The organism is Metabacillus dongyingensis (genome assembly GCF_019933155.2).
In the GTDB taxonomy this organism is placed as follows: Bacteria; Bacillota; Bacilli; order Bacillales; family Bacillaceae; genus Bacillus_P; species Bacillus_P dongyingensis.
Genome location: NZ_CP082944.1, coordinates 4927914 through 5043256, shown reverse-complemented (window position 1 = coordinate 5043256; position 115343 = coordinate 4927914). Strand labels below are relative to the sequence as shown.

General features: G+C 38.9%; 95 protein-coding genes, 1 tRNA gene, 4 pseudogenes and 1 riboswitch (2 of these 101 cut by a window edge). Of the genes and pseudogenes, 69 read left to right on the top strand and 31 right to left on the bottom strand.

The window, feature by feature from the left end:
- Window positions 1–316, top strand: partial view of a DUF554 domain-containing protein gene (locus K8L98_RS24830; RefSeq protein WP_223438828.1) — the 3' end only. Its footprint begins 389 nt before the window's first position; only the last 316 of its 705 coding nucleotides appear in the window; the start codon falls outside the window, past its left edge; it ends in the stop codon at window positions 314–316.
- On the opposite strand, the gene yyaC is transcribed toward K8L98_RS24830, so the two are convergent.
- A complete protein-coding gene (gene yyaC, locus K8L98_RS24825; RefSeq protein ID WP_223438827.1) occupies window positions 309–932 on the bottom strand; it encodes a spore protease YyaC in 624 nt (207 codons plus the stop codon). The genes K8L98_RS24830 and yyaC overlap by 8 nt on opposite strands.
- Window positions 933–1111: 179 nt before the next feature.
- Here yyaC and K8L98_RS24820 point away from each other — a divergent pair, with 179 nt between their 5' ends.
- The 21 genes from K8L98_RS24820 to rlmH all read left to right on the top strand — a co-directional run bounded on the left by K8L98_RS24820 (window position 1112) and on the right by rlmH (window position 22554).
- Window positions 1112–2005 (top strand): mechanosensitive ion channel family protein, encoded by an 894-nt coding sequence (locus K8L98_RS24820; protein WP_223438826.1) that lies wholly within the window; start codon window positions 1112–1114, stop codon window positions 2003–2005.
- Window positions 2002–2199: a DUF951 domain-containing protein gene (locus tag K8L98_RS24815; RefSeq protein ID WP_223443756.1), complete on the top strand. Its 198-nt coding sequence runs from the start codon at window positions 2002–2004 to the stop codon at window positions 2197–2199. The genes K8L98_RS24820 and K8L98_RS24815 overlap by 4 nt, the downstream gene beginning before the upstream one ends.
- 222 nt (window positions 2200–2421) lie before the next feature.
- The gene (gene ychF, locus K8L98_RS24810) at window positions 2422–3522 is read left to right on the top strand and encodes a redox-regulated ATPase YchF (protein ID WP_223438825.1); all 1101 of its coding nucleotides are present in this window, start codon (window positions 2422–2424) and stop codon (window positions 3520–3522) included.
- Window positions 3523–3634: 112 nt separating this feature from the next.
- Complete coding sequence (rpsF, locus tag K8L98_RS24805; protein WP_070878903.1) at window positions 3635–3922, top strand: 30S ribosomal protein S6; 288 nt, start codon at window positions 3635–3637, stop codon at window positions 3920–3922.
- A gap of 39 nt (window positions 3923–3961) precedes the next feature.
- A complete protein-coding gene (gene ssb, locus K8L98_RS24800) occupies window positions 3962–4495 on the top strand; it encodes a single-stranded DNA-binding protein (protein ID WP_223438824.1) in 534 nt (177 codons plus the stop codon).
- Window positions 4496–4538: 43 nt separating this feature from the next.
- Complete coding sequence (gene rpsR / locus K8L98_RS24795; protein ID WP_223438823.1) at window positions 4539–4778, top strand: 30S ribosomal protein S18; 240 nt, start codon at window positions 4539–4541, stop codon at window positions 4776–4778.
- 120 nt (window positions 4779–4898) lie between these two features.
- Window positions 4899–5828, top strand: coding sequence for a YybS family protein (locus K8L98_RS24790; protein ID WP_223438822.1), 930 nt, complete (start codon window positions 4899–4901; stop codon window positions 5826–5828).
- 94 nt (window positions 5829–5922) lie between these two features.
- Window positions 5923–7902, top strand: coding sequence for a DHH family phosphoesterase (locus tag K8L98_RS24785; protein WP_223438821.1), 1980 nt, complete (start codon window positions 5923–5925; stop codon window positions 7900–7902).
- Window positions 7899–8348 carry a 50S ribosomal protein L9 gene (gene rplI, locus K8L98_RS24780; RefSeq protein ID WP_223438820.1) on the top strand — a complete coding sequence of 150 codons (450 nt, stop codon included), beginning with the start codon at window positions 7899–7901 and terminating at the stop codon, window positions 8346–8348. The genes K8L98_RS24785 and rplI overlap by 4 nt, the downstream gene beginning before the upstream one ends.
- A gap of 200 nt (window positions 8349–8548) precedes the next feature.
- A complete protein-coding gene (gene dnaB / locus K8L98_RS24775; protein ID WP_070878898.1) occupies window positions 8549–9913 on the top strand; it encodes a replicative DNA helicase in 1365 nt (454 codons plus the stop codon).
- A 1248-nt stretch (window positions 9914–11161) separates the two neighbouring features.
- Window positions 11162–12448, top strand: a complete 1287-nt coding sequence (locus K8L98_RS24770) for an adenylosuccinate synthase (protein ID WP_223438819.1) — start codon at window positions 11162–11164, stop codon at window positions 12446–12448.
- 351 nt (window positions 12449–12799) lie between these two features.
- Window positions 12800–12872: transfer RNA gene (locus tag K8L98_RS24765), tRNA-Phe, on the top strand.
- Between the two features lie 282 nt (window positions 12873–13154).
- Window positions 13155–14609, top strand: a complete 1455-nt coding sequence (locus tag K8L98_RS24760; protein ID WP_223438818.1) for a M23 family metallopeptidase — start codon at window positions 13155–13157, stop codon at window positions 14607–14609.
- 259 nt (window positions 14610–14868) lie between these two features.
- A complete protein-coding gene (yycF, locus tag K8L98_RS24755; RefSeq protein ID WP_223438817.1) occupies window positions 14869–15573 on the top strand; it encodes a response regulator YycF in 705 nt (234 codons plus the stop codon).
- A 5-nt stretch (window positions 15574–15578) separates the two neighbouring features.
- Window positions 15579–17423 carry a cell wall metabolism sensor histidine kinase WalK gene (gene walK, locus K8L98_RS24750; RefSeq protein ID WP_223438816.1) on the top strand — a complete coding sequence of 615 codons (1845 nt, stop codon included), beginning with the start codon at window positions 15579–15581 and terminating at the stop codon, window positions 17421–17423.
- Entirely contained in the window at window positions 17413–18759 is a 1347-nt protein-coding gene (locus K8L98_RS24745) for a YycH family regulatory protein (RefSeq protein WP_223438815.1), read from the top strand. Before walK ends, K8L98_RS24745 begins: the two co-directional genes overlap by 11 nt.
- Window positions 18746–19552, top strand: a complete 807-nt coding sequence (locus K8L98_RS24740) for a two-component system regulatory protein YycI (RefSeq protein ID WP_223438814.1) — start codon at window positions 18746–18748, stop codon at window positions 19550–19552. The genes K8L98_RS24745 and K8L98_RS24740 overlap by 14 nt, the downstream gene beginning before the upstream one ends.
- Before the next feature lie 6 nt (window positions 19553–19558).
- Entirely contained in the window at window positions 19559–20353 is a 795-nt protein-coding gene (locus K8L98_RS24735) for an MBL fold metallo-hydrolase (RefSeq protein WP_223438813.1), read from the top strand.
- 106 nt (window positions 20354–20459) lie between these two features.
- The gene (locus tag K8L98_RS24730) at window positions 20460–21677 is read left to right on the top strand and encodes a S1C family serine protease (protein ID WP_223438812.1); all 1218 of its coding nucleotides are present in this window, start codon (window positions 20460–20462) and stop codon (window positions 21675–21677) included.
- A gap of 159 nt (window positions 21678–21836) precedes the next feature.
- On the top strand, window positions 21837–21992 hold the full coding sequence (locus tag K8L98_RS24725) for a CxxH/CxxC protein (RefSeq protein ID WP_070878890.1): 156 nt from the start codon (window positions 21837–21839) through the stop codon (window positions 21990–21992).
- Window positions 21993–22074: 82 nt separating this feature from the next.
- Complete coding sequence (gene rlmH / locus K8L98_RS24720; protein WP_223438811.1) at window positions 22075–22554, top strand: 23S rRNA (pseudouridine(1915)-N(3))-methyltransferase RlmH; 480 nt, start codon at window positions 22075–22077, stop codon at window positions 22552–22554.
- Between the two features lie 117 nt (window positions 22555–22671).
- Here rlmH and K8L98_RS24715 read toward each other — a convergent pair whose 3' ends face one another.
- The 4 genes and pseudogenes from K8L98_RS24715 to K8L98_RS24700 all read right to left on the bottom strand — a co-directional run bounded on the left by K8L98_RS24715 (window position 22672) and on the right by K8L98_RS24700 (window position 26324).
- Entirely contained in the window at window positions 22672–23916 is a 1245-nt protein-coding gene (locus K8L98_RS24715) for a DUF4153 domain-containing protein (RefSeq protein ID WP_223438810.1), read from the bottom strand.
- A gap of 71 nt (window positions 23917–23987) precedes the next feature.
- Window positions 23988–24207, bottom strand: a pseudogene (locus tag K8L98_RS24710) (helix-turn-helix domain-containing protein).
- Between the two features lie 10 nt (window positions 24208–24217).
- Window positions 24218–24654, bottom strand: a pseudogene (locus K8L98_RS24705) (DUF2975 domain-containing protein).
- A 497-nt stretch (window positions 24655–25151) separates the two neighbouring features.
- The gene (locus tag K8L98_RS24700; protein ID WP_223438809.1) at window positions 25152–26324 is read right to left on the bottom strand and encodes an MFS transporter; all 1173 of its coding nucleotides are present in this window, start codon (window positions 26322–26324) and stop codon (window positions 25152–25154) included.
- Between the two features lie 81 nt (window positions 26325–26405).
- Between K8L98_RS24700 and yeiL the strand changes: the two genes are divergently transcribed.
- Complete coding sequence (yeiL, locus tag K8L98_RS24695; RefSeq protein ID WP_223438808.1) at window positions 26406–27077, top strand: transcriptional regulator YeiL; 672 nt, start codon at window positions 26406–26408, stop codon at window positions 27075–27077.
- A gap of 102 nt (window positions 27078–27179) precedes the next feature.
- Here the strand turns inward: yeiL and K8L98_RS24690 are convergent.
- Window positions 27180–27328: pseudogene (locus K8L98_RS24690) on the bottom strand (ABC transporter substrate-binding protein); the annotation flags it as partial.
- Window positions 27329–27628: 300 nt separating this feature from the next.
- Here K8L98_RS24690 and K8L98_RS24685 point away from each other — a divergent pair.
- The 15 genes from K8L98_RS24685 (at window position 27629) to K8L98_RS24615 (ending at window position 49152) form a co-directional block, all read left to right on the top strand.
- Window positions 27629–30796, top strand: coding sequence for an ATP-binding cassette domain-containing protein (locus K8L98_RS24685; RefSeq protein ID WP_223438807.1), 3168 nt, complete (start codon window positions 27629–27631; stop codon window positions 30794–30796).
- A gap of 691 nt (window positions 30797–31487) precedes the next feature.
- A complete protein-coding gene (locus tag K8L98_RS24680; RefSeq protein WP_223438806.1) occupies window positions 31488–34577 on the top strand; it encodes an AAA domain-containing protein in 3090 nt (1029 codons plus the stop codon).
- Window positions 34578–35121: 544 nt separating this feature from the next.
- The gene (locus K8L98_RS24675; RefSeq protein WP_223438805.1) at window positions 35122–36171 is read left to right on the top strand and encodes a DUF6236 family protein; all 1050 of its coding nucleotides are present in this window, start codon (window positions 35122–35124) and stop codon (window positions 36169–36171) included.
- 148 nt (window positions 36172–36319) lie between these two features.
- Window positions 36320–36553: a hypothetical protein gene (locus tag K8L98_RS24670; protein ID WP_223438804.1), complete on the top strand. Its 234-nt coding sequence runs from the start codon at window positions 36320–36322 to the stop codon at window positions 36551–36553.
- Window positions 36554–36869: 316 nt separating this feature from the next.
- Window positions 36870–37928: a hypothetical protein gene (locus K8L98_RS24665; protein ID WP_223438803.1), complete on the top strand. Its 1059-nt coding sequence runs from the start codon at window positions 36870–36872 to the stop codon at window positions 37926–37928.
- A gap of 900 nt (window positions 37929–38828) precedes the next feature.
- Window positions 38829–40370 carry a transcriptional regulator gene (locus K8L98_RS24660; RefSeq protein WP_223438802.1) on the top strand — a complete coding sequence of 514 codons (1542 nt, stop codon included), beginning with the start codon at window positions 38829–38831 and terminating at the stop codon, window positions 40368–40370.
- On the top strand, window positions 40354–40929 hold the full coding sequence (locus K8L98_RS24655; protein ID WP_223438801.1) for a hypothetical protein: 576 nt from the start codon (window positions 40354–40356) through the stop codon (window positions 40927–40929). The genes K8L98_RS24660 and K8L98_RS24655 overlap by 17 nt, the downstream gene beginning before the upstream one ends.
- Window positions 40930–40934: 5 nt before the next feature.
- The gene (locus tag K8L98_RS24650) at window positions 40935–43781 is read left to right on the top strand and encodes an AAA family ATPase (protein ID WP_223438800.1); all 2847 of its coding nucleotides are present in this window, start codon (window positions 40935–40937) and stop codon (window positions 43779–43781) included.
- Between the two features lie 448 nt (window positions 43782–44229).
- Window positions 44230–44433, top strand: a complete 204-nt coding sequence (locus tag K8L98_RS24645) for a hypothetical protein (RefSeq protein ID WP_223438799.1) — start codon at window positions 44230–44232, stop codon at window positions 44431–44433.
- 22 nt (window positions 44434–44455) lie between these two features.
- Complete coding sequence (locus tag K8L98_RS24640) at window positions 44456–44671, top strand: hypothetical protein (RefSeq protein WP_223438798.1); 216 nt, start codon at window positions 44456–44458, stop codon at window positions 44669–44671.
- A gap of 333 nt (window positions 44672–45004) precedes the next feature.
- Window positions 45005–45814, top strand: coding sequence for a recombinase family protein (locus K8L98_RS24635; protein WP_223438797.1), 810 nt, complete (start codon window positions 45005–45007; stop codon window positions 45812–45814).
- A gap of 95 nt (window positions 45815–45909) precedes the next feature.
- Complete coding sequence (locus K8L98_RS24630; RefSeq protein ID WP_223438796.1) at window positions 45910–46251, top strand: GIY-YIG nuclease family protein; 342 nt, start codon at window positions 45910–45912, stop codon at window positions 46249–46251.
- A 366-nt stretch (window positions 46252–46617) separates the two neighbouring features.
- Complete coding sequence (locus K8L98_RS24625; protein WP_223438795.1) at window positions 46618–47427, top strand: replication initiation factor family protein; 810 nt, start codon at window positions 46618–46620, stop codon at window positions 47425–47427.
- A gap of 17 nt (window positions 47428–47444) precedes the next feature.
- Complete coding sequence (locus K8L98_RS24620) at window positions 47445–47591, top strand: hypothetical protein (RefSeq protein ID WP_223438794.1); 147 nt, start codon at window positions 47445–47447, stop codon at window positions 47589–47591.
- Between the two features lie 13 nt (window positions 47592–47604).
- On the top strand, window positions 47605–49152 hold the full coding sequence (locus K8L98_RS24615) for a recombinase family protein (protein WP_223438793.1): 1548 nt from the start codon (window positions 47605–47607) through the stop codon (window positions 49150–49152).
- 218 nt (window positions 49153–49370) lie between these two features.
- Here K8L98_RS24615 and K8L98_RS24610 read toward each other — a convergent pair whose 3' ends face one another.
- The 6 genes from K8L98_RS24610 to K8L98_RS24585 form a co-directional block, all read right to left on the bottom strand.
- Window positions 49371–51473, bottom strand: coding sequence for a polysaccharide lyase family 8 super-sandwich domain-containing protein (locus K8L98_RS24610; protein WP_223438792.1), 2103 nt, complete (start codon window positions 51471–51473; stop codon window positions 49371–49373).
- A gap of 224 nt (window positions 51474–51697) precedes the next feature.
- Window positions 51698–52924, bottom strand: coding sequence for a glycoside hydrolase family 55 protein (locus K8L98_RS24605; protein ID WP_223438791.1), 1227 nt, complete (start codon window positions 52922–52924; stop codon window positions 51698–51700).
- Window positions 52925–53111: 187 nt separating this feature from the next.
- Window positions 53112–54227, bottom strand: coding sequence for an acyltransferase (locus K8L98_RS24600; protein WP_223438790.1), 1116 nt, complete (start codon window positions 54225–54227; stop codon window positions 53112–53114).
- A gap of 320 nt (window positions 54228–54547) precedes the next feature.
- The gene (locus K8L98_RS24595; RefSeq protein ID WP_223438789.1) at window positions 54548–55708 is read right to left on the bottom strand and encodes an MGDG synthase family glycosyltransferase; all 1161 of its coding nucleotides are present in this window, start codon (window positions 55706–55708) and stop codon (window positions 54548–54550) included.
- A 26-nt stretch (window positions 55709–55734) separates the two neighbouring features.
- Window positions 55735–58059, bottom strand: a complete 2325-nt coding sequence (locus K8L98_RS24590; RefSeq protein WP_223438788.1) for an ABC transporter permease — start codon at window positions 58057–58059, stop codon at window positions 55735–55737.
- A gap of 4 nt (window positions 58060–58063) precedes the next feature.
- The gene (locus K8L98_RS24585; RefSeq protein WP_223438787.1) at window positions 58064–58738 is read right to left on the bottom strand and encodes an ABC transporter ATP-binding protein; all 675 of its coding nucleotides are present in this window, start codon (window positions 58736–58738) and stop codon (window positions 58064–58066) included.
- Between the two features lie 696 nt (window positions 58739–59434).
- On the opposite strand from K8L98_RS24585, the gene K8L98_RS24580 reads away from it, so the two are divergent.
- The 7 genes and pseudogenes from K8L98_RS24580 (at window position 59435) to K8L98_RS24550 (ending at window position 65173) form a co-directional block, all read left to right on the top strand.
- Entirely contained in the window at window positions 59435–60796 is a 1362-nt protein-coding gene (locus tag K8L98_RS24580; protein ID WP_223438786.1) for a glycosyltransferase family 2 protein, read from the top strand.
- 44 nt (window positions 60797–60840) lie between these two features.
- Window positions 60841–61734: a UTP--glucose-1-phosphate uridylyltransferase GalU gene (gene galU, locus K8L98_RS24575; protein ID WP_223438785.1), complete on the top strand. Its 894-nt coding sequence runs from the start codon at window positions 60841–60843 to the stop codon at window positions 61732–61734.
- Between the two features lie 62 nt (window positions 61735–61796).
- A complete protein-coding gene (locus K8L98_RS24570) occupies window positions 61797–63134 on the top strand; it encodes a UDP-glucose dehydrogenase family protein (protein WP_223438784.1) in 1338 nt (445 codons plus the stop codon).
- A gap of 639 nt (window positions 63135–63773) precedes the next feature.
- A pseudogene (locus K8L98_RS26940) lies at window positions 63774–63879 on the top strand (malate:quinone oxidoreductase); the annotation flags it as partial.
- Window positions 63872–64108: a malate:quinone oxidoreductase gene (locus K8L98_RS24560; RefSeq protein ID WP_338037001.1), complete on the top strand. Its 237-nt coding sequence runs from the start codon at window positions 63872–63874 to the stop codon at window positions 64106–64108. The pseudogene K8L98_RS26940 and the gene K8L98_RS24560, both read left to right, overlap by 8 nt.
- Before the next feature lie 84 nt (window positions 64109–64192).
- Window positions 64193–64861, top strand: coding sequence for a YdeI/OmpD-associated family protein (locus K8L98_RS24555; RefSeq protein ID WP_223438782.1), 669 nt, complete (start codon window positions 64193–64195; stop codon window positions 64859–64861).
- 120 nt (window positions 64862–64981) lie between these two features.
- Window positions 64982–65173 carry a hypothetical protein gene (locus K8L98_RS24550; protein ID WP_223438781.1) on the top strand — a complete coding sequence of 64 codons (192 nt, stop codon included), beginning with the start codon at window positions 64982–64984 and terminating at the stop codon, window positions 65171–65173.
- A 61-nt stretch (window positions 65174–65234) separates the two neighbouring features.
- On the opposite strand, the gene K8L98_RS24545 is transcribed toward K8L98_RS24550, so the two are convergent.
- The 4 genes from K8L98_RS24545 to K8L98_RS24530 all read right to left on the bottom strand — a co-directional run bounded on the left by K8L98_RS24545 (window position 65235) and on the right by K8L98_RS24530 (window position 69721).
- On the bottom strand, window positions 65235–67178 hold the full coding sequence (locus tag K8L98_RS24545) for an ABC transporter permease (RefSeq protein ID WP_223438780.1): 1944 nt from the start codon (window positions 67176–67178) through the stop codon (window positions 65235–65237).
- Window positions 67168–67929: an ABC transporter ATP-binding protein gene (locus K8L98_RS24540; RefSeq protein WP_223438779.1), complete on the bottom strand. Its 762-nt coding sequence runs from the start codon at window positions 67927–67929 to the stop codon at window positions 67168–67170. Before K8L98_RS24540 ends, K8L98_RS24545 begins: the two co-directional genes overlap by 11 nt.
- 101 nt (window positions 67930–68030) lie before the next feature.
- A complete protein-coding gene (locus K8L98_RS24535) occupies window positions 68031–69035 on the bottom strand; it encodes a sensor histidine kinase (RefSeq protein WP_223438778.1) in 1005 nt (334 codons plus the stop codon).
- Window positions 69032–69721 carry a response regulator transcription factor gene (locus K8L98_RS24530; protein WP_223438777.1) on the bottom strand — a complete coding sequence of 230 codons (690 nt, stop codon included), beginning with the start codon at window positions 69719–69721 and terminating at the stop codon, window positions 69032–69034. The genes K8L98_RS24535 and K8L98_RS24530 overlap by 4 nt, the downstream gene beginning before the upstream one ends.
- 164 nt (window positions 69722–69885) lie before the next feature.
- Window positions 69886–69990: riboswitch (SAM riboswitch) on the top strand.
- Window positions 69991–70070: 80 nt separating this feature from the next.
- Between K8L98_RS24530 and mmuP the strand changes: the two genes are divergently transcribed.
- Both mmuP and mmuM read left to right on the top strand, forming a co-directional pair.
- Entirely contained in the window at window positions 70071–71474 is a 1404-nt protein-coding gene (mmuP, locus tag K8L98_RS24525; RefSeq protein WP_223438776.1) for an S-methylmethionine permease, read from the top strand.
- Window positions 71449–72423 (top strand): homocysteine S-methyltransferase, encoded by a 975-nt coding sequence (mmuM, locus tag K8L98_RS24520; protein ID WP_223438775.1) that lies wholly within the window; start codon window positions 71449–71451, stop codon window positions 72421–72423. Before mmuP ends, mmuM begins: the two co-directional genes overlap by 26 nt.
- 880 nt (window positions 72424–73303) lie before the next feature.
- Here the strand turns inward: mmuM and K8L98_RS24515 are convergent.
- The gene (locus K8L98_RS24515) at window positions 73304–74512 is read right to left on the bottom strand and encodes an MFS transporter (RefSeq protein ID WP_223438774.1); all 1209 of its coding nucleotides are present in this window, start codon (window positions 74510–74512) and stop codon (window positions 73304–73306) included.
- A gap of 12 nt (window positions 74513–74524) precedes the next feature.
- A complete protein-coding gene (locus K8L98_RS24510; RefSeq protein WP_223438773.1) occupies window positions 74525–74875 on the bottom strand; it encodes a MarR family winged helix-turn-helix transcriptional regulator in 351 nt (116 codons plus the stop codon).
- A gap of 269 nt (window positions 74876–75144) precedes the next feature.
- Here K8L98_RS24510 and htpG point away from each other — a divergent pair, with 269 nt between their 5' ends.
- Window positions 75145–77025, top strand: a complete 1881-nt coding sequence (gene htpG / locus K8L98_RS24505; protein WP_223438772.1) for a molecular chaperone HtpG — start codon at window positions 75145–75147, stop codon at window positions 77023–77025.
- A gap of 68 nt (window positions 77026–77093) precedes the next feature.
- On the opposite strand, the gene K8L98_RS24500 is transcribed toward htpG, so the two are convergent.
- Genes K8L98_RS24500 through K8L98_RS24485 form a run of 4 tightly spaced genes read right to left on the bottom strand, consistent with a single transcriptional unit; the run spans window position 77094 to window position 80868 of the window.
- Complete coding sequence (locus K8L98_RS24500; RefSeq protein WP_223438771.1) at window positions 77094–78167, bottom strand: ABC transporter substrate-binding protein; 1074 nt, start codon at window positions 78165–78167, stop codon at window positions 77094–77096.
- Entirely contained in the window at window positions 78164–78967 is an 804-nt protein-coding gene (locus K8L98_RS24495; protein WP_223438770.1) for an ABC transporter permease, read from the bottom strand. The genes K8L98_RS24500 and K8L98_RS24495 overlap by 4 nt, the downstream gene beginning before the upstream one ends.
- Before the next feature lies 1 nt (window position 78968).
- Window positions 78969–79772 (bottom strand): ABC transporter permease, encoded by an 804-nt coding sequence (locus tag K8L98_RS24490; RefSeq protein WP_223438769.1) that lies wholly within the window; start codon window positions 79770–79772, stop codon window positions 78969–78971.
- Window positions 79762–80868: an ABC transporter ATP-binding protein gene (locus tag K8L98_RS24485; RefSeq protein WP_223438768.1), complete on the bottom strand. Its 1107-nt coding sequence runs from the start codon at window positions 80866–80868 to the stop codon at window positions 79762–79764. The genes K8L98_RS24490 and K8L98_RS24485 overlap by 11 nt, the downstream gene beginning before the upstream one ends.
- Window positions 80869–81144: 276 nt before the next feature.
- Between K8L98_RS24485 and K8L98_RS24480 the strand changes: the two genes are divergently transcribed.
- Window positions 81145–81984, top strand: coding sequence for a peptidoglycan-binding domain-containing protein (locus tag K8L98_RS24480; protein WP_223438767.1), 840 nt, complete (start codon window positions 81145–81147; stop codon window positions 81982–81984).
- Window positions 81985–82053: 69 nt separating this feature from the next.
- Here the strand turns inward: K8L98_RS24480 and pepT are convergent, their stop codons facing one another.
- The gene (pepT, locus tag K8L98_RS24475; RefSeq protein WP_223438766.1) at window positions 82054–83289 is read right to left on the bottom strand and encodes a peptidase T; all 1236 of its coding nucleotides are present in this window, start codon (window positions 83287–83289) and stop codon (window positions 82054–82056) included.
- 16 nt (window positions 83290–83305) lie between these two features.
- Complete coding sequence (locus K8L98_RS24470; protein ID WP_223438765.1) at window positions 83306–84253, bottom strand: Gfo/Idh/MocA family protein; 948 nt, start codon at window positions 84251–84253, stop codon at window positions 83306–83308.
- A gap of 199 nt (window positions 84254–84452) precedes the next feature.
- Here K8L98_RS24470 and K8L98_RS24465 point away from each other — a divergent pair, with 199 nt between their 5' ends.
- On the top strand, window positions 84453–85061 hold the full coding sequence (locus K8L98_RS24465; RefSeq protein WP_223438764.1) for a DNA-3-methyladenine glycosylase: 609 nt from the start codon (window positions 84453–84455) through the stop codon (window positions 85059–85061).
- A 100-nt stretch (window positions 85062–85161) separates the two neighbouring features.
- Here K8L98_RS24465 and K8L98_RS24460 read toward each other — a convergent pair whose 3' ends face one another.
- Window positions 85162–85419 carry a zinc ribbon domain-containing protein gene (locus K8L98_RS24460; protein WP_223438763.1) on the bottom strand — a complete coding sequence of 86 codons (258 nt, stop codon included), beginning with the start codon at window positions 85417–85419 and terminating at the stop codon, window positions 85162–85164.
- A 196-nt stretch (window positions 85420–85615) separates the two neighbouring features.
- Between K8L98_RS24460 and K8L98_RS24455 the strand changes: the two genes are divergently transcribed.
- Both K8L98_RS24455 and K8L98_RS24450 read left to right on the top strand, forming a co-directional pair.
- Window positions 85616–86308 (top strand): response regulator transcription factor, encoded by a 693-nt coding sequence (locus K8L98_RS24455; protein WP_223438762.1) that lies wholly within the window; start codon window positions 85616–85618, stop codon window positions 86306–86308.
- Window positions 86286–88502, top strand: a complete 2217-nt coding sequence (locus K8L98_RS24450) for a sensor histidine kinase (RefSeq protein ID WP_223438761.1) — start codon at window positions 86286–86288, stop codon at window positions 88500–88502. The genes K8L98_RS24455 and K8L98_RS24450 overlap by 23 nt, the downstream gene beginning before the upstream one ends.
- A gap of 55 nt (window positions 88503–88557) precedes the next feature.
- On the opposite strand, the gene K8L98_RS24445 is transcribed toward K8L98_RS24450, so the two are convergent.
- Window positions 88558–90024, bottom strand: coding sequence for an alpha-amylase (locus tag K8L98_RS24445; protein WP_223438760.1), 1467 nt, complete (start codon window positions 90022–90024; stop codon window positions 88558–88560).
- 274 nt (window positions 90025–90298) lie between these two features.
- Between K8L98_RS24445 and K8L98_RS24440 the strand changes: the two genes are divergently transcribed.
- From K8L98_RS24440 to K8L98_RS24390, 11 genes are all read left to right on the top strand, one after another.
- The gene (locus K8L98_RS24440) at window positions 90299–91594 is read left to right on the top strand and encodes a Zn-dependent hydrolase (RefSeq protein WP_223438759.1); all 1296 of its coding nucleotides are present in this window, start codon (window positions 90299–90301) and stop codon (window positions 91592–91594) included.
- A 326-nt stretch (window positions 91595–91920) separates the two neighbouring features.
- Window positions 91921–92505: a hypothetical protein gene (locus tag K8L98_RS24435; protein ID WP_223438758.1), complete on the top strand. Its 585-nt coding sequence runs from the start codon at window positions 91921–91923 to the stop codon at window positions 92503–92505.
- 13 nt (window positions 92506–92518) lie between these two features.
- A complete protein-coding gene (locus K8L98_RS24430; protein ID WP_223438757.1) occupies window positions 92519–94483 on the top strand; it encodes a DUF6792 domain-containing protein in 1965 nt (654 codons plus the stop codon).
- Window positions 94484–94495: 12 nt separating this feature from the next.
- Window positions 94496–94822, top strand: coding sequence for a hypothetical protein (locus tag K8L98_RS24425; protein ID WP_223438756.1), 327 nt, complete (start codon window positions 94496–94498; stop codon window positions 94820–94822).
- 283 nt (window positions 94823–95105) lie between these two features.
- Window positions 95106–95399: a WXG100 family type VII secretion target gene (locus K8L98_RS24420; RefSeq protein WP_223438755.1), complete on the top strand. Its 294-nt coding sequence runs from the start codon at window positions 95106–95108 to the stop codon at window positions 95397–95399.
- A gap of 87 nt (window positions 95400–95486) precedes the next feature.
- Window positions 95487–95726, top strand: a complete 240-nt coding sequence (gene yukD, locus K8L98_RS24415; protein WP_223438754.1) for an ESX secretion system protein YukD — start codon at window positions 95487–95489, stop codon at window positions 95724–95726.
- A gap of 14 nt (window positions 95727–95740) precedes the next feature.
- Entirely contained in the window at window positions 95741–97048 is a 1308-nt protein-coding gene (gene essB, locus K8L98_RS24410) for a type VII secretion protein EssB (protein ID WP_223438753.1), read from the top strand.
- A gap of 27 nt (window positions 97049–97075) precedes the next feature.
- The gene (essC, locus tag K8L98_RS24405; RefSeq protein ID WP_223438752.1) at window positions 97076–101560 is read left to right on the top strand and encodes a type VII secretion protein EssC; all 4485 of its coding nucleotides are present in this window, start codon (window positions 97076–97078) and stop codon (window positions 101558–101560) included.
- The gene (gene esaA, locus K8L98_RS24400) at window positions 101557–104454 is read left to right on the top strand and encodes a type VII secretion protein EsaA (protein ID WP_223438751.1); all 2898 of its coding nucleotides are present in this window, start codon (window positions 101557–101559) and stop codon (window positions 104452–104454) included. Before essC ends, esaA begins: the two co-directional genes overlap by 4 nt.
- On the top strand, window positions 104444–104935 hold the full coding sequence (gene essA / locus K8L98_RS24395; RefSeq protein WP_223438750.1) for a type VII secretion protein EssA: 492 nt from the start codon (window positions 104444–104446) through the stop codon (window positions 104933–104935). Before esaA ends, essA begins: the two co-directional genes overlap by 11 nt.
- Window positions 104936–105296: 361 nt before the next feature.
- Window positions 105297–105986 (top strand): pseudouridine synthase, encoded by a 690-nt coding sequence (locus tag K8L98_RS24390; RefSeq protein ID WP_223438749.1) that lies wholly within the window; start codon window positions 105297–105299, stop codon window positions 105984–105986.
- A gap of 44 nt (window positions 105987–106030) precedes the next feature.
- On the opposite strand, the gene K8L98_RS24385 is transcribed toward K8L98_RS24390, so the two are convergent.
- Window positions 106031–106489, bottom strand: a complete 459-nt coding sequence (locus K8L98_RS24385) for a hypothetical protein (RefSeq protein WP_223438748.1) — start codon at window positions 106487–106489, stop codon at window positions 106031–106033.
- A gap of 788 nt (window positions 106490–107277) precedes the next feature.
- Here K8L98_RS24385 and K8L98_RS24380 point away from each other — a divergent pair.
- Entirely contained in the window at window positions 107278–108243 is a 966-nt protein-coding gene (locus tag K8L98_RS24380) for a quinone oxidoreductase family protein (RefSeq protein ID WP_223438747.1), read from the top strand.
- Between the two features lie 300 nt (window positions 108244–108543).
- Window positions 108544–108858, top strand: a complete 315-nt coding sequence (locus tag K8L98_RS24375) for a CHY zinc finger protein (RefSeq protein ID WP_223438746.1) — start codon at window positions 108544–108546, stop codon at window positions 108856–108858.
- 263 nt (window positions 108859–109121) lie between these two features.
- Here K8L98_RS24375 and K8L98_RS24370 read toward each other — a convergent pair whose 3' ends face one another.
- Window positions 109122–109376 (bottom strand): GlsB/YeaQ/YmgE family stress response membrane protein, encoded by a 255-nt coding sequence (locus K8L98_RS24370; protein WP_223438745.1) that lies wholly within the window; start codon window positions 109374–109376, stop codon window positions 109122–109124.
- A gap of 225 nt (window positions 109377–109601) precedes the next feature.
- On the opposite strand from K8L98_RS24370, the gene K8L98_RS24365 reads away from it, so the two are divergent.
- On the top strand, window positions 109602–110807 hold the full coding sequence (locus tag K8L98_RS24365) for a class I SAM-dependent rRNA methyltransferase (RefSeq protein WP_223438744.1): 1206 nt from the start codon (window positions 109602–109604) through the stop codon (window positions 110805–110807).
- A 245-nt stretch (window positions 110808–111052) separates the two neighbouring features.
- Complete coding sequence (locus K8L98_RS24360) at window positions 111053–111823, top strand: alpha/beta fold hydrolase (protein ID WP_223438743.1); 771 nt, start codon at window positions 111053–111055, stop codon at window positions 111821–111823.
- A 134-nt stretch (window positions 111824–111957) separates the two neighbouring features.
- Here the strand turns inward: K8L98_RS24360 and K8L98_RS24355 are convergent, their stop codons facing one another.
- A complete protein-coding gene (locus K8L98_RS24355) occupies window positions 111958–112515 on the bottom strand; it encodes a GNAT family N-acetyltransferase (protein WP_223438742.1) in 558 nt (185 codons plus the stop codon).
- A gap of 420 nt (window positions 112516–112935) precedes the next feature.
- On the opposite strand from K8L98_RS24355, the gene K8L98_RS24350 reads away from it, so the two are divergent.
- Both K8L98_RS24350 and K8L98_RS24345 read left to right on the top strand, forming a co-directional pair.
- Window positions 112936–114117, top strand: coding sequence for a ParM/StbA family protein (locus tag K8L98_RS24350; RefSeq protein ID WP_223438741.1), 1182 nt, complete (start codon window positions 112936–112938; stop codon window positions 114115–114117).
- 12 nt (window positions 114118–114129) lie between these two features.
- Window positions 114130–114702: a hypothetical protein gene (locus K8L98_RS24345; RefSeq protein ID WP_223438740.1), complete on the top strand. Its 573-nt coding sequence runs from the start codon at window positions 114130–114132 to the stop codon at window positions 114700–114702.
- Between the two features lie 377 nt (window positions 114703–115079).
- Here the strand turns inward: K8L98_RS24345 and K8L98_RS24340 are convergent, their stop codons facing one another.
- Together K8L98_RS24340 and K8L98_RS24335 are read right to left on the bottom strand one after the other, a co-directional pair.
- A complete protein-coding gene (locus K8L98_RS24340) occupies window positions 115080–115277 on the bottom strand; it encodes a YwbE family protein (protein WP_070878839.1) in 198 nt (65 codons plus the stop codon).
- On the bottom strand, window positions 115278–115343 hold the end of the coding sequence (locus tag K8L98_RS24335; protein WP_223438739.1) for a hypothetical protein. It continues 105 nt past the right edge of the window; the window shows 66 of its 171 coding nt (coding positions 106–171); its start codon lies off the right edge, out of view; its stop codon occupies window positions 115278–115280.

Below are 115343 nucleotides of genomic sequence, written 5' to 3'. Positions count from 1 at the left end.
TTTGTACACAAAGTCGATGATTGATGGCTTTACGAGCATGGTTCTTTCAAGTACCCTTGGCATAGGTGTTCTTCTTTCAGCGGTTCCTGTTTTCATATATGAAGGAGGCATCGCTGTATTTGCGAATGTGATTCATCAGTATGTACCGGAATCCTTGCTTGAGGATTTGATCTCAGAGATTACAGCCGTTGGCGGGATACTGATCTTTGCCATTGGTATCAATATGCTTGCTATAAAAGCCATTCGTGTAGCAAACCTCCTGCCAAGCCTGGCGGTTGTTGCAGTCATTATTGTTTTAATGAAATTGTTTAATTGAAGTTTGCATCCTTGGCCTGATTAAGCCAAGAGGTCTTTGTCTTTAACGGAATTTTTTTAAGTTCTATCTGCTGCTCAGCCAGAATGATGCTTTCTGCAATAATAGAAGCCATTGTCATGACGAGATGCAGTCTTGTATTTTGCAATACAAAGAATTCCATAAACCCGCTGACGTTGACAATTCCATTTATGTGAATGTCTCCTACCTCGGGAAGCACCTTGTTTACACCTGCACCAGGCTTGATTGGACCTGATCCAACCTGGAATGTCCCTACACTTTTTAGTCTTCCCAAGCAGGCATCAATCGCCAGAATAAAAGGATTATCGAACGTTTGTTCTATTTCTTGAATAGTTTCTTCAAGGTTGACTGCATGAACAGGATGCTTGAGTGTTCCGTAAACATGGAAATGCTTGAGATCAGCATCGATAAGCTTAGTGCCTACTAAAGGGCCTAAACAGTCACCTGTTGAGCGGTCTGTTCCAATACATAGGACTACGATGGGTTTCCGTACAGAAAGAAGGAGTTTTATTTCTGATGATAAATGTTCAGCCGCATGGTCATCTTCATAATAAATTCGGTCTCGCTGCGGTTTTAAAAAGCCAGATTTAAAATTCATCATTTCACTCCTTCAATATAGTAGTAACAGTATACGGAAGAATATAGAAATCTATACATATTTAAGAGATAATAAGAGTTTTTGCTAAGCACTGTAAATTGCTTAGAAAAGTTGTTAAAATAAAACCTATCTTTATGAATGCAGCGTGTAATTCTTTCTAAAGGAAAGGTTGATCTGATGTGGATTTTATAAATAAGCTTATAGATAAAATGGGTGCCTCTCTTCTAAACGAAGATCTCTGGCTGAACTTTGGACAAGGACTGCTGAAGATTATTGGCATTATGATCCTTTCAACAATCCTTATTCGAGTCGGAAATGTAGTCATTGGAAAAATTTTCTTGCTGAGAACAAAGTCACCGCTCCGCATTTCAGAGCGGAGAGAAAATACGCTGGTCAAGCTGCTCGATAACATTTTAACGTACCTCGTTTATTTTGTTGCCCTGCTGATGATCCTTGAGACATTAAGCTTCGATGTAAAGGCTCTGCTCGCCGGAGCGGGAATTGTCGGGCTCGCCGTCGGATTCGGTGCACAAAATCTTGTCAGGGACATCATTACAGGATTCTTTATTATTTTTGAAGATCAGTTTTCAGTAGGTGACATGATTCGTGTCGGCCAATTTGAAGGAACTGTTGAAGAAATTGGACTTCGCACGACTAAGATCAAGAGCTGGACAGGAGAAATCAATATTCTGCCAAACGGAAATATAACGGAAGTGACTAATTTCTCCGTCAATAACAGCGTCGCTTTTGTAGATGTCAGTATTGCCTATGAAGGGGATATTCCAAAAGCGGAAAGAGTCATTGAAGATTTATTGCTCGAGCTGCCGGATAAGTATGAAGAAATGGTTGCACCTCCTGAATTGCTTGGCGTACAAAACCTGGGGCCATCGGGAGTTGTCCTGCGTGTAGTCAGTGAGGTCCTTCCTATGAAGCATTTTCATATATCGCGTGTGCTGAGAAAAGAAATTAAGATGAGACTTGATGAGCATGGCATAGAAATTCCCTACCCTCGCATGGTCATGTATACAAGACAGGATGAAGGTGCTAAACAAAAGGAAAGGATGAGTGAATAGTGGACAAGGAATTTGGCATAAATGACGTTGTCGAAATGAAAAAACCTCATCCATGCGGTGCGAATCGCTGGAAAATCATCAGAATGGGCATGGATATTCGCATAAAATGCGAAGGCTGTGCTCACAGTGTGATGATTCCAAGAAGAGAATTTGCCCGGAAAATGAAAAAAAGATTAGTCAAGCATGAAGAATAACTCTTTTTATGGCTTTAAATGGTTTATTTAGGGAGAAAACCTTGATTTTCGTTTGGTTTTCCCCTTTTTTTAATGAGTAAAAATGAACTTTTACCATGAAAGACTTCCCCTCTTAAGCTTGTCATTTCATGCGTTAGTATCTATAATTGTTGAAGATTGGTTAGATAACAGTAAACGGATTAATCGATTATATATTGTTTATATAGAGGAGTGGAAATAACCATGGCTTTAACCGCTGGTATTGTTGGACTTCCGAACGTAGGGAAGTCAACGCTTTTTAACGCCATTACACAGGCTGGTGCTGAATCAGCAAACTACCCATTCTGTACAATCGACCCTAACGTAGGGATTGTGGAAGTGCCGGATGAGCGTCTTCAAAAGCTTACAGATCTTGTAAAACCAAAGAAAACAGTTCCTACTGCGTTTGAATTTACGGATATTGCAGGAATTGTTAAGGGTGCAAGTAAAGGAGAAGGACTTGGAAACAAGTTTCTTTCACATATTCGTCAAGTAGATGCCATTTGTCACGTTGTGCGCTGTTTTGCAGACGACAACATTACTCACGTTTCAGGAAAAGTAGATCCGATTGATGATGTTGAGACAATCAATCTTGAGTTGATTTTAGCGGATTTAGAGTCTGTAGACAAGCGTATTGAGCGTGTCGGCAAGCTTGCAAAGCAAAAAGATAAAGATGCTGTTTATGAGCACGAGGTTCTGTTAATGCTGAAAGATGCATTCGAAAACGACAAACCGGCCCGCTCTGTGGAATTTACAGATGAACAGATGAAAGTTGTTAAGCATCTTCATTTACTGACAAGCAAACCTGTTTTGTATGTAGCTAATGTCTCTGAAGATGAAGTGGCTGATGCTTCAAACAATGAATATGTAAAAGCAGTTCGTGAATTTGCTGCGAATGAAAAAGCTGAAGTCATTGTTGTATGTGCAAAGATTGAATCCGAAATTGCCGAACTTGATGGAGAAGAAAAAGAAATGTTCCTTGAAGAGCTTGGCATCGAAGAATCAGGTCTTGATCAGCTTATTAAAGCTTCATACAATCTTCTTGGTCTGGCGACTTATTTTACAGCGGGTGTTCAGGAAGTCCGTGCGTGGACTTTCAAAAAAGGAATGAAGGCTCCGCAATGTGCCGGCGTTATTCACTCTGACTTCGAACGCGGCTTTATCCGCGCTGAAACAGTTTCTTATGAAGATCTGCTGAATGCAGGAACAATGGGAGCTGCACGCGAAGCCGGAAAAGTGCGTTTAGAAGGAAAAGAGTACATCGTAAAAGATGGCGACGTTATCCATTTCCGTTTTAATGTTTAATTTGGTTGCCTAAAGTCATTTTGTTTGCTATAATTTAAACTTGTGAGTAATTGAATTGTTTAATTGCTCCTTGCCCGTTTAGGGCCGTTTAGACCAAAAGGAGGTGTAAGAGATGAATAAATACGAAATCATGTATATCATCCGTCCAAACATTGAAGATGAGGCTAAAAAAGCTCTAGTTGAGCGTTTTAACACAATTTTAGCTGACAATGGTGCGGAAGTTGAAGAAACAAAAGAGTGGGGCAAACGTCGCCTTGCTTATGAAATCAACGATTTGCGTGACGGTTACTACATGCTTCTTCAAGTTGCATCAAAGCCGGAAGCTGTTCAAGAATTTGACCGCTTAGCGAAAATCAGCGAAGACATCATGCGTCACATGGTAACTAGAAAAGAAGTGTAATTCACATAGATTAGATATCTTTAAAAAAGGATGATTCTGATGATGAATCGGGTTGTTTTAGTCGGCAGACTAACAAAAGATCCAGAACTGCGCTACACACCAGCTGGAGCTGCAGTTGCTACTTTTACATTAGCTGTAAACCGTGCCTTCACAAACCAGCAGGGTGAAAGAGAAGCGGACTTCATTAACTGCGTCGTATGGCGCCGTCCGGCTGAAAATGTTGCAAATTTCCTTAAAAAAGGAAGTTTGGCAGGAGTAGATGGACGTCTTCAATCTCGCAGCTATGAAGACCAGACTGGCAAACGTGTTTATGTAACTGAAGTGGTTGCTGAAAGCGTACAGTTTCTTGAACCTAAAAGCGGAAGTGGAAACAGCGGCGGCGGTGGCGGAAACAACAATTATTATGGCGGCGGCCAAGGTGGACAAGGCGGTCAGCAAAATCCATTCAGCCAAAACCAAAATCAAAATCAAAATCAGAATCAGCGTAATCAAGGCCGTTCGAACTTTGATGACGATCCATTCGCAAATGATGGAAAGCCGATTGATATCTCTGATGATGACTTACCGTTTTAAAACATATAGTACGTGCAATTCATAATGGAAGGAGGAAATAACTATGGCAGGCGGACGCAAAGGTGGACGTGCAAAACGTCGTAAAGTGTGCTACTTCACTGCACACGGAATCACTAACATCGATTACAAAGATGTAGATTTGCTTAAAAAATTCGTTTCTGAGCGTGGTAAAATCTTACCTCGTCGTGTAACAGGAACAAGCGCTAAATACCAACGTAAATTAACGATTGCTATTAAACGCTCTCGTCAAATGGCTTTACTTCCATACGTATCTGGCGAATAATAAGATGAAAAAGGCAGTGAGGATTCCTTGCTGCTTTTTTATTTACTCTTTATCCAATCATTTGATTTGTCACACACGGTTCATTTAAAATAAGCTTGGAAGTATAAAAGAGGTGAAACTGTGAAACGGGTTAACGTACTGACAGAAGGTGCGATATTACTTGCGCTTTTTACTGTATTAACATTAATGACACTTTATCTGCCGCTTATTGGGGCATTTTTAATGGTCTTTTTGCCATTGCCGTTTATTCTTTATACGGTGAGACACGGGATTAAAGCTGCTGTCACTTTAATGGCCGCTTCTATCTTCATTACATTGATAGTTGGTTCTTTGTTTGCTTTGCCATTAACATTAACATATGCCCTGAGCGGAATCGTAATGGGTTACTTTTATCAGAAGAGACAAACAGCAGGCGCTTTGATTGGGGGCACAATTGCCTTTCTCATCAGCTTTGTCGTCATGTATGCTGCTTCTGTGGCATTTTTTCAAATCGATCCAATTGAAGAAGCGACAGGCAGCATGGACGAAACGATTGATATGGCAAAGTCAATGATGGCTGCAATTGGTCAGGAAGCAAATGAAGCAGCGATTAATCAATTAGAAGAGCAAATGAAGTACATAGGCTACTTAATTCCAAGTTTGCTTGTGAGTGTTTCATTTATCTTCGCCATACTGTCTCATGCTGTAACCATTCCTGTTCTTAAAAGACTGAAAATCCAGCTGGTGCCGCTAAAGCCATTCAGAGAGTGGAAGCTGCCTACAAGCATTGTCTGGTATTACTTGATTGTCAGTTTTTTATTCTTTTTAAATTTGGATACAGGCAGCTTTCTATATATTGCTGCTGTAAACTTGCTGTTTGTTCTGCAGGTGCTGTTAGTGGTACAGGGCTTCTCTTTTATTTTCTTTTACAGTCATGTGAAAAATTATTCGAAAGCCATACCTGTTACAGCAATCATTCTTTCTTTGATTCTGCCGATCCTGATGTATCTTGTGCGAATCTTAGGTATAATTGATTTAGCTTTTAATTTGCGGGGCCGCGTGAAGAAATAGCACTATGGCGCATAAACTAGATTCATACAGTGCGCAGAAGGAGTAAGCCGCAGTCTTACGTATGTTTCACTGTTGTTTGAGGAGCTGAAACAAAATGCCCAGTTTTTACGAAAAACCGTTTATCAGGTATCCCCTATTTGCATTAATTGGCCTGACCGCGATTTCCATCATCATCATCTTTTATTATCGATGGATGATTGGTGTTGCCGGGGTCTTTCTATTAGGTGCGATCTTATTTCTTTTGAAAATAGCCGATAAAAAGCTGAAGGTTGAGATGGAAACCTACATTTCGACTCTCTCTTACCGTCTGAAGCGGGTTGGCGAAGAAGCTTTAATGGAAATGCCCATAGGAATTATGCTTTTTAACGAACATTATCATATAGAATGGACTAATCCGTTTTTGACATCCTGTTTCCATGAAGACACATTGGTCGGCAGGTCCATGTATGATGTAGCCGAATCACTTGTGCCCCTTGTGAAGCAGGAAGTAGATACAGAAACCATAACTCTTCACGAACGGAAGTTTAAAGTAATCATCAAGCGTGAGGAAAGACTGCTGTACTTCTTTGATGTTACGGAACAGACAGAAATTGAAAAGCAGTATGAGGATGAGCGGACAGTTCTTGCACTTATATTTCTTGATAATTACGATGAAGTCACTCAAGGCCTGGATGACCAGACGAAAAGCACAATTAATAGTCAAGTAACCTCCTTGCTGAATAAATGGGCAACCGACAACGGCATCTTCTTGAAAAGAACGTCATCAGAGCGCTTCATGGCAATTCTCAATGAAAATATTTTAATAAAGCTTGAAAAAGGAAAGTTTTCGATTCTTGACGAAGTAAGAGAACAGACGACGGTTCAAAATATATCCCTCACATTGAGCATCGGTATAGGCTCCGGTGTGCCGTCCCTTACTGAGCTTGGGGATTTGGCTCAATCAAGTCTTGATCTCGCTTTAGGACGCGGTGGAGATCAGGTTGCCATTAAGCAGACGAACGGAAAAGTGAAGTTTTATGGCGGCAAGACGAATCCGATGGAAAAAAGAACGAGGGTGCGTGCAAGAGTGATCTCGCATGCGCTGACTGAAATTATTTCAGAAAGCGACAAAGTTATCATTATGGGCCATAAATACCCCGATATGGATTCGATAGGCTCAGCCATCGGCATTCTGAAAGTAGCTCAGGTGAATGAAAAGGAAGGCTTTATCGTTCTGGATCAAAACGAGATTGATACAGGCGTGCAGCGGCTGATTCAGGAAGTAAAGCAGCATTCTGATTTGTGGTCCCGTTTTATAACAAGAGAAGAAGCTTTGGAAATCTCTACAGATGACACAGTTCTGATTGTTGTGGATACCCATAAGCCGTCACTTGTCATCGATGAAAAGCTGCTGAATAAAGTGGACAATGTTGTCGTCATCGATCATCACCGCCGGGGTGAAGAGTTTATTAAGGATCCATTGCTGGTTTACATGGAGCCATATGCTTCTTCAACAGCAGAGCTTGTGACAGAACTCCTGGAATATCAGACAAAACGTCTGAAAATGAACATGATTGAAGCCACATCTTTGCTCGCAGGCATTATAGTCGATACTAAAAGCTTTACTCTCAGAACGGGTTCCCGTACATTTGATGCAGCCTCCTATTTAAGGTCTAAAGGGGCTGACACCATTCTCGTGCAAAAATTTATGAGAGAAGATATTGATCACTATGTAAAGCGGTCAAAGATCATTCAAAATACCAACATGCTTAAAGATGGCATCGCCATCGCAAAGTCAGATCCTGATTCAGAGGACTATTTCGATCAGGTCATCATTGCGCAAACAGCAGATACGCTCTTGGCAATGAGCGGTGTTGTGGCGTCATTCGTTCTTGCGAGAAGAAATGAGCACACAATCGGCATCAGTGCCCGTTCCCTTGGGGATATCAATGTGCAGTTGATCATGGAAGCATTAGATGGCGGGGGTCACCTCACAAATGCGGCAACACAGCTTGAACATGTATCACTGCTTGAAGCAGAAGAAAGATTAAATCATGCGATCGAAGAGTATTTAGAAGGAGGAACCAAGTCGTGAAAGTTATTTTCTTAAAAGATGTAAAAGGTAAAGGGAAAAAAGGAGAAGTTAAAAATGTAGCTGACGGCTATGCACATAACTTTTTAATTAAGCAGGGACTTGCGATTGAAGCCAATCAGGCAGAAATCAGCAAGCTTCAAGGTCAAAAGAAAAAAGAAGAAAAAGAAGCGGCTGCAGAGCTTGCAAAATCTGTTGAACTAAAAGAGACGCTTGAAAGCTTAACGGTTGAACTTAAGGCGAAATCAGGAGATGGCGGCCGTTTATTCGGATCTATTACAAGCAAGCAAATTGCTGATGAGCTTATGAAATCACATGGCCATAAAGTTGATAAACGAAAAATTGACCTGCCAGATGCGATCCGGGCTTTAGGCTATACAAATGTGCCGGTAAAACTGCATCCGGAAGTAACAGCTACTGTTAAGGTGCACGTAACAGAACAAAAATAATCAGTTTAATAAATGTGATGTGTGAATGGATGCTGCTTCTTTTCGCAGCATCACATTTTTTCTTATTATAGAGAAATATAAGGTTTTGTTCATCCATGTCTAGCTGCATCGCCGAACGCCCCGGTCAGAATGGATCTGCCTGCCGGAGCTGACTAAGGCGCTTGCGCTTTTCTAATTAAATGATAAGGACGGTGATCATCATGAATGAAATGTTTGATGATCGGATTCCTCCACAAAATATTGAGGCGGAGCAAGCTGTACTCGGAGCGATTTTTCTAGAACCCGCATCTTTAATCACCGCTTCTGAAATTTTGATTCCAGAAGACTTTTACAGAGCATCTCATCAGAAGATTTACAATGTGATGCTGAAGCTTGCGGATAAAGGGGAGCCTGTTGACTTAGTAACAGTAACCTCTGAGCTTGCTGATGCCAATTTATTAGAGGAAATCGGCGGAGTATCTTATTTAAGTGATCTGGCAAATGCGGTTCCGACTGCTGCCAATATTGAATATTACGGAAGAATCGTAGAAGAGAAGTCGATTTTGCGGAGATTGATCCGAACAGCTACAACGATTGCTCAAGACGGTTATTCCCGTGAAGATGAAGTAGATGTTTTATTAAATGAAGCCGAGAAAAACATTATGGAGGTTTCACAGCGGAAAAACGCCGGAGCTTTCCAGAATATTAAAGATGTTCTTGTTCAAACGTACGATAACATTGAATTGCTCCACACAAGAAAAGGAGACATCACTGGAATCGCCACGGGCTTTACAGAGCTCGACAGAATGACAGCCGGCTTTCAGCGAAATGATCTGATTATTGTAGCTGCCCGTCCTTCTGTCGGAAAGACCGCTTTTGCCTTGAATATCGCACAAAATGTGGCAACGAAAACAGATGAGAACGTTGCGATCTTCAGTCTTGAGATGGGGGCAGATCAGCTCGTCATGAGGATGCTTTGTGCTGAAGGCAATATAAATGCACAGAATTTGCGTACCGGCAACTTGACTCCTGAAGACTGGGGAAAACTTACCATGGCGATGGGAAGCTTGTCGGATTCGGGTATATTTATAGATGATACTCCAGGCATCCGGGTAAGTGAAATCCGTGCAAAATGCCGCCGCCTCAAACAGGAAAGCGGTCTTGGGATGATTCTGATTGACTACTTGCAGCTGATTCAGGGAAGCGGAAGAAATAAAGATAACCGTCAGCAGGAAGTATCTGAAATTTCACGGACACTTAAGTCCCTTGCCAGGGAATTAAAAGTTCCTGTTATTGCCCTATCACAGCTATCAAGGGGAGTTGAACAGCGTCAGGACAAGCGTCCAATGATGTCAGATATCCGTGAATCAGGAAGTATCGAGCAGGATGCGGATATTGTTGCTTTCTTATATCGTGATGATTACTACGATAAGGAATCCGAAAATAAAAATATCATCGAAATCATCATTGCAAAACAGCGTAACGGACCAGTCGGTACGGTCAGTCTAGCTTTCGTAAAGGAATACAATAAATTCGTAAACTTGGAACGGCGATTCGATGATGCCGGCGTTCCGCCAGGTGCTTAGAGCTGTCGCTGTTGACAGCTTTTTTTTTTGTAAAAATAGCTGAAGGAACAACGATGATTGGGCATTTCGCGGTGGATTGAGTACAGTTGGTCCCTCTTTTCAGGAGATTGCTGGAAGAATGCACAGAAAATACGGATGAGTGCATAGAAGACTGGTGTTTATCTTGTTTCGGTGATTTCTTTTAGTGTTGCAAATGGCGTGTTAATGCCAAATATCATAGTGTTTAATGCTGAAAATTCGGTTATGAAGCACTAACCTCGTGTTGTAGCCCACATTAAGTGCTGCAAATGCGGTTATGGAGCACTAACCTCGTGTTGTAGCCTACATTAAGTGCTGCAAATGCGGTAATGAAGCACTAACCTCGTGTTGTAGCCTACATTAAGTGCTGCAAATGCGGTAATGAAGCACTAATCTTGTGCTGAAGCCATCATTAAGTGCTGCAAACTCGGTTATGGAGCACTAATCTTGTGTTGAAGCCCATATTAGGTGCTGCAAACTCGGTTATAAAGCACAAATCTTGTGCTGAAGCCCACATTAAGTGCTGCAAACTCGGTTATGGAGGACAATTCTTGTGTCGAAGCCCACATTAAGTGCTGCAAATGCGGTTATGGAGCACAAATCTTGTGCTGAAGCCATCATTAAGTGCTGCAAACTCGGTTATGGAGCACAAATCTTGTGTTGAAGCCCATATTAAGTGCTGCAAATGCGGTTATGAAGCACTAATCTTGTGCTGAAGTCCACATTAAGTGCTGCAAACTCGGTTATGGAGCACAAAACTTGTGTTGCAGTCCATATTAAGTGCTGCAAATGCGGTTATGGAACACTAATCTTGTGTTGCAGTCCACATTAAGTGCTGCAAACCCGGTTATGGAGCACAAATCTTGTGTCGTAGCCCATATTAAATGCTGCAAACGGTTATGAAACATTTATCTCATGTTGCTGCAGCCCACACTAAGTGAGGCACACTTATAAGAACCGATCACCAAATTTATAGTTACAACTACAATTTTTAAACGCTCTTCAAACTACAACACACATCCTTGCTCTGGAATGAAACCCTAAAAACAGGGGGAATCTATGTAAAGATGAACAAAATCATTTGCAATTGCGATATATTACGAACGAAATTAAAATGTAATCTTATTAATGTTCGTCTTTTCGTTGACTTTCTTCTGTTCTGCTGGTAAAATTAGCTTGTTTGGTAGTGCGAAAAGAGAAAGAGTTGCAAAAAACCGGAGGTGCACATTAATGTCTTCAGTAGTAGTTGTTGGAACACAATGGGGAGATGAAGGTAAAGGAAAGATTACCGACTTCCTTTCAGAAAATGCAGAGGTTATTGCTCGTTATCAAGGCGGGAATAACGCTGGACATACGATTAAATTTAACGGTGAAACATATAAGCTCCACTTAATTCCATCAGGTATCTTTTACAGTGAAAAGACCTGTGTAATCGGCAATGGAATGGTAGTAGACCCAAAAGCTCTAATTAAAGAGCTTGCTTATCTTCACGAGCGCGGAGTCAGCACAGACAATCTTCGCATCAGCAATCGCGCGCATGTGATTCTTCCTTATCATTTAAAGCTTGATGAAGTAGAAGAAGAACGCAAAGGCGCCAATAAAATCGGTACAACGAAAAAAGGAATCGGCCCTGCTTACATGGATAAAGCAGCACGCGTAGGAATCCGCATCGCTGACTTATTAGACCGTGAAGCGTTTGAAGAAAAATTAACTAGAAATCTTGAAGAAAAGAACCGCATGCTTGAAAAGTACTACGAGACAGAAGGATTCACGATTGAGGAAATCCTTGATGAGTACTATGAGTACGGTCAGCAGTTCAAGCAGTACGTTTGTGACACAGCTGTTGTATTGAACGATGCTCTTGACGGCGGCAGACGCGTTTTATTTGAAGGTGCCCAGGGTGTTATGCTTGATATCGATCAAGGTACTTATCCATTTGTTACTTCTTCAAACCCGGTAGCAGGAGGAGTTACAATCGGTTCTGGTGTAGGACCAACGAAAATCAACCATGTTGTCGGTGTTTCTAAAGCATATACAACACGCGTTGGTGACGGCCCGTTCCCAACTGAACTTGATAATGAAATTGGCCATCATATCCGTGAAGTTGGCCGTGAATATGGTACAACAACAGGCCGTGCACGCCGTGTTGGCTGGTTTGACAGCGTTGTTGTCCGTCATGCACGCCGTGTGAGCGGAATTACGGATTTATCATTAAACTCCATTGACGTATTAACTGGCATTGAAACATTGAAGATCTGTACAGCATACAAATACAAAGGCGAAATCATGGAATCTTTCCCTGCAAGCCTTAAAGTATTAGCTGAGTGCGAGCCTGTCTATGAGGAACTTCCAGGCTGGACAGAAGACATCACAGGCGTTCGCGACCTTGGTGAACTTCCTCAAAATGCCCGCAACTACATCGAGCGTGTATCCCAGCTTACAGGCATCCCTCTTTCAGTTTTCTCAGTGGGCCCTGACAGAACACAAACAAACGTTGTAAGAAGCGTATATAGCTAAGCAGCTGATCGAAAGGGGCTAGCCTCCTTTCGATCTTTTTTTATAATTGGAGCGGCTTGAATTAAACTGGAAAACTTTCAGCCGTTTTTTGGATTTTTTCAGCTGATATTGAAAAATTTTCAGCCTGATTCGAACTTTTAAATTGGCTATATTACATGATAAGTACTGCCAAAATAAATAATCTGCTGCTATTATTCGAAAATTTTCTTGTATTTCTGCAAGACTTGAATTATAATAATAAAGGTCCGGTAATAAACAGTGTTTTACATAATATTGTGCTTGGCTAATCTTCCCTGAAATTTGGGCGAAGGTTCCAAGAAGAAAAAAATGTTGTACCACATACTTTAACTTGGCTCGGTAGCTCAGTCGGTAGAGCAAAGGACTGAAAATCCTTGTGTCGGCGGTTCGATTCCGTCCCGAGCCACTCAAAAAGACATGATCCTTTTAGGATGCATGTCTTTTTTATTTTTGTGACTTTTTTGTCATGAAAAATCCTTGTTAAATGGGCATATATTTACAGGAAACAGTAAATTATGACACCAATAATACAGAAATGTTACATTTTTCAAAATCACTAGGTAATTGTCTGATAATATGCTAATTTAATATAGTGGTAAAAAAATAGAATTTTGTCGAAATAGAACTATTTGCTTATAAAATGATAGATAAAGTACTTAGCAGTGGTTAATTGGGAGGAAATTAAATCGTGTTTAAGCGCATAAATGGATCCTTTGGAAACAACACTCAATATACAAATAACAACATAATGAAGAAGGCTTTTTTTAGTTTGGCATTTGCTGGAGGTCTGTCATTAGGCATTGGATCAGCATCTGCAGAAGAAAAACTTGAAACCGTTTATCATGTCTATTTAGATGGAGATCTAGCTGGTACAGTAGACAGTCAGCAGTTAATTGATGACCTTTCAAAGCAGAAAATTGATGAGGCCAAAAAGAACTATAAAGATTATCAATTAACGGTTGAAGAAATTGAAATCATCCCTGAACAAATGTTTCGTCCTGTTTCGAATAATGATGAAACGTTAAACAAACTGAATGAAGAACTTGATGTTGTGGCAGTAGCTGCTTCCATTAAAGTAAACGATAAAAACGTTGCTTACTTCAAAAACAAAGAAGAAGCCGAAAGCGTATTGAATAAATTTAAAGGCAAATATGTTTCAGAGGAAGTTTTAAAGCAGCTGGATACACTAAAAGATTCCACCGTGCCTCTGCAGCCTATTAAAGAAAACCAATCACGTATATTAGACGTTTCCTTTTCTGATAAAGTTTCAGTAACTGAAGAAAAAGTTTCTCCCGACAAGCTGATTACTGCTGAGGAAGGCTTAAAGCTTCTTGAAAAAGGAACACTTGAAGAGAAAAAGCATAAAGTCAATGATACAGATGTACTCAGTGAAGTAGCTGCTGATTATAAGCTTTCTTTAGAAGATTTGCTAGCACTGAATCCAAGTCTAAAAGATGAAGATGTCATTAAGCCTGGAGAAGAATTGAATGTAAAAGAGTATAAACCATTTACAAATGTACTTGTAAAAGAAGAAGTATCAAAGAAAGAAGCAATTGCCTATGAAACAGAAGTGATTGAAGATTCTACTATGTTCAAAGGCGACAAGGAAACGAAGCAAGAAGGTAAAGACGGTCAAAAGCTGTTAAATTATATTGTTTTTAAAGAAAATGGCAATGAAGTGAAACGTGAAACCACAAAAGATGAAACCCTTACTGAACCAGTAAAAGAAATTATCGTCAAAGGCACGAAAATCGTTCCTTCACGCGGAAACGGTTCATTAGCATGGCCCGCTGTAGGCGGATATGTTTCAAGCAAGCTTGGAACCCGCTGGGGGAAAATGCATAAAGGGATAGATATTGCCCGTCCAAGCGATCGTACGATTAAAGCTGCCGACAATGGAAAAATAATTTCTGCAGGCAACTCTGGAGCTTATGGAAATAAAGTTGAAATTGACCATGGCAATGGAATGGTAACGGCTTATGCTCACTTAGACTCTATTTCGGTTTCAGTAGGTCAAACAGTATCTCAAGGACAAAAAATCGGTGTGATGGGATCTACTGGACGTTCTACCGGTGTTCATTTGCACTTCGAAGTTTACCAGAATGGAAAATTGAAAAATCCGCTTGATTACGTGAAAAAATAACCTCTAGCTTTGCTAGAGGTTTTCCTCTTTTTAGCTCGGCAAAATGCCGAGTTTTTGTCTTCACTGAAATAAATAAGGCTGAGGCTGAAAATTTAGCGGGTTCAACGTACTTACCTCTTTTCGCACTTCCGCTGGTTCACCGCGGCACATTTAGGAAATAGCTAAAAATAAATACGCCTTGAAAAGATGAATCTGTTAGGTAGAAGTGGTAAATTAAGAATAAGGAAAGAAACACCTTATATAAAAGGGGCGATTGGCCATGGAAAAGAAAATCTTAGTTGTTGATGATGAAAAGCCGATTGCAGACATTCTGCAATTTAACTTAAAAAAAGAGGGTTATGAAGTATTTTGTGCCTATGATGGAAATGAAGCACTGGAAATGGTAGAAGAAATTCAGCCTGATCTCATCCTTTTAGATATTATGCTTCCGAATAAAGATGGAATGGAAGTATGCCGTGAAGTCCGGAAAAAACACGAAATTCCAATTATCATGCTGACAGCAAAAGATTCTGAAATTGATAAAGTGCTTGGACTTGAACTGGGCGCAGATGACTATGTAACAAAACCGTTCAGCACCAGAGAGCTTTTAGCTCGCGTAAAAGCCAATTTAAGAAGATTGCAGGCTCTTCCTCCAGAACAGCAAACAGATAAAAATGAAATTGAAATCGGTTCATTAACGATTCATCCTGATGCGTATGTCGTCTCTAAACGAGGTGAAACAATTGAACTGACTCATCGTGAGTTTGAATTGCTTCACTATTTAGCCAAACATATCGGACAAGTCATGACGCGCGAACACCTTCTTCAAACCGTTTGGGGCTATGATTATTTTGGTGACGTCCGCACTGTAGATGTGACTGTTCGCAGACTTAGGGAGAAAATCGAAGATAACCCGAGTCATCCGACTTGGATTGTGACACGAAGAGGTGTCGGGTATTACTTGCGAAACCCTGAACAGGAGTAGGTTTCATGAATAAAGTAGGTTTTTTTAGATCAATTCATTTTAAATTCGTCATGGTTTATGTGCTTCTGATCATGATTGCCATGCAGATCATTGGAGTCTATTTTGTACAGCAGCTTGAGAGATCTTTAACAGAAAACTTTAACACCTCCATTACACAAAGAATTAATTTCATTAATTACAGCATAGAACAGGAAATGACAAAAGAACGAACAGAAGATTCTGCAGACACATTTCCGACACTAGAAGAGGATATCACGGCTATTTTAAAGGATTTTGCAAAGGATGAAATTCAGGAAATTAGAGTCATTGATAAAAATAGCCGCGTAATCGCTACATCAGATCCGAATAATAGTGATATTATCGGGAAAAGGACGACTGAAGTTCTCGTAAAGCGGACGCTTGTATTCGAAAAGCCTGATGAAAAAGTCTATATTGAACGTGATACAAGCAGACGAGTATGGATTTCATCAACCCCTATTAAAAATATAGACCAAGAAACCATTGGTGCTCTTTACCTAGTCGCTTCCATGGAAGAAGTCTTTTCTCAAATGCGGGTGATTAATGGAATCCTGGCTACTGGGACAGGTATTTCCTTGGCAATTACCGCTATTCTGGGTGTATTCCTTGCACGTACTATTACAAGGCCAATGTCTGATATGAGAAAACAGGCGATTGAGCTTGCTAAGGGCAATTTCTCCAGAAAAGTTAGAGTATACGGCGAGGATGAAATTGGCCAGCTTGCAATCACGTTTAATAATCTGACGGATAAACTTGAAGAAGCACAAGCATCTACAGAAGGAGAACGCAAGAAGCTGGCATCTGTTATTGCGCATATGACAGATGGCGTCATCGCAACAAATCGAACTGGGGAAGTCATACTAGTTAACAATCCTGCCCTGGAAATGCTTAATGTTTCACGTGAAACTGTTTATGAGGTGCCGATTACTAAAATCCTTGGAATTGAAGATGAGTATACGTTTGATAGTTTGATTGAACAGCAGGACTCACTTATTTTAGATGCAAGTACTGAAGATAAGCCGTACATCCTGAGAGTTAACTTCTCAGTTATTCAAAAAGAGCAAAAATGGAATAATGGTCTGATTGCCGTTATTTATGATATTACTGAACAGGAAAAAATTGATGAGGAAAGACGTGAATTTGTAGCAAACGTATCTCATGAACTCAGAACACCGCTTACGACGATGAGAAGCTACTTAGAAGCACTTGCCGATGGAGCCTGGGAAGACAAAGAAATTGCTCCTCAATTTTTAAACGTCACTCAAAATGAGACAGAACGAATGATTCGTCTTGTTAATGATCTGCTGCAGCTTTCAAAACTGGACAGCAAAGATTATCGCTTCAATAAAGAATGGATTAACTTTACCAATTTCTTCAATCAGATTATTGATCGCTTTGAGATGACAAAGGAACAGCACGTGACTTTTTTGCGCAAGCTGCCCGAGGAAAAACTTTATGTGGACATTGATCCTGATAAGATTACTCAAGTGCTGGATAACATTATTTCCAATGCTCTCAAATATTCACCAGAGGGCGGTCTGATAACTTTTAAGGCTGAAGTTCATGAGGATAAGCTTCAAATCAGCGTAACAGACCAGGGGATGGGAATTCCAAAAGGAACTGAGAACAAGATATTTGAGCGTTTTTACCGTGTAGACAAAGCGCGGACAAGAAAGCTCGGTGGAACAGGTCTCGGCCTTGCTATAGCAAAAGAGATGATCGGTGCGCATGACGGGGAAATATGGGCGAAAAGTGTGGAAGGAAAAGGGACAACGATCTTATTTACTCTTCCATTTACCCGGGATCAAGAGGATGATTGGGATGAATCGTGAACAAGTAAAAACAGTTATATTAGTGCTCCTGGTCTGCTCCAGTGTGTTTTTTACGTATAATCTGTGGACCTTTAAGCCTAACTATGACTTTATACAAAACAGCCAGTATTTAGAAAATGAACCTATCAGCCAAGAGAAAAAAGAGCCGGCCAATGTGATCCGTCCCTATCAGATGTTTGTCCATCAAAATACCGAGCATTATGGGACGTTTAAAGCTGAACATATTGATTTCCTATGGAATCAGCTGAGAAACTGGAATATCAGTGAAGTGAAAAATGTCTCAAACCGATATACCTCTGATCAGCTTGATGAGTGGCTGAATGGAAAAAGTGAAACGAAAAAAATAGAATTTATTTTCAGTGACAAAATTCCATTTGAAATCTTTCAATCTATCCTTCAATATAAATCGCAAAAAACAATCTACTCTTCTTTTGACCGGATTGTTCTGCCGCAGGGAAAAGCAAATCAGCCGCAAAAAATCATTTTCGTTTCTGTAGAGCAAAGACTGGTATATGAAGCATCGATCAGCAGCGAAAATGCAAAAAACTTCATAGCATCCATCATTGAAAAAAAGGAAAACCTGGACCCTTACGTTTCAATAGATCTCCCAGAAGATAAGAACTTGCTTCTTCCAGAGGGCAAAATTGAATTGGATCAGAGGAAGTATATCATTGAATCCATTAACGGTGAGGATTTCAAACAGGCGCTCTTTACGAATCCAAGCTATGTAAGAAGAGAAATGAAGCCTACTCAGAACGTCTATACAGACGGGACAAGCTTACTGACCGTTTATCCAAGCCAGGAGAGATTAAGGTTTGTCAATCCGACCATTGATCCGAGCATGTTTATTGAACGGGGCAAAGCTATGAAACAAAGCATTGAGTTCTTAAACGATCATGGCGGCTGGACAGATGAGTATCAGTTTTACAACATGGATCCTGACAGCCAGCTCGTCTCATTTCGTCTGATGGTTGACTTTATTCCAGTGTTTGAAAATAACACCAATACGTTTGGACCGACTGAAATTTCCATGCGCTGGGGCAATAACGAAATTGCGACATATTTGCGCCCTCTATACGGTTTGGATACAGGATTTGTTCGGAATGCAGTGAAAATGCCAAACAGCACAGAAATCCTGAGTCTGCTTGAGCAGAAAAAGTCCATTGAAAAAGAAAATGTGAAGCGGGTATTTCCTGCTTATGAAATGTCTGCAACTGCAGAACCGAGAATTGTTGAACTTAAGCCGTACTGGTACGCTGAAACGGTGAGCGGCCAATTTATAAAACTGCAAACAGGAAATGAAACGCTTGGAGGTAAAACTGATGGATTGGAGTAAGACGAAATCCATTTTTATACTGGCATTTCTGGTTCTGAATACATTTTTAGCGATACAATATTTTAATATTATCATTACAAACAGCAGATATGACGTCATTCAAAAAGCTACGATTGAAGAACAGCTTGCAGCTGAGGGAATTACCTACGGCGAGCTTCCTAAAGGAAATGAAAAAGGGGCTTACATCACAGCTGAAAGCAAGGTTTTCTCAGAGGAAGAACTGAAGGCATTATCCAATCAGGAGATTCTTAATGTTGAAAATAACTTCACCGGATTAAAAGCAGAATTTGAAAAGCCGATTGGACTGCCTGAGACAAATACTCAGACCAAATTGAATCAGATAGTCCGCGAGAACATTCTGTACGGAGATCAATATGTCTTATGGAAGACTGATAAAGTCAAAAATACGATTGTCTATATTCAAACATATAATGATAGAATGGTCTTTCAGGACCTTTCTACTGATCAAAACATCGGAATGCTGACCCTCTATTTAAATGATAAGAATCAGATTGTCAGCTATGAGCAGACAATGCTTGAAAATATTGAGGACCTGGAAGAAAGACAGGACACCCTCCCTGCCCTCAAGGCACTGGAGGCTCTCTACAACAAAAATGATTTAAAGCCAAACAGCAAAGTGACAGAGGTGCAATTTGGCTACTATACACCTTTTCCTTTATCAGGAGAACAGATTCTGGCGCCAACGTGGCATATCGTTGTAAATGATAAAGAAGATTATTATGTTAATGCATTAGAAGGACAAGTGATCCGATCTAATGAAAAATTGGAGTGAGAAACGATGAGCTTGCAATTCAGTGTTCTCGCAAGCGGAAGCACGGGCAATGCCACTTATATAGAAACAGATCAGCATTCATTGCTCGTTGATGCGGGATTCAGCGGAAAACAAATGGAAGTGCTGTTTCAGATGATCGGAAAGAAAATCAATCAGTTATCCGGTATTCTGGTTACCCACGAGCACAGTGATCATATAAAAGGTTTGGGGATTCTTGCAAGAAAATACAATTTGCCGATTTATGCGAATGAGAAAACGTGGAATGCGATGGAGGGGCAGATTGGAGCCATTCATCCTGATCAAAAGTTTATTTTCCAAACGGGCACCGTTCAGTCATTTGGAGGACTTGATGTAGAATCATTCGGCGTGTCGCATGATGCAGCAGAGCCGATGTTTTATGCCTTTCACCATGAGGGCAAGAAGCTGGCACTAATTACGGATACAGGGTATGTGAGTGACAGAATGAAAGGGATCATTGATAATGCGGATGCCTTTGTTTTTGAAAGCAACCATGATGTGGACATGCTCAGAATGGGTCACTATCCGTGGAGTGTCAAACGCAGGATATTAAGCGATGTCGGCCATGTATCAAATGAAGATGCTGCGCTTGCAATGACCGATGTAATCGGAGATAAAACAAAAAGAATTTACCTTGCGCATTTAAGCAAAGACAACAATATGAAAGAGCTCGCAAGGATGTCTGTGGAGCAGACTCTTGCGAGTAAAGGATTCATGTCCGGCGAACAGTTTGAATTGTACGATACAGATCCTAAAAACCCAACGCCTCTCGTTACTGTTTAAGATATAAAAATAGATTTTTTTGGATATCCTTTGAGTATAATATTGCTAAGAAATACACACTATTCATACATGGTTTGTCTGTGTGAAAGGATGGGTGAGAAAATCGATGGGGTATTACGATCAGGACTATGAACAGTATAATCGAAGACAAAAGGGAAACCGGGGCGGGAAGTTTCTGCCAGGCCTGCTTGGCGCTATTTTGGGAGGTCTTCTTGTCATTTTTTCCATTCCGGTGCTTGCAAATATGGACATCCTTCCATATGATCTTGCTTTAGGAGATGACGAAGAAAACGGTGAGGATCAGACTCCAAACGCAACCGAACCTTCCAAAAACATTTCAGTCGATGTAAGCACGGCTGTTACCCAAGCTGTCGACAAAGTCTCAAAAGCTGTCGTTGGCGTGGTTAATATTCAGGAAGCAGGTTTCTGGAATGAAAAAGGCGAAGCGGGAACAGGATCAGGTGTTATTTACAAAAAAGAAGGCGGCAATGCTTTTGTTGTCACCAATTATCATGTAATCGCCGGAGCTGCCCAGATCGAACTTAGCTTAAGTGATGGAACCCGTGTACCTGCTGAAGTTTTAGGAAGCGATGAGCTGATGGATTTGGCCGTTCTCCGAACAGAAAGCAAACAAGTGGAGCAAGTCGCGGAATTCGCTAATTCCGACAATGTGAAGCCTGGAGAACCTGTCATTGCCATTGGTAATCCGTTAGGCCTTCAATTTTCAGGATCTGTCACACAGGGTATCATTTCTGGTACAGAAAGAGCGATTCCGGTTGATTCCAATAACGATGGCGAGGTTGACTGGAATGCAGAAGTTCTTCAGACTGATGCAGCCATCAACCCTGGAAACAGCGGCGGAGCGCTCGTAAATATCGACGGACAATTAATTGGCATTAACTCAATGAAGATTGCCCAATCAGCAGTAGAAGGCATCGGGCTTGCTATTCCGATCAATCTTGCTGCTCCAATCATTGATGACTTAGAAAAGTACGGAGAAGTCAGACGCCCGTTCCTTGGCATTGGCATGCGTTCTTTAAATGAAGTATCAAGCTATCATTGGGAACAAACACTGAAGCTTCCGGATAAAGTACGGTCAGGTGTAGTGGTCATGAGCGTAAATCCGGTCTCACCGGCAGGCCAGGCTGGACTGAAAGAGCTTGATGTTATTACGGAATTCGATGGCCAAGAAGTAAAAGACATTATCGACCTTAGAAAACAGTTATATAAAAAAGCTGTTGGAGAAAGTATAGAACTTATTTTTTACCGGGCAGGAAAAGAACAATCGGTTAAGCTTAAGCTGGGAGAAGAACAGGAGGGTTAATTTCTCCTGTTTTTTCATTGTAAGAAAAAACGTATATAAATTTCCGCATTGGTGTCTAGCTCTATCGCCCAACTTCTCGGCCAGAGCAAATCTTTCATGCCTGAGCTAAACGGGCGCTTACGCTTTTCTTGATCACATGTGGATAAAAGGAGAAAACAAATGAAATGCTGTGAAGAACACATCGAATTAGCCATTGATATGTATGTAGATGAGCATGAAATTGCGCCAGAAATCGAAAAAATCAGAGAAATCAACAAGTTATCCACAACCTGTGAATTGTGCACAAACCCTGCTGTATATATAGTGGGGAACTAATATTCGCACACTAAATGTGGATAAGTTGTGCACAAATGTGGATAACATCTGTTGGTAATCTGTTCTTAAGTGGGGATAGTCTGTGAATATAACAATTTGTACAATCGGAAAGTTAAAAGAGAAATATCTAAAACAAGGAATTGATGAATTTTTAAAGCGATTAACACCATATGCAAAAGTCGAAATCATCGAACTGCCTGACGAAAAAGCGCCTGAAAACCTCAGTGAGTCTGAAATGGAAATGGTAAAGCAAAAAGAAGGCGAACGCATTCTTTCGAAGATTTCGGATGACTCTCATGTCATTGCGTTGGCGATAGAAGGGAAAATGAAATCGTCTGAGCAGCTTGCATCTGACTTGGATCGCCTTGCTACATATGGTAAAAGCAAAGTTGCATTTGTTATTGGGGGATCGCTGGGATTGAGCAGCGAGGTCATGAAGCGGGCGAATGATACGCTTTCTTTTTCAAAAATGACGTTTCCTCATCAATTAATGCGATTGATTTTGGTGGAGCAGGTTTATCGGGCTTTTCGGATTAATCGAGGGGAACCGTATCATAAGTAAATGAGGTTTTTTTAGAAAAATAAAAAGTCAAAAATGAAAAAGTTATGAGTATAACTTTTTCATTTTTGGTGTTTATAAGGAAGATCAACATCCGTTACATTAATATAGCCTTTCTAATTAAAAAAGCAAAGGAAAAGTAAATGTAACGAAAGCCGCCCAAAGTCCGTAAACTGGCAAATACTTAGTGACCGCATCTTGGATGGGTGAAGGTCCGGTCTTGTTTTGTAGAAAACGCATATATGAGACCATAATCCAAATAAGATTTCCCCAGATAAGTATGTTTACACCTAAAACAGCAAGTCTGTTTGGTGTAAGCCCATAAGAAGAAAGTCTGAACACGATGGCTGACAAAGCCACACTGTCAATGATAAGCGCAAGAACAATTAAGGAAAAATTTATATAATCTGAAATGTTCTTTTTCTCGTCTGAGTCGCTTTCGGTAATAGAAAATATGGTAACGGCCAATACACCAAGGAGTATTCCGTTGAAGGCTATCAGGAAATTGCGGTCCAAGAATGGATTTTTTCCGACCCATATAACCGTTAAAAGATAGACCAACAATGTGGCCAGGACAAGAGGACTAAAAATTTTAGCTATATATGGTGTAATATTCTTAGCAAGTTTAAGATTCATTGATACCAGGTATGCAGCCACAATAGCGAGAGCGGCAGCACCAAATAAAACGATATTACTAAAATAGAATTCTTCTATATCCAAGCCAACAAAGCTAAATAACTGCATGGTTAATGCCGCTAGCACCATTCCGCTAACTGCCATGCTGGCGTAGAGAATACAATATTCCAAATTAAATTTAATATAGGCTAATCTTGTACTGCCTTTTGAATATTCATTTCCTGTAAATGCAAGCCCTACCAATACCCATAAGAATATGGGAAGGTGTAAATAAGCAAGGATAATACTGTCTTTATAATTTAATGGTAGCATATTAAGATAAAACCCGGAAATTAGGAACAACGCTGCAAGGGAATAAATAACACTTTTTTTCGGAGTATTATTGTAAACAAAATAGGCAGCAATAAAGGGAATTATACCAAAAGCCAGGTTAATTGGAGCAATTGCTTCCTGTTCGACATAATGGAAAATGATTCTGGTGCTTATCCCAGCCAGAATGGCTAAAATGCCCATGAATAAGAAACCTTTTTGAAGCAAGGAAGATTTTTCTGAATGTGCCGTCTCCTTGAAATGCAATCTTTCATACCAAATGCCAAGAACCTGAGAATCAGGGTTTTGTTCCCATGCGTCTGAGAATGACTTTTTAAAGGCTTTGGGGTCATTTCTAAACATTCTCTCCAGCTCATGGGGATTAGCAATATTTTCAATAATTAAATTGTTACTGTCCATGATTATACCTCCCTTAATAATTGTCATATTAAGTCCTACTTTCCTCAACAATGTTTATTAATCAAACTCTCTTACCTTTGACTGTCTTCGTCACTTTTGTATTCTAAAATATCTCCAGGCTGACATTCTAATGATTTACAAATCGCCTCTAGAGTTGATAATCGAATCGCTTTTGCCTTTCCATTTTTCAATATAGAAAGATTCGCCATCGTGATGCCAACCCTCCGAAAGTACCGTTACGCTCATTTTCCTTTTAGCCAACATCACATCAATATTGATTATAATTGCCATTGGTTTCACCTCATATCGTTAAATCATTTTCTGATTTTATATCGATGGCATTTTTTAATAGCTTTTGAAGAACAGCAGCAAAGACTGCAATCATCATTGAAGCAAAAGGAACAACCAATCCGACAAAGATGACACCTGGGGCGTCGTCTTTCTCCGCAAAGAGATAGAAGCGTGGCAAGACTAGCACATGCAAGGTACTGATTGTGATGGCACAGAATTTGATATTCCTCAAAGAATATACAGATAGTTGCGAGAAAGCTTTATTTTTGTCAATATAGCGTAAAAGTTTAAAAGCCTGATACAAAGCAAAGTAAAAGGGAATCGCCGATGCATCAAAAACGATAGTAACGAGGTATTTGATCAAATCAAACTCTGGAAGCAATTTGCTGCAATATTACCTAACTCAGGTACCAAAAAGATGCATAAAGCAAGAACTGGAAAGCCCATAAGAACAACTGCTAACTTTAAAAATAGTGATGAAAAGCACCTCTCATAAGGATTGTTTATTAGATATTAACATGTTATTTATTGATAAACAATAAATTATTATTCATTTATATAATATTTTTGTTGTTAATAAGTTATTAAGGCGAAAATAAAAAGCATTCCTCTTTACAAAGAAATGCTCTATAGGGTGTATCTCATGAGCCTCAATTGAATTACTGTTAATACTAAAAAAAGCTAACTTTGTGTATAAAAAAAGTGAGCCGCAAATGAGCCAAATATAAATTGAAGAACCTCATTTAGATGTGTCACGGGGAACCGTACCATAAGTAAATGAGGTCTTTCCTTATATGTTGTGTATAGTTGCAGAAAAAAGATGAGCCTTTTCTAAATCAGATAAATCTCATCTTTTTTTATGTCTATCTATTTGAACGTTAGAAAAACGAAGGTTTGTGAAGTTGAAAAAATTGAATCAACTTTGTAAGAACTAGACAAGAGATTTAAATAGAATATAAAACTTCCTTTCTAAGTTCTAGTTTTTGATATACAAGGGCAAACAGCATTGCTGGCAGGGTACAAACAATCATTCCGATAAAGGCATATCTTGGCTCAATTTCGTATAAATAGCCCCCGAAAATTGTAAACACTGCAGTGCTCCAGCTAAGTGCAAGCGCTGAATACATGCCTTGTGCTTTCGCAATCTGCGCGTGTGGAATGTTTTTGATTAAGTATTTCATAAAGGCATAATGCCCCATAGCAAACGAGAATGCATGTAAAGTTTGCGCGATACAAAAAACAATTACATTTGGAAAGGCGAACACTAGTATCCAACGTACGGAAGAACCAATTGCTGCTAATGTCAGTAAGGAGCCTACTGAAAATTTATTAAAGCTTTTATCTGCAATTGAGAAGAATATGATTTCTGCAATCACGGCAATGTTAATAATGAGACCAATTAGGTATATTGGTGCATGGATTTCTTGTAGAAAAATATAGCCATAATTGTAATAAGTAGCATGTGCCGCTTGCAGTAAAATGACAATAATAAGTATCAAACCAAAGTGTTTGATACGGAATAAATGTAACATGCCCACTTTCTGTGTTTTGTCGACTTGCGGCTTTTTAGATAAAATATCAGGTGCACGCATAAAACCAAGACACACAAATACCAATGTGCCAAGTAACAGCGTCCAAAAAATCACTTTATCTCCAAACATTCCTGTAAAAATGGTTAAAATCATGCCGACCGAGACAAACCCAATCGATCCCCACTGACGACTTCTTCCGTAATGTCTTAATTGTTTACTTTGCACAAGTACACTGGCAGCACTATCTAAAGCAGGCATCAATGTTGGGTAAAATAGGTGTAAGACGATCGTTACTACTAGTAAACCAGCAAAGGAGCTTGCCGGAATATAACAAAGAATGGCAGCCAGTGTGCCAATTCCCGCCACATTTAATTGTATTTTACTGCTAAATCTCCCTGATAAATAAGGAAATGCAAATAATGTAGAAATGCCTCTAGCAATTAAACCAAAGCTCATTATCAAACTAGCTTGTGAGACTGTAATTCCTTTTGTATAAATCATCCACCCTGACCAATAAGGTAGAAAAATGCCCCATGTCATAAAAAAACTAAAAAACTGTATACTCATCCAGCGTTGTGTGTTCATTCTTATCCTCCTCATTGATTGCATGATATCATGGAATTAAATATGAATAATATGAGATATCTCATATTTTTGAGGTGGAATATGGAAGTTTACAAAGGTGAGAAAAAGCGGTTGTATTTGGAGAATAACTCAATCGCACATCTATTTTCCTTTCAAGTTAAAGAGTTTATGGAAGTACACGAATACAGGCGAGATGAATGGATTATTCTAGAGGGCATGAGACCGGATTTCTTATTTTATGTAATGGAAGGAAGAGCAAAAATATATGTAACACATCGAAATGGGAAAGTATCCTTAATTAATTTTATCAATGCAAAAGACTACATTGGGGAAATGGAATTATTAAATGATGTGTACTATACAAAAGGGATTCAAGCATCAACGAAGACCATTTGTTTTGCGCTTCCAATTTATCGATATCGTACACAATTGCTGGAGGATGCAAAATTTCTGCGTGAATTAACCAAGTTTTTAAGTGTAAAGGCAACACTTATGGCAGCGAAGTATTCACAAAGCCTCGCTTTCCCGCTTGAAAACCGGCTTGCGGATTTTATTTTGCAAACTGCTGATGAAGGGATTTATAAGGAGAAACACGTAACAGTTTGTGATTATCTAGGTGTATCCTACCGGCACTTATTGCATGTACTTACACAATTTTGCGATAAAAAGTACTTGCAAAAGAAAGGGCGGAACTATCAAATTAAACAATACCATTCATTGTATGAACTTGCCGAAGTGTTGAAGAATAAATAACCATTTAGATAAATGGGATGGTATGTTGAGTTTTTTGTCATCTGCCTTATCTTTTCTTATAGAATAGGGAAGAGGAATTATTCATCATGTAGTTTTAGTTTGCTAGAATTCTTTTAAAAATTCCAGTTGATTATCCAATGTGATTGGATCACTGAAGGATGCTGCTTTCGCATCCATTTCAAATACGCAGTTTTGTTTCTAACAGCGGGCATATTCTTGTATGTTTCAGTTTCTTGGAATGAATTATCAACATTAAATTATATATTTCAGCCTTTTTAAGATTCTCTATAAGGAGGTAATTCTTCCTGTTCAACATCTGTATTTGAGGATGATAAAAAGAAGAAAAGTCTATCCGAATTTATTTTTTCGTTGCCTGTCACTCCTCGATTTTTGTCGATGAATGATAGGTTTTTTAATGAGTTCAATGTGAAAGAATAATAGAATAGAATTAGCAATAAAAATAGTTCTTTGATTCGAAAAAAACAACAAATACATTTGTCGCTGTGCTAACGTGGAGAGACTAAGCTTATAAGAAAAGAGGGGATGTACATATGAAAATAAATCGATTAATTGCGAACAATATTAACAAATTAGATGCAGCACTTCCAGCAGATAAATCGTTAGGAATTGCTGGTTTGTCTGGATCTGGCAAAACCACTTTTTGTCAAACCATTGGTGAAGAATCCAAGAAGCGTCTCGTTTCTTTATTGCCAAAGGCTGAATATCAGTATTTGTTTTCTAATATTATGGAAACGAATTTCAGTGCCATCAAGATGGAAGAGATGCCTTTAGTCCTTTTTCTCGGAAGATCATCCATTTCTTCCAATCCACGTTCAACCATTGGCACACATACTGGCGTGTTTACAGAGATTCGTGAGCGTCTTGCTGAAAAATTTAATCTTTCTCCAGAAGTGTTTTCATTTAATAATGAATTAGGCTGGTGTCCAGGTTGTAAAGGACGCGGAACGACCAAAAATGTCGAATGTAAAAAGTGTGGGGGTAAACGCTTTAATCAAGAAGTTGAACAATATACGATTGAATTATTTGATCAGCCACATACGATTTCCGATATCAACAACTTAAGCGTTGAATCCATTCTTTCACAAGCAGAAATTTTACATATTAGTGAAGCAAAACAACATGTTCTCAAAAATATTATCAATATGAATATTGGCTACTTAACATTAAATCGAATTATGGGTACATTGTCAGGTGGAGAATTAACACGGCTTTACTTGGCAGAATTCATGGCAGTAAGTGAAAATACCGTTATTATTATTGATGAAATCTCAGTGGGTCTTGATCACCAAACACTATTGAACATTTTAGAACAGATTAAACAATTAGGCTATAAGAATCAAATTTGGTTCATTGATCATTCTGACACAGTGCTCGATGTAACGGATGAGCAATTGTTCTTTGGACCTGGCAGTGGTAAATATGGCGGAAAAATTGTGGAAGAATCACCGCGCCCACAACCAATCCATTGGGAACGAAATCAGGCAATGCCAACAGAATACTATCAATTTCATGATCTTTATTGCCGTAATATTCAAATGGCTGAATGTCAGATTCCCAAAAATAGACTTGTAACCGTTACGGGTGAGTCTGGATGCGGTAAATCAACACTAGTCAATGAATGTATAACCAAAGATTTTCTGAAGCGATATCCAAAAGATAAACTGGTTATGGTCGGTCAAGATCGAAACCAATCGATTACCAGTCGGTCAACCGTTGCGACTTTTCTTGATATTAAAAAGAAACTCACAAAATTCAGTGAAGAGATTGATGATATTTTTCAGCGCTCGATTGAAGATATTATTGAGGAACTGCCAAATGAAGACATCGCTCATAAACGCTTGAGCTTATTGATCAAACTTGGACTTGGTTATTTGACATTAGAAAGAAAAACACAAACATTGTCGACTGGTGAATTTCAATGTGTTCATTTAGTTTCGGAGCTGTTTGCTAACTCAAGAAACCCGCATACGCTGTTTATTTTTGACGAGCCTTCAAAAGGTTTATCACAAAATATTTTAAACCAATTCATTGATAGTATCAGGGGCATTCTGCAAGATGAATCAGTCTCGATCCTAATGATTGAACATAATGCCTATATGCTGGAAAGTTCTGATTTTATCGTTGATTTTGGTAAAAGAAAGATTGCACCTGTGGAGCATCTTGAAGTTGTCAGTCATGATGATTATTTTCAAGAAAAAAATAAGGAAGATGTCACTGTTCCATCGCCTATTTCTTCTACACTCAAGCAGCAAAGTAGCGTTACCTATTTAGAAGAAAATCATATCGGTTATTTTAAGAATGCAGAAAACATCTATAAGGGCGGTATCTTAAAAAGCTTATCATCAATGGCCCGTTTGATTTACGGTGAATACGAATCTGACACCATTGCACCCGTCATTGCCATTGATCTTGAAAGACACTTGTACAGCCAATATAGTTTTCTTTATGAAATTGGCGGTCTGATTAACCATATAATAGTGTCTCATCCGACCAATAAAGATACGAGAAGCTTTGATTTCTTTTCTCAGGACAATCATTGTCCATCATGCTCGGGACGCCTTGAGATTGAAGTATTTGATAAAGACCTTGTGATTCAAGACAAAAATCTTCCATTCTGGGATGGTCTATTCTATCCAGATGTAATGGAAGTATTAAAATTTTATCAATACCCAAAATTAGAATTTCTATTTGAAGAGATTAAGAATGAGCTTGGTCATGACCTGACGAAAAGCTACAATGAGATGTCAGATGAAGAAAAGCATACATTTTGGTACGGGTATTTTGAAAAGTCATTTTATGATAAGAAAGGCAAGGCACGCCGAACTTGGGTAGGTTTTAATACCATAGTTGGTATGTATATTTTCGTTTCAAAATCAATTATTAAAGAGCAAATGAAAGCTTCTAAAGAAATGATCACATGTCCAATTTGTGAGGGTACTGTTTTAAACCACCATAAACCGCTTAAATTTGGAGACACGGATATTCGAGAGGTTATTCATCAGCCGCTTGATCAAGTGATGAAAACAGTAGGGAAGTTACCGGAACTGGTCAAATTGAAATCGATTGTTGGCGGCGATATGGCCTTGACGGAAGATATCTCCCTGTTGCCAAGGGAGACACAAGTCGCGCTGAAAATGCTTGAACTGGAACTGGCAAGCTTTGTTGGTTATGAAATGGTCTTACAAAATGTCTTACCATTCTGGGACATAATCAAAAACAATATCGAATCCATTAGCAACAATAATCAAGTGACCATCTGTGATTTTCCTGCTATCAATGAAACCAGAGAAACGATTATAGATAAGTATTTCACAAATGGAAAGTACAAAAAACTAACATATGTTTATGAAGCATTTGGTTACAAAAAATTAGTTACCCAAATTAATAAAATTAAAAAAAGCCATCCATGTCCATTTTGTAAAGGAAAGAAAGTAATAACAGAAGATAATCTGCATGATGGTGTGTTTAAATTAACAATTCCATGTGTAAGTTGTTATGCAAGCGGCATCAATGATGAAGGGCGTAAGGAAATCGTCGAAGGCATAGAAGTGCAAACATGGCTAACTGGCAAAGTAAGTGATGTTGTTGCTGAAGAATTACTAACTGAGGGAGTTGCAGATATTCCCATTTTTAATCGTATTCGTGAGTTGGATAAACGAGATATGATGTCCGTTTATCAATGCCTTGAGCAAATTTGAATGATGACTTTGAGTGAATGAATTTTTGATAGAGTGAAATACTCTCGCATAGCGTGAAATAATTGCGATAGACGGATCGTTTTTTAAAGAGAAAGAAATGAAAGACCGCACAAATAGATCTCATTTGTGCGGTCTTTTTGTCACGGGTAACAAAATAGATACCTCATTATGATAAGTACGGTGAACCGTATCACAAGTGATGGTAAACAGAAAAATCGAGATAAATATTGAGATGAGTAAGCTTAAAAAGCTAGTTGAAATTAGAAATAAAAAATGATGAAATTTTTTTAGGGGGTTTCGCTCCTTAACATTTCACAATGACTTCTATCGAATAACGATTGCTTTGTTGGAATGTGCTTGGCACATACATATAGAGAAAACAGGAAAAAATTCTACTCTTATTCCAGATTCCCTTCATTGTCCATCGTATCGTGCTCCTTCCAATTATTTGTACGCAAATAACGGAAAGAACGGAATACTTGTGTAAGCTTAATAAAAGTTAATTAATAGGTTATAATTTGATGGTGCAAATTGTCACTTCCTTTCTAAGGTAGTTGTGTGTGATAACCTCAATTATCCTTAGATTTCAGGGGGGCAATTTTTTTGCTTATAAAGCCCTCAACAATAGGATTCTATAACTTATCTCTTATAAAAGTTTTGACAATACGAGAATGATAATGGGAGGGAGAATATGAATAGAAGGAAAGATATTTTAAATGCTTGGATTACTATAGAGCAACTATCCGAAGGTTCTATTAATAAAAAAGACAAATCACTAAAGCCTTTACATACAAAAGAGGAGGACTGGAATAAGTTTTTTTCAGACTTTTTAACTAAACAAAAAGAACAACAAAATGTATCAGATAAGTTCTTTAAGAAGTCGGGCTTAGTATTATATTTTGATATTTTCAATTTTCAAGAAGTTGTTGATATATTGAGGGAGAAATACAAGATTGCTAAAACTTACGAAGAAGTTAGTAACTCTGACAATTTCACCTTCTCTTTATATTTTGATAACCAATTAAATTTTATAGCAGACAGATTGTTCTATACGATGAGTGGTTATATCCACCGACATGGTGATTTTCCGAAAGATTTTTTAAAAGTTGAAAACTCATTTAGAGAAGATTTGAATAGGAAATTTGATGAGGATTTTAATACCACAATTTCTCAACTTTTACAAAAGTATAATGTTTCCATAGAAAACTTTCGCTATGCATTTGTGAAAAACTTGGATAATGGAGATGTAAATCTACATTCGTTCTTTATTGAAGATCTGAACAAAGCAAAGACAATCACTAATGAAAATTTAAATCGATATTTTAATGGCTTTTCTGGATATAGGCAAAATCTAGATGGAAAAAAAGAGTCAATTCATTTTAACTCCCATATTTTCGAGAAAATTATTTTACAACCTAAATTTTATCCGTTAGGACGTTTTCCAAGTAATCCTGATTTTGCGCTCTCATTCATGCAACAGGTTGCGGTAAATCTAGCTTTAAATGATGAAAATGATATTCGGAGTGTCAATGGGCCACCAGGCACAGGGAAAACAACACTGTTGAAAGATATTTTTGCTGATTTAGTAGTACAACAGGCAGCGGAAATTTCACAGCTTTCTGATAAAAGTATTCAAGGTAGTCTAGTTTATTGGCAAAGTGCTAAACTTGGTGTTTTACCGCATTCCATTTCAGATAAAAATATTATTGTTGCAAGTTCAAACAATGGGGCAGTCCAAAACATTGTTAAGGAGTTGCCAAAGAAAGAAAAGATTGCTGACGATTTTCAAAAGCAACTAGCGGAAGTGGATTATTTTAAAGATGTTTCTAATTCAAAATTAACCGGCGAAGGTTTCGGAAAGAATCGCGAGATTAAAAGTGAGCTTTTAAATGAGGAAAATTGGGGTACATTCTCGTTAGAAGGTGGAGCGTCAACAAACATTAGCAAGTTACTTTTAAACATTGAAGTAATTGAAAATGATTTAGAAGAAAATTATCAAGCGAATACAGGTGTATATCAAGAATTCTTACGTCTCTATGATGAATTAAAAATTGAAAGAGAAAAAATTCAAGAATATAGCGAGAAAATGTATTCTCTTCAAAAATTAAAAACTAATTATAAGGAGCAATCCATTACTTTTGAACAAGAAAAAAAGAAGAAACGAACAAATTTAATTTCACAGGAAAAAGAAGCGAAGCTTGAACTTGAAAGACTGATACAAGAAAGTGTAAATCTGCAAAAAGATTTATCGAATGTTTCCATTGAAATTAAAAATTTAACTGATGTACAAGCTCAAGCTGAAAGGAATTATGATGTAGTTACTTCACAGAAGCCAAGTTTTTTATGGTTTCAGAAAATATTTAATAAATCAAAAGTTGAGCAGTATTTCAAAAATCTCAATAATACGAATGATCATTTAAATCATATTTCTCAACAAAAAACTAAATTGTTATATGACCGCATGCAACTTGAAAATGGGTTAAAGGAAAATGCTACAAAAAGTGAGTATTCTCAAAAGCAAATTCAGGACACAAAAGCTGACTTCGACCGATGGATGACTACTCACCAAAATAATATTAAGAAATTGGAACAAGAAATTGCGTTATTGGAAAAACTCAAATTTCAAAGTGGCATAAAGGAACTGGATTTTTCACTATCATATGATGAACTCCAAAAGTCTAATCCATGGTTTACAAAGCAGTTCCGTATTTTGCAATCAGAGTTATTTATCTCAGCCTTAAGAGTTAGAAAGCAATTCCTATATGAAAACAGAAAAAGTTTGAAAGCGGCAAGGATTATTTGGAGTAAACAGTCTGAATACATTGGAAAAGAGAAAGGACATCAGTTAATTTCAGAATCATGGCAATGGTTGAATTTCACTATCCCTGTTGTCAGCACTACTTTTGCTAGTTTTGGTAGAATGTTTAAAAATCTTAATGAAAATTCAATAGGTAATCTATTCATAGATGAAGCTGGTCAAGCACTACCACAAGCTAGTGTTGGCGCAATTTTTAGAAGTAAAAAGGTTATGGTTGTTGGGGATCCATCACAAATAAAACCAGTAGTAACGATAGATTCAAATGTTCTGACCTTGATTGGTAGATATTACAAGGTTGATGAAAAATTTGTCTCTGCTGATGCGTCTACTCAAACAATTGTGGATGCCACAAGTCAGTATGGTTTCCAAAAAAATGCTGATGAATGGATTGGCATACCACTTTGGGTGCACAGGCGTTCGAACTATCCAATGTTTACGATTGCAAATGAAATATCGTATGATGGGTTAATGGTACAAGGTAAATCAAAAGAAGAGTCACAAGGAAAATCACAATGGTATGATTCAACTGGAAAAGCAAATGACAAATTTGTTAAAGAACAAGCTGACTTACTGAAAAATCTAATTGATAAACGTTTGCAGGAAAATCCAGATTTAGCCGACGAAATCTATGTTATATCCCCATTTAGATATGTGGCTTATAAACTTGCACGAGTTTTAGATGAAATTAACTTTACGAAACGAGAAAATGGTAAAGTGTCAAATGTTGGAACTGTACATACTTTTCAAGGGAAAGAAGCAAAAATTGTCTATTTTGTTCTTGGAGCGGACTCTAATAGCAGTGGTGCAGCAAGGTGGGCTGTTTCTGATCCAAATATGATGAATGTTGCAGCTACACGAGCTAAAGAAGAATTTTATATTATTGGTAATAAGAAATTGTATGGATCACTTGGTAGTGAAGTGGCAAATAAAACGATTTCGATTATTGACGACTATAATAGGTAATCAAATGAATATATAATGTATTGAATTTGCAAATCAACCCTGGTGAACCGTATCACAAGTGATGGTAAACAAAAAAATAGAGATAACTATTGAAATAAGTACTATTAAAAAGATCATTGAAACAAGGATGAGGATGAAGTTGATTAAGCTGAGGTCAATATTTAAAGACACTAAGTTACATTTTGAAGGAGTATAAATATAGATGGTGGTAAAAGAAAAGTATAATTTCCTGTTGAACTTTTACGTGATTGACTTTCTGATTTAGATTTAGAAGGATATTCACTAAAAATGGAGTAGTAAACGAGTTTTTACGACAAGCGTTAATTATAGGGATACGGAAATCTCCGATAAAAGGTTAAAAAGCATAATGAAATTACTTCCTAATGATTGGCAAGAGTTTATAAAACAATATTAATCTTGCTTCGAGCGGCATTCAACATCCGATAACAAGAGATTTACGCAACTTTGTGAATATGAATATAGTATGACGCTGCGTAAATCTCTAAACGTTAGCGGATATAAAATCTAGTTTATAGGAGGACTTATGAAGAGAAGAATACTTTATTATCCCAGTATTGATATTAGGGATGGAATATGGCTAAGGAATGCAATTTTGTATTGGGAAGAAGTATCTTCAATAATGCCATATCAGAATGATGATTACCAAATTTCACCTGAAGTGAGTTATCTAATGAATACGGGTCATTTCATACCTGCTAGACCCGATGATGTAATGTTTTCAAATATGTACGAAGACTTTATTGATGAAGTTCGAATAAGGTTTGATGAGTATAGGCCGCATCAAACGAAAGCTGGGAGAAGAGAATACATACATATGTCGAAAGTTGTACCAGACTATTATAGATTGCATGAATCAAAATTATCATCACATGTTATGGAGATGATCGAAGAAAAGTCAGAAATAATTAGAAGTGAGAATAATCAGTGGATTTCAGTAGATGCTCACCTAAGTGACATTTATATGTCAGTTTTAGCCAAGTATTTGGCTGCGATTAGCAGTGCTGATACGTCAATTGGTACTGATAGGATGTTTACACAGGATAAAATTTTCAAACCAGAAAGAAGTCTGGATGCTAACAATCGTCAATCGTTTCTTAATTACCAGTTCAATATTCTTCCAGTACCTAATATGGATGTCTCAATTGAAGACATTCTGTTGTTCAAGGAGAGACGTAGTGATGAACTTAGAAGACTTCGTATGGAGATAAACGAATTAGAAGGTAGATTACAATCTGCTGAGGATAGAGTACAGATTAAGAGGATCTGGATTGAATTTGAAGATAGACTTGAATCCAATGTAAGTGACTTGAATAGGGTAATGAAGGAATGTAGGTGGAATATTAAACATTCAGTAATGAATGGACTTATATCCATGTCTATGCCAGGCATAATGAGTACCGCTGAGATGTTCGGGGTATCCTTTTCTCCTGTTCAAAAAGGAATTGGACTGGCTTCTGGGGCTGTGTTATCAATTGGTTTATCAATTAAGGATATTGGCAACATACGACGTGAGGCTCTAGATAACAACCCATTTGCATATGTGTATCATGGAAGAAGGGCAAGAATGTTCTGATAGCTTCCGATTTTACTTCCGCTAAAAGCATGTTGACAACATTGATAGGGTATCGGAGGGATATCCACGTCGTCAACATGTGGAACGTTAGGCAAAATCCTCTCGAAGTAAGTGCTAATTACAAGTTAGTCTCTGGGGTTGCCGTGGTTTGCCAAGATACATAAAAGTTAATTATTGCTTATACAGGAAGAAGCATAAGCAGTTAACCAATGAAGAATATTTAAACTTAAAAGAGAGTATTAAGAAAAGGATTATTTTAATTAGTCGGGTTGAAGTTTTACCAAAAGAAATAAAAGCATTAAATTTTAGTTTGTTTTCACCTTATGGAGTTGAACTGATCGGTGCTAAGGTATATGACCCGAAGACGATGATGGGCATGTGAAGAAGACTTTGTTCCTGCTTAGAGGGAAGGCCCAAATATTGAAGTTGATTATTAAGTGGTATGGGAAAACTTCTTGAACAATATAGTTCAGATTTTGAAAGAATTAATTATAGAATTCGGGAAATTTTGAATGTTGGACATATTACTACAGGATTATGGTGATGGCGATTTGGTTAATGGGAAATAACCCCAGAATGCCTGGTGGAAATAGTTTTGCTGTTTTGGAAAAGCAGTAGCCGGAGTGGTTTTCGTATAGTGCAAGTCCCTAGAGCTGAGCCGGCGGACTTCGCCTAAAACTGGGTAGTGAGGTGTTAGAGTGATTTTAATCAACTTATATGGGAAAATTGAACCCATAATATTAAGCGAAAAATTAGGTGTTGGAATATCAAATCTTTATGATGAATGGTTGACTGGAATCGTTGATGACTTGAAAGAAGAGATGCTTTTAAGAGAGCATTTTCTTGAAACAAGTAAGAAGTACAATTTTGGTGATTTTAAAGTTTCCCAGTATGAACCTGAGAAGATAGTTAGCAATGCAAATTGGACTGATGTACTTGATGGGGATGTTGATTACTATTTACAAGTAATTGCTAGTAATTTAGTGCAATTAGAAGTATTAGACTTTGATAAGTCCCTGCTACAATTAAAAAACTCTCATTTAGATAGCCCAACATGTGAAGTTCAGTATCCGTTAAAATTTATTAGATTTTGCCATATTCTAACTACATCAAGGAGTGCTAGAACTCATTGTGATACTAATATTCCTTTCATGACATATAACCCTGATGATCTCAGATCGAAACCACTGATTTTGAACTTTGCATCTAGTATGATAAATAGGGAAAATTATTTAATTGCTTATTATGAAAAAGCAATTAAATCAATGAAGTATGTAGGAAAGCTGATTGATAATTTTCTTGAAAGTGACAGAGATTTTTGGATTTTTGATTACATAGTTAATTCTATAAATGAATCTGAAGATTATAATGCATATTATTTATTTAAGATCATGTCATTAATCGAAATGTTAATAATAAACCCGAATAGTAACGGGAGAACACATGGAGAATTAGAAAGAAAGCTACCTAGATTTTTACGGAATGAACTTAACGACTATGAGGATAGAGAGTTATTTTGTCAAATTGCTAGAAAATTGAGAAATAAAATTGCACATGGCGACTTTGAGGCGTTTCAGAAATTGTTGGAAGAATACAGAGCGAATTTCATGAAGGATTTTTTGTATGATGAATTTGAATATAGTGTTGAATCATGGACCATTAATTCTATCTGCTTAAGCTTAAAGAGTGCGTTAAGTGAGATTCTTTTTGAGTTTTTTAGTAATAAAGAGGGTTTTAAAAGGTTCCAGAATTCTTAGCTGCACTTTGACTTACGTCTTCTATTTCACCTAACACTGAGTTACGCAGGGTGCGGGGAGCATGTTTCAAGGGAGAGAACAGCGTACCACATCCCTTCACCGGGAACGAAGTTCCGTCAAAACGGTCTATCTTTGGGGGTCCGGCTCGGGGACGTCGTAAACACGGAAACGTTAAACAAAATTAGTGTAAAGTGGAACAGTATGATTAGCAAATATAAAGAAAGATTAAAATATCCTTGTTGTGGATACCCTACGTTATATGAGCAGGGATTATATGGAGTCAAGGGGACGGTTCCAATGACTCATTTATATTATCAATATAAAACCGCAGTAACAGAGATACGCTGAACCGTATCACAAATGATGGTAAATAAGAAATTAGAATTTACAATTCAGATAGAAAAAATAGAGGGAATTAAAAAACATTCAAATTAAATATATTCCAAAAGAGAAAGGACAAATGTTCTTCCTCTTTTTTTTTAGATTTAATTATAAGGAATCGTTCCTAGCTAAAATAACAATTTATAAGCAGGTAATGATTTATAGAATGCTAAGATAGAAACTTGATATTTGTTATTGAGGTCCAAAAAGCAATTGTAAATGACTAACTGCTTTTAATAAAAAGTTAACAAACATAACAAATTGTTTAAGTTCATCGATTCTATTAGGATTTTATATTTTATTTTTGTTAAAAATGTTTTGGGTAAATTATCAAATAAAAATTTTATTAATGGTAAAATGGAATAATATGACCTATTTTGTCAAAGATTGTAGATTCGATTTTAGATATAATCAGAGGTATATGGGTATTTGGCTTTATATAAGAAGCAGGATATATGGTGAATATTTGCTTAAAAATAGCTAGGGGTTTTACATAAATCAAAATAAGGGAGTTTTAAAATGGGAAATACAGATGTTCCAGCTAGTCTAGCAGGCTACTTTTATCAATTATTACTTGCTTGTAAAGAGTTAGTTATATTAATAAATAATCATGAAGATATAAGTAATTATGTCGCTATTGAAAAAGGTTCAGATATAAAGGTATTTACGAAAAATGACGTTTGTATAGAAGCGAAATTTTACAGTGATACTTATTTTACTAGGAATCATAAGTCTATTAAGCATACAATTTACAATTTCTATAATGACTATCAAAATCAATTAAAAAAAGGAAGCAGCCCTAACGAATATATTTATAGAACCAATGTACCAGTGTCAAACGCGGATAAACAATTTTTTGATTTTTGGAACAATAAAACTATAACCAAATATGATGATTATATTAATTTTGTTAAAGAGAGTATTTTAAGTGATTCAATCAAAAGAAAACCTTATAGTGATGCTTTTAATGAATACAAGAAAAGGGCAAGTGTGCATCCAAATAAAAAAGGAGATGTATCTTTTTCTATTTACTATAATGCCTTACTAGAAGATCTTAAGAATGGGAAAGAAAATTATTCCGATTTTGCTGATATTTTAACGGACAAAGACATTATCAAATTTATTGACACTATAATATTTGATTTTGGAACGAAGAGTGTTACAAAACTTTATTCTATAAATGAAATCTACAATGATATAAACACTGAGCTTAAGAAGCACGATTCAACACTGGGCGATGAAGATTGTATAAGAATTAGGAATTGGTTTATTGAAAGGTTTTTTGAAACCATCTCTGATTCTATAAATAACGGTATATCGGTGAAGGATGCTTTACAAGAAGTCACGAATCATAAGAATCTAAAAATAAAATATTTAGAAGACGAAAACTTTATCGAATTTAAAAAGGCAATTGATGAAAGTATAGAAAGCTTTGGATTAAGAATAGAAAGAACTAACCATAAAGAAGAGTTGGACAATCTTTCAAATATTCTTATTAAGTTTAAAGAGAAATTTTGTAATGAGATTGAAAAGCAATCAGTGAAAGAAGTTGCAAGTCGGTATGTTCTAGGTTCATATCCTCGGTCTCCTCATCTAATTATGGACATGTTAAAGAAAATGAGTGTGGCTGTAAATTTTAGCGGGGAAGAAATAAAAATAAACCTAGATATTGATAACTTAAGGGGAATCAATAATATTGCATTAAATAATTCAAAGCAGTTTACTCTTAAAGGAACAGACAACAGTGACTTAAATCAATATGCGGATCTTCTAATTATGGAATTTATTAAAGATACTCAACATAAATTTTTAAGTAAAGTTGATGGCGAAGAAACTGTTGTCTTTGCAACTAAAAGTAAACCTTGTAAGTTTGCTAAAGAAAGTTTAAATAATTTAATTATTGATAGTGCTCAAGTTTTTAATAATGTAATGTATCAACAATTATTCATGTCAATGGAATACAGATGTACAGAATGCTTAGAATTTGGTGAATGTGTAGAGGATACTAAAGCGTCTGTCCAACGCTTTTTAGTAGGAGGATGTCATGGAGGAACTCTTTAATACCTTAAAAATAAATTACAGAAGAATAAAACTAAATGATGATATTACTGGTTATCTAACTAATGCAAACAAAGATAAAATTTTAATTTGTGTTGAAGTTACTTCAATTGAAGAACTCACAACTATTACTAATTTTATCCCCCAAAATAGTAAGAAAATTGCAGAAGTTCTCGATCAAGATAGAGATAAAGAAGTTGTAGATAATAAAATACCTATCTCCAGATTTTTGTGGGATATGTATTTGGTAGGCTTTCACAAAATTACTGAAACGGGTCCCTTTGACCCTATTAAAGTTTCTGATATTCAAAGGGACCGCTTTGTAGCCCGCAAAATTATAATAGAATATACATCATATGAAGAATTACTTGAGGAATTTAGGAAGACCATATTTCCACATACAGAGCTAGACATGTGTTTAGAAAAAATTGAAAAAGTTAATAGTGAAATGATTTCAGAAATAATTAAAGACGTAGATATTAATGAGAAAGAACATATAGAAAGCGTAGATATTTTTGATTTTCTTGATGAAATTGCTAAAGCTTTAGAAAAAGGTGATTAAAATTGTTGATTAAAACAGTTAAAATAAAGAATTTTCGTGGATATGGAATCAATGCTGATGATAAAGAAGGCTTTTATGTTTTTGATTATTTAGATAGCAATTTTGTTTTACTCAGTGGATACAATGGTTTTGGAAAAACATCTTTTTTTGAAGCAATTGAATGGTGTCTAACTGACAAAATTAGGCGATTAGAAAAGTTCGAGGAGACATATCATGTAAACGACCTCAAAAGAGCCCAATACCTTAAATTTCATAATAGTCTAGATAAACAGGAAAGAAAAATAGAAGTTGAGATTATTTTCGACAATAATATTAAAATCTGTAGAACAAGTTATAGTACATCTCACTTTGCCGGTAATGGGGATAATTATGATTCTGAATTGAGGATTTTTAATGGGAATGATGAAATTGAAGATGTTACCAATGCAACAATTTTTAAGTTATTAATACCGGATATTGAAGATTTAGTATCTAAAGTTAGTGAAGTTGAAAGTAAAAAAGAAATTAGAACATTAGAAGCTAAATATGCAAATACTTTTTTAAATACGAATATGTTGACTCAAGAAAATTTAAGTTTTTTTCTGAGGTCTACAGATCCAAATGAGCGAAGAAGTATGTTTATGAAGTTGTTAAATTTAAGTGATATTGATTCTCTATATAGCAGAACAAGTTCAATGCGTAGAGGAAAAAGTTTTTCAAATAAAAAAAGAGAAATAAGTGATAAAATAGTTGAGATTTCTGAGTTCTTAGAAGGAATTAGCAGCTTTTTTAAATTAAAAAACCTGGGTAGTATTGAAGAGTATATTTCAACAATTAATAATAGAATTGAGAACTTTTATAAATATATTACTGAAAACGAGATTAAAGTCGAGTCTTTTGACAAATTGTTTTCATTATTACCGGTGACCTTAACAAACTATGCAGAGTTTATGATTGAGACCGAAAATAATAAAGATATAGTTCTTAAAAGTATAGATAAATTTCAAAAAAACAATTCAGAATTAAGTATTATAAAAGATGAAATAAACAAACTTTTGTTACTTAAAATAGGCTTAGATATTCAAAAAAAAATAGAACAAAGCCAGTTATTAAAAGATGCTGATTATACGTATTTACTAAAAGAAGAGAAAGAACTTATTGGAAAATTAGAAAGTATAAACAATAGAAGAGGAATCAATACAGAAAGAATAAATCAACTTTCGACCTTCCTAATCGACTTTTCTGAATATAGGGGGACAATAGATGATGAAAACCTACGAATTAAGGAAAATTTATGGGAATTACTTTTATATTTAAAAGAAATAATCATTAAATTCGACCAATTCTTAGTTGAGACTCTTCCGGAGAATGTTAGTCCAAATAAAATTAACTCTGAAGAAGTTGTGGATATTTATAAATTGAGGACAAATTATGAGGATTTAGTTAAACAACTTGATGGAGTAGAAAAAGAATTAGCCATTTTAGAAACTGAATATAGTACTAAATCTACCGTAAATGAACAAAACTTAGAAATGTTAAAACACGTAAGGGGTTTCATAGTAGAAAACAGTAAAGACATTACAGAATGTCCCGTATGTTTAAATTCAAACTTTGATACTAAATCAAGCGAAGATTCAACTGCAAGTCATATTTTATCTATAATTAACAGCTCAATATCGGCAGGTAATGATGGACTAAGGGAATTATCACAACGTATTACAAACTCAATGTTGTTACGTACAAAAATAAATGAATCAATCGAAACGGATTTCATTACGGTTATAAGAGAAAAATTACAAAATATATCAAATAAATATATGCAGAATTACGAATTAGTAAATGGATACTTAACGGTAATAAATACTGAACTTGAATTAGAAGAGGAGAAGTTTAAAAAGCAAACAGCAATAATAGTTGAGGATAAGAATAGATATGAAGAATGCTATAAAGCAGTATTCAAAACTGATCAAGTCCCGGATACAATTAAACTGGAAAATTTAATAAGTCAATTAGATAAGATTAGTGAAGAAAAAGAAACTTGGTATATAAATAATAAAGACATATTGGGATTTAGCATTATTCCTAATAAAGAAGAAATTGAACAAAAAATAGTATCTATAAAACAAAGAGATGGGATGGTGCGGTATTATCCTGACAACTTAGAAAGCTTACAAAGTGAAATCGATCAGTTAATAAGTCTGATAAATTTATATAAAGAGTCATTAAAGTATTTAGAAGAGGTAATAGAAATCAAGCTAAATGATAATTACTTATCTAAATTGCAAAAGTATAACGAATTTAAGCTAGAAGAGAAAGAGCTTAATAGCTCTCTAGAACAAATTGAAAAGTACGAAGAGGCATTAAAAAAGTTACATGAAAATCTTATTGAGGCACAGAAGAAAGCTGTACAAAATCAGTTAAGTAATCACCCAATAATTACTTGGATATATGAATCAATAAACCCCCATCCTTTCTATAATAAGTTAGTTATTACAAGTGAAGAAAACGGAACTAACTTTAAAAATAGCGATTCAAGTGTTAACTTGGACCAGATATTTAGTTCTGCCCAACTAAATATACTAGCTTTAAGTATCTTCCTAGGATTAGGTCTATCACAAGAATACAGTAATATTAAACAGCTTTTTCTAGATGACCCAATACAGAGCATGGACGATGTAAATATTTTAGCTTTTATTGATGTATTAAGAGCTATCCTTGATTCGAAAAGTAAGCATAAGAAGATTATTCTATCTACTCATGATGATAACTTTGCAAAGTTACTATCGATTAAAATGAGAAACCGTTCTTTTGTGGAATATAAGTTTAGTAGTTATGGAATTGAAGGGCCAATTATCGAGAGAATTACCAATTAATTCATTTTATTATAAATTCATAGCTCTTGATGGTTTAACCTTCAAAGGTTTAAAAACATATTAAAGACTTAAGAATCAAAAGCTCATGAAGGTACAACCTTCATGAGCTTTTTAAATAATATCTTTTATTATTTAAATATGAACTATTCAGATAGGGTGAAAGTGATGATACAGGTGAATTCTGTAAAGCCAAGCGACAGCATCTCTGGAGAATGATGGTTTATCCCATTGAGTTAATGATAGCATAGTCATGGAGAACCATATCACAAGTGATGGTAAACAAGAAAATAGAATTTACATAAATATACTTAAACAGTTAAGTTTTTATTTTTAGTTAATAATTTATGAAGACAAGTTCAAAAAGAGCTTGTCTTTTTTTATGGTTACTTAAAAAATTCGTTTATTTTCTTATATGTTGTATGTAGCCAAAAGGGAGGAGGTGAAATTAATGATTACAGTAGTCGGTCTTCATGTTTGTGTAGATATTAGAGGTATCAATGTAGATCATGTTTCAAAAGAAGAATTTAAAAAAGAGATTGATGAGGTCTGTGCTTTAATACAGAAAAACACTGAGGATATAAAACACTATTTAGAGAATTATCTAGAAAATCAATTCAAAGATAGTCATACACTAACAATTTATAAAAGATAATATTTATAGGAGAGTGGCATTAATGTTTATTATTGAAAGTCGAAAGCTATGGTGTGAACTTAGTTACGATGAGGATTTGACAGAGAAAGAATTAATAGAAGGTATTGAAACGGTTTATAATTTTATAAAACAGAATCCCAAAGAGGTAACGTATTTATTTAATAGATATTCGATGAGAGAAAATGCGTTAATGACTATTAACTTGTTTAATTTAGGTTTTGAAAAAGGAAAAAATTGATAGCAAGCTAGAGAAAAAACATTAATTAGGGTGCGAAAAGCGATGTTTACCTATAAAAAATATACAAAGTATGAACGAGATCATGGAGAAGCTAACTATGTATTTTTAGAATAACAAATCGAATTATAGAAAGAACTTCCATAGTGGAGTTCTGTTTTTGCTCTCCTTTATAATCAAACTTAATGATTGCCTCTTTTTAACTGACTTTAATCATTTATTAATCTTAGATTTATGATGTTGGTCTTATATATTTATAAAAGCTTATACATAGGAGTTTACAACGAAAACGAGAGGTCTTATACTCGTTTTACAAATAAAGGAAGGAGTAACGGAATGGAAAAGGTATTTGGTTATGTTCGTGTTTCAACTGAAACACAAGCTGAGAAGGGGTATGGGAAAGATGTTCAAGAAAATGCCATTAAGGAGCATTGCAAGGCAAACGGACTAGAGCTTGTAGAGGTCTTTCGAGATTTGGGTGTGAGTGGAACTTTAATCGACAGAGATGGACTTACTGACTTGTTATCTGCTCTTTCAGAGGGTGAAGTAAAGCGAGTTATTGTAATGAATACAAGCCGTTTATGGCGGGCAGATAATGCTAAGGTAATGATTAAACGGCAACTGATGAAAGCTAATGCCGAAATAAATAGTGTAGAACAACGTACATATTCCATCTATGATAAGGATCCTAATGACTTTCTAATTAATGGAATGATGGAACTGCTAGACCAATATGATCGCCTAAGTATTAACATGAAGCTCGCAAAAGGCAGACGTCAAAAAGCTAAGGGTGGAGTAAAAGCTTGTGGTAATACTCCGATAGGTTACAAGTGGAAGCATGAAGGAGTGAAAAAGCCTTTTGTAGTAATCGATGAAGAGAAAGCACCAATAATTAAAGAAATTTTTAAGCAGTACTTAGAGAACAAATCACTTGCAAAGGTTCAAAGTTACCTGAAAAAACATGGATATAAAACACAACAGGCAAAAGATTTTTCAACTATGGCAATCAGAAATATATTGATCAACCGTTTTTATGTAGGAGAGTTAAGGCATTCTGATTTAAACGTAAAAGGTAGCCATGAGCCATTAATAAATAGAATTACATTCGGAAAAGTGCAATCTCAACTGAAAAGAAACAAACGATAAGGAGTGGTTTGAAGAGTTGGTTAAAGGAAAAAGAAAGAATTCAAAAAATAGAGGAAAAGATAAAGTATGAATTAGGATGGATAGGAGAGGATTAGATGGAGACTAACAATTTTCTTAGACTATTTGATGATTATATAGTGGCCCCAGGATTCAACAGGTCTGACATATCAAAATGGTTTAGTACCAATAAGCATAAAGAGATTAATAGAGGAGTTTATGCAATATTAAATTATAAACTCGAAATACTATATATTGGTTCATCCATAGACTTACATAAAAGACTTCCTCACCACCTTTATCAAGAAAAACTTTCAGGATATTTTCAAGAAGTTTTATTAATTGGTATTAAGTACGTAGAAGGTGATGTTACTACCCCTGAAAGGAAATATATTAGGGAACTAAAACCAAAGCTTAATAAGTATAGGTATAATTGTTGAATTGATAATACTAAACGTCAGCTCTCTTCTCGAAGAAAGTTGATTTTTTTTGCAAAGAAATTAAATTCCATAAATTTCAATTTAAAAAAAGAGCTAACTTTACAATAGATTAAAATGTACGGACGAGAGAAGTACGAGATTGGTTGCTACGAACTTTTTATCCTTGCACCATAATTAACATTTCGTTTTTGTTCTCAGAGTCAAAATGAAGTATCTCGTGGCGAAAAAAACGGATATTAAGAAAAGTGCTTAATGAAGGTATGCATCTTGTAATTAAGTACTTAATCTATCAACCAATAACCACTTATAACTTACAAACTTAAAAAAACTTGTCACCTTAAATTATAAATTTAGGAGATGAGCTTAGTGTTAGCAAATGTAAAGTTAGACAAATTGGTATTAGAGTATGTAAGTATACCTTTAAACTTCTTTCATGAACTAGAGGAAGAAGGTGAAATTAGCAATATAAGGAGTAACGAGGGTTTCCATTATCACCGTTGTTTACAGATAAGTAAAAAAGGTGGCGCATATATTAAATTTTATTACCAGTCAAAATATGAGATTTGGAAACCGTTTGGAAAGCTCCGCTTAGAAACTCATCCAAAACATTTAAGTGAATTTTCAACATTGCTAAACAGACTTAAAGAAATATGTAGCGATATTTACTTTGTATCAACGGATGTTGCTTTTGATATTCCTCTACCATTAAACAATATATTTGTTACATCGAATACTGGAAGGCAAATGAATATATTTCAAGGCACAAGATATTTTGGTGGTAAAGGTCAGCGTGGGAAACATGGATATTGCCGTATATATGATAAAAGGGAAGAGTTAGCAAGAAGGGGTATAGTTATCGATGATGAGCTAACAAGGGTGGAAATAGTCTATAAACCTACTAAACCAATAAAGTTAGAGGAATTATTAATAGAACCCCCATCATTAAATAATTTATACACTGGAACAATAATTAACCTAGACAAACAAGTTACACCTATAAATAAAGCTATATTAATTTGCTTGTTGAGCGGTAAGATGGCAATTAATGAATTTTCTAGACATTATAGAAGGGTTTTGAAAAAACACCTAGATAGCCAAGAGCAATTAGATTTTGACCAAATGCTTCAAAGTGCTTGGATTGAACAGATATCAATAATAAAAGGATTTTTATTGTAATAAAGAGGTGAATTCAAATGAATGAAAATAATAGATTATGTTTATCCAAACACAATGAAGCCGAACTAAAAAAAGAAGAAGCTATCAAGGCTCTTGCACACTTAATAAAAAAATATGCTGGGGAATTATTAAAGGAAAATGACGATATTAAATCTTCCTGCTAGGAGGTATATGACAATGGAAAAAAGAGAAAGAGCAGCAATTTATATAAGGGTCTCAACAGAGGAACAAATACAAGGACATTCCCTTGAAGCACAAGAGAGTATGTTAAAAGAATTTGCTGAAAAAAAGGGATATGAAATATACGATGTATATAGCGATGGAGGTTATTCTGGGAAGAATTTTGACAGACCTGAAATCCAAAGATTGTTTAATGATCTAATGAACGATAGGGTAGATATAATCTTAGTATGGAAAGTTGACCGACTCTCTCGCAATAATACAGATGTGGTATCACTGATAGATAATGAATTAACACCAAGAAACAAGAAATTAATCATTACCTCTATAGACATGGATTCATCCTCACCAACAGGACATATGTTTATCTCTTTACTTAGTACATTTGCACGTTACGAAAGAGCAACCATTATAGACCGAGTTAATGCGGGTATGCAAAAAAGAGCTGAAAAGGGTTACTGGAATGGTGGTTCAATCCTAGGCTATGATTCAGTCGATAAGCAGTTAATCATTAATGAGCAAGAGAGTGCGATTGTGAGGGAAATATTTAAACTAAGGGCGGATGGAAAAGGCTATAAATTTATAGCGAATACATTAAATAGTAGAGGTATAAAGACCAAGAAAGGTAAAAATTTTAGCATTCCAGCAATTAAACTTATTGTAAATAACCATATATATATAGGTAAGATGATGTGGAAAAAGCATCAAGATTGGAGTACCAAGAGAAGGTCCGGAAAAACAGAACCTATAATTGTTGACGGTGTTCATGAGCCTATCATAGAGCAAGAATTATGGGAAAAGGTACAGGAGATAAACGAGTTCCAAAAGAAATCATTTACCTCTAATAGGAATTTTAATGGTAACTTCTTTTTAACAGGTTTATTAAAGTGTCCTAAATGTGGTGCTGGCACCGTAATGAGTAAATCTAAAAAGAAAAATAGTGATGACTATCATCTTTATTATATGTGCCAGGCTTACCATAGTAAGGGGAAAGCAGTATGCGGAACGAATTTAATAAAGAAGGAAGAGGTTGAACAAAAAGTGTTAAATGAAATATCATTTTTAGTGAATAATGATGATATTTTTAATGATTTGTTAGATGAACTTAATAGTGATAATAACGAATTAAATGAGGGAATTAAAGCCGATTTAAAGTTCATCAAAAGACAACTAAAAAAGTCATATGATAAGCGCTCAAAGTTAGACAATGACTATTTCGAAGGTAATTTAGTAAGTAGCACTTACAATCGTTTAATGAGTGATTTAGAAAAGGAAATTGAAAAATTAGAGAGGAGTATAAGGAAATTAGAAAGCGAGATCAATAGAAATGAATCTTCAATAAACAAGGATGAAATAATATATACCCTTAAAAATTTCAATAAATTTTTTGCGATAGTTACTGATGAGGAAAGAAAGCTACTTGTTAGGTCATTAATAAAGGAAATACAAATGGATGAGAACCGGAAGGATGTAAAGGAGATAACCTTCTGGTTTTCTTCTGTCCTTAGTTTACCATCTAATAAAGTAAGCAGAGCCGTATCATAAAGTAAGGATAGAATTTTTAAGGATCAAGTCAAAAAATAGAAAAGAACCAGTTCAATAGCTGAACTGGTTTTAACTTGTAATTCTAAGAGATTTATTCATTTTAAAGTAACTTCCTTTACGGATTGTCCAACTATTATAAAAAAGCAATCATTCGCATAATGGATGTGGAAGTCTCATATTTAGTTCCATAACATGATCAATTCCATACAGGTTTATTATTAGAATGCTTCATATTTTCCATTGATGATTCCTTCCTTATCTTCACAATCGATCAGGGTTCTCTCCCTGTTGTCTATTTCCTTTTTAACGATTAACTTAAGCTCTTTTTTAGAATCATTCGCCGCTTTTGCTTTGATGATCCATTCATTTCCATCCCGTTTAAGCTGGAGGGCAGCAGGCTGGTTCATGCTGATTTTTACACCATAAGGCGTTTTGAACGTATCAGCATTCCAGAATACTGCCTCAGTTAATTGGAGCTCGGTGTTTTCGACTGCCTGGACATTGGCGTTATTGCTAATGATATGAATGGGGGAATCGTTTTTTATAGTATTGAATTCCTCTTTAGAGGCACCGGGCAGAACGATATATTGATAGCGATTATGCTCCGGTTTGGATCCGTGATTGATCCATAAGCCCAGTACCTTTTTTTGTACAGGGGATTCTCCATCATAACGTTGATTGATTTTTTTCCAGCTGGCTTCCCGTTTGTTAAGCATCAGGTGGATGCGGTCGTTTTTTCCGGGAAACAGGTAGCCGATGCCGTCGTGATACACCCAGCTGGGTTTGTCAATCGTTTGGTGAGTGGAATCTGCCAAGCTGGATGTTTCCGACGTTTCTACAGGCTGATTCCAAATCCGCTGGTCGATGGTCGTGACGATCGGATCGCTGCTATTGGATTGTATATCGGCTCCAAGTGCTGCGATGGTGTCACCGAAAAAGAACCATGATTTCTTTGCTGATAGTTCTTTGTAATTCATATTCATTGCAGAGATCCCATTTTTGCCATCACTGAACATAAGCGTTTCATTGTTTTCGCCTGAAAGCGGTTCTTTCTTTTCATCATTATGGACAACGGTTGTTCCAGGGATTTTGCGCCAATCCCATACCGGGAAGATTCCTGCATACCCGTTGCCTTTCAAATAGAAGAGATTGGCTCCGTCCGCCATATGACGATTATTGATTCCTTCTCCGTTGTAATAAGGTTCACTGGAGTTCATTTCCTCTGGCAAGATTCGAACCGAGCTATAGTAATCCTTTTGATGATGAACCATCAGTCCTGATGTGTCATAAGCTTTATTGCCAACAAACGGGGGACGCTTTCCTTCCAAGCGCCCGATCATGCGTTCGAAATCATCTTTCCGGCTGGTTGGGAGCTGTTCCATCATCCTGGCAATGGATATCACATCTTGCAGCTGATTATTCTTTCTTGTAATCCCTCTTCCTAATGAGCTGTAGTCAATGGTGTCACCGGCAATAAACCATTGAATTCCATCCAGGATAAAGTGAGATAACAATTGATAGTCTTCATTGGAAAAAGAGTACGGTGTTCCGTGTACGAAGGTAAACATACTGGCCGTCTCTAATGAATAGCGAATCCCATATGTACCGGTCTGAACAGATTGTTCATGCTGATGAAAGGTCATATCAGGCTGAATGCCGATACTGCTTACCTTTAATGATTCTTTAATTGCAGAGACGGCTTGATTGATCATCCCGGAATCTTCTTGCAGTAAAGCGGTAATAAAGTTAACTTTTTCAGCTTCTATCAAGTTCACCCCGTTTAAAGGAGGGGATTTGGATTCAGTATATTCCTGCAGCAGTTTTATGGAAGCTTCCTCGGTGTATTTTGGGAGTTCCTGATCCATTAGAAACAGGATATTACTTAAGATCATAGGAATCCTTAGTCTGTTCCACCACCAATTTTCAGCTTGCACAGGGTGCTGATTCCAGTACTCCAGTCCTGCCAGGATTTCATTTTTCAGTTTTTTATCATGATAGCTTGCGTGATTTTTAGAATGATAGGCTTTTGCCATGGTCTCCAATCGTTCTAGGTGACTGACGGTTTCCCTTGGATTCTCAGCTTTATCTGAATAAGCAATATCCGAGAATTTGCCTTCACTGTTCAGTTTTTTTTGCAGGGAAGAGGTGTCGATATCGCTGCCGGAGTCCGTTAAATAGGTCCAATACCGTTTTTTAAGTTGTGGCAGGTAGTCTTCCCTTTGAGGCTTTTCCCCTTCATGATCCAGCGTTAAGACCATAATGATGACCGAGATCAGTATGATCGTCAGTGATATCAGCGTTGTCTTCTTTGATATGTACAATCGTCTCACCTGTCATCCTGTTGTTTGTATAAATAATAAAAAAATTCCTTTCTAACATAACATATAGATGGGTCCCCATGATGGCTCAAATCCAAAATGATATGGGGATGTAAAATAACAGGTTGGACGTTACAATTCAACAAAATTTGTGACAAGCGAGAGTAAAAAAGGTAATGTTTCGTTAACAAAAAAATAGCTTCTCTGAGGAAGCTATTCTCTTCATTTTATCTCGCCTGAATCCCATTGCTTGTTAATCGATCCACATTGTTATAGGTATTTCCAGAAAGCGTAAGCTGTTTTACTTCAGCTGCAACGTTAATTCCATAGCGGCCATTTTTCAAAGAATTATCCTTGATGGAAATGTTGGAGAATTGATTTGTGCCATCATAACCTTTGTTGATCCGGATCAGATCTGTGGATTGTGAAGATTCACGGCTGGCTACAGAATTATTGATGACTTTAATATGGTTTCCGCCGGCGATGTCAATGGCTGCAGAATACCTGCCAATACCGCCGATCGTATTTTCAGTGATTTCGACATTATCGCTGTAGACCGAAATGGCAGACCACATATCATACTCGTTTGTTTCTTTATACGTGTCATAGAAATTATTCTGATGGAAGCTATTGCGTATATGATTGTTAGCAATGACCGCTCCCGGTGATTGGATTTTAATAGCTCGTTTATGATTTTTTTCAAATGTATTATGCTTAATCGTAACTTGTACGTCATTTTGAAATCCTTGGACAACGATGCCGTCTCCATCGTCCTTTGGCCCGATTTCTGATATCAGCGAATGCTGGATTGTAATGTTCTTGCTCGCCGGTTGAGAAGATAAGGCAGGACTGATTAGAATACCGCGCGCTACTTTATGGTTCCAGCCGACGTTTGATGTCATATTTTTGGCATAGACATGTTTGATGGTGAGGTGATCGAACAGCGCATCCTGAACTCCCCCTTCTATACGAATGGCGATCGGTGTAGAAGTAGACATTTTGGAATGATCAGGCTGACTGAAATGGGTAAGAAGGACATCTGTTACCTTCAGATTCCCGGTGCCATTCATCACAGTCATGCCTCGCAAAAACGTAAGATTGCCATCTATCGTCAAGTCATGGATAGTAATATTGTCGCCATAGATTCTAAACATCGTATCACCGGCTCCGTTCGCCTTGATGACAGCATCTGTTCCATACACTTCTGTGTTTTCTTTTACCGTCAGCGTATCGGTGATGAGATAGGTACCCTCTGGAAAATAAACAGTTTTATTCTTTCCGTAATAGAGAGCTTTTTTGATGGCTGCTGTGTCATTTGTGTTCCCATCACCGACAGCTCCATAGTCTTTAACATTTATCAAACCATTTTCTGCATTAACAAATCCTGACGCCCATCCAGCACAAACACACAGTAAAATCATGGCAGCAACAATCAGTCCTTTACTTTTGCTCATGAAACTTTCCTTTCTTTCTGTATAAAATAAAAACTCTATCCTCAAAAGTATCGGACAGGTATTGAACTTTTACACAAAAAAGAAAGGTTTTTTTAATAATTTTTACCTATTAACCTATTAAAGCATAGACCCTAAGGCCAATATGTCAAAAAAGAAAGCAGTCAAGGTGACTGCTTCCTTATCAATCTTACGCCGATGCTTTTTGCTCCCGCTGTACGGATGGCTGCTTTTTATTATTCTTGATTTTTGGAACAGGAATAATGAATCCGCTGAGCGGGATGAATTGAAGAATACGAATAAATACCGATGCAATCACCATTACGGCAATGAACATCAGAGGAACATATTCTAGCTGCCAGTAAGTTTCCGGAAGATGGCGGGCAAATAAATAAAGAATCATTGGATGAACCAAATAAATTCCCATGGAATATTGACCGATGACGGTTAACGTCTTTTTCACGAGGCTGAGTTTGGCCAGCAGCGGGTAAATTCCGATAATCGCAATGCTTAGGGCTGGAATGTTAAATAGATTCGTCAATCTTCGATTTGATACGTATCCAATTGTTTGATACTCATACACTGCACCAGCTGAAACCAGAAGGATCACAGCAAGCATTTTCCAAGGGCGTTTCGTCGCGAAACCGACGATCTCATCCCAGAAGTACGCCATAAATCCGCCAAAGGCAAAATAAAAAATCCAGATGGGCATAAAGGATTTGCACGTAAGGAATTCACCAAGCTTTCCTTCGATTCCAGGGTTAAAGCTGTATAAGTTATAGCTGATGATGAGCGCAATGACCGTGAATACCAATACTAATGTCTGTGTCCGGAAAATCTTCTGCAAGAATGGAAAAATAAGATAGAACTGAACAACTATTGCTACGAAATATAAATGATAAAATGAGTCTCCCATAAGAATTTTAGTTATCTCGTCCACAGGGTCTCCGAGTGTCTGCATATCGTAATAATAGAGAAGACAGCGGTAAGCTGCACTCCAAATCAGAAAAGGGAGTACGATCTTTAAAAATCTCGACTGCAGGAATCGTCCCAATTCAAATCCTTTTCTTTTTACTTGATAAAAGAGCAGGAACCCGCTGATGACGGCAAAAATGGTTGTACCGAAACGGCCATATTGATTCATGAAATACGTAAACCAGTTCCATGTCTCTTCGTTCATTCCATAGTTTGTTGCAGATACGTGAACGCCTACCACCAGTAAACAGGCAAAGGCGCGCAAGAAGTGAATTTCAAAAATGTATTTATTTTGTGCGGGTGATTTTTGTTCTCCTGTTTTAGATGTCATGTTATTTTCCCTCCTACATGTTGGAAATCCGGGCTGATGAACAAAAATGAAAATAAACAGTGATTTTATACCGATAACAGATTTGTAAGGACAAATGAGTCTTTTACCATAGATTGATAGATCCGGTTAATGTAAGATAATGCATGTATACAGAACTGGTTTCATACAAGTAATAAAAGGAAAACATTATGATGAAAAGCGAGAAATTATTATGACTATTTTTTTTGAATTCTTTCGGGACGTTTACCACATTATTTATAGCGGCATCATGTTAATCGGCTGTTGTTTTATTTACTATCACCTGTTTAAGAAGCGATAAACTAAAGGCTTTTATATAACTTCGAAAATAAATCATCAATAAATTGAAGCTGTTCATTTTGATTTTCCTGTAAATATGCTTCGGTCAATAAGCTTGCGAGTTCCTTACAGGATGAAACATCGATGTTTCTTAAAAATTCATATCTTGATTTTTTCATAAAGAATTGGGTGCTTTCATCATTCATGACAGTCTGCACTTGATGTTCGACTGGACGGTTTGGATCCAATCTAAAGACTAATCCTTCTCCTTCCAAATACCTCATATTCTTTTCCTCTTGACCCGGCAGCACAGAATGAACAAAGATCGGAAGCATTTTTTTGATTGCTTCGCCAACCGTTATTCCGCCTGGCTTTGTAATCAGGGCATCTGCCCAGTTATATAGGTGGTTCATTTGTTCTGGTTCTGTGATGTACGACATTCCTGTAATATTTGGATTCTTCATGGTCTGAACATGATCAAATAGTTCCATATTATGACCGCAAAGGATTTTATACTCAACATGGTTGGAAGACTTCGAGACTATGGACTGCAATGAATCCCCCAATCCCAGACTTCCGCCGCTGACGAGGACATGAAGCTTGCTGTCCTTCTTCATTGGCTTACGCCTTTTATACGCATCATTCGTCAATATCCCTGAAATCTTGACAGATTGGGGATCTGCACCTTCGTATATCAGCTTTTGCTTCATAGCGGCTGTAGGCACAATATGCATATTAACGTGCTGCTTTCCCCAAACACCATTCACAAAAAAATCTGTATATATATTGATGACAGGTGCTTTAGTAACCCCATAGCCTTTCAGCTTATCTACTAAAAAAGAGGAGAAGCTATGGGTGCAAACGATGACATCCGGCTGCTGCTCTTGCAGAAGCTGCTCCATCTTCTCTAAAAAAAGGGTCTCGTAAAGAGAATGCAAAAAGGTTTTATTTCTTTGGAAGAAAGAAGAGTACATCCAGCTGTAGGCAGATGGCCACTTCGTTATCCATTTTAAGTAAAGGTTTGATGTGAACTTTTCCAGTGATGTGTTCGCATAACTAAGAAAATCCACTTTTTCACATTGGATGTCAGGGTCCTGTTTATGAAAGGCTTCTATTAATGCATCAGCCGTCCGGTGGTGACCCGATTCCATTTGAAAGAGCGGCAGAACTAGCACGTGTTTCATGAATCAATCCCCCAAGGAAATAATGGTTACAGTATTTCGTTTATATTCTTTTTGAGAGTCTTCCTAACAGGGACGATGCTTGCTGCAAATCCGATCAGGATACTGACGCATAGCCAAATTAAACTACCTTCCTTTGAGAGGTGCGGCTGTAAAGGGAATTGCAGTAAGGAATCTCCGATTTTCCATGCGAGCAGCCAGTTAAGGGGATAGGCAATGACACACGCTAACCCCCAGCCCAGCAATGCTACGATGGTGCTTTCCCCAATGAATAAGCCATATATCTTTGCATTTGAGCCTCCAAGGCTTCTCATGATCCCTATTTCTTTTGTTCTCTCGTAAATATTTATGCTGACAGCAATCATGAGATTGGCAATCCCAACGATAGAAAACAGCAATCCAATGCATACGATCGTCATGATGACGAGTCCGATCATTTCTTTCGGACGGGAATTCATTTCCACAACCGTTTCGGACCCTTCCACAAATATTCCTGCAGAAGATAATTCATTTTCTCCTTCATTCAGAAGAGATTGAACTCCTTGATTCCTTTGTTTTTCCACCAGCAGACGATTAATGGATTGCTGGCCCAGCCACCCCTGATAGGATTTCTGATCCATGTAAACAGATGGGCCTGTAAGGGAGCCTTTAATAATACCGGCAACCCTCCATTCCTTGTTTTCTTGTCCAATCCGCAAACGGATGGTGTCCCCAGGTGAAAGAGGTCCAATTTTTTCTTCCAGCTCTGTGTTGATCACGATTTCATCAGGATGTGACGGTTTCAGCCACCTGCCTGTTACTGGATCTGGATTTATGAATTCTGACGTTGCCGGCAGGGAGTATAGTAATGAATTTATAGGATCAGAGGAAGAAGGATCCATGACTTCTGTATTTCTTTTCGTCCATCCTTCCACTTTGCGTACCCCGTTGATCTCTCCGGCAAGAGAGGTGATTTCTTCTTTTGGAAGCGGGCTGTTTACAGACCATTCAACATCATGCTGCCAAAAATCATCCATATCATTCATTAAATGCTGAAGGGACTGATGCAGCGAGAAGCACGCAATAATGACCGCTCCTCCAAAGGAGAGCATGAAGATGTTCATGAGTGATTGGGATTTTTTTGATAAAGTGTTTCGAAAGGACAGCAGAGATAGGTGAAAAAAACGTCTGCGGCTTTTTCCCGCTTTTTTCATGTTCAACTGTCCAGACCTTTTCAATCCTTCCGCTATTGGGGATGATATCAAGCTTCTGACAGGTACAATCGCACCTAAATAAGGCAGGCTGAATGATAGGATGAACATCGCTATCGCAAGCCTTGGTGATATCCATTGTGAAAATCTGCCCCCGAAATTCAACTCTTCTCCCAAGTAGGAAACGAAATACCGTGAAACAAGGCTTATAATCGGAATTGACATCATACTTAACAGCGTTCCGATCACGATGATCAATAAAACGTATTGCTTCCAAAGATGCGAATCTTTTGCTCCAACAACTTTTTGAATGCTCAGTGAATAGATATCCTCGGATAGTATGCGATAGAAAAGATGTACGATTAAGATGAATCCAAGAACGAATGCAAAAATACCCAGTAAAATAAAGAGATTCAATAACGAGTTAACCATTGTTTCTCTAATGAAAAACGTTTCAGAAGAGGTTTCACTTCTGTAGACAGTGATGCCGTTATCTTCGAGACGTTTTTGTACTTTCTGAACAACATCCTTCCCGTTATAACCGTCTTTCAATGTCATGTGGATCATGTTCTTCGAAAGAGGGATATTCAATTCCTTCGCCGTTGCTTCCGAAATATAGCCATATCCGATTCCGCTGTATTTCGTCGGAATTCTTGATGGATCTTGAACAATACCGGTCATAGAAAGAGAAGTTCCTTTTTGATGATCAGGAAGGATGATTTTCATTTTTTCACCCAAGTTGAAACCCGTGTCCCCGGAAGTGGATGTTTCGATCCAAATGCCTTTATCCGCTAAAGAAGAACCCTTTATGAGCTGAATTTTATTAATCTCATAAAGCGAATTTGGTTTTACCAGTAATTGAAGATTTATATAGTTTTCATCCAGCTTTGCACGGCTTCTTATCTGTGTCTTTGCTTCAGCGTGTTTGACTCCTTTCATAGAAGAGACAAAATCAATTTCCTTATTAAAATGACCAGTGTAATAGGTTATATCCGCAATGGCTGATTTTTGCTGGCTGGTCTGCAGCAGCTGCTGAAACAAATATTTCGAGTTCACCAGTGTTCCAACTGAAACCAAGCAAAAAAGAAAAGAACCTATCATTAATAATGCTTTTGTTTTTTGATGAAAGAAGCTTCTCATGGCAAGTCTCAAATATATAGGCATTCAATCACTCCGTTTTATGGACTTCATATACGGATCCATCTTGAACTTGGAGTCTTCTTGAGACCTTCCCATAAAAATCGAGATCGTGTGTGACAAACAGTACTGTTTTACCGGTCTCGGCAAGTACCTGAAAGAGGTTAAAAATCTCTCCGGATGTTTGAGAATCCAGATTACCCGTAGGTTCATCTGCGGCAATTACCGGAGGATCATTGGCAAGTGCCCTGGCGATAGCCGTTCGCTGTCTTTCCCCGCCTGAAACAGATTCCGGAAACTGATTTGCTTTCATGAATAATCCGGTTTGCTCTAAAAGGTCCAGTGCACGCTGCCTCTTTCGTTTTCGATTTTTGGAAAACTCCATCGGAAGCATCACATTTTCAACCAGGGTCAGGGTTGGAATAAGATGAAAGGATTGAAACACGATCCCAACATTTGTTCCTCTCCATTTTGTCAGGGCTCTGTTTGAAAATCCGGCGATATCCTTTCCATCTATTTTCACGGTTCCGGATGTCGGAGCCTCTATGCCGGAAAGAATATGCAACAAGGTAGATTTCCCGCTTCCTGATTTTCCGAAGATCCCGACCAATTCTCCCTTATTTACTTCGAATTGAACGTTCTTCAATGCGTAATCCTGATGTTCTCCATTAGGATATTTTTTCGATAAATTTTTCACCTCTATCATAGAAAGGCTCCTTTCAGGGAACAACTCTCCCCATATATAGCACTCAAATAGGGACCCTGCAACAGACGTCAAAGAAAATGATGGAAAAGTATGAACCTTTTTTCACAAAGAAATTGTCCCGTATTTACATATAAATTTGCCGGCAAGCAGCAGGGAAATCATAAAAAGGGATATCTATCACATGTATTTTGGAAGAAACTAGAATTGAAAGCGTATTTATCAAACGAGGGTTAGCCCTCATGTCTCATTTTTTAAATAATTTTGTCAAAAAATCTCTCAAAAATGTAGAAAAAACACGAAATGAAAAAAATAGAAAAAAATTCAACTCTATTCTTTTCTGAAATATTACAAAAATTTTTTGATTGTAAAGAAGGGGACAAACGTCTGACCTCTAAAGGTCTTTCATGACGGAAGCGAATACTTATTAGATCGGATTAGTGGGAAATATTTCAATCATATTACATAGTAAAAGAATTATAACAACTAACTTGACACCGTTTCCAATGCTATTACAAAAGGGATGCTTTCAATTCAATCAAAAAAAAGTGAGGATAGTCACAGGGAATAAAGATAGATTGCAAGACTTAGAAGCCTTTCATAAACTCGGTATGTGAACTAATCGTCAAAAAATCAGAATCGGGGAGAGTATAGCCAGCCAGCTATGAATTAAATTTACGATGAGAGAGGAGAATTCGAATGGCCAAAATGGAACAAGATCTTTCAGGTGGAATGGCAGCAGTATCCCTTCAAACTCAGAAGAAACTTTCTATGAGGGAGAAAACATTTGTTATTACGCTGTTTCTGCTGACGGTCTCAGCCCTTTTCTATGTGAACTGGACAGCTTCAGATAAGCTGAACTTAACAATAGGAATTTACGGTGCCGTCATGATCAGTTACCTATTAGGAAAAATGCTTTTATCTTTTAAATACCAGGAAATCATGGAAGACCCGCCTGATCTGAAAGTCTCTGTCATCATTCCTTCTTATAATGAAGAGCCTCACGCAGTATTGGGAACAATCGAAAGTATATTGAAGCAGGACTATCCGGTTCACGAAATTTTTGTCATTGATGATGGAAGTAAAGATGTTTCCGCCTATCACGCTGTTCTGAAATTACAAGATAATTTAAAAGCTGGAGTTGGAGCGACGTTATCGGAAATCAAAAAGGATAACCCTTCCTTCCAAATGCCGAATCTTATCGTGCACCGTCTGCCGCAAAATCAGGGGAAGCGTCATGCTCAAATCTGGGCATTTGAAAGAGCTACCGGAGATATATTCATTACAGTCGATTCAGATTGTACAGTATTCCCGAATGCGGTTAGAGAGTTGTTAAAACCTCTGAATGACAATGAAGTAATGGCAACGACGGGACATGTAAACATCAGAAACCGTACGGACAATGTTCTGACTCGCCTGATTGACATGCGTTATGATAATGCATTCCGTGTCGAGCGTGCAGCGCATTCCGTTACGAACAATGTATTGGTTTGCAGTGGACCGCTTAGTGCTTACCGGCGCGAAGTCGTCATGAAAAATTTAGATCATTATGGAAGTCAGACATTCCTGGGACAACAAGTGCAGCTTGGAGACGACCGCTGTTTAACGAATTATGCGATCCGGGAAGGAAAGACGTTATATCAATCAACGGCCCGATGCATCACAGATGCACCGACAAGCCTTAAAACCCTGATTAAGCAGCAAAATCGCTGGAACAAATCCTTTTTCAGAGAAAGCTTGATCGCCTTGAAGATCGGATTGCAAAAACCGAATGTGTTTGTGTGGGTAATGCTCGAATTGTTCTTGTGGCTGGCCTTTGGAGTATCGCTGATTTTTGCGATTTATTATACTTCGACTACGATGGGACTAATTATGCTCGTTTATTACTTGGCATACGTGGTGATATCTGCTTATGCGAGAAATGTTTTCTACGCTTACAAGCGGCCATTCACCTTCCTGCTTGCGCCGATATATGGAATTCTATTCCTTGTAATCCTATGCCCAATGCGTTTCTGGGCACTGTTGACACTTCGCTCAACTTCTTGGGGCACTCGCGGCTAAGCAGAGCGTAACGTAAAATACGAATTTCTAAGGAGATGTTTAAAATGAGAGTTCGTAAAGCTATCATTCCTGCAGCTGGTTTAGGTACAAGATTTTTGCCGGCTACAAAAGCTCAACCTAAGGAAATGCTGCCTATTGTAGATAAGCCAACCATTCAATATATCGTAGAGGAAGCTGTCAAATCTGGCATTGAAGATATTCTCATTATCAGCGGCAGAGGAAAACGCGCGATTGAAGATCATTTTGACAAATCCTATGAATTAGAAGAAACTCTCTTTAAAAAAGAAAAATTCAATAGATTGGAAGAAATTCAAGACATTTCTAACTTAGCGAACATCCATTATGTTCGTCAAAAAGAACCAAAAGGCCTTGGTCATGCGATTGGCTGTGCGAGCCGTTTTATTGGCAACGAGCCATTTGCTGTTTTGCTTGGAGACGACATTGTCCAGTCTGAAACGCCTTGCTTAAAGCAGCTGCTTGATGTCTTTAATATCTATCAGTCATCCGTATTAGGCGTACAGGAGGTTCCAGCAGAGGATGTATCCAAGTATGGAATCGTCGCCCCCCTCGAAAACATGCTTGATGAACAACTTGTCGCCATTTCAACCGTTGTCGAAAAACCGGAGACTGAATGTGCACCATCCAATTATGCCATTATGGGACGCTATGTGCTGACACCAGATATCTTGCCGATTTTAGAAATGCTGCCGCCGGGATCCGGTAATGAAATTCAACTGACAGATGCGATCAAAATTTTAAACGAAACACAAAATGTCCTGGCGTATAAGTTCTCTGGAAAAAGGTATGATGTGGGGGATAAATTCGGATTTATCAAAGCAACGATAGATTTCTCCCTGCACCGTCCGGACTTGAGTGAGAATGTGAGAGATTATCTTAAAGAGCTTATGGAAGAAAAAGAACTCGTCTCCAGCTCTTAACATATCAATGGTTTACTTGAGGATAATTGAAGAAATAGCGATCTTTTTGAGGAGGAAAAACGATGAAAATTGCTATTATTGGAACGGGTTATGTTGGCCTTGTGACGGGAGTTTGCCTTGCAGAAATCGGACATGAGGTAACATGTATTGATACCAATCTAGAGAAGGTTGACCAGCTTAAAAAAGGAATTTCTCCTATCTATGAACCAGGATTAGAAGAGCTAATGGAGAAGAACCGCGCGGCTGGCCGCCTTGAATTTACAAACAATTCCATCATCGGTCTTAAAGACCAAGAAGTAATCTATATTGCTGTAGGCACCCCGCAAAGTGAAGACGGTGCAGCAGATCTGACCTATGTGTTCAACGCTGCCCGCAACATCGGAGAGAACATCACAAGAAATGTGGTGGTAGTGACGAAGAGTACAGTGCCGATCGGTACAAATGCGAAAGTACGTCAATTAGTGATGTCCAATCTTCAAGACAACGTCTGTGCAGAAGTTGTATCCAATCCTGAGTTCTTGCGTGAAGGTTCGGCCATCCATGATTCTTTTAATGGAGACCGCATCGTAATCGGAACAGACAATCAAGAAGCAGGGGACATTGTGGAAGAAATCAACAAGCCATTTGGACTGCCTATCTTGCGAACAAGCCTTCACAGTGCAGAAATGATCAAATATGCTTCTAATGCTTTCCTGGCAACAAAGATTTCATTCATAAATGAAATTGCCAATCTTTCTGAAAAAACAAATGCCCATATCGAAGAGGTCGCCAAAGGAATCGGCATGGACTCAAGAATCGGAAACAAATTCCTGAATGCTGGGATTGGGTACGGAGGATCTTGCTTTCCTAAAGATACACAGGCACTTGTGAAAATCTCCGAGGACTGCAATCATGATTTCCATTTATTGAAGTCTGTCATTACAATTAATGAAAATCAAAAGACTCTTCTTGTGAGAAAAGCAAAAGAGCGCTTCGGAACACTGAGAGGAATGAAAGTCGCTCTATTGGGACTTGCTTTCAAACCTGATACAGATGATATGAGGGAAGCAGCCAGCATCTCGGTTGCCCACGAACTCGTAGAAGAAGGAGCAGAAGTGATCGGATATGATCCAATCGCTGCGGATAATGCAAAAAAAGTTCTGCCTGAGGAAGTGCTGTATGCCGATCAAATCGAGGAAGCGATAAAACAAGCAGATGTTGTGTTCATTTTGACAGAGTGGAAAGAAATCGTAGAGAAAACGCTCATCCTTTCCACTCTGTTCATGAACGAGCCAATCATTTTCGACGGACGCAATTGTTATACAAATGAGGATCTATACAATCTGGAAGTTGAATATATTTCGGTTGGAAGAGAGAACCTGTCAAAGATACGGGAAAACAGAGTGGCCGCTGTCATTTAATCGCTTACCACCTTTTAAGGAAGGACTCATTTACGAATGAGTCTTTTTTTTGTTAAATGATAAGGTATAGGCCGAACTTCAAGTTCTCCCGGCTGCATTCATAAAAAAGTTGGAGGGAAAAATGGAAATTCTTTGTTCGGCAAAGTTAATATGCAATTCTTCACTAATCTCTTCTTAATACTTCGTTTTAATAAACTCATGCTCATAAATATGGGGCAGTATGTCAGATGCCGTTCACTTCTTATTTTGTTTTTTTCAAAGATATTTAATAATCCAGAGGAATTAGTAATACCAATTCGATCAACACTGTGGTTGATTCTAGCATCCGCTCTATAATGCATATAGCGAATGAATTTGATATAGATGAAGCATAGACTTTTTAAGAAAGCATGAGATAAAAGTTATTAATATAGGATGAGCAAGCTTTATGGATGAATGATAAAGGTCTCTGGAACGAACCTCTCACTTTTTTACATGATTCGATAATAGTAATATTTCATCTATTTCTAAAAGACTGTGATAAAGTTATAAATAAAAAGAAAAAGTGTATGTTCCAAGATGGCGCCTGCTTTTTGTGACACTGAAGCACTGCACGTTTTTGCAAATTTAGGGGATAATGATGGGTAATATGAGCAGCTTATAAACAAAACAGACGTGATCTTTAATTGGTGCCGGAGTGATGAGTGCGACTTTGGCATCCTTATTGAAAGAGTTAGCACCGAAAGGGAAGAAGGTTTTTGAGAAGTGCAGTTGCTGCCTTGCTCGGCGCTTCCCCAGGGGCTTCTGCTGCCGTTTTGCTCGAGGTATTCAATAGATGCTTCCGGCAGCATATGACAGCATGGGCATCTTATTGCGTGTCACTAGCGGACAATCCTATAAGCTTTTCCAAAACATATATCTTCAACAGCGCAGACGCTTGGCAGAAACAAAAGTATTTAATGAAAAAGTTTAAGAAGTTAGGGAGGCTTCGGTGAGCCTTATCATATATAAAGCATCCGGAATTTTTTCTTAAACAAAAAAATCTAAGCATATAAGCATAAATGAAACGGGAGATAACGATGGCTAAATCAATCACAGAAAAGTTAAACTTACTAAAATATAAAGAGACAGCTGTTCTGCACTTACCAAATGGAGCAGATTATTTAGCAGAACTGACGGATTATGATACAGAATTAGCTGATCATGCTTATGACCTTATTTTTGCATTTGTATTAGATATGAACTCTCTAAAGAACCTTGTAAAAAAGGTTATCGATGAAAATCATTTAAATAAAAACGGCTATCTCTTTTTGGCTTATCCTAAAAAGGGAAATAAAGTATATCCTGACTATATCCATCGAGATGATCTATTAGCTGGGTTAGGGGCAGATGAAAATGGCTATGTTGGGACAAGCAGTATAAAATTTGCCCGTATGGTCGGATTGGATGATGTCTTTACGGTTGTTGGTCTAAAAGAAGACTCTAAAAGCAAAAATCACACATCTGCAAAAGCAAGTCAATGTGTGGATGATTATATCGAATTTATATCCGATGTAGAGAAAGATTTGCAGGATACTCCAGATTTACTTGCTTTCTATCAATCACTCACCCAAGGATATCGTAAGGATTGGGCCCGTTATGTGTATAGCGCTAAACAAGAGGGAACAAGAGCAAAACGGCGCGATGAAATGAAAATGATTCTTGGGAAGGGTTTCAAGAGCCGGGATTTATATCGCAGGAATAAATAATGATATAGAAACGAAGGTGCCTTGCACTCCTGAACTTTTGACATTTTTATTGATGCATTTTTAAAGAATTAAACTGCTATCGGCAGATAAATTTGATACCTGAAAGGAGTTAACTTTCATATGAAGTACCTAAAATCACAGATGAAACAGCTGATTAAAGAAAATCAGGAATTGCAATTTAAACTGAATGGACTGATGAAGGAACATAGCCTTGAGAAAAACTTTGCCCTCAAAGCCCTGTACCATGCAGAAGTTGCTGAAGGCGGGAAATATCAGCTTGCCTATCAAGCATTGGACTTGCCGAAAAGGTAGGTACCGTTGCTTCAGGTCATAAGAAAAAGGCTCCAGCCGCAGCTGGAGCCTTTTTTGCATTTTACAAAGCTTCTTTAATCACCTTCTTATAATAAAGCACAGAAAGCACCCCGAAAATCGAATACAATCCAGTGTATAACACCATAACAATAATCATCGGAGTCCAAACCTCAGCTCCAAATAAAAACCAGCCCGATTGTACGGCAAAATAGCTGTGTAATAACCCGATCACTAAAGGAATTCCAAAACTGAAGAGCTGTTTAGCCTGTATGCCTTTCAGCAAGTCTCCCTGTGTAAAGCCAAGTTTACGCAAGATGGTGTAATTCGGTTTTTCCTCTTCGCTCTCGCCCATTTGTTTAAAGTAAAGAATGCATCCGGATGTGACCAAAAATGACAGCCCAAGGAAGCCGACAATAAACATGGTCATCCCTATGTTGCGCTTCTGGCTGTTCAGAACTTCAAGCTGGGAATCGTTTGGGCTGTTTTCGCCAAGTTTTAAGGACGTGAAAATGGTATTGGCTTCTTTTAATTCGCCCTGATCCGCTATTTCAACTGCAATATAAGTAGATGTCGGCAGCTGAACATCAGGATCCACATCCTTTTTCAGCTGCTTAAAGACCGAATCATCGACAATGGCTGTCGGCATTCCGCCGGCTGTAAAATAAAAGGACACGGGAGAATCTTTTTCCATTCCCAAGTACGTTTGCTTAATGCTTGTTGTTTTCCCAAGCAGCGTAACAGTTCCATTATCATCAAGCGGCATAAATTTTTGGAGCAGATCGCTGTAGCCTGTGAAGATCGTTTCGTCCTTTGAAAGATTTTTCCCTGCGGATTTTTCACTGATGACAGGCAGAGTCATCTTGCTGGGATCAAATTTCACTCCTTCAAGTTTGGCACTGAAAATGTCGCTGATATCCACTTCAGCCATGAATACATCAATTCGTTCATCCTCATACGCTATCCCAGCAGATTCCAGAGATTTTTCAAACTGTGCAGCATCTTCGCTTTCAGTAAAGGAAAAGTCAGCGGGTACTTGATTTTGTGCGGTTTTTTCTGCCGAGTAATAAGAGATGTAGCTCAGGGACAGCAATCCAATCGCCAGTGCCGAGACGGTCGTAATGATTGTCAGCAGCAGGGCATTTGATTTCATCCGGAACATGATGGATGAAAGAGACAGAACCTCGCCAACCTTCAAATAGCCATCTTTTTTCTTTCTGATGAGATGGAAAATAAAGCTGACGGACCCTTTGTAAAAAAGATAGGTTCCAAGGATGACAGAACCAAGAATAAACAGCATGGCGCCATATAAAGCTATCATGGATTTAAAGTCTCCTCCAAAAAGCTTAGAGGAAATATAATACCCGGCCGCAATCATAATGATGCCCAAAATGCCAATGGCCATTTCGAAAAAGGACATCTTTTTTACTTTCTCTTCTGCTGATGAGAGCACCCTGAACAGTGAGAGGATGCTCTGTCTTTTAATAAACAGATAGTTTATCAGCATGATGAGAAGGTAAATGACGATAAAGACAATCAGTGTCTGAATGAACGCCTGGGTGGAAAAGTGGAGTTTAGCTACGTCATCCACGCCAGTAATTTTGAATAAGATCATCATCACCAGTTTTGATGCCGCAAATCCTGTGAAAATACCAAGGACTAAAGATCCAAAGTACAGCAGAAAGTTTTCTGCCGTTAAAATGCGGAAAATCTTATGCTTTGTCATGCCGATCAGCTGAAACAGCCCAATCTCTTTGCTGCGGCGTTTAATGAAAATGTTATTGGCGTAGAGCAAAAAGATCGTCACGATGGCAATCAGCAGGACAGATGCAGCCCGGATGGCGGCGCCGCCTTTGATAGAACCCTTTACCGCGTCCATGGAAGGATCATACTGCAGAGTGACAAAAGCAAAATAAAGCGCAACGCTGAAAATGAGGGCAAAAATATAGAGAAAGTAGTTCTTTATATTTTTTTTCAGGTTTTTTATGATCAGTTGATTAACGTTCATCCTGAACACCGCCAAGAACGCCTTGCGTTTTCATGATGTCTTTAAAGAAAGCCTGTCTTGTTTGCTCCCCTTTGTTCAATTGTGTGTAGATTTGTCCGTCTTTTATAAAGATGACTCTGCTGCAGTAGCTTGCCGCAGCAGGATCATGCGTGACCATGACAATGGTAGCTTTTCTTTTTTCATTAAGTTCGGTCAACTTATTCAGCAGGTCAGCAGCGGATTTAGAATCAAGCGCGCCTGTTGGTTCATCGGCAAAAATGATGCTTGGCTCATGAATAAAGGCACGTGCTGCAGAAGTACGCTGCTTCTGTCCCCCGGAAATTTCATTCGGATACTTATCTTTTAACTCGTAGATGCCGAGCTCATTTGCTAATGCATGAAATTTCTGATCCGCTTCTTTTTTAGGAACCTTTGAAATGGAAAGCGGCAGCAGAATATTTTCTTTTACTGTCAGTGTGTCCAGAAGGTTATAATCCTGAAAAATAAATCCGAGATGATGCTTTCTGAATTCAGCAAGCTCCTTTTCCTTCATGCCCGTCATTTCTTTGTGTTCAATTTGGATGGTCCCGCCGCTCACTTTATCAATTGAAGAAAGAACATTCAGCAGCGTTGTTTTCCCTGAGCCGGACGCACCCATAATGCTGACAAATTCGCCTTCTTGTATCGTAAGGTCAATTCCTTTAAGGACTTCCTGTTTATTCAATTTATTTCCGTAGCTTTTATGGAGCTTTGATGCTTCTAATATCGCCATACTTGCTTCCTCCTCTTAATTCGATAGCTTAATTATAAAAAGAAGAAAGGTCCTTTTCCTTTTATTGTGCGAACAAAATAGAAAAGCATGTGACATTCTTGTCACACGCTAATGACGGCTGCAAAGTCATTTCTTTTTGGGAAAATTAACGTAAATGCTGTTTCTGTGTGGATAATAGACTGTACGTGAATATCAATCAGCAGCGGTATAGCTGCTTTTTTAGCCAGATACAGCCCCATTCCTGTAGCAGCATGATCATGATGGTTTATGGTCGATGTGAAGCCTTTATCGAATATGCGGGGCAGGTCCTTTGGATCAATGCCCCGGCCGGAGTCTTTCACCTGAACTCTTACTTGATCATCCTGCTTCCAGCATTTTATGATAATGTCAGACGCCACGCTGTATTTCACTGCATTCGTTAAGATTTGTCTAATAATAAAGGCAAGCCATTTCGCATCACTAAGGACTTCCTTTTGATCAAGCTGAATGTCAAAACCAATCCCTTTTTGAATACACCATGCCTGAAGTGTTTTAATTTCACTGAAAATCACGCTTTCCAAATCAACCGTTTCAATGTATAAATCATTTTCAATAAACGGAATTCGTTTTTGATGCAGCTGCTGGTCAAGCAAAAGGTGAATCCGCAGCCACTCATACGTCAAATGAGTTTTCATCACATCGTCTTCCATGCGTTCGATCATTAAATGCATGGCAGTGAGCGGGGTCTTCACTTCATGAATCCACGATAACAGTTCATCTTTTTCCTGTTCAAGCGAAATTCTGTTGTGCAAAGCATCTTTTTTCAGGGACTGCGCCTGTTCGCTGAGCGTCTTTTCAACCAATTGTTCAAACGGGCTTTCCGGAGCTGGAATGCTTGATATATCAAGGTTGTTTTCCCGATCTGCCAGACTTTTATAAAAAGCAGTTTCTTTGTTGTACCGAACAGATAAGAAGATAATAAAAGCGATCATGGAAAGAAAAACAATATACAGGACTGACTGCACTGGAATGGCTGAGTCAATGAAAGCGATAAATAGAATAAAAAAATGAATGATAATAAAGAACAGAATCCAGCTCCGGCGCTCTTTTAAGAAACGGAGAATCATACCATTTCCTCTTCTGCCGCAAGATATCCCTGGCCTACTTTTGTCTCAATAAATTGACCAAGACCAATTTCATCCAGCCGTTTTCGCAGGCGATTGACATTCACTGTTAACGTATTATCGCTTATGAAGCGTCTATCATCCCACAGGCTGTTCATGAGCTTGTCCCTGCTGACAATTTTGTTTTTTTGTTCAATCAATAGTTTAAGAATGAACATTTCATTCTTTGTCAGTTCAACGGAACCGGTTTCGTTCGTAACCGTATTTCGCTCATAATCAACCGCAGCATTGCACCATGTTTTCAGACTTACTTGCTCTGTATTGTAGTTATAAACACGGCGGAGAATGGCCTGGATTTTAGCAATCAGCACATCAAAGTGAAAGGGCTTTTGAACAAAATCATCAGCACCAAGCTGCATAGACATGACCATATCAGTCGGATGATCCCGCGAGGAGAGAAAAATGATCGGCACATTCGAATGCGACCGGATCATCCGGCACCAATGAAAGCCGTCAAACTTCGGCAGCTGAATATCAATGATGACCAAATCTGGCTTTACGGCTGAGAATTCCTGCATGACTTTATTAAAATCTGTAATGCCATAAACATCATAAGACCACTGATTTAATCGTTCTTTGATTTCATTAAACAGGGTTAAATCATCTTCAATTAATAGAAGTTTAAACATGAGTTTCACCACACTATAAGGTTTCTTTTACAATTATTGTATAGGAAAACAATTCTGTGTGCTATAGATGGGCTTGACAAGATGTCAGAATACATAAGTGAACGGAATATTCATACTAATCTTGACATTGATTCAATAGATTGCTATTGTAGTAAAAAAATAATTTCTTATCCAGAGAGGTGGAGGGACTGGCCCTTTGAAACCTCAGCAGCAGGTCTATTAAGATACTGTGCTAACTCCAGCGGGTGAATTGACCTGATAGATAAGCGTGCCTTTTATTTGTCAGTAACGCACTCTTTTTAAAGAGTGCGTTTTTCATTTTTTTGGATGTGAAAAAAGGGGAGTAAAAATGGAAGCTAAGCAGCAATTTCAAAGGAAAATGCAATCTCGTCATTTAGTCATGTTATCTCTTGGAGGTGTAATTGGGACAGGTTTATTCTTAAGCACGGGTTATACGATTCAACAGGCAGGAGCGTTTGGGACGATCCTGTCGTATCTTGTGGGTGCCCTGGTCGTTTATCTCGTTATGCTTTGTTTGGGGGAATTAGCCGTCCATATGCCGGAGACAGGCGCTTTTCATAGCTATGCCGCTAAATATATTGGTCCAGGGACAGGATATACTGTAGCCTGGCTGTATTGGCTGACTTGGACGGTTGCGTTAGGTTCAGAATTCACGGCAGCGGGGCTGCTGATGCAGAGGTGGTTTCCATCTATTAACGTCTGGATTTGGAGTGCGGTGTTTGCGTTGATAATCTTTGCATTAAATGCTGTGACGGTTAAGTTTTTCGCGGAATCTGAATTTTGGTTTGCAGCGATTAAAGTCGCTGCCATAGTGATTTTTATTCTTTTGGGTGGAGCAGCAATTGTAGGTTTTATTCCTCTGACGGATTCCAATTCAGCTCCGTTCTTTACGAATCTCACAAATGAAGGATTATTTCCAAATGGTGCATTTGCCGTTATTATGACGATGCTTGCTGTGAATTTTGCCTATTCGGGAACGGAATTAATAGGGGTTGCAGCTGGAGAAACAGTCAATCCGGAAAAAACAATTCCAATGGCGATTCGGACAACATTATGGAGATTGATTATCTTTTTTGTTGGAACCATTGTTGTTTTATCTGCACTGCTGCCTGCATCAGATTCAGGAGTTTTAAAAAGCCCCTTTGTTTCTGTATTTGAACGAATCGGTATTCCTTATGCAGCAGATATCATGAATTTCGTGATCTTAACAGCCATTTTGTCTGCAGCAAACTCAGGCCTGTATGCTGCTTCCAGAATGCTCTGGTCACTTTCAGATAAGAAAACCATATCACCTATTTTTGCAAGAGTGTCAAAGCGCGGTGTGCCTATATATGCAGTGATTTTCAGTATGCTTGGCGGCACCCTGGCTTTGTTCTCAAGTGTTATTGCGCCAGATACAGTATATATAGTTCTTGTCTCCATTTCAGGTTTAGCCGTGGTTGCCGTATGGATGAGTATTAGCGTGTCACAGTTTTTCTTTCGCAGACAATATATAAAACAAGGACATTCGATAAAGGACCTGGTTTACCGGACACCTTTCTATCCCCTGGTGCCGATTGCATCTTTTGTGCTGTGTTTAGCATCTTTGGTTGGAATCGCATTTGATCCTGCACAGCGAATTGCCCTCTATTGCGGCATTTCATTTATTTTGTTTTGCTATGGAAGCTATTATGCAACACATTTTATTAAGAAAAGAGGAGAAGGATATGCAGCAGAAACTCAATCCAATTGAAACCATTTTAAGTGACTATTCCGTCATGATCCTTGATGGGGCACTTGCTACAGAACTCGAGCAGCATGGCTGTGATTTAGACGATCCCCTTTGGTCTGCCCGAATATTACTGGAAAACCCCGAAGCGATTTATCAGGTTCATTCAGACTATTTCCGTGCGGGAGCGGACTGTGCAATTACGGCCAGCTATCAAGCAACAATCGATGGTTTCTTGAAGCGGGGAATCGAAGAAGAAGAAGCTGTGCAATTAATAAAAAAAACAGTGGTGATTGCAAGAAAAGCAAGAGATGATTTTTGGAAGGAAGAAATGGAAGCTATTAGACCAAAGCCATTGGTTGCGGCATCAATCGGTCCCTATGGCGCCTATCTTGCAGACGGTTCGGAGTATACAGGCAACTATGGGGTTACGGATGAGGCTTTAAAAGATTTTCATCGTCCCAGAATGTCAGCATTGATTGAAGCAGGTGCTGATATACTGGCATTTGAAACCATTCCTTCTCTTCAAGAAGCAAAAGTATTACGTTCTTTATTGAATGAATTTCCCTATACATATGCATGGCTATCCTTTTCCTTGAAAAATGAGAAAGCGATTAGTGATGGCACTTTGCTCGAGGTGTGTGCAAATACCTTCGGGGACGACGGGCAAATAGCTGCAATTGGGATCAACTGTGCACCACTGGAATTAGTGAATGAAGCCATAAAAGTGATCAGCAGCCATACAAAAAACCCGGTTATTGTTTACCCGAATTCTGGAGAAGCCTACAATCCAGACACTAAAACATGGCATGGCCAGAAATCTTGTCTTGAACTGGATCATCTATCAGAAGACTGGTTCAAGTCAGGTGCCCGCTTAATAGGAGGCTGCTGCCGAACATCACCTCACCATATTGAAAAGATTTCAAAAAAATGGCGGACTAGTGAAAATGTCGTATCCGAGTCTGGGATTTAATAGAATTTGGGGAAGCATGGGGGTCTATGAGTATCCAAGTCTGGGGTTTTGTAGAATTTGGGGAAGCATAAGTGGTCTATGAGTATCCAAGTCTGGGGTTTAGTAGAATTTTGGGAAGCATAGAGGGTCAATGAGTATCCAAGTCTGGGGTTTAGTGGAATTTGGGGAAGCATAGAGGGTCTATGAGTATCCAAGTATGGGGTTTAGTAGAATTTGGGGAAGCATAGAGGGTCAATGAGTATCCAAGTCTGGGGTTTAGTAGAATTTGGGGAAGCATAGAGGGTCAATGAGTATCCAAGTCTGGGTTTTTGTAGAATTTGGGGAAGCATAGGTGGTCTATGAGTATCCAAGTCTGGGGTTTAGTAGAATTTGGGGAAGCATAGGGGGTCTATGAGTATCCAGGTCTGGAATTTTGTAGATTTTGGGGAAGCATAAGGGGTCTATGAGTATCCAAGTCTGGGTTTATGTAGAATTTGGGGAAGCATAGAGGGTCTATGAGTATCCAAGTCTGGGGTTTTGTAGAATTTGGGGAAGCATAGAGGGTCAATGAGTATCCAAGTCTGGGGTTTAGTAGAATTTGGGGAAGCATAAGGGGTCTATGAGTATCCAAGTATGGGGTTTAGTAGAATTTTGGGAAGCATAGAGGGTCAATGAGTATCCAAGTCTGGGGTTTAGTAGAATTTGGGGAAGCATAAGGGGTCAATGAGTATCCAAGTCTGGGGTTTAGTAGAATTTGGGGAAGCATAGAGGGTCTATGAGTATCCAAGTCAGGGATTATGTAGAATTTGGGAAACATAGGGGGTCTTTGAGCATTCTGAAATTTAATAGATTCAAAGAAAAAGGACATCCCCATTTGGGATGTCCTCTTTCTGCCGGCTCATCAAGCTGATGCAGAAGCATTAACTTTTGCCCATGCCGCACTTTCCCTCTTCCCGTGCAAGAAGTAGTAAAGAACAGAACTGGCAAAGACTAATACGCCTAATATCACATACAAGGTACTGTATCCTGTCACCGGAATGACAAATCCAAGCAGATAAGGTCCGAACCCTAAACCTGCATCAAGAAAGATAAAGAAAGTCGAAGTGGCAAGACCCATACGGTGAGGAGGCGTTAATTTAACGGCAATCGCCTGTGTCGCCGACTGCATGTTTCCAAATCCAAGGCCGATCAAAACACCAGAAAGCAAGAAAATGAAGCTAGTGCTTGCCGTGCTCAAAAGGAACATCCCAGCTCCAAATAAGAGGAAGGCAGGATACATAATGAAATTTGCCCCTTTTTTGTCCATTAAGCGGCCGGTAAAAGGGCGTGATGCCAATACAGCTGCCGCATAGACGATGAAAAAGAAGCTTGCTGTGCTGACAAGATGAATGTCCTTCGCATAGAAGTTAATAAAGGACAAAACACTTGAATAGCAAAACGCCGCTGCAAGTGTAATAAATGCAATCGGCAAAGCACTTGGCTCTACAAAATTTGAAAGTTTGAATCCTCGTACTTCTGATTTTTTTACTGAACTATCAAGCGGGGGCACATACAAGAAAAAGGCAATGATTAAACTGATGAAGCCTAATGCAACGCAGAAGGTAAAGATAGTTTGAAAGCTTGCGTGCTGGCTCAAGTACAGCCCGATAAAAGGACCGATGGCTGTTGCAAGAGTTGCACTCATACTGTAGTACCCGATGCCTTCCCCTTTTCGCGAAGCGGGAATAATCTGTGCTACTATTGTGCCTGTTGCTGTACTGGCCATACCCAGTGTAATTCCATGAACAAGGCGGTTGAAAAGAAGGAAGCCAAGGCCAAATTCAAAGAAATAAAAGGCTGTTGTCAGGGTAAACAGGATAAGCCCTGTATACAGGATCTTTTTACGGCTGAAAGTTACAATGAGTCTTCCTATTAAAAGCCGGCCAATCAGTGCACCTATAATAAAAATCCCGGTTACAAGTCCCGCCTCACTCGTAGAGGCGCTGTATTCATCCACTGCAAAAACAGCAATAGTCACCATTAACAAGTAAAAGATTAATGTTAAGAAAAAATTGATGGACGACACGACAATAAAGTCTTTCGTCCATAATTTGGATGTTGTCTGATTCATGTTTTTGCCCCCTTACTCTCTAATATTGTTCCGAATATCTCCCATGATCCGGATTACCTCAAGCTGTTCTTCTTCTGAAATACCTTTTAAAATTTCCTGCTCATATTCATCGATTGTTACGCGAACAACCCCGTATACCTTTCTCCCAAGGTCCGTAAGCTGCATTCTCTTTTCGCGCTTATCCTTGCCGGGTATATGCTCTACATATCCCAGTTCCTCAAGGCGGCTGATGGTTCTTGTAACGGTAGGCTTTTCAACACTTTGATAATCAGCAAGTTCAACAAGCGTAGCTGTTCCGTAATTCCATAAATAATGCAAAACAGACCATTGAGCTCTGTATAAATCATGTTTGGCAAGCTCCATATTCAGTCTGTTTTCAAAAGGACGGTATAACAGCAGAAGCTGCTGAAAAAACTTTTGATATGTTTTTATAGGAAACACCTCATTAAATAAATAGTTACCCTAGATAACAGTTACTCTAGGTAACTAATATAACAAAAACAACAGTGTTTGTCTACCAGCTGAAATCCCGAAGATGGATATTGACACAAAACGGGAATATATGTTATTTAATAAGTGGTTAGCACTCTCATAAAAAGAGTGCTAAAAAGCAGGTTGAAAGGAGAATGACAATGGAAAAAATGCAGTTCAAAGCGGAGTCTAAAAGACTATTGGAAATGATGATTAACTCAATTTACTCTCAAAAAGAAATCTTTTTAAGAGAGCTGATTTCAAATGCTAGTGATGCGATTGATAAAATTTATTACAAAGCTTTAACAGACGACAGCCTATCATTTGACCAGAACCATTACTACATAAAAGTTAAGGCAGACAAGGAAAATAGAACATTAACAATCTCAGATACTGGGATTGGGATGACAAAAGAAGAACTTGAGAACAACCTTGGAATTATTGCAAAAAGCGGCTCTCTTGCTTTTAAAAGTGAAAACGAGCTGAAAGATGGCCATGACATTATCGGTCAATTTGGAGTTGGTTTTTACTCAGCCTTCATGGTAGCAGACGCTATCACTGTTACAACGAAAACAATCGGCAGCGAAGATGCCTACAGATGGCATTCTGGGGGAGCAGACGGCTATACGATTGAGCTTGGTGAGAAGGAAGAGGTCGGAACGGAGATTGTTCTTAGCATCAAAGAAAACACAGAAGAAGATTCGTATGATGAATATTTAGAAGAATACCGGTTAAAAGCAATCATTAAAAAATACTCTGATTTCATCCGCTACCCAATTAAGATGGACGTAACGGAGAGAAAAAGCAAAGAAGACAGCGAAACAGAGTTTGAAGAGGTTCTGGAAGAACAGACAATCAACAGCATGGTTCCGATTTGGAGAAAGAATAAAAATGAGCTCACTTCGGAAGATTACGAGAATTTTTATGCAGAAAAACGTTATGGGTTTGATAAACCGTTAAAACATATCCATATCAGTGTGGACGGTGCCGTCAGATACAACGCAATTCTATATATCCCTGAGCAGATTCCGTATGATTACTACTCTAAAGAGTTTGAAAAGGGTCTAGAGCTTTACTCTAATGGTGTGTTAATCATGGAAAAATGCTCAGACCTGCTACCTGACTATTTCAGTTTTGTAAAAGGAATGGTAGATTCTGAGGATTTATCTCTTAACATTTCAAGAGAAATCCTCCAGCATGACCGCCAGCTGAAGCTGATTGCAAAAAATATCAAAAATAAAATTAAGAGCCAGCTGCAAAGCTTATTAAAAGATGAGAGAGAAAAGTATGAAACATTCTATAACTCTTTCGGAAGACAGCTGAAATATGGCGTTTACAGTGATTTTGGTGCAAATAAAGAAGATCTTCAGAACCTGCTCATGTTCTATTCATCAAAAGAGAAAAAGCTGATCACTCTTGATGAATATGTTTCAAGCATGCCTGAAGATCAAAAGTACATTTACTATGCTGCAGGAGAAAGCTATGACCGGATTGAAAAGCTTCCGCAGACAGAGGTTGTGGCTGATAAAGGCTATGATATCTTATATTTCACGGATGAAGTGGATGAATTTGCGATCAGAATGCTGATGAACTACCAGGAAAAAGAGTTCAAATCGATTTCTAGCGGCGATTTAGGAATAGAAGCAGGCGAGAATGAAAAGGGTGCAGAATCAGAAGAGAAAGATAACAAAGACCTCTTTGAAGAGATGAAAACGATTCTTGCCGGCAAAGTGAAGGATGTAAGAATTTCTAAACGTCTCAAGTCTCATCCAGTCTGCATCGCAACTGAAGGTGAAGTGACGACGGAAATGGAAAAAATTCTGAAGGCAATGCCGAACAGCCAGAATATCCAGGCTGAAAAAATCCTTGAAATTAACCGAAATCATGAAGTATTTACTTCTTTAAAAGATTCCTTTGAAAAGGATAAAGAAAAATTAGCGCTTTATACAAACCTGTTATTTAATCAGGCGCTCCTGATCGAAGGATTGCCGATTGAAGATCCGGTAGAGTTTACGAATGATATCTGCAAAATAATGGTTTAAAAAGAAATAATGCTTAATAGCGCAAAAAAGTAGAAAAGGGAGTCCTGAAAACCAGGACTCCCTTTCTCTTATTTCGGATGCATCTTAAATTTCAAAAACAGCTCATTATAATAAGCCAAATTCTTTTTGCCAAGGTTCTCATACACTTCCAGTTTTTCCGTCAGCTCAGGCGGAGGATAGAAGCGCTCATCGTTTACCATTTCTTCAGGCATGTATTTTAAGGCTTCTTTGTTAGGTGTGGAGTAGCTGACATATTCGGTGTTTTCAGCGGCCACCTCAGCATCCAGCATGAAGTTGATGAACTGATGGGCAGCTTCCGCATTTTTGGCTGTTTTCGGGATAACCATGTTATCGAACCATAAGTTTGAGCCTTCCTCAGGAACGACATACTCCAGATCTTCATTTTCATACATGATCTCTGATGCAACCCCAGACCATACAAGCCCGATTGCCGCTTCCTGATTTTCAAGCAGCATCCGGCTCTCATCTCCAACAACTGCTTTGACATTTGGAGTGAGGGAATCAAGCTTTCGTTTTGCTTCCTCTAAATGATCCTTATTTGTATCGTTTAGAGAGTAGCCGAGGCTGTTCAGGCCCATTCCCATCACTTCTCTTGCCCCGTCAATCAGCAGGATTTCATTTCGCAGATCAGGATCCCAAAGGTCATTCCAGCTCGTGATTTTTTTTCCATCTATCATCGTTGGATTATAGACAATGCCGACAGTTCCCCAGAAATATGGAACGGAATATTTATTTTCAGGGTCGAATGGCAAATCCATAAACCGGTCATCAATATTTTTCAAGTTCGGAAGCTTTGAATGATCCAAAGGGATAAGCAAATCTTCCTGTCTCATTTTATCAATCATATATTCAGAAGGAACGGCAATATCATAAGTCGTTCCGCCCTGTTCAATCTTTGTCATCATCGCCTCATTAGAATCAAACGTCTCATAGATGACTTTAATGCCTGTTTCTTTTTCAAAGCGGTCAACCAGATCGGAATTGATGTAGTCTCCCCAGTTAAAGATCGTAAGCGTGTTGCCGCTTGAGTAGCCCTGTGAAGAGTTCAGCTCTGAAACAGCATACAAAAGGATGCCCGACACGAGAATAATCGCGAAGAAAACGCGGATCAGCTTCTTCATTTTCTTACCCCCAATCCGCTTTGCTTATTTCGCTGCGTGATGAAGTAGTAAACAATCACAAGCAGGACTGTGAAAAGGAAAAGCAGGGTCGATAAGGCGTTAATATTCAATGAGATTCCCCGGCGCGCAAGTGAATAGATTTCAACGGACAGCGTAGTGAATCCATTGCCGGTTACGAAAAAGGTAACAGCGAAATCATCAAGAGAGAACGTAAGAGCCATAAAGAATCCTGCAAAAATACCCGGTGTGATAAATGGCAAGGTCACTTTAGTCAGGACATTCCAGCTGCTTGCGCCAAGATCTCTTGCTGCATCAAGCAAGGTTGGACTCATCTCCATCAGTTTCGGCAGAACCATTAAGACAACAATCGGAACGCTGAATGCAATATGAGATAAGAGGACTGAATAAAATCCAAGCTTGATTCCTGCCATCGTAAACAGGATTAGAAACGAAGCGCCAATAATAACATCAGGGCTGACAATCAGCACATTATTTAATGAAAGCAATGTGTTTTTGGTTTGCCTGCTTTTAAAAGAATGAATGGCAAGTGCTCCAAGAACACCGATAATGGTGGAAATAAGTGCTGACAGCAAGGCGATAACGAGTGTGTTCAGCACGATGATCAGCAGCCTCGCATCTGTGAAAAGCTCCTTATACCAATCAAGCGTAAATCCTTCAAAGTTGTACATCGTACCGCCGCTGTTGAACGAATAAAACACAAGGAAAAAAATTGGCGTATATAGGATGAGAAAGATCAAAATTAAAAAGATCCTGGATAGAGGGGATATTTTCTTATCCAACTTACATACCCCGCTTTCGATTTCCGGTAAGGAAGATAATCAGAAACATAAAAATAATCAAAAAGACAGCAATGGTCGACCCCATACCCCAGTCCTGAGTCACAAGGAAATGCTGTTCAATCGCAGTGCCGAGTGTGATCACTCTGTTTCCCGCAATCAGTCTTGTCAGCATGAACAGGGAAAGAGCGGGTATAAAGACCAGCTGGCAGCCAGCTTTAACGCCATCAATCGTAAGCGGGAAAATGACTCTGCGGAAGGCGGTCCAGCTTGATGCGCCCAAATCACGCGCTGCATCCAGCAGGGTTGGATTTAATTCATTCAGTGAATTGAATATAGGCAAAATCATAAATGGAATAAAGATATAAACCGATACAAAAATGAAACTGAAATCGGTGAACAATAACTGCTGCGAGCCAATGCCGATTGCTTCTAAAAAGCTGTTAGCAACACCGTACGTACCAAAAATGCCAAGAAAAGCATAGGCTTTTAACAATAAATTAATCCAGGAAGGGACAATAATCAGCAGCAGCCAAAGGTGCTTATGCTTTGTATAAGTCAGCAAATAAGCAGTTGGGTATGCAATAAGCAGGGAAAGAGCTGTAATCAAAAAAGCATACCAAAATGAACTCAAGGTCATTTTCATGTAGACCGGTGTGAAGAAGTTCTGATAATTGGCAAGCGAGAAGTTTCCTTCAATATCAATAAAAGAATAATAGAGAACTAGAACAATCGGTGCAATAACAAAGAGAGCAATCCAAAGAGCATAGGGAATCATATACAAATTTCGGGTCAGCTTATTTTCCATGCTCTTCTCCATCTGCATAGGCTTCTAAACGTCTGTCAAATTCCTCTTCGGTCTCACCGAATCTCATAACATGTATCGCTTCCGGGTCAAAATAAAGGCCGATCTCATCTCCGACAGTGGCTTTCTTTGTGGAATGCACGAGCCATTCGTTTCCATCCTTGTCATAGCTGCTGATTTCATAATGAACACCGCGGAACAATTGGGAATCAACGCGTACTTGGAGTTTTCCCCGTTCCAAAGAAGTGATTTCCAAATCTTCAGGACGAATGACGATCTCTATAGGTTCATTTGGGTTCAGACCCTGATCAACACACTCAAATTGTCTGCCGGTGAATTCTACAAGGTAATCCTCAAGCATGGTCCCTTTTACAATATTGGATTCGCCAATAAAGTCAGCAACAAAGCGGTTAATAGGCTCATCATATATATCAGTCGGAGTCCCGCTTTGCTGTATTTTTCCTTTGTCCAGAACGAAAATTTCATCTGACATCGCGAGTGCTTCTTCCTGGTCGTGGGTAACAAAGATAAAGGTAATGCCCAGACGCTGCTGAAGTTCGCGCAGTTCGTACTGCATTTCAGTGCGAAGCTTTAAGTCCAGGGCTGACAATGGTTCATCAAGAAGAATCACTTCCGGCTCATTGACAATCGCACGTGCAATTGCGACCCGCTGGCGCTGGCCTCCGGACATTTCCCGAATTTCCCTTTTTTCATATCCATCAAGGTTTACAAAGCTTAAGGCTTCTTTTACTTTCGATTCAATATCCCGATTATTCATTTTTTTAATGCGCAGTCCAAATGCAACATTTTCAAAAACATTCAAGTGAGGAAACAGTGCATAATCCTGAAACACCGTATTTACTTGGCGTTTGTTAGCAGGAACATCGTTTATTTTTTTTCCGTTAAAAAGAATTTCTCCCTCAGAAGCTTCAGTAAATCCGGCAATCAGCCGAAGAATAGTTGTCTTGCCGCAGCCTGAAGGACCAAGAAGTGTATAAAATTTGCCGCGCTCGATTTCAAAACTGACATGATTGAGGACAGCAGGATCATTGTCATATTGTTTTGTAACCTGCTTAAACTGAATAATTGTGTTTGTCATATCATTCTCCCTCTTAGTTTGCTCGGATTTGAACAAAGAAATATTTACAGAAAACGGCCAATTTTGCCATATTTATCATGAATAATTATACATGAAAGAATGCCGAAATACGAAAAAAATATCAATGGTTCTTATGTCATTATGTTCGGATTAATAAGAGATCCAAGAGATATTTTTAATAGTGGTTTGAATAAAATTCTTCATTTTCATGTGTAGAAAAATGATATTGGGAATAGTAAAGATCGTCACAATTTATATAAAGGAAGGTGTTTAGTTATGTTCAAGAAAAATTCGCATGTTAGAAAAGCAATCAGCACTATTATTTTGGCCATGGTCCTTTTATTTGGTATGCCATTAGCAGGTTCTGCCGTTGGAAAAGGAGCAAATGGTTCAGATGTATCAGTCATTCAGGGAATGCTGAAATCAGTCGGCAGCTATTCCGGGAAAATCACAGGAAAATATGACAATCTAACCGTACAGGGAGTGAGGTATTTTCAGAAAAAACATGGTCTTCCTGTTACAGGTTCTGTTGATGAAAGAACGTTTCAGTCTATTCTTTATGCTTATGCCAAGGTAAAAAATCTCTCAAACGGCGGCGGTAAAGGAGCAGGCCAAGGTGGCGGAGCAGGTGAAGGCGGAGGCCAGGGTGAAGGAGCAGGTGAAGGCGGAGGCCAGGGTGAAGGAGCAGGTGAAGGCGGAGGCCAAGGTGAAGGAGCAGGTCAAGGCGGAGGCCAAGGTGAAGGAGCAGGTGAAGGCGGAGGCCAGGGTGAAGGAGCAGGTGAAGGCGGAGGCCAGGGTGAAGGAGCAGGTGAAGGCGGAGGCCAAGGTGAAGGAGCAGGTCAAGGCGGAGGCCAGGGTGAAGAAAAAGAAATAGAAGAAGGGGACGAGGCTGAAGAACAAGGTGAAGAGAAAGAGATAGAAGATGAGAAGGATCAGGAAAAAGGCGAAGAGAAAAAGATAGAAGATAAGAAGGATCTGGAAAAAGGCGAAGAGAAAAAGATAGAAAATGAGAAGGATCTGGAAAAAGGTGAAGAGAAAAAGATAGAAGATGAGAAGGATCAAGAAAAAGGTGAAGGAAAAGAAATAGAAGACGGGGAAGAAAACGGCAAAAATTAATTCCCTACCTTATTGAATGCCAAAACGCTTTGGATTTTCATCCAAAGCGTTTCCTATTTATCAAATCAGTCAACTGTGTTTTTCTTCAAACAGTCTGGCAATCTCTACAATAACCTGTGTTGCTTTCAGCATATTATCAACGGAAATATATTCGAACTTGCCGTGGAAATTCTCTCCGCCTGTAAAAATATTCGGGGTAGGAAGGCCCATATAGGAGAGCTGGGATCCATCAGTGCCGCCGCGGATTGGTTCAACAATTGGCTGAATGTCCAGGTTTTCCATCGCTTTGAATGCAATGTCGACGATCTGTTTAACAGGCTCGATTTTTTCACGCATATTGTAATACTGATCATGCATCTCAAGGACGATGCGTTCGCTTCCGTATTTCTCCTTCAATTCATCAACAGCACCGGCCATCATTTGTTTTTTCTGCTGGAACTCTTCCTTATCAAAATCTCTGATAATGTAGCTTAGCTTCGTTTGCTCAACATCCCCGCTTATAGAAAGAAGATGGAAGAAGCCTTCATAGCCTTCTGTTAATTCAGGAGCTTGTTCAGCCGGCAGCTTGCTTTGCAGCTCCATTGCGATCTTAATGGAATTCACCATTTTTCCTTTAGCCGTTCCAGGGTGGATGTTGGTGCCTTTAATTGTAATGGAAGCCCCTGCCGCGCTGAAGCTTTCGTACTGGAGCTCTCCGAGAGGACCGCCGTCCACTGTGTAGGCGTATTTCGCACCAAAGGCAGCCACATCAAATTTATGTGGTCCGCGTCCGATTTCCTCATCAGGAGTAAAAGCCACTCTGATTTTGCCGTGTTTGATCTCAGGATGCCTGATCAAATAATCCATCGCTGTCATAATCTCAGCAATACCCGCTTTATTATCAGCTCCTAACAGAGTGGTGCCGTCTGTAGTTATAAGGGTATGACCTTGATAGTTTAGTAAATTGGGAAAGTCTTTTGGAGACAGAGTCACTTGTTCTGCTTCATTCAGCAGGATGTCCTGTCCGTCATAGTTTTCATGAACCTGCGGATTCACATTTTTCCCTGTAAAATCAGTTGCGGTATCAATGTGTGCCAAAAAGCCGATCGTTGGAACCTGCTTATCTGTATTGGATGGAAGAGTGGCCATCACATATCCAAATTCGTCCATGCTTACGTCCTCTAAGCCAATTGCTTTCAGTTCTTCTGCAAGTGTTCGTGCGAGTGTCAGCTGTCCTTCAGTGGAAGGACATGTTTCGCTGCCGTCATTAGATTGTGTGTCAATTATTACATAGGAAGTAAATCGTTCAATGATTTCATTTTTCATTTTTCATCAACCCTTCTTAGCCTCTTAATTTTTCTAAAATATTCTGTGCCTGATAGCCTGCCTCAAAATCAATAATCTCAGCTTTTTCGCCTTTAAGGGCTTTTACAAGCTCATCAATTAAAGAATTGGCAAGTGAACTGTCGGCATCAATCCTTTGAATAGGTTCGCCAAGCTTGCCGCCTTCAAGTGCCGACCAGTTCAGCAAGGATAGAGTTCCTTCTGTCCCATAAGCTGTAAATCGGATTTCTTCGGTTCCCGCAATCTGACTCATGCCATCGATAAAGACAGGCGTACCGTCTTGAAGCTCCATTTGAGCCAGAATGCCAATTTCAGAAGCAGTTGGATCTTCGGGATACTGAACCGATTTATTCAGAACATGAACAGGGCCAAAGATTTTTTGAATTTGCTGAATGAAGTGTACGCCGACTTCGAGGACAAAACCGCCTTGTTCACGGCTTGCTACCCAGTCATTTTGCTGCCACGGACGGGGCCATTCCGGGAAATGCATCTTTAGCTCAAGCCGTCTCAGCTTTCCAACATAGCCATCTTTTATGAGGGAAGCAAACGTTTTGCTTCCTGCACTATAGTTCAACGGAAAGTTCATTGCGTGGACGATTCCTTTTCCTTTTTCTTTTGCTTGTATGTAAAGACTTTCTGCTTCTTCCAAGGAGTTTGCCAAAGGTTTTTCACATAAGACATGCTTGCCCTTTGCAATCACATCCGTCACAATCCGATGATGAAATTTGGGTGGAACTGCTGCATACACAAGATCGATTTCTGCTTCTTCAAGCATTTTTTTATGGTCAGTAAATGAAGACACATTTCCAAGTCTTTCAGATGTTTCACGTGTAACTTCAGCATTCCGGTCACATATAGCTGAAATTATGATATCCGGATGGTCTGTAAAGTTCTTTATTAATCGCTGTCCGATTGCACCTAATCCGATAATGGCTGCCCTGATCATTTGACGTCCGCCTTTCTGAAAATAAAACTGATAATTAATTATATTAAGAAATTTGATGTATTCATAGTATCCATTCGAAAAAAGAGAAAGAGTGAAAATCCGTTTTATCTGGTATGCTGATAATTATGGAGTATAAAGTTTAGCTTGAATTAATTCCATTTGATATGATTTAAAGAGAAATCTTTAAAGAGGTGGAAACATGATTCATCAGCCTATTCATTCGTCCTTTTTTAATAAGCCTACACTGGAATTGGCCCAGGCTCTTCTCGGAAAAATTCTGGTAAAAGAAACAGCAGAAGGCATTGCTGCAGGAATAATTGTTGAAACGGAAGCCTATATCGGACCAGGGGATCAGGCTGCACACAGCTTCAATAACCGGCGGACGGCAAGAACTGAAGTCATGTTTGGACCTGCTGGCTATACTTATACATATGTCATGCACACACACTGCCTTGTAAATGTTGTAAGCGGAGTGATTGATTCTCCTGAAGCAATTTTAATTAGAGGTGTAGAGCCGGTTGAAGGGCTGAGATTGATGTATGAACGGCGAGGTCCGGTAAAAAGGGAGCAAGATCTCACAAATGGGCCCGGGAAACTGACGAAAGCATTGGGGATTGTAAAAGAAGATTATGGGCGTCCTTTATGGGAGTCGCCACTGTATATCGCCGAAGGCAGAGAACCTGAGCTTACATCTGCGGGACCGCGAATAGGAATCGACAACAGCGGAGAGGCAAGAGAATATCCATGGAGATTCTGGGTGAGCGGAAACCTGTTTGTATCGGGTACAAAGAGGAACAATTTCAGTTAAAAAAGCTGTCTCTAAGGAGGCAGCTTTTTATTATTATGAGATGAAAATAGTAAATGGCTTCAATCACCGCCGCAAATACCTCGGTCAATAAAAAGCATCTTTATTTCCAGCGTTCAAGCTTATGGATATTGCGTGTAAATAAACCAGCAAGAAATCCAGGAAAACCAAACTCCTTGATTTTACCCTTTACTTTTTCTTTCATCTCATCTGAAGTGATGTCTGGCATTGTAAAGGCTCCATTCTGGTAACAATGACTGCAATATTTATTGCTTTTAGTACCGTTTGCTTCTGTACCGCCTCCATGTTCATCTCTGGATAATGGCATACCGCAGCTCTGACAATTCTTATAAGTTTCCAAAGAAACATTCACCCCAAATCTTTTTTTACATTATCCCGTATTGTTAAAGAAAAGCATAGGCGATTCTTTCTTAGCTAATATAGGCTGTTTTCTTAAGAAATTCTTAAACATTCCACAGACAGAGTGTTAAGAATTTCCCATTAGAATGTAGATAATAACATGAAAACAGATATACTTTTGAAAGGAGCGTGAGAAAATGACAAATTATAACGTTTTAGTAGTGGATGATGATAAAGAAATTCGCGATGCGATTGAAATCTATTTAAAGAATGAAAACATAACTGTGATAAAAGCAAAAGACGGAATAGAAGCTCTTGAAAAACTGAATGAGCACTCTGTACATTTGATTCTACTGGATATTATGATGCCGCGCCTTGACGGCATTTCAACAACATTTAAAATCCGTGAGAAAAAAAACATTCCGATTATTATTCTGAGTGCTAAAAGTGAAGACACCGATAAGATACTCGGTCTGCAGGTCGGGGCAGATGACTATGTGACCAAACCGTTCAACCCCATGGAGCTGATTGCCAGAGTGAAATCACAGCTAAGACGGTATGTGACGCTTGGTACATACGAAGGTGTGAAAAAGACGGTAGATCTGAATGGTCTTACCCTTGATCAAACAGCTAAAGAAGTGACGGTGCACGGCGAGAACGTAAAACTTACCCGCATTGAATACAGCATTGTAGAGCTGCTGATGCTGAACGCCGGACGCGTGTTTTCCATCAGCGAAATCTATGAGCGGGTTTGGAATGAGCCTGGCTACAACGCCGAAAAAACCGTTGCCGTCCATATCCGAAAAATCAGAGAAAAAATAGAGATTGATCCTAAAAATCCGAGATATTTAAAGGTGGTATGGGGAATTGGGTACAAAATGGAAAAATAGTCTGACGTTCTTTCTGATCATGATGCTGCTGACTTACGGAATCAGCGGTCTGTTTTCAGGTGCTGCAAACGGTGACAGGTACTTATTTAAAAACTATTTTCAGTCTAACGAATTTCAAGAACGGCTAAACTACTTTACGAATCTTTTAAGCTTATATGAATTGAACGGCACGACAAAAGAAGAAGCTAAGGAAAAGATAAGCGTATCTGCAGAAGAAATCGAAGAACACCGCTACAGATACGGAAGTTTAACCGACCAGATTACGAACATAGAAAGTCAGTACGAAGAAGAAATTTTTGCTGCTAAGGAAAACGGAAACAGTGAAGTTGAAAAAGTGCTGACGGAAGAAAAGAATAAAAAAATAGCAGACATCACAATGAATTTTAAAGATGATGAGCATGTCCGAAAAAAGCTTATCGCAGAAAAAGAACAGAAAATCGATCAATTCTTTGAAGAAAACTATAAGTATCCTAAGTCTGAATATGAAGCAAATAAAAATCAGTTTGTTTATTACTTGAAAAGCATCGATTCAGAAGAAGTTCACACAAACTTGCAAATGTCTGAGAAAGATGATCCAAAGGAGTTTATCAATCAAAAAGACATGTACTATATTGAAAAATTTTCGGGATCAAGAGGCTATATCTATTCAACAGATGGGTTTCATTATTTTGGAAGCAGTGATATTACGGAGGATCTAACCAGAGGAGAGGAAACAAGATTCACCGGACAAATCGCCTTGTCAAAAAATGCACCGGCAGACAGCGAAACCATGATTGAATTCCGGGATTTTAATAAATCACAGGCTCTCTATTACGGACATTCCATCAGCGGACTTGCAGCCCTTTTCATCAGTGTATTTCTTCTAAGAAAACGTCCGCTGTTTGAACCCATTCTCAAAAGCAATTGGGCACAGGTGTACCTCCGCCTGCCTCTGGATGTGAAAATTCTCTTCACAGCCATTGCGCTTATCGGAAGCATCATCTGTATGTTCGGAGTGATCGATTATTATCCGTTCCGCTATGGATACGAATGGCTCTACGCTTTTATCTTTTTGGTTATTGGAACGCTGTTTATCTCAGCACTCATCGTTCAGGCTGTCCTTCTCATTCACTGCTTTAAAACAGAAGGCCATTTCAAGACTGAATGGAAAACAACGATTCTTTACAAGCTTGCGAAGGCGGTGGCAGACGCGTTTCTGATTCAGAAGGTAGGCATTCAGCTTTTGATTTTGCTAGGCATTGTTTTCTGCTTTGGGATGGGAGCGGCAGCAGTGATTGTAGAGGCCGCATTCCTGCTTATCTACATTCCTGCTTTTCTGGTTATTGGCCTTCCGGTTGTGCTGTTTATGTTTAAACGAATTGGCTATTTTAATAAAATTGTGGCGAACTCAAATGACATTATGCTGGGCAACCTTGAAACGGACCTGCCGGTTAAGGGGAAAACGGCCCTTGCGACACTTGCTTCGAATATGAATGCTCTGAAGCATGGCGTAAAAACTTCACATCAGAAGCAGGTAAAGAGTGAACGGCTTAAAACGGAGCTGATTACGAATGTCAGCCACGATTTGCGGACACCGCTTACTTCGATCATCAGCTATACGGAATTATTGAAAAATCCGAACCTGTCAGAAGAGGAACGAGATTCCTATGTGCAAATTGTCGACCGTAAATCACAGCGCCTGAAAATCCTGATTGATGATTTGTTTGAGGCTTCAAAAATGGCGAGCGGCAATATTGATCTAGTAAAACAAAAAGTAGATATTGCACAGCTTCTGCAGCAGGCGCTTGCTGAATATAATGAAGCAATCAGCCAGTCTTCCCTGCAATTCAGGGTGACTCATTCGGATGAACCTGTTTATGCAGTCGTAGATGGGCAAAAAATGTGGAGAGTGTTTGAAAATTTGATTGGCAACATCCTTAAGTATTCCTTAGAGAATACTAGAGTGTACCTTTCCGTTAAAAAAACCGGGGATCAAGTCCTCATCTCTTTTAAGAATGTAACGAAGTATGAGCTCAGTGAAAACACTGATGAGTTATTTGAACGGTTTAAACGCGGAGACTCATCACGTCATACCGAAGGCTCTGGACTGGGCCTGACAATTGCCAAATCAATTGTTGAACTTCATGGAGGCCGATTGGAGATTGAAGTGGATGGAGATTTATTTAAAGTAGCCATTCTATTGGACGCTAATTAAAAAACAAAAAGAACAGCCGGTTTCCTTATCCAGGATACCGGCTGTTCACTTTCATCTATTCAACATCTTCATCTGGACGAGCCCAGACAGAAACACTTTTTCCGTTAACCGGGAACGTCGCAAAGCCATCTTCATCAATAGTGATATGCTCTTCACGGGTGCCAGTTATGTCCACCCATACTTCACCTGCATGGTGCTCGCCGACACACATCCTTTTTTCCCCTTCATCTCCATTTGAAATGACTACTGCACAGCCTGAACGGTCGAATTCATCTGCGCCGCGTCTTACCCATCCGATTGTATTTGGATGGTCGAAGTAATCCTCCTGCTCACCATAGGCTCTTGTCTGTCTGGCATAAAGGAGGGGATCAATCGCTTCTCTTTTGCCATCAATTGGGTTGTCTCCGTCAATTCCGTAGTAATCACCATAGAATACACAAGGATATCCTTGTTCTCTGAGGAGAATCAGAGCATAAGCGCTTTGCTTAAACCAATCCTCAACCCATGATTCAAGCGCTTCCTCAGGCTGGGAATCATGATTATCAACAAATGTGACGGCATGTTCCGGGTGGGAGCCCACAAGTGTATCCTCAAAAATGGTTGAGAGATCAAATTCATTTCCTTTCATGGATGCTTCATGAAGCTTGTAGTGAAGAGATACATCAAATAAACTCATTTTGTAGTCAATCTTATCAAGGAAATCCTGGCATGCCTTTAAGTCTGATTTCCAAAACTCGCCTACAAAATAAAAATCTTCTCCGCGGTCTTCATAAAGCTCTTCAGCAAACCGCTGAACAAACTCATGATTGATATGTTTAATGGCATCAAGGCGGTACCCATCACACTGAAGCGTATCTGAAAGCCACTTGCCCCATGAAATCATTTCATCCTGAACTTCTTCATTATTATAGTCAATATTGGCAAACATTAAGTAATCATAATTGCCGAATTCCCCATCAACATTTTCATTCCAGTCTTTATTGTCACCGACAATTTTAAAAATGCCGATTTTATCGTTTTTCGCATCGTAATCCGTTCCATTAAAATGCTCAAAATTCCATTCAAAAGACGAATACCTTCCTTTTCTTCCGGGGAAGTTGAATTTTGTCCAGCCTTCAATATTAACCGGCTTCGATAATTCTTCAGTGCGGTCCTCCTGATCCACTTCAATCACTTTAAATAGTTCCGTCTCATCAGCACCTGCTTTATGATTCATAACCAAATCCACATAAACGGCAATGCCGTTATCGTGACAGGCTTTAATGGCAGCAATTAATTCCTTCTTTAATCCATATTTCGTTCGGACAGACCCCTTTTGATTGAACTCTCCCAGATCATATAAGTCATACACACCATACCCGACATCATCTCCAGATTGGGCTTTTGTAACGGGAGGAATCCAAACGGAATCAATGCCTCTTTCCTTTAGCTCCGGCGCTAACTTCTTCAGCCTGTTCCAATGTGTTCCAGTAGGTCGTACATGCCACTCAAAAAACTGCATCATTGTGTGATTTTGTTCCATCCAGAATTCCCCTTTTCATTGTGTTCTTTCTGCTATCCTACTTTCTACCCTTAATAGTAGGAAATGAAGCAGAATCTTTTTAAAATTTTCTTCTGCCTTTTATCGCATTCAATTAAGGGTTCACAAAAGAATTACGGTTTGCGAAATAAATAGAATTCCTTATAATAAGAAATATTAAAAAATTCTGTAAGAAGAGCTGTCTATGGAATTCAACTGGTAATTCACCCAGTCCGGGTGCAAATATACATTTACCATAGAAAGAGAGGAATTATAAATGGCTGCCATATTTTCCAAAGAAAGATTGCTGGAGGAGCTTGATCAGTGCCCAGAGTTCGAGGGAATCAATTCAGAAGAATTGGCGGATAAACTATCAATCCTTGCTGATATCGGAAAAACTCCAGATGGAGGCATTACAAGATTTCCTTATACGAATGAAGAGAAACAGGCAAAGTCCGTTTTTAAAGAATGGATGTCGGAAATTGGCTTAGACGTCCGGGAAGATGCGATCGGAAATTTATTCGGCACGCTTCATGGGAGCTCGCCTGATCTTCCAGTCGTGATGACAGGCTCTCATTTGGACAGTGTGCCAAATGGCGGGGCATTTGACGGGCCGCTGGGATGCTTGAGCAGTTTGCTTGCGATCAAGGCCATCGCTTCTAAACAAGAGAAGCCAAAGCGTTCAATTGAGCTTGCTGTCTTTGTAGACGAGGAAGGAGCACGGTTTAAAAATGGAATTTTTGGAAGCCGAGTCATGATGGGTGAAGTTGACGCAGCAGATTTCAAATCATTTAAAGATGATAAAGGTAACGTTCTATACGATGAAATGGTAAGATGCGGGCATGATCCGGAACGAGTGCAGGATTCGTACAGAAATCCAGAGGATATTCATGCTTTTCTTGAACTTCATATTGAACAGGGAAAACGCCTCGAGTCAGCAAACAAAAACATCGGCATCGTGAGCGGCATTGCCGGTCCATCCTGGACATGCTTTACGTTTATAGGCAACACAGATCACGCGGGTAATACGCCGATGAACTTTCGCCGGGATACACTGGCGGCAGCAGCAGAATTTATTTTAAAAGTTGAACAGGCGCCGGGAAGGTTCAGCCAAACGGCTGTTGCAACGGTCGGAAAAATAAACGTCTTTCCAAACGGGACGAACGTTATTTCCGGCAAAACAGAGGTCATTGTGGATGCAAGGGATATTGATTTGGCTGCCAGAGATGCCATGATTTCCGCATTAAAAGATGAAGCAATGAATCTCTCAAAGGTAAGAGGAGTGACTGTTGACATAAACGACGGCATCAATATATCGCCTGTGATCGTACCAGATCATATACAGGAAGTTATCCAATCATCTGCTGAAGCGAGTGGAATGACCTCGCTCTTTCTTCCCAGCGGAGCAGGGCATGACGCAATGACACTGGGAAAATATGTGCCTTCAGGCATGATTTTTGTGCCGAGCTTAAACGGGAAAAGCCATTCACCAGAGGAGTGGACCTCACTCCCTGACTGCATCAGAGGTGTACAGGTGCTGAAAGAATCACTTGCCAGGCTTGCAAATAGCTAGGTGAGGAGTCAATGAAATGATTAAGTAAAAAAACCTCTTCCGTATTTGGGAGAGGTTTTTTTGAAAAGATAAGTTTAAATCTCATAGAAACATAGTCATATAATTGCCGGAAAATAAGGGGGGGGTATATGGAATTTAATAAGCAATAACTCACATGTATTAAGTAGTAATTTTTTCATTATTCAAGTTTCATATTGAACGCTAGTGGGAAAATGTGGTAGTAATAAGATGGAGTACATACGAGATATCCGAAAGGAGCCCATCCATTGAAAAAAATAATACAGCTTAGTCTGGTTTTAATGCTGATCTTTACTGGGGGTTGCGGAATGAGCAAAGAAAAAGAAAGCGGTAAAATAGATGCTTCGTCAATGCCTGATACGGAAGCATTTAAAGATGAGTTTACACGTGAATTTTTGACTTCAAATGAAGAGGTTGAAGAAGGGTATTATACATTCCAATCAAAGACAAAGGGATATACGATGTTGTTTCCTGAAAACGCAAAGATCTCCAGCGGCGATTATGAACAAATTGAAAATACATACGAGGCACTAAGTTTTAGTGAAAATTTAAATGAAGAAAATATTACATACTTTATTTCGACTAATTTTGAAGAAAGCTCACATGCAGGGAATATCTCTTTGAACACGAAACTATTGTCAAGGGTGTCAGGCTATGATGGTGAATACTCAAAGTATGAACTTAACGATAAGACAATATATTTCGGAGAAAAACAGAATAATGATAAAGGCTTTTATTCTTATATTGCCTATATAAAATCTAATAATACAGATAAAGGTATCCGTTTTATTTATAATGGTAGATGCTTAGACAGAGATCAATCATGTGAGCTATCCCCTTCTAATATAAGAGGAAAAATTAAAAAAATTACAGATTCTATTAAATTCAAGTAATTTAGGTGATTTTATGAACAGTAAAGAAGTGTTGGGTACTGATATAATTAGGGCTAGAATCGCTGAACGAGAATACGGGGGAAAGAAACAGGTTCCGATTACCGAGGAAGACATTAGAAAAATTTATATTGAAGAAACTGGAAATAAACCTCCTGCAAAAATAAAAGTCTATCACTCTGATGATTATAAGGGAAGTAAAAGTGCGGATTCGGGTTTTGATGGAACAATTATACATTTTTTTGATTCTGAAAAAGGAATAAATCAGTCTTATACAATTACCAGAGGTAGTGAACATAAAGAAGGTAATAGCTATGAAGATAAACCTTTAGATTGGATATATAATGCTATGGGGATTTTTTCAGGCGTAAACGAGAGTCAGTTTGATTCAGCATTACAATTTGAAATACTGGTAAGTGATGAAATTGATAAAAATCTTGAATATGAATACAAATTATTAAATGCAAAAGGCGTCGATTTACCAAATAAAGAAATACCATTGAAAAAGATTGGAGTTGGGCATTCATTAGGTGGAAACCTTATTCAAATGTTGTCCATAATTAACGGTGTCTTTGAGAATGTTTATGCAATTAATGACGCTCCCCCAAGTGCATACCAATTGGCAACAATAGATTCGGAATTCAGAGGTAGTTTATATACAAAGTATAATATAAAGGAATCCGATTTTAACAAAATCTACACCATCCCCCCAGTGGAACTAAAAGCATTCGCCGAAAACTACTACAAAGAAAAAGGAAAGAACATTCACCACCTCACCAACGAAGAAGACATGCTGTTTGCAGCATCTGATCTGCGTGGATTTCTTAATTTGGGGAGCCGGACAATCTTGGATTCTGATCCTGATTTTGTGAGTATCCGCGACAGAATCGGCAATCTTTCTGACGAAGATCTTCATGAGATGCAGAAGTTTCTTGTAAAGTATGCACCAGCTTACCGTGTTGGAGGCTATAACGGCTTAATCAAGGCGATGACAGGTATTGATCTGGTTCTTTTGCAGGATCTAAAAAGTACATGGAGCGATTTTAGTATTACGGATAACCCGGTGGATACACTTGATTCGGTCTGGGAGACGGTCAAAAATTTTGACGAGATTGCAGTTAATCTCAAGGATTTTGCACTGCAGCTGCCGCAATTGATTAAAAATCTTCCGGTCCTGTTGAGCATTTTTACTGATCTGACGAGCGGGGAAATTGACCTTATTGTGGATGAACTTAAAGGAATGGAGAAGGATGTAAAGGAAATCCAGAGCTTGATTGCAAGTCTTGCAGATTTGACGGCGATGGATGGACTTCTAACTCTTAATCCCATAGAATTTGTTCAAAAAATGTTTACTATTAAAGATCTTTTTGAAGCAATTGATGCGAAAATCGATCAGCTTTTCGGACGTTTCGATACCATTAAAGCCATCATCAAGGAGGCAAAGGTGGAATTTGGCGAGGCAGCAGAGGGCCACAGCCTTCAGCAGGTTTCCAATGCACTTGCTAAGAAAGGCAGACGTTATGAAGGCGGAAGTCTCTTTATCTTTAAGGTTGGCGGGAATGGACAGAAAATCGAAGTGAATCTCTCTTCAGCTGTGAGGATTTATCAATCAGGAATGGATTCCTATGATGATCAGGAGGCTGCTCTGAGAAGATACCAGCGTGCTTTTGAGGCTGTCTTCTTTGAGGATTACGAGAGAAGAAAAGGAGATCTTCTAAGCAAGATTCATGATATGGAATCTAATCCGCGTTCTTATCGCAAGCTGCTTGCCATAGGAAGCGAATATGAAGTGAAAAGCATTCATGTTCATGAACAAATTAAAGCGCTGCCTGCAGTCTTCTCAGACCGTTTAGATGTAACGGTCCTTCATTTTCAGGATCAATTCGATAAAGGGAGAAAACTCATCTCTTCCATTAAGACCTCCATTGAGAAGATGTTTCAAGAAGAAAAGGACATTGCTTCTATTTTTGATCTCAGATAAGGAGGAATATGTGTGAACCAGCTTTATAAAGAGCACGTGTTTGATTCTGCTAAGGATTTAAGATACAAAGCGGATCCTCTTAATTTCCAGCTTGAAACGCTGGCTTCTGCAGGGGTTGAGCTTTCCAATCTGATAAGAGCTGAGCTTGCAGGGAGTACGGCAGAGTTTATTGCCCAAATATCCATTGAACTGACCAAGCTTCGTTCTGAAAATGAAGCAGTCATCAGCCAGCAGATTAACAGCAATCATATGCTCGCGATTCAATATTCCAACTTGGTGAATGATACGAATGCTCAATACATGACCATTCGATATGATAAGAAAGAACCGGTTGGATAAAATCACGCACCCCGTTATATATTTTCAAGAAATCCCGGAATCAAGAACGGGACTATTTCATTAAGAGTATGGAAAAATTTTATAAAAATTACCTTAAAATAGGTTTTATCGGTAAAATATATGGGTAATTAATAACAGAATTGAGGAAACCAGTAATATTCTTCCTCTATTACATAATAGTAGATAGAATGTACCATTTTACTAGTATTCTAGAAGTAACAATTGACCTTCATGGTCTTTGTTTATACAATTAATGTAAATTCGTGTAAAAGGAGAGATGAAAATGTCAGGAATTATTCGCGTTACCCCTGCAGAACTTGTCGATATGTCAAAACGTTATAACAATGAAGGTGGAGAGCTTGGTCTTCTTATTGGACGTCTAGACAGCATGATTGGTCAATTACAGGCTATGTGGGAAGGGGAAGCAAGCAACGCTTTCAGAGATCAATATGAACAGCTTAAGCCTTCTTTCGTAGATATGCAGCATTTAGTTGAAGATATTTCAAGACAATTAGAGAAGACAGCACACGCTCTTCAAGAGGCTGATGCAAACATTGCAGGCCAAATCCGCGGTTAATAGGATCTGACAATCTAATGAAGTGCAGAAAGGAGCGCCCATTCTAAATCAGATGATGGCGCTTCTTCATTTTTGAGGTGAAAAGGCATGTATATTGAAGTGACAATCGATTTGAAGCATTACACAGGAGAAACATTTGATTTGCGTCTATCAAATTATCACTCTGTCAAAAAAGTAGTGGATATAGTATGGCAGACAAGATGCATTTCTGACCCACCTCGAGAAGGGTATTGGGTGCGCGTTCCCAATAAGCAGATTGTCCTATCAGGCAACCATAAGCTTGTAGAATGCGGAATTACAACAGGAGATCGTTTTGAAATCCTATGAAGGAGTCATTCTCAATGTCAGAAAAAAAACAGACTTATTTAGAGCAGCAGCTTGAGGCCGTCATAACGAAGGAAGATGGCTATACTTTCATCTTTCAAACAGAAAAAGTAAAACTGGATCAAGCAGCAGAAATCGATATGCTGAAAGAAATGGATCCATCCATTAAGCGGGAAATCGTTCTGACTGAAGATGAATTAAGAGTTCATGTTCAGCCTCCGGAGACTTATTTGGGTTTTTCCAGTTTAAATAAAAAAGAAGAGCGAAGCAAGTGGAATTTTTCCTATCAGCTGGTAAAAAAGGTGAAAAATCACTCGTTATCACGGCTTCATTTGATTATATGTCCTGAAAACATTTTATTTGACCAAAGCTTTACGCCCTATTTTCTTCATTACGGTGTAATGGAAAGTATTCCTCCATATGAACAGGCCGGGGACAGGCTATGGCAGGAATTGAAAGCCTGTGCTGCAGCTGCTGTTGATTCCAAATATACCTTTGAACAATATCTGAAATTCAATGAAACTTTGGACATTTCACCAGTATCCAGGGAATTGCTTTCAGCGGCAGATTATCCTGAATTGTTAACCCTGATAGAAAAGAACATGAGGGAAATCGACAAGAAGAATGCCGCTCTGGTATCCATTCCTGAAAAGAAATGGAAGCTTACACGGTACATAGCTCTGGGATTTCTTGTTTTGCTTGTTCCTGCACTTATTTATACAGCTTATTCCCTTTTTTCCCTTCATCCTAAACAAGAAGCGTTTGTAGAGAGCAATGAATACTATTTGGGCAACGATTACAGTGAAGTAGTCAGCACCCTTGCAGGCTACAGCATAGAAGAAATGCCTAACGTTGTTAAATTTCAATTAGCATCGTCTTACATAGTCAATGAATCTTTGACAGAAGACCAAAAGGAAAGCCTGCAAAACACGCTGACCCTTCAATCCGATCCGCAGTACCTTGAATATTGGATTCATATAGGAAGAGGCGAGGCTAAAGAGGCACTCGATCTTGCAAGAAATCTTGAGGACCGGGATCTGATTGTATTTGGACTGATTCAATACCAGAACCAAATAAAAGCAGATACCGAAATGAACAGTGAAGAAAAGCAGCAAGAACTTCAAAAAATTGATGCAGAAATAAAACAATTTGAAGAAGAACGAGAAGCCCAGAAGAAAGAAGAAGAACAGAAGTTAGAGGAAGAACAGAAAGCGAAAGAGCAAGTGGAAGAACAGCAGAAAGCAGAAGAAGAGGCAAAAAAGGCAGCTGAGCAGGCGAAAGCAGAGAAAAAGCCAGCGGCTCCTGCAAAATCGGGTTCCAACTGACGATTATAGGCAACAGGAGGTGATTTCATGAGTATTTTATGGGTTTTTCACGGTGAAGCCTATCAGCAATATGAGGTGAACGAAGAAGCGTTCCGCCCGATTTCCATCGGTTCAGAAATTCAGCACACGCTGACAGTCAGGAATTTTCCTTTTTCTGAAGGAGCTTTGACCGTTGCAAAAACAGAGGAAATAGATGGGTTTGTCATTATTCAGAATGACAAACCTATTGGAAAGGCTGCTGTAAAAGAGCCATTCCGTTTTGAGGATCATTCAGAACAGCTGATAATTTATTTAACACCGGCGCCTGAAAAAGAAGAATCCTACTATATTGGATTTCAAAAAGAAATTTCTTTTTCAGCGGCCATTAAAGAGGCTCACATTTATAAAGATAAGGGTCCTTTTCCTGTTCTCGAAAAAGGATCTCTCACCTTGTTAAAAACAGGAAGTCATTGGAAGGTATCCCCAGAGGGTGAGAAGGTCTACTTGAATGGAAGGAAGATAGAGGGTCTCACGCAATTACAAATTGGGGACATTCTCTTCTGGCCGTTTATGACGGTCCGGCTGATAGAAGACGATTTGATACAGGTTTTGAGCATAAATGAGTTTCATTCAAGCCTGCCCCATACGGAAAAACCAAGATCTGAAATGAGCAAAAAGTATCCGACCTACCGCCGCACGCCGCGGATGATCTATGAGCTGCCAAAAGATAAAATTTCGCTCACTTTCCCGGCGCAGGAAGGGGACGATCAATCACGGAGCCTGTGGCTGATTATTCTGCCGCCGCTTGTCATGATGCTTGCGATGGGAATTGTCGCTCTTATTGCTCCGCGAGGCATTTTTATCATCGTCTCCATGGTTATGTTTGTGATGACGCTGATCACGTCAACGGCGCAATATTTCAGAGAAAAAGGAAATTACAAGAAACGCCAAGAACGCAGACTCCGCGTATACACACAATACCTTGAAAACAAACGCCATGAGCTTCAGGAGGTAGCTGAAAAACAGCGCCAGGTTCTTTCTTACCACTTTCCTTCTTTTGAACAAATGAAGTATATGACGCAGCAAATATCAGACCGAATTTGGGAAAGAACGCCTGAAAGCAATGACTTTCTGGAACTTCGAATCGGAACGGGAAAAGTTAAATCAAGCTATCAAATTTCACTTAACTCAAACGATTTGGCGAACAGAGAAGTGGATAATCTGCTTGAACAGTCACAGCAAATGGAAAAGGTATACAGGGAAATTGGTTCAGTGCCAATCAGTGTAAACCTTTCTCGGGGTGCTATGGGACTGATCGGGAAAGAAGCAATCATGAAAAATGAACTTCATCAATTAATTGGACAGCTTGCATTTTCACACAGCTATCATGATGTCCGCTTTGTGTTTATTTTTAATGAAAAAGAATACAAGAGCTGGGAATGGCTGAAATGGCTTCCGCATTTTCAGCTTCCGCACGCATTTGCAAAAGGCATGATTTATAACGAGCAGACAAGAGATCAGCTGCTTACTTCGATCTATGAAATGCTGCGTGAGCGTGATCTGGAAGAAAAGAAAGAAAACACAAGGTTTGCACCTCACATTATTTTTGTTATTACTAATCAGCAGCTTATTTCTGATCATGTGATTTTGGAATATTTAGAAGGCGAGTTTTCACATTTAGGCATTTCCGTTATTTTTGCTGCCGAAGCGAAAGAGAGCCTGTCTGATAACATCCACACGCTTGTTAGGTATGTCAACGATCAAGAAGGGGACATTCTCATTCAGGAGAAAAAAGCGGTTTCGATTCCTTTTAAGCTGGATTTACATAAGCATGATGGAAATGAGTCGTTCGCCCGGATGCTTCGTACACTTGATCACCAAGTGGGAATGACAAATTCGATTCCAAAAAGCGTTTCCTTTTTAGAGATGGTCAATGTAAAAGAAGTTGATGATCTCCCGATTGAGCAAAACTGGCAGACGCGGGAATCGGCAAAATCTCTTGCTGTTCCAGTAGGACTAAAGGGCAAGGAAGATGTGGTGGAATTAAACCTGCACGAAAAAGCTCATGGGCCTCACGGTCTATTAGCGGGTACTACCGGTTCAGGGAAAAGTGAATTCCTTCAAACCTATATTCTGTCATTGGCTGTTCATTTCCACCCTCATGAGGTAGCTTTCCTGCTGATTGATTACAAGGGCGGCGGAATGGCGCAGCCGTTTAAAAATATGCCGCATTTGCTTGGCACGATCACAAACATTGAAGGCAGCAAAAACTTCAGTGCCCGTGCCCTTGCATCAATCAAAAGTGAATTAAAAAGACGCCAGCGTCTTTTCGATCAGTATCAGGTCAATCACATTAATGATTATACAAGTCTTTATAAACGCAATCAGGCCGAAGAACCTCTGCCTCATTTATTTTTAATATCTGATGAATTTGCAGAATTAAAAAGCGAAGAGCCTGATTTTATCAGGGAGCTAGTCAGCACAGCGCGCATCGGCCGAAGCTTAGGCGTGCATCTCATCCTGGCCACACAAAAGCCTGGAGGAGTCATCGATGACCAAATCTGGAGTAATGCCAGATTCAGAGTGGCCCTTAAGGTTCAGGATGCAAGCGACAGTAAAGAGATCTTGAAAAATGCAGATGCCGCCTCTATTACCGTTACAGGACGAGGCTACCTGCAGGTAGGCAATAATGAGGTTTACGATCTGTTTCAATCAGCATGGAGCGGAGCGCCTTATCTAGAAGAAACATCAGAGTCGGAAGATGAGGTAGCGATCGTGACAGACCTTGGTTTGCAGCCATTATCAAATGTCGCATCTTCTAAACAGCATAAAAAAGATACGGAATCACAGATTGAAGTGATTGTCGATAGAATTGAAGAATTGCAGGCGAAAATGGGTATTCGCAAGCTGAACAGCCCATGGCTCCCGCCGCTTGAAAACAGAATTTCGCGCCATCAATATGCTTCCCATCAGCATGAGGAAATATATCTTGGTCTGATTGATGAGCCTGAAAAGCAAAGCCAGACCCCATACTCGTATCAGCTGATGGATGACGGCAATATCGCCATCTTCGGTTCTTCCGGCTATGGGAAATCACATACTGTGATGCTTCTGCTTTTAAGCATCGCAGCAAGGCTCAGCCCTGAGGAAGCCCACTATTACGTCATAGATTATGGCAATGGAACATTGCTGCCGCTTAGACAGCTTCCGCATACAGCGGATTATTTCCAGCTCGATCAAGAGCTGAAAATTGAAAAGTTTATGAGAATCGTAAAAGATGAGATTTCGCGCAGGAAGCTATTGTTTCAGCAGCAAGAGGTCAGCAGCATCAAAATGTACAATTCATTATGTAATAACAAGCTCCCTCTTATGTATATTGCCATTGATAATTTTGATCTCGTGAAAGAGGAAATGCAGGAACTTGAAACGCAGCTGATTCAATTTGCCCGTGATGGCCAGTCTCTAGGCATCTATATGATTTTTACAGCCACAAGGGTACAGTCTGTCCGACAATCATTGATGAACAGCATGAAAACAAAAATCCTTCATTACCTTATGGATACGACGGAAACATACATGGCCATTGGAAAAGTCCCTTTTGCGCCTGAACCAATTCCGGGACGCGCCATTATCAAGAAGGATCATGCCTATTTCTCTCAAATTTTCCTGCCTGCTGATGGAGAGGATGATTATGAGCTCCTTGATTCCATTAAAGAAGATATTGGTATGCTGAAGGAGAAGTACAAGAATGCCAAGCTTCCACGTCCTGTCCCAATGCTTCCTGCAGAACTGACCATGATCAACTTTACACAGTTCACAGCTGATGCTCAGAAAACAGGCGTGATCCCAATCGGACTTGATGAAGAGCATGTTCAGCCTGTCAGCGTGAATCTGGCGAAAACAAAGCACTGCATCATACTCGGCCAGACTCAAAAAGGGAAGACAAACGTTCTTAAAGTCATCTTGAACACAGCCCTGCTTCAGCCGACCGAATCTATCGGTATATTCGATTCGATTGACCGGGGACTGGCAAGCTATGCTTCTGAAGAAAAGGTTGCTTATCTTGACACGAAAGAACAAATATCGTTGTGGCTTGATCGAACAGAAGAACTTCTTAAAGACAGAGAACAAACCTACCTTACAGCTATCCAGCAGGGTGTTGTAAATAATTTAGCCTTCTCGCCGGTTATGCTTGTCATTGATGGCTATTCAAGATTCCAGCAATCTCTTGACAGTATGCTTCAAGACCGTTTGACACGATTTATGAAAAACTACAGCCATCTCGGCTTTAATGTCATTGTTTCAGGTAATAACAACGAGCTGACAAAAGGATTTGATGCGTTCACAAGTGAAATCAAACAGATCCGCCAGGCGCTCATTTTAATGAAAAAATCAGAGCAAACCCTATATACCTTGCCTTACAGCCGGAAAGAAAGCGATATTCACCCAGGCTTCGGATACTATGTGGAAAATGGCAAAGAAACGAAAATACAAATTCCTCTTTGTGTCATTGAAAGGAAGATCTACACATGACAGATCAAAGAAAACATACGATTAAAATGATCGCTGCGGTGCTGCTTATCTTAGCAGTGCCAGCTCTCTTCTTCCAATTCATCGGGGACAACCCGCTTGAAATAAAGGAGAAAGCTACGAGAAACATCGCTGTCGTTAATGAGGACATCGGAACAGAAAAGGCTGAAGGGGAAAATACAGAAGCTGAACCTGTTCAATTTGGAAAGGAAGTTGCAGCGATCCTTGACGAGGATTCTCAGTACGACTGGACAATCTTAAGCAGAAGTGCCGCAGTTAACGGGCTGAAAAACGGGTCGTACGACGCTGTCATTTATATTCCTTCCAATTTTTCTGCCAACATTTTAACTTATGATGAGCAGCAGCCTTCAAAAGCAGAATTTGAATATGTGGTCCAAAATCAGCTGAATGCTGAAAACAGACAAAGAGTGCTTCGCGCACTGGAAGACGCTACAGGCCGCGTAAATAAGCAAATGTCTTCGCTGTACTGGAGCTATGTCGCACAGGACATGGAGAATGTAAGAGAAGAGTTTGACCGTATTCTTGAAAAGGAAATTACCTTTCAAAATGCCATGCTTAATTTTTATAAACCAAGCTCTAAAGATCTGGCAGGGGAATTAGATCAGCAAAAGCAGATGCTTGAGCAATTGCAAACGACAATGAAACAGGCTGAACAAGAAACGCCTGAACAGAAAAACACAGTCGAGCAATTTGAGAAAAGCCTTGCTTCATTCGTAGAGTATGTTGAAGAATATCAGACATATCAGGAAGATCAGCAGCAGCTTCTGACGTTAGCCCAGCAGGAAAGTTTAACGGCTATTCAGGGCGGCACAATGGAAGTGGATCAAGTACAGAATGAAACGCAGCAGGAATTTAATGAACAAGGAAGCAAGCTTGCATCAAGAATGACTGACATTCAGCAGCAGCTTGATCAGAATCAAAAAACAGCAGAAAACCTTGGCAGTGTAAGGCTCAGCCAAACAGAACGCCAGGCAAGAGAGCTTGAGACTGTTCACCGTAATTATGTGGACATGTATATTATGAAGGATAACCAGGATACACTGAACCGCCTTGAAGGGGAGCTCATTCCTCTTAGGGAAAGCCTTAAGCAAGGAAGTCCCGGGGAGGAACCAGGTAATGGAGAGGAAGGGCCTCCTGAAGATGATGGAGAGGTTGCTGAACCAGAAACTCCCGGCGAAAATGAAAGTCCTGCCAACATGGAAGAGGAGCGGGCTGACATTCTTGCTGTTTCAGAACAGATGAAAAATCTGAAGACAATTCTGGAAACCATTCCGGACCCTAAACCGGATCAAGTAACACAAGCGATAACAGAATTAGAGAATATGTCAGCACAGCTTGTTGCAATCGAAGAATCGATTAAGTTAAAAGAAGATCAGAACTCATGGAAAGATGAGTATGATAAATTACTTGCTCTTTATGAAAAGCTGACAGAAGACAATGCAAAACTATTAGAAGAAAATCAGCTTCTAAAAGATGAAAACAGCAAACTGGCAGAAAAGATCAAACATCTGACAGAAAATATGAACTCAGGTTCAGCTGCCATCATGGAACAAGAACAAACCATTCTTAACTCGCTCAGTCCTGAAAGAAAGCAAAGACTTGAGAGTGTATTCAGCGAGCCTATCGGAAATGCATCAATGAACGATGTACTGAAATACCATACGATTTTGTCTCAGTATGAGGCAGCCGCCAAGCGTATGAATAACTCATCAGATCCGGCCAAAGATGCTGTCCTTGCAGATGAAATGCAAAAAACGAAAGTAGCTGCCATTCTATCAATCAATGAAGAAGAACAAGGCGCATGGGACAAGCTGAATCAGGAACTGCCGGCTACTGAAGAAGAAATGAAAGAAGTCCAGGCTTCCGCTCTGGCATTCATGGATGAATACAGCAAGGAGCTTGATGCTCAGCAGACAGCTATATTAGAAGATCTTGCTTCTATGGAAGAGAGCGCAAATAGCGTACTCAGCCAAGTACAGGAATCAGAAAATACTGCTTCTAGAATGCCGCTGGAAAATTCAGACGGTACAACACTTGTTGTCAATCAGCAAAATATCAGTCAGGAATTGGTTATGATTACGGACTTGATAAACTCTCTTGGAGACAGACAGGAGACAGTTGTAAGCAGTACGGATGTCCTTCAGCAAAAAGTGAATGAAGTGCAATCTGAAGCAGATCTCTTAAATGATAAATGGGCAACGAATGTAGCTTCAACACAGCTTGTCAGAGATGACGTTTTCAGTATTCTCGGCAATACGTTTGTAGACGGACAGAATAACGGCTACGTTTATGAGCATCTTGCCAATCCGCTGCAAATAAGCGGAGAAGCACCGGCAGCTCAGGCAAAAGCGGTGCCGCCGGTCGTTATTCTTGTTATCATCCTAATCAGCAGCTTGCTGATCGGATTCTTCAGTCATTATTTTAAAGCAGCACCGTTATTAGTTAGAGGATCCATGTTTGGCCTATTAAACTTAATTGTGGGGCTCATCATAAGCGTATTCGGTTTAAATATATACACACTTACAGATGAACGTGCAATTCAATGGTCAATCTTTACAGTCCTCCTGTTATTTGCAGCATCAACAATTGTACGGGTAGCGTTCTTGCTCGGCAATTTTACAGGCTGGCTTGCAAGTGTAGGGCTTGTTGCGTTCTTTATCAGTCCTTTGCTTGCTTTAGCAGCGCCAAACTTTACGTATGAAGATCCGATGTCTAAGGTGTACATCTCGATCCAATATGACGTAAATAACTTATTTACTCAGGGAGTGATTGTGCTGATCGGCATCATCCTTGTTCTGACCATCCTTCCGTTTGTTGTGAATACTCTTAAAAACACAAACGAAAAGGCTAATCAGGAACATGCCCATGAAGCGTAATTCAATCATTTTGATAACCCTATTGCTGGTTATCATTAGTTTGAGCAGCGGGGTAACAGTAAAAGCAGAGACAGAATCAAACCTTGAGGAACTTGATCCTAATATCTATGAGGAAAAAGAGCTCAAGGAAAACACGGATTACCTGCATGAAGAATCACTTTATGAAAAAAGAAACTCAATACCGGAGGAGCAAAAAGATCTAACCTTTGAAAAGCCATCAAGAGATGAAAGGGATGATCTGCAGGAACAGCTCTTCACAAATTACACGAAAGAGAAAAACACAATTAAATCCAAAGCTGAACAAATGGATTTATTCTCAGGCACTGCAGAACCATCGATGAGTATGAGCGAAACGGAAAATAAAGATACTAGTCAAAATTCCGGCTTAATGATGACGTATATTCTCCTGATTGCCATTGGCGTCATCCTAATGATTGGTCTTTTGATTCCAAAGATGACACAAGGCAAAAAAACAGAATAAGAGATTGAGGCAGCTTTTTATAAGCTGTCTTTTTTTCGTGCTTCGATGTCAGGTCCAGCGAGCCTGCGGCATGCGCTAGTAAAGAATGATTTTCGCTAATAAAAGGCTATTTCAGCTAATTGGAAACAATAGGGATAAATCAAAAATTCGAATCGCTAATAAAGTTGATTAATTCACTATAAATGGGAAGTAAATCGCTAATATAGGTACAACTTTCGCAAATAAATGGGCGATTTTCGCTAAAAGATCCTTTCACTGCTCACCGGATTAAGAAATACTTTACTTATTTTGGATGTAGAGCAAAAAACATCCTTCGTGCTATGATGATAGGAATCTATGAACATGAAAGAGAAACAATCCAATGAGAATAAATAAATATATAAGTGAAACAGGCTGCTGCTCAAGGCGTGAAACCGATCGTCTTATTGCGGATTGCCGGATAACCATTAATGGAGTCACGTGTGAGGCCGGCGACACGGTAGCTGAAGGGGATATTGTATTGATTGACGGCAGTCCTATCCCGCCTAAAGCCATACCCGTCTATCTGGCTTTAAATAAACCAGTGGGTATTACCTGTACAGCAGCAAAAGATGTAAAGGGGAATATTATTGACTTTATGGATTTCCCGGAACGGATCTTTCCTGTTGGCAGGCTGGATAAAGCGTCAGAAGGATTAATTTTGCTCACAAATGATGGAGCGATCGTAAACAAAATCATGCGTTCTGAACATGGCCATGAAAAAGAATATCTTGTTAAAGTAGATAAGCCATTTGACGATGACTTTATTCTTGGAATGTCAGGGGGAGTAGAAATACTCGGCGTGACAACTAAATCGTGTACTGTGGAGAGGATCAGTGATTGCGAATTCCGCATCATTCTTACCCAAGGACTTAATCGTCAAATTCGCAGAATGTGCAAGGTATTTGGCTATAAGATAGAGAGGCTTGAAAGAAAGCGGATCATGAACCTGTCTGTTGAAGGCTTAAGCAGCGGGGAGTGGCGCGAGTTGACTGTATATGAGGTTGAAGAGCTGATGAACAGGCTTGCTTAAAGAAAAAACCGCGGGACACATCACATGTGCCCGCGGTTTCTTTTTTAAGCTGAAAATCCTTCTTCATGCAAGTAATTTGCAGCCTCTTTATAAGTGGTAAACGTGCCGTCAAGGTTCAATCCAGCGTAGACATTCCACATACCATCTTCGAGAATTAAAACAAGAGTCTGTCCATCCTCATTTGTCCATTTTTCTTCTTCAAATTCTTCTATTTGCTCGTCTTCATGCACAGAAAGCGAATGAATGGATTTTTTGATGATGCTGCGCAATTCTTCTTCAGAAAAATCACGAATATTAACCATGCCTTTATCATTCGCAGCGTATCCTTTTACATATTCAGCATAAACGAAACCATTTCCGTTTGGATGAAGATGATAAACAACATTTTTCTTATCGTAAATACTTTCTTCAAAATGAAAGTTGATTCTTCCAAGAGAAACGTTCTTTCTTTGCAATTCTTTAAATGATTCAATAACAGCAAGCTTTTGTTCAAAAGTAAGCATACATATCCTCCGATAATCGATTCAATTTGTTTATTATATCACAAGGAGCCGATAATCATTTATTTGACTGGAATGAACGAAAACGATCCTGCATGTTCAAATGAGTTCGTTCATTTAGAGTACCCAACTGTGCTCTTTGAGTGCTCAAAATCCCAAATTTGTTCATTTAGAGTACTAAACTGCGCTCTTTGAGTGCTCAAAAACTAGGGAGGAGTCAGGTTGAGTACTCAATCACGGTCTGTGAGTGCTCAAAATCCCGAATTTGTTCATGGAGTACTCAACAGTGCTCTTTGAGTTTTCAAAAACTAGGGGGGAGTCAGGTTGAGTACTCAATCACGGTCTGTGAGTGCTCTAAATCCCGAATTCGTTCATTTAGAGTACTAAACTGCACTCTTTGAGTTCTCAAAAACTAGGGGGGACTCCAGGTTGAGTACTCAATCACGGTCTGTGAGTGCACAAAATCCCGAATTCGTTCATTTAGAGTACTAAACAGTGCTCTTTGAGTTCTCAAAAACTAGGGGGGAGTCAGGTTGAGTACTCAATCACGCTCTGTGAGTGCACAAAATCCCGAATTTGTTCATTTAGAGTACTCAACTGCACTCTTTGAGTGCTCAAAAACTAGAGGGGAGTCAGGTTGAGTACTCAATCACGGTCTGTGAGTGCTCTTTGAGTTCTCAAGATTAAACGTAAGAACTTATTGAGGTCAAGGCAATCGTTGAATTAAAACAATAAAAGGCAGCCATTTCTGATAAACTAAATTCATCAAACAGCAGGAGAGGAATGTTGAAATGAAAGCACTTGTCTTCAATAAATTCGGAGCGCCTGAAGTATTGACTTCAGCAGAGCTTGCAAAGCCTGTTCCGGGACCGGACGAAGTTTTAATTAACATGAAAGCAGTCGGGCTGAATTTTGCGGATGTATACCGCCGAAAAGGAAACTACCACTTAGAAGGAGAGCCGCCATACATATTAGGTTATGAGGGAGCAGGAATTGCAGCAGAAGTCGGCAGCGGTGTACAGGGCATTAAAGCAGGTGACCGGGTCGGCTTTGCAGATGTTCCGCATTCAAATGCAGAATATACGGCAGCACCGGCTGAAAAGGTGATTCCGCTGCCTGATGAGATTTCATTTGAAACAGCAGCATCCGTGCTTCTTCAAGGGCTCACAGCCCACTATCTGACGTCTGACAGCTATAAGATTAAAGAGGGTGATACGGCACTTGTTCACGCTGCAGCGGGCGGTGTAGGGCAGCTGCTCGTTCAGATCATTCGTTTATTGGGCGGGAAAGTCATCGCGCTTGTATCTACTAATGAGAAAGCAAGTATCGCAAAATCAGCAGGTGCAGAGCTGGCATTTGTTTATAACGATGACTGGAAGCAGAAAGTCCTTGAGGCGACAGATGGAAATGGGGCTGATGTTGTTTATGAATCAGTAGGTTCTACGCTTATGGACAGCTTTGATGCGACCCGCATAGGCGGAACCGTCGTGTTTTACGGCATGGCAGGGGGAGATCCTGTTCATATTGACCCGAGAATGCTGATGGATACTTCTAAAACGCTGACAGGCGGTGATCTTTGGAATGTGCTTACGTCCAGAGAAGAGCGCATTTCAAGGTCGAAAACTCTGTTCAAGTGGATTGCAGAAGGTTCCCTTCGCATTGCTGAACCCGCCCGCTTTGCTCTGGAAAATGGAGCGGAAGCGCACCGTTATCTTGAGAGCAGAAAAAGTACGGGGAAAATTGTTCTAATTCCATAAAGGGGAGGCTGCTTTTTTACCCGGACTTTTCTGCAGGATTTTATCTGCCATGCTTGAGTTAATCTTTTCCGTTCCATTCCCGCAGCTTTAGATGCTGTTATTTGACGATCTGATGCCGCTGTTAGCTTTCATTTCGTGTGAATTATAGTATACCTTATTAAACTTAAATCGGTGCATATAGCCCTGTTTCTGGCTCATTCTGATAAATTACCCTATTAATTATTCGAATAAGTGAAATTTAAGGCTGAATGGATCCTTATCCTTTCAATTAAAGTTTTTTTAGAGTGGAGTGTGCGTTTAATGACCGTTAAAGGAGTGGCACTTGATGCAAAAACAAGATGCCGACACTATGCGACTGACAAAGATATTATTGCCATCAAATTTAAATGCTGCGGGACCTACTATGCATGTTTTGAATGCCACGAGGAGCTGGCAGACCACAATCCAGAGGTATGGGGTAAAACAGAACGGGATATGCCTGCTGTGCTTTGCGGCTCTTGCCGTCAAGTGCTGACGATACAAGAATATATGAACAGCGGCAATACCTGTCCCAATTGCGAGTCTGCCTTTAATCCGGGCTGTCAAACACATTACCACTTGTACTTTGGTTCTTAAGCGTTTACTATGTATGCTTTTTGGGAAAATAAAAAGAAAAGAGGAGGAGTTTACATTGAAAAAACTGATTAGAAAAGCGATAAAATATGCTCCAATCGTCTATCCTATTGTAAAGAAAATGCTTAACAAGCGTAAAAATAGCGGACGTACAACTTACTAATAAACGTTAAACCGCTGCTGAAAAAAGCAGTGGTTTTTTTATGCTTTTTTTTAAAAACAAAAAACACCTGCTGATTCTTCAGCAGGTGTTCCGTTCCAATTCATTAAGTTCTTTTGCGCATTGAACGCAATACAAGGCTTAATAAGAAAACAAAGATGATAGCTCCAAGCAATGCAGGGATAATGGCGATGTCTGCTAAAGTTGGTCCAAATGTGCCAAGAAGCTCTCCGCCGATCCAAGCACCAATGATACCGGCAATGATGTTCCCTATAATGCCTCCAGGTACGTTTTTGCCTAAAATAACTCCAGCTAACCATCCGATTAAACCGCCAACGATAAGATATAAAATAAAGCCCATTTTAAATTCCGCCTTTCTTAAGATAGTGGTTGGTTTTTGTTTCTATGGTTGTTATTCCCCTGCCTTTTAGAAAAGAAACATCTTGCTGAAATTTATTTAATAATTTCCAGAAAAAATGAAGAAAATACTTCTTTTTTTAACAAGGACTTTCCTAGAAAGTGCAAGTTGTTTCATGTAGTATGGTAACAATAAGATAAGCATAATTTTTTAAGATGGGACGGAACTATGAAAAAAGAGACCACACTCACGATTAAATCTAAATATGTTAAGGAAATGAAAAATGGCAGCCCCTTGATTCAAAAGGATTCGGTAGTTAATCTTTCTAACTTAAAGCATGAAGGCGAGCTTATCAGACTTGTTGATGATCAGCAGCGGTTTATTGGCAGAGGATATTATGGAAAGCAAAATAAAGGAATCGGATGGATTCTCACATCAAGTGAAAGGGAAGAAATGAATCAAGCCTTCTTTGATCAGAAAATCCAAGCTGCCATCCAGTTCCGGAAGAACCTTTTCCAAAGCGAAGCCACGACAGCCTTCCGGGTTTTCAACGGTGAAGGGGACGGCATTGGCGGATTAACAATCGATTATTTTGACGGCTACTATTTGGTGACATGGTACAGTAAGGGGATTTACCAATTTAATCTCTATATTCTTGAGGCCTTAAAGAAAAGTGCTGAGATCCGCGGGATCTATCAGAAAAAACGGTTTGATTCCCAAGGGAAGTTTGTTGAGGAAGATGGGTTTGTAGAAGGGAATAGACCTGAATTCCCGTTAATCGTAAAGGAAAATGGCGTGAAATTTGCTGTATATTTAAACGATGGCGCAATGGTTGGTGTTTTTCTTGATCAAAGGGATGTAAGAAAGACCATTAGAGACCGTTATGCACAAGGAAAAACAGTTCTAAATTTATTTTCCTATACGGGGGCGTTTTCTGTGTTTGCTGCACTCGGTGGAGCTGTAAAAACAACCAGTGTTGACCTGGCAAACCGGAGTCTGAGCAAAACCATTGAGCAATTCAGCATTAATGAGATTGATTATGAAGCACAGGATATTATTGTTGAAGATGTTTTTCATTACTTTAAATATGCACTGAAAAAAAATCTAAAGTTTGACCTTGTCATTCTTGATCCGCCAAGCTTTGCAAGATCTAAAAAATATACCTTCAGTGCTGCAAAGGACTATAAAGACCTGCTTAAAGAAACTATTGCTTTAACGGAAGAACATGGGGTCATTGTCGCATCAACAAACTGCAGCACGTTCTCAATGAAGAAATTTAAAGCTTTTATCGATACCGCCTTTAAAGAAACGGGCGGAAAATACAAGATAAAAGAAGAGTTTTCTCTGCCGGATGACTTTAAAACGATAAAGGAATTCCAAGAGGGAAATTATTTAAAAGTGGTGTTTATAGAAAAGCTGAATCCAGTCAAATAATGACTGGATTTTCTTATGGTACTAGTTAGTTATGAATAATATTTGAAGGCAATGGTAAAGGTTGGTTTATAAAATATATAAATTAAAAACTCGTTGAATGATACGAATGTCTTAGTTTCCCTATAACTTTCGCAAAAATTGTTTTTCTCAAAGACTCCCATTAGCATTGGCTAGAACTTCAATAGATGAAACCAAAAGCTTGTTGTACACGTAAAGTAATGTAAACAAAGTGAGGTGTGCAGACATTGAAAATAGAGAAATATAAAGTGGAAACACCTAAAGGGACGTTACAATATAATATTAGTGGAAACGGCAAACCAAATATAGTTTTGATTAACGGCGGATCGGGACCGATAGAGGGTTGGATGAAAATCCTGCCGGCAATTTCGGAATCATCATCAGTCTTTTCCTATAATCGTTTTGGTGTTGGCGGCAGCGATAAACCGAAAGAAATCCAAGACGGGATAACTATTGTTAACACTCTGCGTGAAGCATTAACAATAGTGGAATTTGAACCTCCATTCTTACTGGTTGGACATTCACTAGGCGGCTTATATGCTAATTTATATGCCCGACTTTACCCAAATGAAGTAGCAGGAATTGTTTTTTTAGAATCCAGCCACCCGAAAGATATAAACCTTAATGAATATCAAGGTAAGGCAGTAAAAACTATTAATAAGATGTTCACGATGTTTGATACTTTATCTTCACATAAACAATTTAATGAAGTTAACTTTGTGAAAAAAACTGTGAATCAAATTCACCAAATCAATACTTTTCCCGAAATACCTGTATTTGTAATTACAGGTGGACAAAAACATCGAATGATGCCAGAGGAAGTTCGAAAAAAACGACTTGAGAATCAATTGGAATTACTTTCATTGTCAAGAAACAGCAAACACATTGTCGCTGAAAAAAGTGGACATTTTCCGCAATTATCAGAACCAGCTGTAGTGATTGACTCAATCAAAGATTGTGCAGAAGAAATAAATAAAACAAGCCATAACCTACTCTAAGACATATCTTTATCCCTCTCAATGAAAAAGCGGGCGCAGCACATTGCCTGTTTATAATGAATGCTGTTATGTTGAGGATGGATGGCTTGAAAGACTGCCTCAGCCTAAAATCTAACCAATAAAGAAAGCAGCATTCAACTGAAGCTGCTTTTTTTCCATTCTTCCTCAAGGAGAGAATGCATGATAACATCGCATGGCATATGATCCTGGATAATATAATTCCTTAGCCTTCCTTCCTCTTTAAAGCCTAAACGCAGAAGAACGCTTCTAGAAGGGGAATTCTCAAGCATAACCACCGCTCCGATTCGGATTAGCTCCATCTCCTTAAATCCAAAAGCAAGTACGGCCTTAATGGCCTCTGATGCATAGCCTTTGTGCCAATGCAGATGAGAGATTTCATAGCCTATTTCAGCTCGTTTGTACTTCTTTGACACTGCGTGAAATCCGCATGTTCCAATCAGTTCATTTGTTTCTTTGAGCTCAATGCCCCAGCGTATGAGTTTATTTGATTGATAGCCGATTTGAAACGTATTAATCAGGGACTCTGCTTCCTCTAATGTTTTAAAAGAATTCATTCCATAATACCTTGTTACCTCTTTGTTTGAGAAATAATCATACAATTTCACAGCGTCAGAACTCTCAATACTTCTTAGCCGTAAACGGTTCGTTTCTAATTGTGGAAATGATGTCATTTTTGTTCTCCTTTTTCTCCTTTAAAATGATTTATTTCGACAAGTACCGCCTCTTTACCTGCCGCTATTTTTTCTTAATTTCAAGATTAACAAAATGAATTAGCAGTTGCGGCTGTCCATCAGTTTCCATATATAGGGTTGGTGTTTACATGTATACAAGTTATGTGTACATGTAAACAAAATGTAATAAAATGTTTTCAATAATGTATACATGTATACAAACGTGTACGCATCCCGGTATTAAAGGATGTATACAAAATGTCTACGTTGTATACATCCTTGTATGCGTTGTAAACACTTTTGTAAACAAGTATACAAAAGTGTAATCATTATAACTCTATTGACGAAACTATCAATCTCTAATACTCTTTAATAGAATGGATTTTTATACTAATTCATGAAGTGAAAGGAATGGTGTTCATGAGTAATTCTAGAATCGCAGCAATCGATGTTGGAAATGATGCAGTAAAAGCAATTTTCGGAAAATACGACTCTCAACTATACATACCGAATGTCATTGCAAGAGACATTGAAGATCGCCCAGTCATTGGAATCGAAGAATTAGACAGCAAGGATCCGCTTGATGGAATCCATATTAAAGTTCACTCCCCTGCTTTAAAAGAAAATAATGCTATTTACCGTGTTGGGCACTTAGCTACAAAAAGCGACAATGCTTCTGAGCTTGATCCTGGCAGCAGCAAATCAGAAGAAGATCAAACGCTAGTTATGCTGTTTGCTTCAATTGCACTTGATGCAGTAAAACCTGAAAATGAAAAGGTGTTCCGCAGAAATAACAAAGTTATTGATGCAACATATACTCTTGGAACTGGACTCCCATTAAGAGAAGCAAAAGAAGGCAAGGATGTCGGTTACCGTTCTAAGCTTCTTGGAAATGTACATCAAGTTGAATTTTTGATTACTCCTAAATATCAGGGATTAAAAGTAAATATCAAATTTGACGAAGTGAAAGTATATCCTGAGGGATTTGCAGCTTATATCAACTTAGTGATGGACAAGGATTTAAACATCATCAATAAAGACTTGATTGATAAGCGCATCATCATCCAGGATATCGGCGGCCTTTCTACTGATATCGCAGTAATTAAAAACCGCAATGTAGATGACGATAAAGCACAGGGCTTTAACCTTGGCGTTGTAGAATCACTTGAAGCAATCCGTGAAGAGATCCGTACTAAGCATGGTGTTGAACTTGACAGCCGCCGTGATGTAGTGGAAATCATCACCAAGAAGACTGACCGCAATCATATCTATGTAAGAGGTAGCCGCACAAGCGTTCATGATATTACGGATCGCATTCTCTTAGATCTTGCGAAGAAGCAATATCGCCACCTGCGCAACGTTTGGCAAAAGAACTCACAAACTGAAATCTGCTATTTTGTCGGCGGAGGAGCCGTTGTTCTGAAAGATTACCTTAAAACGCTTAATAACAATCTTGACGGCTACAATATTGACTTCTTTGAAGATGAGAATGAAAGCATCTGGATGATGGCAAATGCTTATTATAAGCTCGTTTTTGACTTTTACCGCAAGTCAAACAAAGAAAAAAGCAGTGAAGATAAAAAAGCAGCTACTACCAAATAATAGGGTGGTTTTATGAATAAAGGCGCTTCATCAGGAATTCAAAGGGGACAGGCGATCACGTTTCGCATCCCCTCAGATACTCCTGAGCACATAATAAAACAGCTGCAGAAGCTGAAAGAAACGGAAAAAAGGAACTTCTCAAGCAAAATTGCTGAATTTGTAGCACAGGGTGTCAGCGATTCTTTTGTTAAAGAGAAGGAAAGCATCACAATTCCGCTTCCGCAAAAACTCAGCAAAGCGCAGAGAGACTGGATTAAACACGAGCACTCTGAAGCGCTGCTTGGGAGCATCGTGTACCAGATTCTCGCTGATCCAATTAGAGCAGCTTCTCTTCTTGCTTCATTTAACAGCAGGGCCCTTGATATTGATGAGGCCCTTTACTTGCAGGAAACACCTTTTCCGTCTGGCAGCCGTCCGGCTATACAGGAACCTGAGCCTGACGAGGATTTTGATGAAAATGCAGGCCTTGATGATTTCGATTGGGAAAAAGCTTTGCAGGAGTCAGCTTCATCGGCAGAAAAAGAAGTAAAAGAAGAAACAGCGGATGATTTGATCGGCGGGTTTCTTTCTAAAATGAATAAATGATAAAAAAGCTAACAGCAGATGTTAGCTTTTTTGTCTTGGTTAAAGTGTATATGCAAAGCAATATTGTAAATAGTATCTATTATTAAAAAAGCGAGAAAACCAACGAATGGCTTTTTAAAAGACAAAAACCACATCTAATAGTAGACATGGTCGCAGTTGATAAGAAATATAGAGGCCAGAAGTTTATGAGTCAAATCATTAGAGAGGCTGATTTCAGGAGGACATTCTGCGTTCTGGAGACGGAAACACTGGAAAATGTCTTAATCTGCGAACTTTGGTTTCCGGTTATCACAGAGTATAGAGGTGATAAAAGGGCAATTGACCGTTTATATCCTCGTTTATGATCCCTATCAGCAAATCATTTATACTGAATAATCTTAAGGAGCATCAATTGATTTTACTCGGCCTACTTGACCATCCTGAAGTCGCACTTTTATTCCGTGAGGGTGAAAAGCAGATTTTGTCAGAATATCTTTTACAACACCGCCCGTAAGCTTTCCTGATCGCTGATCCTGCTTCAGGACAATCTGAACAGGCGTACCAGGTTTAATATGTTCGCGGTTTTGACCGTTCATTTAAACACCCATTCTTCTGCGCTGATTATTTGTTTTCTTAGAAACCTGACTCTTCATGTTCTTCGT

Coding starts and splice junctions, on each gene's coding strand:
- K8L98_RS24515 (WP_223438774.1), bottom strand. CDS start 74,512: ATGAATCAGACAACATCCAAATTATGGACGAAAGACTTTATTGTCGTG.
- K8L98_RS24685 (WP_223438807.1), top strand. CDS start 27,629: ATGAAAATAAATCGATTAATTGCGAACAATATTAACAAATTAGATGCA.
- K8L98_RS24530 (WP_223438777.1), bottom strand. CDS start 69,721: ATGTTTAAACTTCTATTAATTGAAGATGATTTAACCCTGTTTAATGAA.
- mmuM (WP_223438775.1), top strand. CDS start 71,449: ATGCAGCAGAAACTCAATCCAATTGAAACCATTTTAAGTGACTATTCC.
- yeiL (WP_223438808.1), top strand. CDS start 26,406: ATGGAAGTTTACAAAGGTGAGAAAAAGCGGTTGTATTTGGAGAATAAC.
- K8L98_RS24500 (WP_223438771.1), bottom strand. CDS start 78,167: ATGAAGAAGCTGATCCGCGTTTTCTTCGCGATTATTCTCGTGTCGGGC.
- K8L98_RS24580 (WP_223438786.1), top strand. CDS start 59,435: ATGGCCAAAATGGAACAAGATCTTTCAGGTGGAATGGCAGCAGTATCC.
- K8L98_RS24430 (WP_223438757.1), top strand. CDS start 92,519: ATGAACAGTAAAGAAGTGTTGGGTACTGATATAATTAGGGCTAGAATC.
- K8L98_RS24440 (WP_223438759.1), top strand. CDS start 90,299: ATGGCTGCCATATTTTCCAAAGAAAGATTGCTGGAGGAGCTTGATCAG.
- K8L98_RS24715 (WP_223438810.1), bottom strand. CDS start 23,916: ATGGACAGTAACAATTTAATTATTGAAAATATTGCTAATCCCCATGAG.
- galU (WP_223438785.1), top strand. CDS start 60,841: ATGAGAGTTCGTAAAGCTATCATTCCTGCAGCTGGTTTAGGTACAAGA.
- K8L98_RS24445 (WP_223438760.1), bottom strand. CDS start 90,024: ATGGAACAAAATCACACAATGATGCAGTTTTTTGAGTGGCATGTACGA.
- essA (WP_223438750.1), top strand. CDS start 104,444: ATGAAGCGTAATTCAATCATTTTGATAACCCTATTGCTGGTTATCATT.
- K8L98_RS24595 (WP_223438789.1), bottom strand. CDS start 55,708: ATGAAACACGTGCTAGTTCTGCCGCTCTTTCAAATGGAATCGGGTCAC.
- ychF (WP_223438825.1), top strand. CDS start 2,422: ATGGCTTTAACCGCTGGTATTGTTGGACTTCCGAACGTAGGGAAGTCA.
- K8L98_RS24370 (WP_223438745.1), bottom strand. CDS start 109,376: ATGGGCTTTATTTTATATCTTATCGTTGGCGGTTTAATCGGATGGTTA.
- yycF (WP_223438817.1), top strand. CDS start 14,869: ATGGAAAAGAAAATCTTAGTTGTTGATGATGAAAAGCCGATTGCAGAC.
- K8L98_RS24345 (WP_223438740.1), top strand. CDS start 114,130: ATGAATAAAGGCGCTTCATCAGGAATTCAAAGGGGACAGGCGATCACG.
- essB (WP_223438753.1), top strand. CDS start 95,741: ATGTCAGAAAAAAAACAGACTTATTTAGAGCAGCAGCTTGAGGCCGTC.
- yyaC (WP_223438827.1), bottom strand. CDS start 932: ATGAATTTTAAATCTGGCTTTTTAAAACCGCAGCGAGACCGAATTTAT.
- K8L98_RS24585 (WP_223438787.1), bottom strand. CDS start 58,738: ATGATAGAGGTGAAAAATTTATCGAAAAAATATCCTAATGGAGAACAT.
- K8L98_RS24590 (WP_223438788.1), bottom strand. CDS start 58,059: ATGCCTATATATTTGAGACTTGCCATGAGAAGCTTCTTTCATCAAAAA.
- K8L98_RS24700 (WP_223438809.1), bottom strand. CDS start 26,324: ATGAACACACAACGCTGGATGAGTATACAGTTTTTTAGTTTTTTTATG.
- K8L98_RS24660 (WP_223438802.1), top strand. CDS start 38,829: ATGGGAAATACAGATGTTCCAGCTAGTCTAGCAGGCTACTTTTATCAA.
- htpG (WP_223438772.1), top strand. CDS start 75,145: ATGGAAAAAATGCAGTTCAAAGCGGAGTCTAAAAGACTATTGGAAATG.
- K8L98_RS24555 (WP_223438782.1), top strand. CDS start 64,193: ATGGCTAAATCAATCACAGAAAAGTTAAACTTACTAAAATATAAAGAG.
- K8L98_RS24535 (WP_223438778.1), bottom strand. CDS start 69,035: ATGATTCTCCGTTTCTTAAAAGAGCGCCGGAGCTGGATTCTGTTCTTT.
- ssb (WP_223438824.1), top strand. CDS start 3,962: ATGATGAATCGGGTTGTTTTAGTCGGCAGACTAACAAAAGATCCAGAA.
- K8L98_RS24725 (WP_070878890.1), top strand. CDS start 21,837: ATGAAATGCTGTGAAGAACACATCGAATTAGCCATTGATATGTATGTA.
- mmuP (WP_223438776.1), top strand. CDS start 70,071: ATGGAAGCTAAGCAGCAATTTCAAAGGAAAATGCAATCTCGTCATTTA.
- yukD (WP_223438754.1), top strand. CDS start 95,487: ATGTATATTGAAGTGACAATCGATTTGAAGCATTACACAGGAGAAACA.
- essC (WP_223438752.1), top strand. CDS start 97,076: ATGAGTATTTTATGGGTTTTTCACGGTGAAGCCTATCAGCAATATGAG.
- K8L98_RS24455 (WP_223438762.1), top strand. CDS start 85,616: ATGACAAATTATAACGTTTTAGTAGTGGATGATGATAAAGAAATTCGC.
- K8L98_RS24770 (WP_223438819.1), top strand. CDS start 11,162: ATGTCTTCAGTAGTAGTTGTTGGAACACAATGGGGAGATGAAGGTAAA.
- K8L98_RS24655 (WP_223438801.1), top strand. CDS start 40,354: ATGGAGGAACTCTTTAATACCTTAAAAATAAATTACAGAAGAATAAAA.
- K8L98_RS24385 (WP_223438748.1), bottom strand. CDS start 106,489: ATGCTTACTTTTGAACAAAAGCTTGCTGTTATTGAATCATTTAAAGAA.
- K8L98_RS24420 (WP_223438755.1), top strand. CDS start 95,106: ATGTCAGGAATTATTCGCGTTACCCCTGCAGAACTTGTCGATATGTCA.
- K8L98_RS24550 (WP_223438781.1), top strand. CDS start 64,982: ATGAAGTACCTAAAATCACAGATGAAACAGCTGATTAAAGAAAATCAG.
- pepT (WP_223438766.1), bottom strand. CDS start 83,289: ATGAAAAATGAAATCATTGAACGATTTACTTCCTATGTAATAATTGAC.
- K8L98_RS24380 (WP_223438747.1), top strand. CDS start 107,278: ATGAAAGCACTTGTCTTCAATAAATTCGGAGCGCCTGAAGTATTGACT.
- K8L98_RS24745 (WP_223438815.1), top strand. CDS start 17,413: ATGAATCGTGAACAAGTAAAAACAGTTATATTAGTGCTCCTGGTCTGC.
- rpsF (WP_070878903.1), top strand. CDS start 3,635: ATGAATAAATACGAAATCATGTATATCATCCGTCCAAACATTGAAGAT.
- K8L98_RS24355 (WP_223438742.1), bottom strand. CDS start 112,515: ATGACATCATTTCCACAATTAGAAACGAACCGTTTACGGCTAAGAAGT.
- rpsR (WP_223438823.1), top strand. CDS start 4,539: ATGGCAGGCGGACGCAAAGGTGGACGTGCAAAACGTCGTAAAGTGTGC.
- K8L98_RS24390 (WP_223438749.1), top strand. CDS start 105,297: ATGAGAATAAATAAATATATAAGTGAAACAGGCTGCTGCTCAAGGCGT.
- K8L98_RS24510 (WP_223438773.1), bottom strand. CDS start 74,875: ATGGAGCTTGCCAAACATGATTTATACAGAGCTCAATGGTCTGTTTTG.
- K8L98_RS24365 (WP_223438744.1), top strand. CDS start 109,602: ATGAAAAAAGAGACCACACTCACGATTAAATCTAAATATGTTAAGGAA.
- K8L98_RS24645 (WP_223438799.1), top strand. CDS start 44,230: ATGATTACAGTAGTCGGTCTTCATGTTTGTGTAGATATTAGAGGTATC.
- K8L98_RS24635 (WP_223438797.1), top strand. CDS start 45,005: ATGGAAAAGGTATTTGGTTATGTTCGTGTTTCAACTGAAACACAAGCT.
- K8L98_RS24540 (WP_223438779.1), bottom strand. CDS start 67,929: ATGGCGATATTAGAAGCATCAAAGCTCCATAAAAGCTACGGAAATAAA.
- K8L98_RS24465 (WP_223438764.1), top strand. CDS start 84,453: ATGATTCATCAGCCTATTCATTCGTCCTTTTTTAATAAGCCTACACTG.
- K8L98_RS24545 (WP_223438780.1), bottom strand. CDS start 67,178: ATGAACGTTAATCAACTGATCATAAAAAACCTGAAAAAAAATATAAAG.
- K8L98_RS24470 (WP_223438765.1), bottom strand. CDS start 84,253: ATGATCAGGGCAGCCATTATCGGATTAGGTGCAATCGGACAGCGATTA.
- K8L98_RS24615 (WP_223438793.1), top strand. CDS start 47,605: ATGGAAAAAAGAGAAAGAGCAGCAATTTATATAAGGGTCTCAACAGAG.
- K8L98_RS24480 (WP_223438767.1), top strand. CDS start 81,145: ATGTTCAAGAAAAATTCGCATGTTAGAAAAGCAATCAGCACTATTATT.
- K8L98_RS24605 (WP_223438791.1), bottom strand. CDS start 52,924: ATGAGCAAAAGTAAAGGACTGATTGTTGCTGCCATGATTTTACTGTGT.
- K8L98_RS24350 (WP_223438741.1), top strand. CDS start 112,936: ATGAGTAATTCTAGAATCGCAGCAATCGATGTTGGAAATGATGCAGTA.
- K8L98_RS24675 (WP_223438805.1), top strand. CDS start 35,122: ATGAAGAGAAGAATACTTTATTATCCCAGTATTGATATTAGGGATGGA.
- K8L98_RS24740 (WP_223438814.1), top strand. CDS start 18,746: ATGGATTGGAGTAAGACGAAATCCATTTTTATACTGGCATTTCTGGTT.
- K8L98_RS24485 (WP_223438768.1), bottom strand. CDS start 80,868: ATGACAAACACAATTATTCAGTTTAAGCAGGTTACAAAACAATATGAC.
- K8L98_RS24570 (WP_223438784.1), top strand. CDS start 61,797: ATGAAAATTGCTATTATTGGAACGGGTTATGTTGGCCTTGTGACGGGA.
- K8L98_RS24620 (WP_223438794.1), top strand. CDS start 47,445: ATGAATGAAAATAATAGATTATGTTTATCCAAACACAATGAAGCCGAA.
- K8L98_RS24600 (WP_223438790.1), bottom strand. CDS start 54,227: ATGACATCTAAAACAGGAGAACAAAAATCACCCGCACAAAATAAATAC.
- K8L98_RS24435 (WP_223438758.1), top strand. CDS start 91,921: ATGAGCAAAGAAAAAGAAAGCGGTAAAATAGATGCTTCGTCAATGCCT.
- K8L98_RS24340 (WP_070878839.1), bottom strand. CDS start 115,277: ATGAACGGTCAAAACCGCGAACATATTAAACCTGGTACGCCTGTTCAG.
- K8L98_RS24640 (WP_223438798.1), top strand. CDS start 44,456: ATGTTTATTATTGAAAGTCGAAAGCTATGGTGTGAACTTAGTTACGAT.
- K8L98_RS24375 (WP_223438746.1), top strand. CDS start 108,544: ATGACCGTTAAAGGAGTGGCACTTGATGCAAAAACAAGATGCCGACAC.
- K8L98_RS24680 (WP_223438806.1), top strand. CDS start 31,488: ATGAATAGAAGGAAAGATATTTTAAATGCTTGGATTACTATAGAGCAA.
- K8L98_RS24735 (WP_223438813.1), top strand. CDS start 19,559: ATGAGCTTGCAATTCAGTGTTCTCGCAAGCGGAAGCACGGGCAATGCC.
- walK (WP_223438816.1), top strand. CDS start 15,579: ATGAATAAAGTAGGTTTTTTTAGATCAATTCATTTTAAATTCGTCATG.
- esaA (WP_223438751.1), top strand. CDS start 101,557: ATGACAGATCAAAGAAAACATACGATTAAAATGATCGCTGCGGTGCTG.
- K8L98_RS24630 (WP_223438796.1), top strand. CDS start 45,910: ATGGAGACTAACAATTTTCTTAGACTATTTGATGATTATATAGTGGCC.
- K8L98_RS24785 (WP_223438821.1), top strand. CDS start 5,923: ATGCCCAGTTTTTACGAAAAACCGTTTATCAGGTATCCCCTATTTGCA.
- dnaB (WP_070878898.1), top strand. CDS start 8,549: ATGAATGAAATGTTTGATGATCGGATTCCTCCACAAAATATTGAGGCG.
- K8L98_RS24490 (WP_223438769.1), bottom strand. CDS start 79,772: ATGGAAAATAAGCTGACCCGAAATTTGTATATGATTCCCTATGCTCTT.
- K8L98_RS24730 (WP_223438812.1), top strand. CDS start 20,460: ATGGGGTATTACGATCAGGACTATGAACAGTATAATCGAAGACAAAAG.